Source organism: Xanthomonas hawaiiensis (assembly GCF_031834635.1).
GTDB lineage: Bacteria > Pseudomonadota > Gammaproteobacteria > Xanthomonadales > Xanthomonadaceae > Xanthomonas_A > Xanthomonas_A sacchari.
On the sequence record NZ_CP115873.1, the window covers coordinates 3,637,496 to 3,752,838 of the forward strand.

Annotated in this window: 97 protein-coding genes, 1 other RNA gene and 1 riboswitch (2 of these 99 running past the window's edge); of the genes, 49 read left to right on the forward strand and 49 right to left on the reverse strand. The window is 68.8% G+C overall.

Annotated elements, in window-relative coordinates; genetic code table 11:
* A protein-coding gene (locus PG878_RS15510) for a molybdenum ABC transporter ATP-binding protein (RefSeq protein WP_209030943.1) crosses the window boundary here: on the forward strand, positions 1–54 show its end. Its footprint begins 564 nt before the window's first position; only the last 54 of its 618 coding nucleotides appear in the window; its start codon lies off the left edge, out of view; the stop codon is at positions 52–54.
* A 60-nt stretch (positions 55–114) separates the two neighbouring features.
* On the forward strand, positions 115–672 hold the full coding sequence (locus tag PG878_RS15515; protein ID WP_209030941.1) for a flavin reductase family protein: 558 nt from the start codon (positions 115–117) through the stop codon (positions 670–672).
* 33 nt (positions 673–705) lie between these two features.
* On the opposite strand, the gene PG878_RS15520 is transcribed toward PG878_RS15515, so the two are convergent.
* From PG878_RS15520 to PG878_RS15530, 3 genes are read right to left on the reverse strand one after another with little or no spacing between them, the layout of a single operon-like run.
* Positions 706–1,302 (reverse strand): hypothetical protein, encoded by a 597-nt coding sequence (locus PG878_RS15520; protein WP_209030940.1) that lies wholly within the window; start codon positions 1,300–1,302, stop codon positions 706–708.
* Positions 1,299–2,744: a TonB family protein gene (locus PG878_RS15525; protein ID WP_209030939.1), complete on the reverse strand. Its 1,446-nt coding sequence runs from the start codon at positions 2,742–2,744 to the stop codon at positions 1,299–1,301. The genes PG878_RS15520 and PG878_RS15525 overlap by 4 nt, the downstream gene beginning before the upstream one ends.
* A complete protein-coding gene (locus tag PG878_RS15530; RefSeq protein WP_010340889.1) occupies positions 2,734–3,102 on the reverse strand; it encodes a BlaI/MecI/CopY family transcriptional regulator in 369 nt (122 codons plus the stop codon). The genes PG878_RS15525 and PG878_RS15530 overlap by 11 nt, the downstream gene beginning before the upstream one ends.
* A 199-nt stretch (positions 3,103–3,301) precedes the next feature.
* Here PG878_RS15530 and PG878_RS15535 point away from each other — a divergent pair, with 199 nt between their 5' ends.
* From PG878_RS15535 to PG878_RS15570, 8 genes are all read left to right on the forward strand, one after another.
* The gene (locus PG878_RS15535; RefSeq protein WP_209030938.1) at positions 3,302–5,257 is read left to right on the forward strand and encodes an acetyl-CoA hydrolase/transferase C-terminal domain-containing protein; all 1,956 of its coding nucleotides are present in this window, start codon (positions 3,302–3,304) and stop codon (positions 5,255–5,257) included.
* A gap of 279 nt (positions 5,258–5,536) precedes the next feature.
* Positions 5,537–6,607, forward strand: coding sequence for a phosphatidylinositol-specific phospholipase C1-like protein (locus tag PG878_RS15540; protein WP_209031085.1), 1,071 nt, complete (start codon positions 5,537–5,539; stop codon positions 6,605–6,607).
* A gap of 133 nt (positions 6,608–6,740) precedes the next feature.
* The gene (locus tag PG878_RS15545) at positions 6,741–9,476 is read left to right on the forward strand and encodes a TonB-dependent receptor (RefSeq protein ID WP_209030937.1); all 2,736 of its coding nucleotides are present in this window, start codon (positions 6,741–6,743) and stop codon (positions 9,474–9,476) included.
* Between the two features lie 297 nt (positions 9,477–9,773).
* Positions 9,774–10,208, forward strand: coding sequence for a hypothetical protein (locus PG878_RS15550; protein ID WP_209030936.1), 435 nt, complete (start codon positions 9,774–9,776; stop codon positions 10,206–10,208).
* Between the two features lie 126 nt (positions 10,209–10,334).
* Positions 10,335–11,066, forward strand: a complete 732-nt coding sequence (locus tag PG878_RS15555) for a DUF3348 domain-containing protein (RefSeq protein WP_209030934.1) — start codon at positions 10,335–10,337, stop codon at positions 11,064–11,066.
* 10 nt (positions 11,067–11,076) lie between these two features.
* Complete coding sequence (locus PG878_RS15560; RefSeq protein WP_209030932.1) at positions 11,077–13,533, forward strand: DUF802 domain-containing protein; 2,457 nt, start codon at positions 11,077–11,079, stop codon at positions 13,531–13,533.
* On the forward strand, positions 13,530–14,180 hold the full coding sequence (locus PG878_RS15565) for an OmpA family protein (RefSeq protein WP_209030930.1): 651 nt from the start codon (positions 13,530–13,532) through the stop codon (positions 14,178–14,180). Before PG878_RS15560 ends, PG878_RS15565 begins: the two co-directional genes overlap by 4 nt.
* On the forward strand, positions 14,170–14,931 hold the full coding sequence (locus tag PG878_RS15570) for a DUF2894 domain-containing protein (RefSeq protein WP_209030929.1): 762 nt from the start codon (positions 14,170–14,172) through the stop codon (positions 14,929–14,931). The genes PG878_RS15565 and PG878_RS15570 overlap by 11 nt, the downstream gene beginning before the upstream one ends.
* A 194-nt stretch (positions 14,932–15,125) precedes the next feature.
* Here the strand turns inward: PG878_RS15570 and tkt are convergent, their stop codons facing one another.
* The 13 genes from tkt to PG878_RS15635 form a co-directional block, all read right to left on the reverse strand.
* Entirely contained in the window at positions 15,126–17,126 is a 2,001-nt protein-coding gene (gene tkt / locus PG878_RS15575; RefSeq protein ID WP_209030928.1) for a transketolase, read from the reverse strand.
* 230 nt (positions 17,127–17,356) lie between these two features.
* Entirely contained in the window at positions 17,357–18,646 is a 1,290-nt protein-coding gene (locus PG878_RS15580; protein WP_209030927.1) for a dicarboxylate/amino acid:cation symporter, read from the reverse strand.
* A 207-nt stretch (positions 18,647–18,853) separates the two neighbouring features.
* A complete protein-coding gene (locus tag PG878_RS15585; RefSeq protein WP_209030926.1) occupies positions 18,854–20,614 on the reverse strand; it encodes a BatD family protein in 1,761 nt (586 codons plus the stop codon).
* Complete coding sequence (locus PG878_RS15590; RefSeq protein WP_209030925.1) at positions 20,611–22,461, reverse strand: vWA domain-containing protein; 1,851 nt, start codon at positions 22,459–22,461, stop codon at positions 20,611–20,613. The genes PG878_RS15585 and PG878_RS15590 overlap by 4 nt, the downstream gene beginning before the upstream one ends.
* Positions 22,458–23,477 carry a vWA domain-containing protein gene (locus tag PG878_RS15595; RefSeq protein ID WP_209030924.1) on the reverse strand — a complete coding sequence of 340 codons (1,020 nt, stop codon included), beginning with the start codon at positions 23,475–23,477 and terminating at the stop codon, positions 22,458–22,460. The genes PG878_RS15590 and PG878_RS15595 overlap by 4 nt, the downstream gene beginning before the upstream one ends.
* Entirely contained in the window at positions 23,474–23,941 is a 468-nt protein-coding gene (locus PG878_RS15600) for a DUF4381 domain-containing protein (RefSeq protein WP_209030922.1), read from the reverse strand. Before PG878_RS15600 ends, PG878_RS15595 begins: the two co-directional genes overlap by 4 nt.
* Positions 23,938–24,876 (reverse strand): DUF58 domain-containing protein, encoded by a 939-nt coding sequence (locus PG878_RS15605; RefSeq protein ID WP_209030920.1) that lies wholly within the window; start codon positions 24,874–24,876, stop codon positions 23,938–23,940. Before PG878_RS15605 ends, PG878_RS15600 begins: the two co-directional genes overlap by 4 nt.
* 58 nt (positions 24,877–24,934) lie before the next feature.
* The gene (locus tag PG878_RS15610) at positions 24,935–25,954 is read right to left on the reverse strand and encodes an AAA family ATPase (RefSeq protein WP_209030918.1); all 1,020 of its coding nucleotides are present in this window, start codon (positions 25,952–25,954) and stop codon (positions 24,935–24,937) included.
* A gap of 154 nt (positions 25,955–26,108) precedes the next feature.
* Complete coding sequence (locus tag PG878_RS15615) at positions 26,109–28,010, reverse strand: type IV pilus secretin PilQ (protein WP_209030916.1); 1,902 nt, start codon at positions 28,008–28,010, stop codon at positions 26,109–26,111.
* A gap of 20 nt (positions 28,011–28,030) precedes the next feature.
* Positions 28,031–28,552, reverse strand: a complete 522-nt coding sequence (locus tag PG878_RS15620; protein WP_017914106.1) for a pilus assembly protein PilP — start codon at positions 28,550–28,552, stop codon at positions 28,031–28,033.
* A 14-nt stretch (positions 28,553–28,566) separates the two neighbouring features.
* A complete protein-coding gene (locus PG878_RS15625) occupies positions 28,567–29,241 on the reverse strand; it encodes a type IV pilus inner membrane component PilO (protein ID WP_209030914.1) in 675 nt (224 codons plus the stop codon).
* On the reverse strand, positions 29,238–30,020 hold the full coding sequence (locus PG878_RS15630) for a PilN domain-containing protein (RefSeq protein ID WP_209030913.1): 783 nt from the start codon (positions 30,018–30,020) through the stop codon (positions 29,238–29,240). The genes PG878_RS15625 and PG878_RS15630 overlap by 4 nt, the downstream gene beginning before the upstream one ends.
* Positions 30,020–31,078, reverse strand: a complete 1,059-nt coding sequence (locus tag PG878_RS15635; protein ID WP_010341533.1) for a pilus assembly protein PilM — start codon at positions 31,076–31,078, stop codon at positions 30,020–30,022. The genes PG878_RS15630 and PG878_RS15635 overlap by 1 nt, the downstream gene beginning before the upstream one ends.
* A gap of 218 nt (positions 31,079–31,296) precedes the next feature.
* Here PG878_RS15635 and PG878_RS15640 point away from each other — a divergent pair, with 218 nt between their 5' ends.
* Both PG878_RS15640 and PG878_RS15645 read left to right on the forward strand, forming a co-directional pair.
* On the forward strand, positions 31,297–33,723 hold the full coding sequence (locus PG878_RS15640) for a penicillin-binding protein 1A (protein ID WP_209030912.1): 2,427 nt from the start codon (positions 31,297–31,299) through the stop codon (positions 33,721–33,723).
* 154 nt (positions 33,724–33,877) lie between these two features.
* Entirely contained in the window at positions 33,878–34,522 is a 645-nt protein-coding gene (locus tag PG878_RS15645; RefSeq protein WP_010341535.1) for a hypothetical protein, read from the forward strand.
* Between the two features lie 163 nt (positions 34,523–34,685).
* Here PG878_RS15645 and PG878_RS15650 read toward each other — a convergent pair whose 3' ends face one another.
* From PG878_RS15650 to PG878_RS15690, 9 genes are all read right to left on the reverse strand, one after another.
* The gene (locus PG878_RS15650) at positions 34,686–35,975 is read right to left on the reverse strand and encodes a citrate synthase (protein WP_209030911.1); all 1,290 of its coding nucleotides are present in this window, start codon (positions 35,973–35,975) and stop codon (positions 34,686–34,688) included.
* A gap of 290 nt (positions 35,976–36,265) precedes the next feature.
* Positions 36,266–36,508, reverse strand: coding sequence for a type B 50S ribosomal protein L31 (locus PG878_RS15655; RefSeq protein ID WP_010341537.1), 243 nt, complete (start codon positions 36,506–36,508; stop codon positions 36,266–36,268).
* A gap of 152 nt (positions 36,509–36,660) precedes the next feature.
* Positions 36,661–37,599, reverse strand: a complete 939-nt coding sequence (locus PG878_RS15660; RefSeq protein ID WP_209030910.1) for a nucleoside hydrolase — start codon at positions 37,597–37,599, stop codon at positions 36,661–36,663.
* A gap of 275 nt (positions 37,600–37,874) precedes the next feature.
* Positions 37,875–40,022: an ATP-dependent DNA helicase RecG gene (gene recG, locus PG878_RS15665; protein ID WP_209030908.1), complete on the reverse strand. Its 2,148-nt coding sequence runs from the start codon at positions 40,020–40,022 to the stop codon at positions 37,875–37,877.
* Positions 40,023–40,031: 9 nt separating this feature from the next.
* Positions 40,032–40,415: a RidA family protein gene (locus PG878_RS15670; protein WP_209030906.1), complete on the reverse strand. Its 384-nt coding sequence runs from the start codon at positions 40,413–40,415 to the stop codon at positions 40,032–40,034.
* 275 nt (positions 40,416–40,690) lie between these two features.
* Entirely contained in the window at positions 40,691–42,862 is a 2,172-nt protein-coding gene (locus PG878_RS15675) for a RelA/SpoT family protein (protein WP_017909851.1), read from the reverse strand.
* 100 nt (positions 42,863–42,962) lie between these two features.
* Positions 42,963–43,262, reverse strand: a complete 300-nt coding sequence (rpoZ, locus tag PG878_RS15680) for a DNA-directed RNA polymerase subunit omega (RefSeq protein WP_010343101.1) — start codon at positions 43,260–43,262, stop codon at positions 42,963–42,965.
* A 112-nt stretch (positions 43,263–43,374) separates the two neighbouring features.
* A complete protein-coding gene (gmk, locus tag PG878_RS15685) occupies positions 43,375–44,001 on the reverse strand; it encodes a guanylate kinase (RefSeq protein ID WP_209030904.1) in 627 nt (208 codons plus the stop codon).
* 110 nt (positions 44,002–44,111) lie between these two features.
* Positions 44,112–44,972 carry a YicC/YloC family endoribonuclease gene (locus PG878_RS15690; protein WP_209030903.1) on the reverse strand — a complete coding sequence of 287 codons (861 nt, stop codon included), beginning with the start codon at positions 44,970–44,972 and terminating at the stop codon, positions 44,112–44,114.
* 107 nt (positions 44,973–45,079) lie between these two features.
* On the opposite strand from PG878_RS15690, the gene rph reads away from it, so the two are divergent.
* The 7 genes from rph (at position 45,080) to pepQ (ending at position 52,534) form a co-directional block, all read left to right on the forward strand.
* The gene (gene rph, locus PG878_RS15695) at positions 45,080–45,805 is read left to right on the forward strand and encodes a ribonuclease PH (protein WP_048491803.1); all 726 of its coding nucleotides are present in this window, start codon (positions 45,080–45,082) and stop codon (positions 45,803–45,805) included.
* The gene (locus PG878_RS15700; RefSeq protein WP_209030902.1) at positions 45,802–46,191 is read left to right on the forward strand and encodes a VOC family protein; all 390 of its coding nucleotides are present in this window, start codon (positions 45,802–45,804) and stop codon (positions 46,189–46,191) included. The genes rph and PG878_RS15700 overlap by 4 nt, the downstream gene beginning before the upstream one ends.
* Positions 46,188–46,799 (forward strand): RdgB/HAM1 family non-canonical purine NTP pyrophosphatase, encoded by a 612-nt coding sequence (rdgB, locus tag PG878_RS15705; protein ID WP_209030901.1) that lies wholly within the window; start codon positions 46,188–46,190, stop codon positions 46,797–46,799. The genes PG878_RS15700 and rdgB overlap by 4 nt, the downstream gene beginning before the upstream one ends.
* Before the next feature lie 124 nt (positions 46,800–46,923).
* Positions 46,924–48,153: a radical SAM family heme chaperone HemW gene (hemW, locus tag PG878_RS15710; RefSeq protein ID WP_209030900.1), complete on the forward strand. Its 1,230-nt coding sequence runs from the start codon at positions 46,924–46,926 to the stop codon at positions 48,151–48,153.
* 75 nt (positions 48,154–48,228) lie between these two features.
* A complete protein-coding gene (locus PG878_RS15715) occupies positions 48,229–50,604 on the forward strand; it encodes a DUF1631 domain-containing protein (RefSeq protein ID WP_209030899.1) in 2,376 nt (791 codons plus the stop codon).
* Positions 50,601–50,942: a PilZ domain-containing protein gene (locus tag PG878_RS15720; RefSeq protein ID WP_209030898.1), complete on the forward strand. Its 342-nt coding sequence runs from the start codon at positions 50,601–50,603 to the stop codon at positions 50,940–50,942. Before PG878_RS15715 ends, PG878_RS15720 begins: the two co-directional genes overlap by 4 nt.
* Before the next feature lie 266 nt (positions 50,943–51,208).
* Positions 51,209–52,534, forward strand: a complete 1,326-nt coding sequence (pepQ, locus tag PG878_RS15725; RefSeq protein ID WP_209030897.1) for a Xaa-Pro dipeptidase — start codon at positions 51,209–51,211, stop codon at positions 52,532–52,534.
* A gap of 112 nt (positions 52,535–52,646) precedes the next feature.
* Here pepQ and PG878_RS15730 read toward each other — a convergent pair whose 3' ends face one another.
* Complete coding sequence (locus PG878_RS15730) at positions 52,647–53,978, reverse strand: aminopeptidase P N-terminal domain-containing protein (protein ID WP_209030896.1); 1,332 nt, start codon at positions 53,976–53,978, stop codon at positions 52,647–52,649.
* A complete protein-coding gene (locus PG878_RS15735) occupies positions 53,978–54,523 on the reverse strand; it encodes a YecA/YgfB family protein (protein WP_010342809.1) in 546 nt (181 codons plus the stop codon). The genes PG878_RS15730 and PG878_RS15735 overlap by 1 nt, the downstream gene beginning before the upstream one ends.
* Before the next feature lie 210 nt (positions 54,524–54,733).
* Between PG878_RS15735 and PG878_RS15740 the strand changes: the two genes are divergently transcribed.
* The 10 genes from PG878_RS15740 to PG878_RS15785 all read left to right on the forward strand — a co-directional run bounded on the left by PG878_RS15740 (position 54,734) and on the right by PG878_RS15785 (position 62,159).
* A complete protein-coding gene (locus tag PG878_RS15740; RefSeq protein WP_209030895.1) occupies positions 54,734–56,917 on the forward strand; it encodes a putative bifunctional diguanylate cyclase/phosphodiesterase in 2,184 nt (727 codons plus the stop codon).
* Positions 56,918–56,984: 67 nt separating this feature from the next.
* Positions 56,985–57,206 carry a TIGR02449 family protein gene (locus tag PG878_RS15745; RefSeq protein WP_019800452.1) on the forward strand — a complete coding sequence of 74 codons (222 nt, stop codon included), beginning with the start codon at positions 56,985–56,987 and terminating at the stop codon, positions 57,204–57,206.
* On the forward strand, positions 57,203–57,496 hold the full coding sequence (locus PG878_RS15750) for a cell division protein ZapA (RefSeq protein ID WP_209030894.1): 294 nt from the start codon (positions 57,203–57,205) through the stop codon (positions 57,494–57,496). The genes PG878_RS15745 and PG878_RS15750 overlap by 4 nt, the downstream gene beginning before the upstream one ends.
* 98 nt (positions 57,497–57,594) lie before the next feature.
* Positions 57,595–57,779: non-coding RNA, 6S RNA (gene ssrS / locus PG878_RS15755), on the forward strand.
* A 159-nt stretch (positions 57,780–57,938) separates the two neighbouring features.
* Positions 57,939–58,718 (forward strand): acyl-CoA thioesterase, encoded by a 780-nt coding sequence (locus tag PG878_RS15760; protein WP_209030893.1) that lies wholly within the window; start codon positions 57,939–57,941, stop codon positions 58,716–58,718.
* Positions 58,719–58,791: 73 nt separating this feature from the next.
* Positions 58,792–59,385 (forward strand): 5-formyltetrahydrofolate cyclo-ligase, encoded by a 594-nt coding sequence (locus tag PG878_RS15765; protein ID WP_209030892.1) that lies wholly within the window; start codon positions 58,792–58,794, stop codon positions 59,383–59,385.
* Entirely contained in the window at positions 59,382–59,852 is a 471-nt protein-coding gene (locus tag PG878_RS15770) for an EVE domain-containing protein (protein WP_017915860.1), read from the forward strand. Before PG878_RS15765 ends, PG878_RS15770 begins: the two co-directional genes overlap by 4 nt.
* 100 nt (positions 59,853–59,952) lie before the next feature.
* A complete protein-coding gene (gene rpiA, locus PG878_RS15775; protein WP_209030891.1) occupies positions 59,953–60,600 on the forward strand; it encodes a ribose-5-phosphate isomerase RpiA in 648 nt (215 codons plus the stop codon).
* 142 nt (positions 60,601–60,742) lie between these two features.
* On the forward strand, positions 60,743–61,195 hold the full coding sequence (locus tag PG878_RS15780; RefSeq protein ID WP_209030889.1) for a DUF192 domain-containing protein: 453 nt from the start codon (positions 60,743–60,745) through the stop codon (positions 61,193–61,195).
* Positions 61,196–61,244: 49 nt separating this feature from the next.
* The gene (locus PG878_RS15785; protein WP_425510514.1) at positions 61,245–62,159 is read left to right on the forward strand and encodes a SirB1 family protein; all 915 of its coding nucleotides are present in this window, start codon (positions 61,245–61,247) and stop codon (positions 62,157–62,159) included.
* A gap of 274 nt (positions 62,160–62,433) precedes the next feature.
* Here the strand turns inward: PG878_RS15785 and PG878_RS15790 are convergent, their stop codons facing one another.
* Entirely contained in the window at positions 62,434–62,625 is a 192-nt protein-coding gene (locus tag PG878_RS15790) for a rubredoxin (RefSeq protein ID WP_160962163.1), read from the reverse strand.
* A gap of 72 nt (positions 62,626–62,697) precedes the next feature.
* Between PG878_RS15790 and thiE the strand changes: the two genes are divergently transcribed.
* Both thiE and hemL read left to right on the forward strand, forming a co-directional pair.
* On the forward strand, positions 62,698–63,321 hold the full coding sequence (gene thiE / locus PG878_RS15795) for a thiamine phosphate synthase (protein WP_209030887.1): 624 nt from the start codon (positions 62,698–62,700) through the stop codon (positions 63,319–63,321).
* Positions 63,322–63,852: 531 nt separating this feature from the next.
* Positions 63,853–65,145: a glutamate-1-semialdehyde 2,1-aminomutase gene (gene hemL, locus PG878_RS15800; RefSeq protein WP_209030885.1), complete on the forward strand. Its 1,293-nt coding sequence runs from the start codon at positions 63,853–63,855 to the stop codon at positions 65,143–65,145.
* A 55-nt stretch (positions 65,146–65,200) separates the two neighbouring features.
* Here the strand turns inward: hemL and azu are convergent, their stop codons facing one another.
* Positions 65,201–65,656 (reverse strand): azurin, encoded by a 456-nt coding sequence (gene azu / locus PG878_RS15805; protein ID WP_255549894.1) that lies wholly within the window; start codon positions 65,654–65,656, stop codon positions 65,201–65,203.
* Positions 65,657–65,880: 224 nt separating this feature from the next.
* Between azu and PG878_RS15810 the strand changes: the two genes are divergently transcribed.
* The gene (locus tag PG878_RS15810) at positions 65,881–66,498 is read left to right on the forward strand and encodes an HAD-IA family hydrolase (RefSeq protein WP_209031083.1); all 618 of its coding nucleotides are present in this window, start codon (positions 65,881–65,883) and stop codon (positions 66,496–66,498) included.
* A gap of 9 nt (positions 66,499–66,507) precedes the next feature.
* Here the strand turns inward: PG878_RS15810 and PG878_RS15815 are convergent, their stop codons facing one another.
* Complete coding sequence (locus PG878_RS15815; protein ID WP_209030883.1) at positions 66,508–67,740, reverse strand: acetylornithine transaminase; 1,233 nt, start codon at positions 67,738–67,740, stop codon at positions 66,508–66,510.
* A 320-nt stretch (positions 67,741–68,060) separates the two neighbouring features.
* Here PG878_RS15815 and PG878_RS15820 point away from each other — a divergent pair, with 320 nt between their 5' ends.
* Positions 68,061–68,930: an ion transporter gene (locus PG878_RS15820; protein ID WP_209030881.1), complete on the forward strand. Its 870-nt coding sequence runs from the start codon at positions 68,061–68,063 to the stop codon at positions 68,928–68,930.
* A gap of 4 nt (positions 68,931–68,934) precedes the next feature.
* Here PG878_RS15820 and PG878_RS15825 read toward each other — a convergent pair whose 3' ends face one another.
* Positions 68,935–69,357 (reverse strand): VOC family protein, encoded by a 423-nt coding sequence (locus PG878_RS15825; protein WP_209030879.1) that lies wholly within the window; start codon positions 69,355–69,357, stop codon positions 68,935–68,937.
* Positions 69,358–69,474: 117 nt separating this feature from the next.
* Entirely contained in the window at positions 69,475–70,635 is a 1,161-nt protein-coding gene (locus PG878_RS15830; protein ID WP_209030877.1) for an ROK family transcriptional regulator, read from the reverse strand.
* 604 nt (positions 70,636–71,239) lie between these two features.
* Here PG878_RS15830 and PG878_RS15835 point away from each other — a divergent pair.
* The gene (locus PG878_RS15835; protein ID WP_209030875.1) at positions 71,240–71,968 is read left to right on the forward strand and encodes a hypothetical protein; all 729 of its coding nucleotides are present in this window, start codon (positions 71,240–71,242) and stop codon (positions 71,966–71,968) included.
* A gap of 25 nt (positions 71,969–71,993) precedes the next feature.
* The gene (locus PG878_RS15840) at positions 71,994–72,857 is read left to right on the forward strand and encodes a hypothetical protein (RefSeq protein ID WP_311185979.1); all 864 of its coding nucleotides are present in this window, start codon (positions 71,994–71,996) and stop codon (positions 72,855–72,857) included.
* A gap of 343 nt (positions 72,858–73,200) precedes the next feature.
* On the opposite strand, the gene PG878_RS15845 is transcribed toward PG878_RS15840, so the two are convergent.
* From PG878_RS15845 to PG878_RS15855, 3 genes are all read right to left on the reverse strand, one after another.
* A complete protein-coding gene (locus PG878_RS15845; RefSeq protein ID WP_209030873.1) occupies positions 73,201–75,402 on the reverse strand; it encodes a hypothetical protein in 2,202 nt (733 codons plus the stop codon).
* 370 nt (positions 75,403–75,772) lie between these two features.
* Positions 75,773–76,588, reverse strand: coding sequence for an SDR family oxidoreductase (locus tag PG878_RS15850; protein WP_209030872.1), 816 nt, complete (start codon positions 76,586–76,588; stop codon positions 75,773–75,775).
* A 133-nt stretch (positions 76,589–76,721) separates the two neighbouring features.
* Positions 76,722–77,384: a serine/threonine-protein kinase gene (locus PG878_RS15855; protein ID WP_209030871.1), complete on the reverse strand. Its 663-nt coding sequence runs from the start codon at positions 77,382–77,384 to the stop codon at positions 76,722–76,724.
* A gap of 334 nt (positions 77,385–77,718) precedes the next feature.
* Between PG878_RS15855 and PG878_RS15860 the strand changes: the two genes are divergently transcribed.
* Positions 77,719–79,731, forward strand: a complete 2,013-nt coding sequence (locus tag PG878_RS15860) for a bifunctional DedA family/phosphatase PAP2 family protein (protein ID WP_209030870.1) — start codon at positions 77,719–77,721, stop codon at positions 79,729–79,731.
* 48 nt (positions 79,732–79,779) lie between these two features.
* On the opposite strand, the gene PG878_RS15865 is transcribed toward PG878_RS15860, so the two are convergent.
* From PG878_RS15865 to PG878_RS15880, 4 genes are all read right to left on the reverse strand, one after another.
* The gene (locus PG878_RS15865; RefSeq protein WP_209030869.1) at positions 79,780–80,256 is read right to left on the reverse strand and encodes a protease inhibitor I42 family protein; all 477 of its coding nucleotides are present in this window, start codon (positions 80,254–80,256) and stop codon (positions 79,780–79,782) included.
* Between the two features lie 275 nt (positions 80,257–80,531).
* Positions 80,532–81,113, reverse strand: a complete 582-nt coding sequence (locus PG878_RS15870) for an LON peptidase substrate-binding domain-containing protein (RefSeq protein WP_010343368.1) — start codon at positions 81,111–81,113, stop codon at positions 80,532–80,534.
* Positions 81,114–81,141: 28 nt separating this feature from the next.
* Positions 81,142–82,581: a UDP-N-acetylmuramate:L-alanyl-gamma-D-glutamyl-meso-diaminopimelate ligase gene (gene mpl / locus PG878_RS15875; protein WP_209030868.1), complete on the reverse strand. Its 1,440-nt coding sequence runs from the start codon at positions 82,579–82,581 to the stop codon at positions 81,142–81,144.
* Between the two features lie 550 nt (positions 82,582–83,131).
* Positions 83,132–83,695, reverse strand: a complete 564-nt coding sequence (locus PG878_RS15880) for an adenylate kinase (protein WP_209030866.1) — start codon at positions 83,693–83,695, stop codon at positions 83,132–83,134.
* 144 nt (positions 83,696–83,839) lie between these two features.
* Here PG878_RS15880 and PG878_RS15885 point away from each other — a divergent pair, with 144 nt between their 5' ends.
* Both PG878_RS15885 and PG878_RS15890 read left to right on the forward strand, forming a co-directional pair.
* Positions 83,840–85,096, forward strand: coding sequence for a 6-phosphofructokinase (locus PG878_RS15885; protein WP_209030865.1), 1,257 nt, complete (start codon positions 83,840–83,842; stop codon positions 85,094–85,096).
* 12 nt (positions 85,097–85,108) lie between these two features.
* Complete coding sequence (locus tag PG878_RS15890) at positions 85,109–85,588, forward strand: DUF6434 domain-containing protein (RefSeq protein WP_244672574.1); 480 nt, start codon at positions 85,109–85,111, stop codon at positions 85,586–85,588.
* Between the two features lie 167 nt (positions 85,589–85,755).
* Here the strand turns inward: PG878_RS15890 and PG878_RS15895 are convergent, their stop codons facing one another.
* Positions 85,756–86,295: a hypothetical protein gene (locus tag PG878_RS15895; RefSeq protein ID WP_244672573.1), complete on the reverse strand. Its 540-nt coding sequence runs from the start codon at positions 86,293–86,295 to the stop codon at positions 85,756–85,758.
* 257 nt (positions 86,296–86,552) lie between these two features.
* Here PG878_RS15895 and PG878_RS15900 point away from each other — a divergent pair, with 257 nt between their 5' ends.
* Complete coding sequence (locus tag PG878_RS15900; protein ID WP_017910504.1) at positions 86,553–88,580, forward strand: sodium-translocating pyrophosphatase; 2,028 nt, start codon at positions 86,553–86,555, stop codon at positions 88,578–88,580.
* 58 nt (positions 88,581–88,638) lie between these two features.
* Here the strand turns inward: PG878_RS15900 and PG878_RS15905 are convergent, their stop codons facing one another.
* Positions 88,639–89,106 (reverse strand): hypothetical protein, encoded by a 468-nt coding sequence (locus tag PG878_RS15905; RefSeq protein ID WP_209031080.1) that lies wholly within the window; start codon positions 89,104–89,106, stop codon positions 88,639–88,641.
* A 219-nt stretch (positions 89,107–89,325) separates the two neighbouring features.
* On the opposite strand from PG878_RS15905, the gene ppa reads away from it, so the two are divergent.
* Together ppa and PG878_RS15915 are read left to right on the forward strand one after the other, a co-directional pair.
* A complete protein-coding gene (gene ppa, locus PG878_RS15910) occupies positions 89,326–89,859 on the forward strand; it encodes an inorganic diphosphatase (protein ID WP_010343376.1) in 534 nt (177 codons plus the stop codon).
* Between the two features lie 158 nt (positions 89,860–90,017).
* Positions 90,018–91,133, forward strand: coding sequence for an HDOD domain-containing protein (locus PG878_RS15915; RefSeq protein WP_209030863.1), 1,116 nt, complete (start codon positions 90,018–90,020; stop codon positions 91,131–91,133).
* Positions 91,134–91,229: 96 nt separating this feature from the next.
* Here PG878_RS15915 and PG878_RS15920 read toward each other — a convergent pair whose 3' ends face one another.
* The 7 genes from PG878_RS15920 to PG878_RS15950 form a co-directional block, all read right to left on the reverse strand.
* Positions 91,230–92,132: a hypothetical protein gene (locus PG878_RS15920; RefSeq protein ID WP_244663635.1), complete on the reverse strand. Its 903-nt coding sequence runs from the start codon at positions 92,130–92,132 to the stop codon at positions 91,230–91,232.
* A gap of 37 nt (positions 92,133–92,169) precedes the next feature.
* Positions 92,170–95,025: a TonB-dependent receptor plug domain-containing protein gene (locus tag PG878_RS15925; protein WP_209030862.1), complete on the reverse strand. Its 2,856-nt coding sequence runs from the start codon at positions 95,023–95,025 to the stop codon at positions 92,170–92,172.
* A 49-nt stretch (positions 95,026–95,074) separates the two neighbouring features.
* Entirely contained in the window at positions 95,075–95,971 is an 897-nt protein-coding gene (locus tag PG878_RS15930; protein WP_209030861.1) for a helix-turn-helix transcriptional regulator, read from the reverse strand.
* 120 nt (positions 95,972–96,091) lie between these two features.
* Positions 96,092–98,410 (reverse strand): winged helix-turn-helix domain-containing protein, encoded by a 2,319-nt coding sequence (locus PG878_RS15935; RefSeq protein ID WP_209030860.1) that lies wholly within the window; start codon positions 98,408–98,410, stop codon positions 96,092–96,094.
* A 265-nt stretch (positions 98,411–98,675) separates the two neighbouring features.
* On the reverse strand, positions 98,676–99,341 hold the full coding sequence (locus PG878_RS15940) for an ion channel (protein WP_209030859.1): 666 nt from the start codon (positions 99,339–99,341) through the stop codon (positions 98,676–98,678).
* Between the two features lie 155 nt (positions 99,342–99,496).
* The gene (thiC, locus tag PG878_RS15945; protein ID WP_209030858.1) at positions 99,497–101,374 is read right to left on the reverse strand and encodes a phosphomethylpyrimidine synthase ThiC; all 1,878 of its coding nucleotides are present in this window, start codon (positions 101,372–101,374) and stop codon (positions 99,497–99,499) included.
* A 111-nt stretch (positions 101,375–101,485) separates the two neighbouring features.
* Positions 101,486–101,585: riboswitch (TPP riboswitch) on the reverse strand.
* A gap of 215 nt (positions 101,586–101,800) precedes the next feature.
* Positions 101,801–103,657 (reverse strand): methyl-accepting chemotaxis protein, encoded by a 1,857-nt coding sequence (locus PG878_RS15950; RefSeq protein WP_209030857.1) that lies wholly within the window; start codon positions 103,655–103,657, stop codon positions 101,801–101,803.
* A gap of 367 nt (positions 103,658–104,024) precedes the next feature.
* On the opposite strand from PG878_RS15950, the gene PG878_RS15955 reads away from it, so the two are divergent.
* A complete protein-coding gene (locus PG878_RS15955) occupies positions 104,025–105,599 on the forward strand; it encodes a BCCT family transporter (RefSeq protein WP_209031078.1) in 1,575 nt (524 codons plus the stop codon).
* 37 nt (positions 105,600–105,636) lie between these two features.
* On the opposite strand, the gene ggt is transcribed toward PG878_RS15955, so the two are convergent.
* Complete coding sequence (gene ggt, locus PG878_RS15960) at positions 105,637–107,358, reverse strand: gamma-glutamyltransferase (protein WP_244672572.1); 1,722 nt, start codon at positions 107,356–107,358, stop codon at positions 105,637–105,639.
* A 486-nt stretch (positions 107,359–107,844) separates the two neighbouring features.
* Between ggt and ilvC the strand changes: the two genes are divergently transcribed.
* The 7 genes from ilvC to PG878_RS15995 form a co-directional block, all read left to right on the forward strand.
* Positions 107,845–108,852 (forward strand): ketol-acid reductoisomerase, encoded by a 1,008-nt coding sequence (ilvC, locus tag PG878_RS15965; protein ID WP_010343386.1) that lies wholly within the window; start codon positions 107,845–107,847, stop codon positions 108,850–108,852.
* Between the two features lie 43 nt (positions 108,853–108,895).
* Positions 108,896–110,617, forward strand: a complete 1,722-nt coding sequence (gene ilvG / locus PG878_RS15970) for an acetolactate synthase 2 catalytic subunit (RefSeq protein WP_209030855.1) — start codon at positions 108,896–108,898, stop codon at positions 110,615–110,617.
* Positions 110,601–110,849 (forward strand): ACT domain-containing protein, encoded by a 249-nt coding sequence (locus tag PG878_RS15975; RefSeq protein ID WP_209030853.1) that lies wholly within the window; start codon positions 110,601–110,603, stop codon positions 110,847–110,849. The genes ilvG and PG878_RS15975 overlap by 17 nt, the downstream gene beginning before the upstream one ends.
* Positions 110,850–111,044: 195 nt before the next feature.
* On the forward strand, positions 111,045–112,151 hold the full coding sequence (locus PG878_RS15980; protein WP_209030852.1) for a threonine dehydratase: 1,107 nt from the start codon (positions 111,045–111,047) through the stop codon (positions 112,149–112,151).
* Positions 112,148–113,704, forward strand: coding sequence for a 2-isopropylmalate synthase (locus tag PG878_RS15985; protein ID WP_010344477.1), 1,557 nt, complete (start codon positions 112,148–112,150; stop codon positions 113,702–113,704). The genes PG878_RS15980 and PG878_RS15985 overlap by 4 nt, the downstream gene beginning before the upstream one ends.
* Positions 113,705–113,788: 84 nt before the next feature.
* Positions 113,789–115,204 (forward strand): 3-isopropylmalate dehydratase large subunit, encoded by a 1,416-nt coding sequence (gene leuC / locus PG878_RS15990; protein ID WP_209030851.1) that lies wholly within the window; start codon positions 113,789–113,791, stop codon positions 115,202–115,204.
* On the forward strand, positions 115,204–115,343 hold the 5' portion of the coding sequence (locus PG878_RS15995; protein ID WP_209030850.1) for a hypothetical protein. 43 nt of this gene lie beyond the right edge of the window; only the first 140 of its 183 coding nucleotides appear in the window; its start codon is at positions 115,204–115,206; its stop codon lies beyond the right edge, outside the window. The genes leuC and PG878_RS15995 overlap by 1 nt, the downstream gene beginning before the upstream one ends.

The window sequence follows — 115,343 nt, forward strand, 5'->3', positions numbered from 1 at the left end:
CACCAGGCCGAGGAAGTGGCGCGCATCGCCGACGCGGTGCATCGGCTGGACTGACGCCGACAGCGCGTTCACCGGAGCCGGCGAGACTGAAGTCCCCGCCACGGCAGACCTCGCATGCGCCGCTACCGCAAGCTCGACTTCCCCACGCAGGACGTGCGCCGCTTCCTCGAGCCGGGCCCGGTGGTGCTGGTCAGTTCGACCTGGAAGCAGCAGCGCGACGTCATGACCCTGGGCTGGCACATGGTGCTGGAGTTCTCGCCCTCGCTGCTGGCCTGCTGCATTTCCAGCGCCAACCACAGCTTCGACCTGATCCGGCGCAGCAAGCAATGCGTGATCAACCTGCCCACCGCCGACCTGGTCGACACCGTGGTCGGCATCGGCAACACCAGCGGTGCGGACCTGGACAAGTTCGCGCACTTCGGCCTCACCGCGGTGCCCGCCACGCACGTGGCGGCGCCGCTGATCGCCGAGTGCTACGCCAGCTTCGAATGCCGCCTGCACGACGGCAGCCAGATCGGCAAGCACGGCCTGTTCGTGTGGGAGGTGGTCAAGGCACATGTCGCCGCCTCGCCCAAGCGGCCGCGCACCCTGCACTACCGGGGCGACGGCCGCTTCATGCTGTCCGGCCCGGAGATCTCGCGGCGGCGCCTGTTCAAGCCGGAGATGCTGTAGGACGATGGATGCCGGACATGCCGCTCGCAGCGCTCAACGCGCGCCGCTGACGCGCCCCGACTGCACGCTGGCCTTGCCCTGCTGGACCTCGAAGGTGAACGCGTAGGCCAGCGTCACCGGCACCTCCTGCACCGACTGCGCATCGTCGCAGCGCCCGTCCTGCGTCGGCCGCTGCGCCGGCTCGGCGTAGGTACAGATCGCCGCCGGCACGAAGCGCCACTGCGCGACCGCGTCCTGTACCGCCTGCAGCAGATCGGCCATCTCCGGCTGCGCGCCCGCGCTGCAGTCCGGGCGATCGTTCAACAGGACGCTGCGCTCCACCGCGCCTTGCGCGGACAGGATCACCCGCACGCAGACCGTGGTCGGGGCCAGCGTGCGGCGCGGCGAATCGGCCGGCAGCTGCGGCGTCGGCGCCTGCAGCGGTTGCGGCATGCGGAACACCTCCTGCGGCTGCATCCGATACGACTGCACCGCCGCCGCACCCGGCGCCGCGCCGAATCCTGTTTCCAGCATGCGCTGATCCACCGAGTCGATGCGCTGGGTCGGTGGCGGCGCCTCTTTCGGCATGTGGCTGGCGCAGCCGGAAAGGACCAGCGCCAGCAGCATGCCGGCCCGCCAGTGCGCACTCATCGCACGGTCCGCGCCATGCCGCACAGCGGCGCGGCGCCGCCCTTGCCGGGGAACACCTTGTCGCACAAGCTCGCCAAGGTGTCGCCGGCATCCTCGCCCAGGCGATACCAGCGGTAGTTCGCAGCATCGGCGACGCCAGCCGGCGCATCCACCGGATCCATTTCCACATCGAACGCGACCGGAATCTTCAGGCGGCTGGCCACAGCGCGTCCGTGCGTAGTCGCCGGCGAAAAGCGCCACTTCCAGGCCGCGGTGACCGCGGCAGCATCCAACACTGCGCTACCGCTGCCATGATCCAGTACGCGCACGCCGCTCGGCGTTCCGTGCGCGTCCACGTCGACCAGCAGGACCAGCTTGCCGGAGACGCCGGCACGCACCGCTTCATCCGGGTATTTCGGGGGCGGCATGTCGATCACCTTGGCGGGCCGCGTTCCGGCCCGGGCGGCGACCACCGATGCCTGCTGCGCCGGTCGTGCCGACGTGCCATCCACCTCGCTGGCGACCAGATCGCGTGCCACACCCGTGGCGCCTGTTCCAGTTGGCAACGCCAGTGCCATCGCACTTCCGCTCACCGCGGCCAGCGTCACCGCCGCGATGCCCAGACGACGCCGCCAGCCGCGCACCGCCGGACGCCGCAGCAGCGCAATGCGCTGGCACAGGACGCTGCCCGCCTGCCAATGGCAGCCCACCGGCAAGGCCAGCGCGTCCAACTGGGTCTGCAGCATCGCTTCGGCGTAGTGCCGGCGCGTGCCGGGATGGCGTGCCAGCACCGCGGCATCGCAGGCCAGTTCCTGATCCAGGCGGAAGCGCGTGGCGGCCCAGTGCAGCAGCGGATTGAACCAGTACAGGCAGCGCAGCGCGGCGAGCAGCAGATTGCTGCGGGTGTCGCCGCGGGCGATGTGCATGCGTTCGTGCGCCAGCACCAGTTGCGCCTGCGGCGGCGGGTAGCGCGTGGCGAAGTCCATCGGCACCACCACCTGCGGCCGCCACGCACCCAGCACCAGCGGCCCATGCAGCGCATGCTCGGCGACCAGCACGCCGTCCTCGCCCGGGCGCAAGCGCCCCAGGCTGCGCCGGTAGCGGCGCTGCTGCCGCCACAGCACGGCCGCCGAGGCCAGCGCTCCGGCCAGCCACAACGACAGCAACCAGACCATGGCATGTCCGCTCGCCGACACGCCGTCGCCCACCGACATCTGCGCCCGTGGCACGCCGACCAGCATCGCCGGCATGTCCAGCGCCAAGCCCGCCGGCAACGCTGGACGCCAGCCGCTCGGCAACAGGGCCGCCAGCAGCGCCAACGGCACCGCGATCCATAGCGCGTAGGCGATGCCGGCACCGAACGCGCGCCGCATCGGCACGCGCAACGCAAGCACCGCCACGATGGCCACGCTGACGACCAGCGCGGTAGTCCCGAGGTCCCTCACGATCCCGTCAATGCTCATCGTCCAGCTCCTGGATCAGTCGTTTGAGTTCGGCGATATCGGCATCGCTGAGCTTGCCGCGTTCGCTGAAGTGCGCCACCAGCGGCGCGATACGGCCGCCGAACAGGCGGTCGAGCAGGCCTTCGCTCTGTTGCTGCACCCACTGCGCGCGCTGCAGCAGGGGCGTGTACAGATAGCGGCGGCCTTGTTTGTCGGCGCGGATCGCGCCCTTGTTGAGCAAGCGGTTGAGCAGCGTCTTGACCGTGGGTTCGGCCCAGCCGCCATGGCCGGACAAGGCGGCAAACACCTCCTCGGCGCTGAGCGGGTGCCGCTCCCACAGCACCTCCATGACCACGGCTTCCGCGTCGCTGATCGACATTGCGTTTACGTCCGTAAATTTTTATTGATTACGCGCGTAAACAAAACGCGTGTCAAGCGTTTTTTTGCAGTGGCCGATGCCCTGGCGATCGGCATGCCCGTATGCCCGGAGGTGGTCGCCGGCAATCGCGTGCGCTGCGGCACCGCGCGCATCGCGCGCGCACCACGATCGACGCAATCGCCAACGCACCCTCTAAGCTATGCCGATGACCGATCACCTCGACGACCTCGACGCCGCTGCCGACCTGATCCTGCAGCGCATCGCCGGCCCGCTGCGCGTGGGCGCACCGCTGGGCCTGGGCAAACCGCATCGCCTGCTCAACGCGCTGTACGAGCGCATCGAACACGATCCGACGCGGCCGCTGCAGATCTACACCGCGCTGTCGCTGCATCCGCCGGCGCCCGGCGGCGGGCTGCAGGGCCGCTTCGCGCGGCCGTTCGTGCAACGCCATTTCGGCGAGGATTTCCCGCGCCTGCGCTACGTGCAGGCGATGCAGCGCGATGCGCTGCCAGCGCACATCCAGGTTGAGGAGTTCTACATGCAGTCCGGCGCGCTGCTGCGCTCGACCCAGGCGCAGCGCAGCTACACCAGCCTCAACTACACCCATGCCGCCGACGCGGTGGCGCAGCGCGCGCCGAACCTGATCGTGCAGAAGGTGGCGCGCGAACCCGACGGCACCCGGCTGTCGTTCTCGTGCAACAACGACATCACCCAGGACACCCTGGCCGCAGTACAGCGGCGCGGCCTGCCGCGGCCGCTGCTGGTGGCCGAAGTCGATCCGCAGTTGCCGTGGATCGGCGGCTGCGCGGCGGTGGAGCCGAGCTTCTTCGACGTGGTGGTGACGCCACCGGGGCCGTATCCGCGCCTGTTCGGGCTGCCCCGGCAGCCGGTCGCCGATGCCGACTACGCCATCGGCCTGTATGCCAGCACCCTGGTGCGCGACGGCGGCACCCTGCAGATCGGCATCGGCACCCTGGCCGATGCGCTGTGCCACGCGCTGGTGCTGCGGCATACCGACAACGCGCGCTACCGGCAGGTGCTGGCGGCGCTGGATCCGGAACTGGAGCGGCATCCGGCGGTGCGCGAATGCGGCGGCCTGGACCCGTTCGCGATCGGCCTGTTCGGCTGCAGCGAGATGCTCAACGAGGGCTTCCGGCAACTGGTCCAGTGCGGCGTCATCCGGCGCAAGGTGCTCGACGACGCGCCGCTGCTGCAGCGCGTGGCCGACGGCACTGCCGACGCGCAGGACCTGCAGCGCCTGGAACGCGAGGGCGAATACCTGCAGGGCGCGTTCTACCTGGGTTCGCCGGAGTTCTACGCCTGGCTGCGCGAGATGGACCCGCAGGCGCGCGCGGCGATCGGCATGCGCCGCATCAGCGAGATCAACCAGCTCTACGGCGGCGAGACGCTGCGCCGGCTGCAGCGGCGCGAAGCGCGCTTCTTCAACTCCTGCATGATGGCCACCGCGCTCGGCGCGGCGGTGTCCGATGCGCTGGACGACGGCCGGGTGGTGTCCGGCGTCGGCGGCCAGTACAACTTCGTGTCCATGGCGCACGCGCTGGACGATGCGCGCAGCGTGCTGATGTTCCGCGCCGTGCGCAGCGACGGCGGCGCGGCGCAGTCCAACGTGCGCTGGAACTACGGCCACACCACCATCCCGCGGCACCTGCGCGACCTCTACGTCAACGAATACGGCATCGCCGACCTGCGCGGCCTCACCGACGAGGATTGCATCGCGGCGATGGTCGGCATCGCCGATGCGCAGGCGCAACCCGGATTGCTGGAGACAGCGCAGGCCAACGGCAAGCTGGCCGCCGGCTTCGCCGCGCCGGCGCACTGGCAGCGCAACCACAGCGCTCGGGTGCGCGACGCACTGGCGCCGTTCCGCCGCGACGGCACCCTGCCCGACTATCCGCTGGGCAGCGATTTCACCGAGGTCGAGCAGCGCCTGCTGCGCGCCCTGTCCTGGCTGCAGCGACACACCGCCGGCACCGGCGCCAAGCTGAAGACGGTGGTCAGCGCGGTACTGGCGCGTCCTGCCGCGGATGCCGCCTGCCTGCAGCGCATGGGCCTGGACGCACCGCGCAACGTCGGCGAACGCCTGGAAGCGACGTTGCTGGCGTACGCCCTGCAGCGCACGCGCACGCCGCGGTGACTCCCGGCCGCGCCTGACGCGGCGACGCGCAGCGCGCGCCGATCGCGGACCACGCTGCGAGAAGGTGACCGCGGTCGCGCGCAAAGACGACGTGTCGCACGATCGCCGCACATGAGGGGCGCTGACACGATTCGGCAACAGGCTGGCAGGAAACACGTCAACTTCACTGGGGATGCTGTCGGGATATCGTTACCAACCGTGGCCACGATGCACTCCCACCGTTCTGCCCCGCTGCCGTCGTCGCTCTCCCATCGCACCACGCTGCGCGTGCTGCTGGCGATGCTGGCGCTGTTGCCGTCGGCCCTGTTCGCCGACCCCAGACTCACCGACCTGCAATACATCGGCAGCCACAACAGCTACCACGCCGGCTTCGCGCCCAGCGAAGCGACGCTGTGGAAACGCCTGGATCCGGCGACGTTCGCGGCGCTGGATTACCGGCACCCGCCGCTGACGCAGCAACTGGACGACGGCGTGCGCCAGATCGAACTGGACATCTACGCCGACGCCAAGGGCGGGCGCTACGCGCACCCGGCGATGATCGACCAACTCGCCAAGGCAGGGCTGCCGCCGGCGCCGCCGATCGCCGCGCCGGGGGTGATGCAGCGACCGGGCTTCAAGGTCATGCACATCCAGGACCTCGACCAACGCAGCACCTGCCAACCGCTGCTGGCCTGCCTGCGCGAGGTGCGCGCGTGGTCGCAACGGCATCCCGGGCATCTGCCGATCTTCATCCTGCTGGAAACCAAGCAATCGACGGTGCCGGCGCCGTTTCCCACGGTGCAGCCGGAACCGTTCGACGGCAAGGCGCTGGATGCACTGGATGCCGAACTGCGCTCGGTGTTCGCCGCCAACGACTACATCAGCCCCGACCAAGTGCGTGGCACGGCGCCAACGCTCAACGCTGCCGTGCTCGCACAGGGCTGGCCTGCGCTCTCCGCGGCGCGCGGCAAGGTGGTGTTCCTGCTCGACCAGCGTTCGGTCGGCCCGGCCTACCTGGCCGGCCATCCGTCCCTGCGCGGCCGCGTGTGCTTCACCAACGCCGATCCCGGCACCGACGATGCCGCCTTCGTCGAGCGCAACGACGGCAGCGCCGAGGACATCGCGCAATTGGTGAAGGCCGGCTATTTGGTGCGCACGCGCACCGATGCCGACCTGAAGGAAGCCAAGGGCAACGACACCACGCGGCGCGACGCCATGTTCGCCAGCGGCGCGCAACTGCTCAGCACCGACTTCCCCGATCACGAACCGGCCGCATCCGGCTACGTGGTGCGCTTTCCCGGCGACGCCGTCGCCCGCTGCAATCCGCAACGTCCGCAAGCCGACTGCCACGGCATCGACCTGCGCCACTGACTGCCATTGGCCGCGCGACGGCGCGGCCATGCCCTGGACGCACGCAATGGAAGGCCTTGGCGATCCGCGCGCCGGCATCGGCGTGTCCGGACCTCGGATCGCAACCGCTGTTTCCCCCAACGAGCCGCCCCCCATGCTCCCGTTCCATCGCCCCCGCCCCTTGTGTTGCGCCATCGCCCTCGCGCTTGCGCTCTCCCCGGCCGCCCACGCCAGCGACGCCGACCCCGCTGACGCCAGCGCGAGCACCACCACCCTGGACTCGGTCAACGTGCAGGCCGCGCAGGCCACCGTGCCGGGCTCATTGGACGAGCAGCGCCTGTCCAACGGCGTCAACAGCGTGATGAGCAAGCAGCAGATCGACGCGATTCCCTCCGCCGGCATCGCCGACGTGGTCGCGCACCTGCCCGGGCTGTCGGCCTACAGCGACATGCACCTGGGCCAGGCCACCACCGGCGAGAACGCCTACGTCAGCATCCGCGGCCTGGATGCCAGCTACAACAGCTACCGCCTCAACGGCTTCGGCATGCCCGAGACCGATTCGTCCACGCGTGCGATCTCGCTGAACATGCTGGCGCCGTTCGGCATCCAGTCGGTCAAGGTCTCCAAGTCGCCGACCCCGGACCTGCCGGGCGACGCGATCGGCGGCGCGATCGACATGCGCACGCCCAACGCGTTCGACTTCGAGGGCGATTTCTACGGCAAGACCACCACGCAAGGCCAGTTCAACGCGCTCGCTTCCGACCTCGGCGGCAAGCACACCGGCGGCACGGTGCAACAGGAGCTGGCCTGGAAGTTCGGCGACGACCACGCGTTCGGCGTCTATGCCTCGGCCTACTACGGCAAGAACAACAACATGGCGCAGGCGCCGGCGCCCAACAGCGCGTATTTCCCGGCGGACCCGGCGCAGGCCAAGGCGGTGGACCTGCGCGACGTCGGCCCGCTGCTCAGCGCCCGCTACAAGTACAGCGTCTACACCAGCCAGATCGAGCGCTACGGCGGCAATATCGCCTTCGACTGGCAGGGCGACCACACCTCCCTCTTCGCCCGCGCCATCTACGGCGGCTACAACGTCACCGGCCAGCAGGACCAGTCCAGCGCACGCCTGGAAACCGTCAACAACCAGCCGACCGCGGTGCGTGGCGGCTACTTCAACACCCACGACATCAAGGAAACCCTGGCCACGCTGCAACTGGGCGGGCAGACTACGCTGGATCGCCTGCGTTTCGACTACGGCGGATCGTTCGGCCGCGGCACACGCAGCCGCCCGGACTACGTCGCCGCGAGCCTGTACGGCTTCACTCCGGGCAGCTTCGCGTTCGACCTGAGCGATCCCACCTATCCCAGCATCGGCCCGAGCTCGCCGGCCCTGAAGAACTTCTTCTACAGCCTGGATTCGGCGCTGTTCTGGAAGACCCAGGGCCACGATGCCGGCAGCCACGACAACCGCGCCAGCGCGCATGCCGACATCAGCTACCGCGTGGACGGCGACGTGCTCGACGAGGTCAAGACCGGCCTGTCGCTCGACCACGCCGACCGCGGTTCCTACGATCACCCGTTCTTCCACAAGGACGGCAACTTCATCTACAACGGCCCCTACTTCGGCGGCAGCAACTACGTGTTCCCCAACGCCGGCGGCCCGCCGCTGAGCGCGCTGCCCGGCCGCCTCACCTATGCGGCGTTCGATGGCCACTACGCCGGCCCGTTCAAGATCCTGGACCGCGACTGGGTGCGCGCGCAGGCGGTGCCCTACAAGTACGTCAATGATCCCAACGGCGCCGGCATCTATACCGCCAACGACTACAACGCCAACACCACCTCCAGCACCGAGGCGATCTACGCCGGCTACGCGATGGCCACGCTGCATGTCGGCGCGGTGACCGTCCTGCCCGGCATGCGCTACGAACTGACCCGCTACTCCGCCGATGCCTGGCAGTCGAACGGCGACGGCATCAACGGCCGCTTCGTCGGCAGCGGTCGCAGCTACGGCGAGGTGTTGCCGGGCATCAGCCTCAACTACCGCCCGGACGAGCTGACCGTCTACCGCGCCTCGCTGCGGCGCAGCTTCAGCCGCCCGGCGTTCGGGCTGATCTCGGGCGAGACCGTGTACACGGTCGACCCCACCCAGAAGGTCATCGGCATCTCCAAACCCAACCCCGACCTGCAGCCGAGCAAGGCCGACAACGCCGACCTGTCCGCGGAGTTCTACGACCGCAACGGCGGCGTGCTCAGCGCCTCGACCTACTACAAGCGCATCACCGGCTTCATCTACACCTCGCAGTCGGCGACCAGCAACGACAACACGCTCGGCGGCCTGGTCCCGACCGGCACCACCTTCGAGGACGGCGTGCCGGTGACCATGCCGCAGAACGGCGGCACCGCGACGCTGTACGGCGTGGAGCTTGCCGGCAGCAAGCGCCTGCAGGATCTGCCCGGGTTCTGGAGCAACTTCGGCGTTGCCGCCAACCTGACCCTGCAACACAGTTCCGCCGACAGCAAGCGCGCCGACCAGCCCGACAAGACCTGGCTGCCGCGTGCGCCCGAGCGCATCTACAACCTGGACCTGTTCTACGACGACAGCCGCCTGCGCGCCGACCTGAGCTACAACTACACCGGCCTGCAACTGCTCGGCCTGACCAGCGACCGGCTCAACTACTACCTGCAACCGGTCAAGTCGCTGGACTTCACCGCCACCTACCACCTGCCGCACGGCATCGACGTCGGCATCGCCGCCAAGAACCTGCTGAATTCGGCCACGTTCTACGAGACCCAGGGCAAGTCCACCCGCTACATGGCCTACGACCCCGGCGCCGACGGCGCCTACGTGGAAACCGGACGCGTGTACATGCTTACGCTGAGCTATACCTACTGAGGCCGCCTGGCCTCCGCCGCTGCGGCGGGTGCCTTGCGTGCAGACTGCACGCAAGGTTGGGCAGGACGCACCAGCGCCGCAACCCGCCCTCACAGGCCACTCCTGGCGCCGAAGCATCGAGGGGTGCGGCAATCCTCCGCAAGCTGCATCGCGCTTTCTCGGGCTGAAGGCCCGGGCATCCAGGGACATTTCCCGATCCCGCACATGCCGGCACGCAGCGACAGTGGCTGCGCGCCGACCATGTCTGCATGGCGCGCAAGCCGACCATCATCCCATTGCGACCAAGGATTCCCTTCGATGAACATGCGCCCCTCGCTCTGCGTTCTCCTGCTCGTGCTGTCGACGCTGCTGCCCTTTGCTGCGCTGGCCGCCCCGCCCGCCACCGTCGCCAGTTGCGCAGGCATCGCCGCCGCCTATCCGACAGACCTCGGCCCGCGTTGCAACAGCAACTACGCGAAGATCAACCACCAGCCGCAAGACGCCGCGCAGCGCCTGCAGACCTACTATGCACGCGTGGAAGTGCTGAAGATCTTCAGGAAAGCCCTGCTGTGCAATGGCCTGTATGGCGCCGGGGCATCGGCGCAGCAGAGCTTCGGCAGCGGCGAAAACGGCCATCTGCAAGCGCTGGCCAATCTTTACCAGAACATGCAGAACGACCCGAATCGCCCCGCGGCGCTGTACACGGCGGCCGATCTGAAAGAGATCAAGATGAACAAGTCTCAGTGCAAATGAGGCAGCGCATCCGCACGAAACGCCAGGCGCATTGAGTTCGCTTGCGCTTGCTCCTGGCCTGGCATCGGCCGTCTCCGGACAGCCGATGTCATTCGCGTGTAAAATTGCGGGTTTTTGACCACTCACATGGCGAAAGCCCTTCCACGGGCGCCCGTCCCGGGCCCGGCCTTCATTCGCCTGCTGGCGCGCCTGAGCGATGCGCCGATGCCCGCGTCCAGCCCCGCGCTGGCCGACCGGCTCGGCCAATGGATCGACTGGAACCGCGCGGTGGCGGTGTCGCGGGCGCTGGACGGCAAACTGCCCGAACCTGCCGAGGACGCCCCCGAGGCGCCGGAACCGTCGGCGCTGGAGGCCGAATGCGGCCGCGTGCGCGCCGCGCTGGAAGAGAGCATCGCCCTGGACATCGCCAAGGAAACCGGCAAGCCCGTGGGCAAGCGCCAGCACGACCCCGATGCCCCCATCGAGTACGCGCCGTTCCGCCAGCGCTACCTGGCGCTGCAGCGCGCGATGCTCACCGCCACCGGACGCCTGCGCGGCCTGCTGCGCGATGCCCTGGTCCCGCTTTCGCCGGACATGGCGCGGCTGGCCGAGGTCGACGCGGTCATGGAGCTGACCCTGAGCCCGCGCGAGCAGACCCTGCTGGCCACGGTGCCCAACCTGCTGGAAGCGCATTTCCAGCGCCTGCGCGCCACCGCCGCGCCCGCCCCCGATCCAACTCTCACCGATGCTCCGCCGGCGCCGTCCGACGCGGCCTGGCTGGACCTGTTCCGCCAGGACCTGCACAGCGTGCTGCGCGCCGAACTGGACGTCCGTTTCCATCCCATCGAAGCGCTGCTCGCCGCGCTTCGCAGCCGTTGATTCGACCCTCATGCCCAAGACCCTGCTCCATTCCGTCCTGTTCCTCGCCGGCCTCGCCGTGGTCTGCTGGATCGGCGTCGGCTATCTCAGCTCCAACCCGCTGGGCGCCAGCTTCGCCGCGCTGATCGGCCTGTGCTACCTGGCCGGCATCGCCGAGCTGTACCGCTACCGCCAGGCCACCGCGACCCTGCAGACCGCGCTGAGCGAGGCCGAGGCCGCGCGCGACGACCTGGGCGGCTGGCTGCAACGGCTGCACCCGAGCCTGCGCAACGCGGTACGCCTGCGCATCGAAGGCGAGCGCGCGGCCCTGCCGGTGCCGGCGCTGACCCCGTACCTGGTCGGCCTGCTGGTGCTGCTGGGCATGCTCGGCACCTTCCTGGGCATGATGGCCACCCTGCGCGGCACCGGTCTGGCGCTGGACAGCGCCACCGATCTGAATGCCATCCGCGCCTCGCTGGCGGCGCCGCTGAAGGGCCTGGGCTTCGCCTTCGGCACCTCCATCGCCGGCGTGGCCGCCTCGGCGATGCTCGGCCTGCTCGCCGCGCTGTGCCGGCGCGAGCGCCTGCAGGCGGTGCAGCAACTGGATCTGCATGCGGCGACCGCACTGCGCACGCATTCGCTGGCCTACCAGCGCAACGAGGCGTTCAAACTGCTGCAGACCCAGGCCACGCTGATGCCCGGCCTGATCGAGCGCATGCAGACGATGATGGCGGCGCTGGAACAGCACAGCGCGGTCAGCGGCGAACGCCTGGCCAGCAGCCAGGACGCCTTCCACAGCCGCACCGAAGCCGCCTACACGCGCCTGGCCGGAGCGGTCGAACACGCCCTGCAGGCCGGCGTGGCCGCGCACGCGCGGGCCTTCGGCGACGCGCTGGAACCGGTGGTGCAACGCACGCTCGACAGCGTGGCGCGCGAGACCGCCGCGCTGCAGGCCACCGTCGGCCAGGCCGTGCAGCGGCAACTGGATGGCCTGGCCGGCGGCTTCGCACAGGCCGCCGAACAGGCCACGCAGCGCTGGGACAAGGCGCTGACAGAACAGCAACGCACCAATGGCGCGCTGCTGCAGGAACTCGGCAGCGCACTGCAACGCGCTGGCGACGGCCTGGAACAGCGTGCCACCACTTTGGTGGAGGCGACCGCGGCACGCCTGCAAGCCGCCAGCGACGACGCCAGGCAGGCCTGGGGCGACGCCCTGACGCAACAACGCGAGGTCAATGACAGCCTCGCTACCCGCCACGCACAGGCACTGGACACGGTAGCCAGCCGCCTGGATGCCACCGCCGAAGCCGCACAGCAGGCCTGGAGCGCAGCGCTGGCGCAGCAGCGCGAGGTCAACGATGCGCTCGCCGCGCGTCATGCGCAGGCACTGGACACTGTGGCGACGCGCCTGGACGCCACCGCCGAGGCCGCACAACAGGGCTGGGGCGCGGCGCTGGCGCAGCAGCGCGAGGTCAACGACACCCTCGCCACGCGCCATGCACAGGCGCTGGAGACCGTCACCACCCGCCTGGATGCCACCGTCGAGGCAGCGCAACAGGCCTGGAGCGCGGCGCTGGCGCAGCAACGCGAGATCAACGAGGCCCTCGCCGTCCGCAACGCACAGGCGCTGGACACCGCCGCCGCCAGCCTGGAGCAACGCGCCGCCGCGCTCGCAGACACGCTGCAGCAGGCCCATGCCGACCTGCAGGAGGCGCTGGAAGCGCGCGACCAGGCGCGCCTGCGTGCCTGGACCGACAGCTTCGCCAGCATGGCCGCGACCCTCGGCGGGCAGTGGGAACAGCACGGCGAGCGCATCGCGCAGCGCCAGCAGGAGATCTGCGGCACCCTGCAGGAGACCGCGGCGGCGATGTCCGAACAGAGCCAGGCGCAGGCGCGCGACACCATCGCCGAGATCGAACGGCTGGTGCAGTTGGCCTCGGAAGCGCCGAAGGCCGCGGCCGACGTGGTCGCGGAACTGCGCCAGAAACTCTCCGACAGCATGGTCCGCGACACCGCCATGCTCGACGAGCGCAACCGCCTGCTGGCCACGCTGCAGACCTTGCTGGAAGCGGTCAACCACGCGTCCACCGAACAGCGCAGCGCGGTGGACGCCCTGGTCGCGACGTCGGCCGACCTGCTGGAGCGCGTCGGCAGCCGCTTCACCGACCGGATCGACGCCGAGACCGGCAAGCTCGGCGACGCCGCCGCGCAGGTCGCCGCCGGCGCCACCGAAGTGGCCAGCCTGGGCGATGCGTTCTCCGGCGCGGTACAGGCCTTCGGCGAATCCAACATGGCCCTGCTGGAACGCCTGCAGGGCATCGAGCAGGCGCTGGACAAGTCGCTGGCGCGCAGCGACGAACAGTTGGCCTACTACGTGGCGCAGGCGCGGGAAGTGATCGACCTGAGCATGCTCTCGCAGCAGCAGATCACCGAGGAACTGCGTCAGCTCGCCGCGCGCCAGGCGCCCGACCAGGCCGACGCGGCATGAGCGACGAACTGGAACTCGAGGCCGACAACGGCGCGCCGGTCTGGGCGGTGTTCGGCGACCTGATGTCGGTGCTGCTCGGCGCGTTCGTGCTGATCCTGATCGGGGTGATCGGCGTGCAGCTGCAGCTGTCGAACAAGCTGGACGAAGAAATGCGCCAGCGCCAGTTGGAGGCGCAGCAGCGCAAGACCCTGGAACAGGCGCTGGCCGCGCCGCTGGCGGCCGGCCGGGTGACCCTGGTCGACGGCCGCATCGGCATCCGCGGCAACGTGCTGTTCGCGCTGAACTCCGATCAGTTGCAGCCGGAAGGCCGCGACCTGCTGAAGAGCCTGGCCGCGCCGCTGGCCGGCTACCTCAAGGCGCGCGACGAGATCCTGATGGTCAGCGGCTTCACCGACGACCGCCAGGTGCGCGAGAGCAACCGCCAGTTCGCCGACAACTGGGAACTGTCGGCCGAACGCGCGTTGACCGTGACCCGCGCGCTGATCGAGGCCGGCGTCCCCGCCGATGCGGTCTTCGCCGCCGCCTTCGGCGCGCAGCAGCCGGTGGCGCCGAACGTGGACGAGGCCGGACGCGCCAGCAACCGCCGCGTGGAAATGGCGCCGCTGCCGCGCATGCGCAAGCGCGCCGCGACACCGCATGCACCCTGATCGAATCCCGGCCGCCGACCGCCTCGCCGCCTTGCGTGCACAGCATGCCGAGCGGCTGGACCCGCTGCGCTTCCGCTTCCTCGAAGCGCTGGCGCGCCGCACCGAGGCGCAGCAGGGCAAGGCGCGGGAACTGCTGGAGCAGAAACTGTCCACGTTGCTCGACGCCTATGCCGCGGCGCTGGCCGCGGCACCGCAGGACGCTGGCGATGCCGCGGCCGACGCAGCGGTGCGATCGGCGCAGCCGAGTCCGCTCGGCACCTTGCTGGCGCAGTATCGGCCTGCGACTGCGGCGGCCACCGCGCACAGCGGCCAGGACATCGACGTCGGCGCCCATGTGGCTGCCGACACCAAGACGTCCAGGGCGACCGGCGCAACCGATGCAGACGCCGCTGCGCCGTCGCACTCGCCGGCCGCAAGCGCCGCAGCGCGCCTCGCCGCACCACAGTTGCCCGCGGTCGAAGACGCGCGCCGGCTGTGGACAGCGCTGCGCAGCCGCAGCCAGTTGCGGCAGTCGCTGCAACCGGCACCCGCCGACGCCGGTCCGCTCAACTCCGGCGTGCTGGTGCATCGCGCATTGGCGTTGATGCGCACGCTTTCGCCCGGCTACCTGCAGCACTTCCTGTCCTACGTCGACGCACTGTCCTGGCTGCAGCAACTGCAGGATGGAGGCGCACTGGCGAAAGCGCAGCAACCCGGCAGCGCTGCCGGCAAGCCTGCGACGCCGCGCAGCAAGCCGCGCAAGCGCGGTTGACCGCATCGCCAATGCACGTAACGCCGACAGCGTCGTGGTAGAGCGGCTTCAGCCGCGACGGGCGTTACAGGGAACGGCGGTCGCGGCTGAAGCCGCTACTACGAGATGCGCTTTCCCTCATACGGCACACACCATCCAGGAAAGAAAAAGGCCGGCATGCGCCGGCCTCTTTCGTCACCTATCGTGGAACCGGCTTACAGCGCCTTCGCCGCCGCCACCACGTGCTCGGCGGTGATCTGGAAGTGCTTGTACAGCACGTTTGCCGGCGCCGAGGCGCCGAAGCTGTCGATGCCGACCACCGCGCCGTCCAGGCCCACGTAGGCGCGCCAGAACGCGGTGACGCCCGCTTCCACCGCCACGCGCTTGCGCACCGCCGACGGCAGCACCGACTCGCGGTAGGCGGCATCCTGGCGATCGAACACGTCGGTGCACGGCATCGACACCACGCGGGTCTTCAGGCCCGCGGCATCCAGCGCCTGCTTGGCTTCCACCGCCAGGCCGACTTCCGAGCCGGTGCCGATCAGGATCACGTCGGGCGTGCCGCCTTCGGCATCGGCCAGCACGTAACCGCCGCGCTCGATCAACTTGATCTGCTCGGCGCTGCGCGGCTGGTGCGGCAGGTTCTGGCGGCTGAACACCAGGCAGCTCGGGCCGTCCTTGCGGGTGATCGCGGCCTTCCAGCTCACCGCCGACTCCACCGTGTCGCAGGGGCGCCACACGTCGTTGTTGGGGATGTAGCGCAGCGACGCCAGGTGCTCCACCGGCTGATGGGTCGGGCCGTCCTCGCCCAGGCCGATCGAGTCGTGGGTGTAGACGTGGATCGCATGCGCCGGGATCAGCGCGCTCATGCGCACGCCGTTGCGCGCGTAATCGCTGAACACCAGGAAGGTGGCGTCGAACGGAATGAAGCCGCCGTGCAGGGCCAGGCCGTTGGCGATGGCGGTCATGCCGAACTCGCGCACGCCGTAGTACACGTAGTTGGCGTTCGGGTCGTCGCTGGCGACCGACTTGCTGGCCTTCCACAACGTCAGGTTGGAATGCGCCAGGTCGGCCGAACCGCCGACCAGTTCCGGCAGCAGCGGCGCGAACGCCTCGATCGCCATCTGCGAGGCCTTGCGCGAGGCGATGGTCTGGCCTTCGGCGGCCTGCTTGGCGATGTAGGCGTCGGCCTGGGCGAGGAAGTCCTCCGGCAGCTCGCCGTGCGAACGGCGGGTCAGTTCCGCGGCTTCGGCCGGGTACTGCTTGGCGTACTTGTCGAAGGCCTGCTCCCACTCGGCCTGGCGCAGCGTGCCGGCACCGCCGGCGCGCCAACCGTCGTAGATGGCCTGCGGAATCTCGAACGGCGCGTACGGCCAGTTCAGCGCCTTGCGCGCACCTTCCAGCTCTTCCTTGCCCAGCGCGGCGCCATGCGAGGATTCCTTGCCGGCCTTGGTCGGCGCACCGAAGCCGATGGTGGTGCGGCAGCACAGCAGGGTCGGCTTCTCGCTCTCGGCGATGGCCGCCTCGATCGCGGCCTTGACCGCATCGGCGTCCTGGCCGTCGACGTCGCGGATCACGTGCCAGCCATAGGCCTCGAACCGCGCCGGGGTGTCGTCGCTGAACCAGCCGGCGGTGTTGCCGTCGATGGAGATATGGTTGTTGTCCCAGAACGCCACCAGCTTGCCCAAGCCCCAGGTCCCGGCCAGCGAGGCGGCTTCGTGGGACACGCCTTCCATCATGCAGCCGTCGCCCATGAACACCCAAGTGCGGTGGTCGACGATCTGGTGCTCGGGGCGGTTGTAACGCTGCGCCAGCAACTTCTCGGCCAGCGCGAAACCGACCGCGTTGGCGAAGCCCTGGCCGAGCGGACCGGTGGTGGTCTCCACCCCGGGGGTCTCGCTGCGCTCCGGGTGGCCGGCGGTCTTGCTGTGCAGCTGGCGGAAGCGCTTGAGCTCCTCGATCGGCAGGTCGTAGCCGGACAGGTGCAGCAGCGCGTACTGCAGCATCGAGCCATGGCCGTTGGACAGCACGAAGCGGTCACGGTTGAACCAGTGCGGATTGTTCGGGTTGTGGCGGAGGAAGTCGTTCCACAGCACTTCGGCGATGTCGGCCATGCCCATCGGCATGCCGGGATGGCCGGAATTGGCGGCCTCGACCGCATCGGCGGCAAGGAAACGGATCGCGTTGGCGAGTTCGCGGCGGGTAGGCGTCGTCATGAGGGATCTGTCGGAAGCGGGCGCGTGGCGTCGGGCCCACTATTGTCCCACAGGCGGGGATTGGGGATTCGGGATTCGTAGCGTCACCGGCTGTAGGCCTCAGATGACGTAGGAGCGGCTTCAGCCGCGACGGGCATTACCGGGAAGGCCCATCGCGGCTGAAGCTGCTCTCACGCGCGACCCGTCCGGCGGCGACGCTGCCGACTTTACCAATCCCCAATCCCGACTACCTAATCCCGGCCATCCTCGCCCTTGGCCACCAGCGTGGTCAGGGCCAGATCGCCGGTCACGTTCAGCGCGGTGCGGCACATGTCCAGGAAATGGTTGACGCCCAGGATCATGCCAATGCCGACCGGGTCCACGCCGACCATCGCGCAGATCAGCGCCACCACCGGCAGCGAGCCGGACGGCACGCCGGCGGTACCGATGCCGCCGAGGATGCACACCAGCATCACCATGCACTGCTGCGCGATGCTCAGCTCCACGCCGAAGAACTGCGCCAGGAAGATCACCGTCACGCCCTCGAACAGCGCGGTGCCGTTCTGGTTGGCGGTGGCGCCGACGGTCAGCACGAAACGCGAGACCTTGTGCGGCAGCCCCATCTGATCGGCCACGCGCAGCGCGGTCGGCAGGGTGGCGTTGCTGGACGCGGTGGAGAACGCCATCACCGTCGCCTCGCGGGTGGCGCGGAAGAACCACAGCGGCGAGCGCCCGGCCAGGCGCACCGCCACGCCGTAACTCACCACCATGTGCAGGCCCAGCGCCAGCACCACCACCCCCACGTAGGCGCCAAGCCGCACCAGCAGCTCGAAGCCGAACAGCGCCGCCAGGTTGAACATGAAGCAGGCGACCGCATACGGCGCCAGACGGATCACCAGCCCGATCAGGGTCATCGAGATCTCGAACACACCCTCGATGCCGCGCCGCAGCGTCGCCACCTTGGCGTCTTCGCTGAGCACCATGCCCACGCCGAACATCACCGCGAAGAACATCAGCGACAGGATCGCGCCGTTGCTGGAGGCGGCTTCGACCACGTTGTCGGGCACGATCGACAGCAGCATGTCCATGCCGTGTGGCTGATGCTTGCTCTGGTCGACGATCTGCGCGGTGCGCTCCACGTTCTGCTGCAGCAGTTGCTGCGCCAGCTCGCGATCCACGCCGATGCCCGGCTTGAGCACGTTGACCAGGACCAGACCCAGCAGCACCGCCACGCCGGACAGCACCACCGTGTAGCCCAGCGTCTTCCAGCCGATCCGCCCGAGCGCGCGGATGTCTCCCATCTCCGAAATGCCCATCACCAGCGCCGAGAACAGCAGCGGCACGATCAGCATGAAGATCAGGTTGAGAAACAGCTTGGAGAACGGCGTGGTGAGGTACTTGGTCAGCGCCTGCACCCAGGCCGCATCGCCGCCCACGCTCATGTGCACCGCCAGACCCAGCACCAGCCCGAGGACGAAGCCGATCGCCATTTTCCAGTGCAACGGCATGCCGGTTTCGGCCTTCACGGGGGTGTCGGTCATGAGTTCGCCTTGCGAGGAGAGGCACTCAGCTTAACAAACCATGAGCAGACATCGACCAACACACGCTGACACAGGCTGCGCAGTGCGTGCATCGGCTTGCCGCGGGGCGCCGACCACGTGACGTTAGGTCGCAGGCTTGCCGAGGCTGGCGAACCGCACCGCTCGCCATCGCGTCATCGGACGACAGCCTGGCGAGCCCCCGCCGGCTCAGGCATCGCGCCTCGGATACAGCGGCGGCAGATCGTCTGCGGCCGTGCCGCGCGTGGTGGTGCGCCAGCGTGGACCGGACGCGAACGCCGCACGCAACGCGGCACGCGCGCCGGCCACATCGCCACCACCGCCCCAGCGTGCGTGCTGCATGCGCAGGACGGCGTCACGCTGCGCCGGATCGTCCAGGCGCTGCACCACCGTATCCAGGTCGGCGACGCCGGCCTGCGCGCACAGGATCGCGGCGACCTCGTCCAGACCACCACTGTCCAGGGCCTTGCGCAATTCCGGCAATGCGGCGCGCGCAGTCGCGGGGGCCGATGTCGCACCGGGCGCAGCGTTGGCCGCCGAGCCCGGCAGCGCTGCAACGCCGCGTGCACGGCGTAAGCGGCGCCAGGCCCAGACCAGGGTCGCCAGCCACAGCACCGCAAAGCCCGCGGCCAGCGCCATCCACAGCGGCGACGAGGCGAGCCATCCCCGCAGGGTATGCGTCGGCGCCACGGCGTTGTCGGCGGGAACCACGCTCAGCGTCGGCGCCGCGGGGGTGACCGGGGCGGGAGCCGGCGCAGGCACGCCTTGTCCGGGCTGCACCTGCAGGGTCAGGTCCGGCAGGCTGGCCTCGCGCGCGGCGCCGGCGCCGACGTCCCACCACGGCATGCGCAGGCCGCGCACCAGCAATGGGCCCGCTGCCTGCGGCACGATCGAGTAGCGACGGCTGACGGTCACCTGCGGACCGCCGTCGACGAAGCGTTCCTGTACCTGCGGCGGCTCGGCGAACACCTGCGCACCATCGACGCTGGGCGTGGGCAATTCGGGGAACTGCGCCTGGGTCGCGCCGCGTGCGGTGGCCTCGACCACGATGTCGGCGGCCTCGCCGGCCTTGGCGCGTTGCGGGGTGGCGGTGTAGCGCAGGCGCAGTTCGTGCAGCGGCAGCCAGGGCTGCGGCGCGTTGGCCGGCTGCGCGCGCACCTGCAGGGTCTGCGCGGTGCCGCGCGCATTGAGTTCGCCGCCACGGCCGAAATAGTCGTCGAAGAAGCCGGTGGGACCGCGGCCGTTGAATCGCGCGCCCGGCAACAGCAGCGGTCCGCTGCGTTCGGGGACCAGCAGGTAGTGCCGCTCGATCACCGTATACATGCGTCCGTCGATCTGGCGACGGTTCTGGATGTCGTCGCCGACGCGCTGCAGCGACGCGCCGGCTGGCGCGTCCAGGTCGAGCTCGCCCGAACTCAGCGGCACGCCCAGATACAACCGCACCACCACGCCCACGCTCTGCTGCACATACGGTTTTGCATCGTCGACGACGGTCTGCACGAACACATCGGCATTGGCCACCTGCGCCGGCACATCGGCATTGGTGGTGGCCGGCACCGCGGCACTGGCCGCAGCGACCTCCAGCCGCAATGGCGCGGTGCGCTCGTTGCCGACCTGCAGCGACGGAATCTCCAGCGTGCCGGTGCTGCGCGGGGTCAGCATCACGCCGAACAAGGACTTCGCCGAGACCGTACCGTTGACGATCTGCATCTGCCGGCTCTTGACCTCGTTGCTGAGCGCGAAATCCGCGCGCAACGGCGTGTAGTCCGGCGTGGCCGCGGCCTGGTCGGTCTCGATGTTGAGGGTCACGCCCTCGCCGGCGCCGACGTTGTCGCGGTCCAGCCACGCGCGCGTGGCCGCGCCCGCTGGCAACGCCAGCAGCAGCGCGGCCGCTGCCATCAGCACCGCGCACAGGCGTGTCACCCGGCCGAGTCGCCTGAAGTGGATCATGGTTCTTGTTCCCGCTGCCTGCGTTCGTGTTCCAGCCTGAATTTGGCGCGCAGCAGATTGCCCGGATCGTCCGGCACCCGCCGCAACCACGCCTCCACCGCCTGGCGCTGCTCGCGCTGCTGCGGCGTCTCGTTGGCGGCGGCAGCGGCACGTTCGGCGGCCTGCGTGTCTGCGCCGCCCTGCTGCGCCATCGCCTGCTGCATCTGCTGGCGCTGCGCCGCATCGGCCTGCTGTTGCGCCTGCGCATCGCCGGGCTTCGGCGGCGCCTGCTGCGCGTCCTTGGCGCCATTGCGTCCCTGCTGGCCGTCCCGCTGCTGGCCGTTCTGGTGCTGTCCGTCCTTCTGCTGCTGGTCCTTCTGCGCACCGTTCTGCTGTTGGCCCGACTGCTGCTGGCCGTTTTGCTGCTGGCCGCTCTGTTGCTGACCGTTCTGCGATTGCCCACCCTTCTGCTGCTGGCCGTCCTTGCCCTGCTGGCCAGACTTGGCGTTCTGCGACGACTGGCGCTTGCGCGCCGCCTCCACCGCCGCGCGGTTGGCGATCGCATCGGCCATCTGCGGATGCAGCTTCAGCGCCTTGTCGTAGGCATCGATCGCCTCGTCGTAGCGCCCCTGCCGTGCCAGCGCATTGCCGAGGTTGTACCAGCCGGCGTCGCTGTCGATGCCTTCGAACTGCTGCTGCGCGGCGGCGAAGTCGCCCTTGCGGTAGGCCTGCACGCCCGCGTCCAGCCGTTGCTGGCGGACCTGGTCGGCACGTTCCCACCACCCGCCTGCGGCAGGACCGGGCGTCGGCACCTGTGCCTGGGGCGGCGCCGGTGCCTGCGCATGCACCGGGAGCGGCGCCGCCAGTGGCACCAACACCAGCAGCAGCACCGCGGCGCCACCGCGACGGCGGAACGCGAGCAATGCCAGCAGCATCAGCGGCGGCAGCAACCAATAGCCTTGATCGAGCCACACGCGGCCATGGCTTTCGTCGGCCGCCGTCGCATTTTCTTCCTGCGGCCGCAGCACGCCCAGCGCGCGCAGATCCGCATCGTCGGGCGTCAACGCGGCATAGCGTCCCGCGCCGGCCGTGGCCAGCGCACGCAGCGAATCCGCATCCAGTTGCGCGTGCGCCAGCCGGCCCTGGTCGTCGCGGTACGCAGCCCCCTGCGCGGTGCCCAGCCCCAGCGCTGACACGTGATAACCCTGCCCGGCCGCACGCGCCGCCGCCTGTTGCGCCTGCGTGTCGGCCTGGTCGCTGAGCACCAGGATGTCGCCACGGGAGAAGCCGGCCTGACGCAGCAACTGCGCCGCCCAGTCGATCGCCAGGTCGGAACGCTGCCCGGCTACCGGCATCACCTGCGGCGACAGCGCATCCAGGAACAGGCCCACGTTCGCCGCATCGTCGGTCAGCGGCGCCACCGTGTACGGCTCGCCAGCGTAGGCCACCAGCGCCACTTCGCCGCCGGCGCGCTCGCGCAGCAGCCGCGCCAGCTTGGCGCGTGCCTGCAGCAGCCGCGACGGCGGCAGGTCGCGCGCGTCGATCTGCGCGGACAGATCCAGCGCGATCACCAAGGGCGTGCGCGCCTGCCACAGCGGCTGCTGTTCCTGGCGCCAACTCGGCCCGGCCAGCGCCAACACCGCCAGCGCATAACCCAGCGCACCCAGCAACAGGCCGGCGCTGCCCTTGGCATCGCCGCGCGCCAGCAGGTGCGGCAGCAGATGCGGGTCCACCGTGCGCCGCCAGATGTCGCGGCGTCGGCGCCTCCGCCACCAGCTCCAGGCAAGCAACGGCAGCAACAGCAGCGCCCACAGCCATTCGGGGCGCAGCAGGTGCAGGGCCTGGAGGACGTCCGCCACGCGGGTCATTGCCGCCTCCAGGGCCAGATGAAGGACAACAAGGCCAGGGCCAACGCTGCGGCCAACGGCCAGGCGTAGCGTTCGATCCGCGGCCGCACCGCCGGACCGGCCGAACGCACCGGCTCGAGCCGGTCCAGTTCGGCATAAATCGAGGCAAGCTCGGCGGTATCGCGGGCGCGGAAGAAGCGCCCGCCGGTGTCCTGCGCGATCTTGCGCAGCGTGTCCTCGTCGACCTGGTCGTCGCCGCCGCTGCCGGGGATCGGCAGGCCGAACAGCGACATGCCGCCATCGCCACCGAAGGCGATGGTGTATACGCGCACGTGCTCGGCCTTGGCCAGTTCCGCAGCCTTCAGCGGGTCGAGCACGCCGGCGGTGTTGACGCCGTCGGTGAGCACGATCAGCACGCGCTCGCCCTGCTTCTGCTCGCGCAGGCGCTTGACCGCCAGCGCGATCGCATCGCCCAGCGCGGTCTCGCGCCCGGCCAGGCCAACCACGCTGTCGCGCAACTGGTCGCGCACCGTGGCCAGATCGGCGGTCAACGGGGTCAGCGCGTATGCCTGCTGGCCGAACACCAGCAGGCCGATGCGGTCGCCGTCGCGGCGGTCGAGGAAGTCGGCCAGCACCGCCTTGGCCGCGGTGAGGCGATCGACCACGCGTCCGCCCAGGGTCATGTCCGGCTCGCTCATGCTGCCGGACAGATCCACCGCCAGCATCAACTGACGCGCCTGCTGCGGCGGCATGATGGGTTCGCCCAGTTGCAGCGGACGCGCCGCCGCGGCGCACAGGCAGAACCAAGCCAGCCATGCCAGCCACACGCTGGCGCGCCACAATCCGCCGCGGGTCGGTGCGGCAGCCACGGCCTGCAGGCGTTCGCCATAGGGCACGCGCAACGCCGGCGCATTGCCGCGGCGCGCCGGCAGCAACAGGTTGGCCAGCAAGGGCAGCGGCATCGCCAGCCACATCCACGGCCAGGCAAAACCGGCCAGCAGGTCGCTGAGGCTCTGCCACGACGGCAACAGGCTCATCGCCGTCCTCCGCGCCGCGCCGCCATCAACGCCAGGAACCGGCGCCGCGCCAACGGCAGCAACGCCTGCACTTGGCCTGGGTCCAGGCTGGGGCGATAGCCACCGTCGAGCAGCACACGGCCGGGCCCGGCGGAAAACGGCTGGCGTTTGTCGCCGCCATCCAGGAACCGCAGCCACTCCTCGCCCTGCAACGCCGCAGCGGCCGGATCGCGGCGTTGCGCCGCGCGCCGCAGCAGCTCCGAGACCGCAGCCACCTGCGCCGGCGGTTCGCCCGTCCGCGTTGCCGCGTCGAACTGGCGCTGCCAGCGCTGCACGCGCTCGCGCCGGCGCAACCACACGAACAGCGCCGCGCCGATCGCCAGCAGCAGCACCGCCGCCAGCATCCACCAGCCCGGTGCGGGCGGCCACCACGCCGGTGCCGGCGGCAGGTGTACATCGCGCAGAGGCAGTTGCTGCGGGCTCATGGCGTCGTGCCCCGCTGCACCGGCAGCAACCACGACTCGCTGGGCGCGTCGCTCAGCAGCACGCGCACCTGCACGCCGCGGCCCGGCAGTTCCGCGGCCAGGCTTTCCAGCGGCTGCACGAACTGCGCGCGCCAACGCTGCTGCGTGGCGTTCGCCAGCAGATCCACTTCCACGCGTCGGCCGCTCGCCCAGAACGGCAAGGCCGCGCGCGGCGGCTGCACTTCCAGCGGATCGGCAAGCAGCAGCAGCTCCACTTCGTTGTGCAGCGCCAGCGCGGCCCAGCGCGCGGCGGGCACTGCCTGCGCGCTGGCCGGATCGGCCAGCACGGTCAGGTGCGATCCCGGGCGCAGCAGCTTGGCCGCGTGATCCAGCGCCATGCCCAGGCCCGCGTCGTCCTGCGGCGGCTGTGCGTACCAGCGTGCCAGCGCATCGAGCACACGCAGCACGCCGCGCGGTCCGGACGCGGGCGGCACCGGCGCTTCGCTGCGGCTGCCGCGCAAGGCGGCCAGCCGATCGCCCTGGCGCTGCGCCGCCCACGCCGCCACCGCGCCGGCACGCGCGGCCTGCACCGACTTGAAGCGGACGCGGGTGCCGAAGTACAGCGACGGCGCCGTATCGGCGACGATCAGGCTGAGCCGTTCGCGCTCGGCCTGGAACAGTTTGGTGTGGGTGCGGCCGCTGCGCGCAGTCAGCCGCCAATCGATGTGCCGGACGTCATCGCCCACCACGTACTCGCGCGATTCGGCGTACTCCATGCCGCGCCCACGCATCGGCGATGGGGCGGCACCACTGAGACCATGACGGCCGCGGCGTGGCGGTGGGATGCGCGCGACCGCAGCGCGCAGGGCCACCAACTCGGCCAGGCTGGGGCGGATCCCCGCCTCGGCCGGCGCGGCGGCGTGCGGCATGCCCGGCGCGGTCGGCTGCGGTGCCATCGTCGTTACTCCGCGCGCAGGCGGGCGGCGGACAACCGCCTTGCTTGGCGGCGTCCGCTCACGGCGGCGGCACCTTGTCCAGCAGGGCGGCGACCAGGCGATCGCCGTCCCAGCCTTCGGCGGTGGCTTCGTAGCTGGGCAGTACGCGATGGCGCAGCACATCGGCAGCAACCGCGCGCACGTCGTCGGGCGTGACGAAGTCGCGTCCGGCCAGCCAGGCCCGGGCGCGCGCGCAACGCTCCAGCGCGATCGAGCCGCGCGGGCTCGCGCCCCAGGCGATGCGCCGCGCCAACGCTGGGTCGTAGCCGCTGGCATCGCGCGACGCCAGCACCAGTTCGATCAGATAACGCTCCAGCGGCGGCGCCATGTGCAGCGCCAGCACCGCACGGCGCGCCGCGAACACGTCGTCCAGCGGCATGCGCGGCGGCGGTGCCTCGCCCGCCTCCAATGTCTCGCGAGCGCGCTCGCGCGCCAGGCGCAGGATTTCCGCTTCCGCGGCCGCCTCCGGATAGCCGATCCGCACATGCATCAGGAAGCGATCCAACTGCGCCTCCGGCAGCGGGAAGGTGCCTTCCTGCTCGATCGGATTCTGCGTCGCCATCACCAGGAACAGCTTCGGCAGCGCATAGGTATGCCGGCCGACGGTGACCTGGCGCTCGCCCATCGCTTCGAGCAGCGCCGACTGCACCTTGGCCGGCGCGCGGTTGATCTCGTCGGCAAGCAGGATCGGATGGAAGATCGGCCCGGGCAGGAACTCGAACCGGCTCTCCTGCGGGCGCCACACCTCGGTGCCGGTGAGGTCGGCCGGGAGCAGGTCGGGAGTGAACTGCACGCGGGCGAAGTCCGCTTCCAGGCGCGAGGCCAGGGCGCGGATCGCGGTGGTCTTGGCCAGGCCGGGCGCGCCTTCGACCAGCAGATGGCCGTCGGCGAGCAGCGCGATCAGCAGGCGTTCCACCAGCGCCGACTGGCCGACGATGGTCTGGGACAGGCCGTCGCGCAGGGCGACGAACGCGGCGTGCAGGCGCTGCTGCTCCGGCGCGGCCGGCGGGGAATCGAGGGGCGAGGATGGCGTGTTCATTTGCGCAGTCTGACCGATCGCCGGTGAAAATGGTTCCGCGCGCGGCCGACGCCGCGTGCTGCGAATTCAGGATTTCCTCATCCGCGCAGCATAAACGCCGACGGGAGAGGCTTGCACCTCTCCCGTCGGGAGTCACACCTGTCTGCGCCGACGCTCAGCCGGCGGGCGAGCGCTTGGCCACACGCATCACCTTCGGCGTCACGAAGATCAGAAGCTCCGCCTTGTCTTTGCTGCGACCGCGCTTCTTGAACAGGTTGCCCAGGAACGGCACGTCGCCCAGGAACGGCACCTTGGAGATGCTGCTGCGATCGTTGAACTCGTAGACACCACCGATCACCACGGTCTGTCCATCGTCCACCAGCACCGCGGTATTGATCTCGCGGCGATTGATGATGGGCACCGTACCGTAACCGCTGAGCGTCACGTAGCTGTCGACCTCATCCTTCTTCACGTTCATGTTCAAGAAGATGCGGTTGTCGTCGGTGATGGTCGGCGTCACCTTGAGCTCCAGCAGCACTTCCTTGAACTGCACGTTCGGGGTGGCGGCAGTACCGGCGGTACCACCGGTGATGGTGACGTAACCGATTTCCTTGCCTTGCCGGATCACCGCCTCGCGCTGGTTGGAGGTCACGATACGTGGGTTGGAGATCACCTCGCCGCGGCCTTCTTCCTGCAAGGCGGAGAGTTCGAGATCCAGATTGAAATTGGCACCGAGCAACGTGTACGCGACGCTCGGCAGTGTCGCAGGCGTAGTAAAGGTCTTGCCGCTCAGATCGACATTGAGCCCGCGCGTGGCCGACGTATTGCCACCGGAAGCGGTGCTGCCGATCGTCGCGGTGTTGCCGCCATACGTGTGGGTCCCGCCGATGCCGAACTTGGCGCCCAGATCGCGCGCGAAGGTATCGGTCGCGATGACGATGCGGCCTTCGATCAGCACCTGGTCGACCGGCCGGTCGATCACGTTGATCAGCTCGCGCATCTGCGCGACCTTTTTCGGGATGTCGCTGATCATCAGCGTGTTGGTGCGCTCGTCGGCGACGATGCGCCCACGCGGCGACAGGAAGCCATTGTCGTTCTGGCTGTTACCGCTGCCACCACCACTTCCGCCACCACCGCTGCTGCCACCACCGATGCCCTTGGCCTCGGTCAGCGCCTTGAAGATCGCCGAAGCGCTGTGGTAGTTGATCTGCACGTAGTCGGTGATCAGGTCCTCGCGGTTCTCGATCGCGATGCGCGCGTCTTCCTTGTCCTGCTCGAACTTGGCCAGCTCCTGCTGCGGCGCGACCCAGATCACCTTGCCGTCGCGGCGCTTGTCCAGACCCTTGGCGCGCAGCACGATGTCCAGCGCCTGGTCCCACGGCACGTTGACCAGGCGCAGGGTGACGCTGCCCTGCACGGTGTCGGAGGCGACGATATTGAGATTGGACTCCTCGGCGATCAACTGCAGCACCGTGCGCACCGGCACGTCCTGGAAGTTGAAGGTCACCGGCTTGCCGCTGTAGCCGCGGGCGGCCACCTGTGCGGCGGCCTGGCTGACCGTGGTCGCAGTGACCGCGCCCACCGCCGGCGCGGCGGCGCGCGGAGTGATCTCGACCACGTACTCGTTCCCGGATTGATAGGCCAGGGATTCGAAGCCGCCATTGGTATTCAGCACCAGCTCGGCGCCGCCGGCGTAGGGCTTGGCATCGATGCGCTGCACCGGGGTCGCGAAGTCGGTGACGTTGAGCGGACGCTGCAGCTCCGGCGGCAGCACGGCGTTGCCGACGTCGACCACGACGTTGTTGCCCTGGGTGCGCAGGTCCGGGCTGGCGCCGGTGCCATTGAACGACAGGATCAGCCGCCCCGCGCCGCCGTCGCCGCGCTTGAAGTCGATCTTCGACACCGTGAGCTTGGCCGGCGCCGCCGCGGGCGCGACAGGTGCAGCCGCAGGCGCGGCCGGCGGTGCCGCACTGGCGACGACCGCGTTCCCGAGCATCGCCGCCAACCCCAACGCGCATAGCCGCATCGTCGCGTGACGCCGGATGGGGCGCAGGCTCAGGGCTTTGGAAAAAGTCATCGTGCTATCCCCATAATCAATCATTGATCGTCCAGCGCGACGGAGGCGGGACGTTCCAGCCAGCCGCCGGCGCCATCCGGCACCAGTTCAATCAAATCGATGCGATCCTCGTGCACCCCGGTCACGCGGCCATCGCTCTGCCCCATGTACACGCCCGGACGCACGCGGTAGGTCACCTTGTCCGGCGCCATCACCAGCGCGACCTGGCCCGCGCCGCTGCCCAGCGTGCCGACCATGTTGAGGCTGTCCAGCGGAAACTGTTCCAGCGGCTCCTTGCGACGGTTCGGATCCGGGCGCAGACCGCTGCTGCCGTCGGGGTTGGCCCAGGCATCGCTGAACGGATCGCGCAGGCCCTGCGCCGCGTATTCGAACGTCTCGAACTGCTGCATCACCGGCAACGGCTCCAGCGGCTGCGCCGGTCGCGCGCGCACTTCCTTCACCCAGTTCTCCAGGTTCGGCGCATCGCCCGGGGTGCTGGTGATGGTGCGACCACACGCGCCAAGCACCAACGCCAGCGCACCTGCGACGAGAATCCTGACCATCCGCTGCTGCCGGCTCATGCGCCACCGCCTTGCTTGCCGGCCTTCTTCGCGGCCGCCGCGGCCTGTTCCTGGTCGGCCATTTCCTTGTCGTCCAGGTAGCGATAGGTCTTGACCGTGCCGGACAGTTCCAGCTCGCCGCGCGCGGTGATGCCGTTGCTCTTGTCGCGCGGTTTCAGGTTGATGTCGTGCATGGTCAGGATCACCACCCGCGGCAGCGAGGCCACGCCGCTGACGAAGGCGCCGAACTGGTGGTAGCTGCCGACCATGCGCAGGGCGATCGGCTTCTCCGCGTAGAACTCCTTCGGCGACTCCGGACCCGGCTGGAACAGCTCGTTGGTCAGGCCGCTGGACAACGCGGTCTGCGAGATGTCGATGATCAGGTCGGGCATCTCGGTCTTGCTGGGCAGCTGCCGCAGCATCTGCTGCAGCACCTGCTCCATCTGCACCAGTTGCTGCTTCAGCGGCTGCAGGTTCACCGCCCGGCTCTGCTCCTTCTCGAAGGAGGCGCGCAGCTCGGTCTCCTTCTGCTCCAGCGTCTGCAACTCGTCGCTCTTGCTGCTGATCAGCAGGAACCAGGACAGAATCAGGATGAAAAGGGTCACCAATACGCAGAACACGATCTTGGCCTGCTGCGGCCAATTGCCGATGTTGTTGAAATCCAGCTCTTTGATGTTGAATTTCTTGCTCATGACGCCGGTCCCTGTTTCGCTGGCGTGGCGGCGGGTGCCGGCGCGGTAGCCGGCGCCGGTGCGGCAGCGCTACCCGTGGCAGGTGCGGGGGCCGCCGGTGCCTGCGCCGGCGTGCCTGGCGCGCCGTCCGCAGGTGCTGCGCCCGGCGCCGCAGGCGTCGCCACACCGCCGGGTGCCGTCGCGTCGGCCGCCGGATCGGTGCTCTCGCCGGGCACCGGCAGCTTGACCCGCAGCGTGAACACGTACGGCAGCGCCTTGGTGTCGACGATCGGACCCTTGGCTTCCTTCTCCTGCGCCTTGGCCTCGATCACCGTCAGTTCCGGGTTGGTCATCCAGCCCGAACCTTCGAGGTTGCGCATGTAGGTACTCACCCGCGCATTGGACTGCGAGCGGCCTTCCAGGGTCAGCATGTCGCCCTCCTGCTTGACCGAGGTCAGCACCACGCCGTCGGGAATGGTCCGCACCAGCGAGTCGAACAGATGCACCATCTGCGAGCGCTTGGCCTGCAGTTCCTCGATGACCTGCTTGCGCGCCAGCAAGCGGCGCTTCTTCTCGTCGAGGGTGTCGATTTCCTTGTTCTGCGCCTGGACCTTCTCGATCTCGGTCTGCAGATACGCGTTGCGCTCGTTCTGGCCGCTGATCTGCAGGTCGTAGTAGAACCAGATCAGCCCCGCCAGCAGCGCCCCGGCGAATGCGGCCAGGCCAAGCATCGAGTAGAACTCGCGTTCGCGCTGCTTGCGCCGTTCCGCCCGCCAGGGCAGCAGATTGATCTTCGCCATCAGTCGAAGCTCCTCAGCGCCAGGCCGGTGGCGATCATCAGCGCCGGCGCGTCCTGGGCCAGCGCATGCGCCTGCACCTTCGGCCCCAGGGTCATCTGCGCCAACGGGTTGGCGACCACCGTGGCCACGCCCAGTTGCTCCTCCACCATCTCCGGCAACCCGGCCAGGGCGGCACAGCCACCCGCCAGGACGATGTGGTCGACCCGGTTGAATTCGCTGCCCGCATAAAAGAACTGCAGCAGGCGGCTGATCTGCTGCACCGTGGCTTCCTTGAACGGCTCCAGCACCTCGACCTCGTAGCTCTCCGGCAACCCGCCCTGGCGCTTGGCCATGCCGGCTTCCTCGTAGGTCAGGCCGTAGCGGCGCATCACTTCGTCGGTCAGCTGCTTGCCGCCGAACACCTGTTCGCGGCTGTACAGGCTGCGCCCGCCGCGCAGGACATTGAGGGTGGTCATGGTGGCGCCGATGTCGACCAGGGCGACGATGCCGTCGGCGGCCACCGGCAGCTCGCTGGCCACCAGCGCGAAGGCGTTCTCGACCGCGAAGGCCTCCACGTCCATCACCTTGGCCACCAGACCGCCCAGTTCCAGGGCCGACTGGCGCAGCTCCACGTTCTCCGAACGCGAGGCCGCCAGTAGCACCTGCACCATCTCGGGGTTGTTGGGGATGACGCCCAGCACCTCGAAATCCAGGTTCACTTCGTCGATCGGGTACGGGATGTAGTTCACCGCCTCCAGCTCGACCTGGGCTTCCAGCTCGTTCTCGTCCAGTTCGGCCGGCATCGGGATCACCTTGGTGATCACCGCCGAGCCGGCCACGGCGGCCGCGGCATGCTTGGCGCGAGTGCCGGAGCGGGTCACGGCGCGGCGGATCGCCTCGCCCACCGCCTCGACCTCGACGATGTTCTTCTCGACCACGGCGTTGGGCGGCAAGGGTTCGACGGCGTAGTGCTCGACGCGGAACCGGTTGCCGTTACGCGAAAGCTGCAGCAGCTTGACCGCGGTCGAGCTGATGTCGATGCCGATCAGCGGCTGCTGACTCTTTGGGATAAGCCCCACGGATTTTCCCCTGCCGGCGGGCACTTGGACGCCAATGTTGCGCCAGCGCATTAATAACAAATTTTTTGCAATTGGCAACCGCCCGGTTGCATGTCGCGATCCGTGTCACGGCATGACCTGCGGCAGCAAACCCGTCGCATCCCCGGAATCGGCCCCAGCCGTTCCCCGGCGTACTCTATACTCTGCGCCCAAGAAATCTGCAATCGGAATCTCTCGCGATGCCCCGTTTTCGTCGTTGGCTGCGCTGGGCGCTGGTCTTGTTCGTCCTCCTCGGCCTGGTCGGCGCCGCCGTGGCAGGCGGGCTGTACTACGTCGTCTCCTCCAAGCTCCCGGACGTGCAGACCCTGCGCAAGGTCGAACTGCAGGAGCCCATGTACGTCTATTCCAGCGACGGCAAGCTGATGGCGCTGTTCGGCGAGACCCGACGCTACCCCATCACCATGAAGGACGTCCCGGAGCGGCTGAAGCAGGCCTTCCTGGCCACCGAGGACGCCCGCTTCTACGAGCACGGCGGGGTCGACTACAAGGGCATCGCCCGCGCGGTGTGGCTGCTGGCCACCACCAACGACAAGCGCGTGCCGGGCGGCTCCACCATCACCCAGCAGGTCGCCCGCCAGTTCTTCCTGAGCTCGGAATACAGCTACACGCGCAAGCTGGCGGAGATCCTGCTGGCGCGCAAGATCGAGGCCGAGCTGACCAAGGACGAGATCTTCGAGCTGTATCTGAACAAGAGCTTCTTCGGCAACCGCGCCTACGGCATCGCCGCCGCCGCCGAGTACTACTACGGCAAGAAGCTCAACGAGCTGAGCCTGGACGAGATGGCCTCGCTGGCCGGCATCCCCAAGTTCCCCTCCAGCGGCAACCCGATCAGCAACCCCGAGCGCGCCAAGCAGCGCCGCGACAATTATGTGCTCAGCCGCATGGCCGCCCTGGGCTTCATCACCCCGGCCGAGGCCGAGGCGGCCAAGGCGGTGCCGATGCACGCCGCGCCGCATGAGCGCCCGGTCGAGGTCGAAGCGCCGTACGTGGCCGAACTGGTGCGCCAGGAGATGATCGCGCGCTTCGGCGGCGACGTGCTGGACAAGGGCTACCACGTCTACACCAGCATCGATTCGACCCTGCAGACCGCGGCCAACCATGCGGTACGCGAGGGCCTGGTCGTCTACGATCGCCGACACGGCTGGCACGGGGTGGAGAAGCATTTCGACGTGCCGGCCACCGCCGATGCGGCGGCGCTGGCCAGCCACCTGAGCGGCGTCTACGTGCAGGGCGGGATGCTGCCAAGCATCGTCGCCAGCACCGGCAGCGACGGCAGCGCCACCGTGGTGCTCGCCAACAAGACCGAACTGGTGCTGCCGGTGGCCGCCAGCCGCTGGACCGGGCGCAGCCCGGCCACCCTGCTCAAACGTGGCGACCTGGTGCGCATCCAGGCCGGCGACAAGCCGGGCGAGTGGGAGATCACCCAGATCCCGCGCGGCCAGGCCGCCCTGGTCTCGCTGGACGCCAACAACGGCGCGCTGCGCGCCATGGTCGGCGGCTTCAGCTACGCCGGCAACAAGTTCAACCGCGCCACCCAGGCGCGCCGCCAGCCCGGCTCCAGCTTCAAGCCGTTCCTGTACGCAGCCTCGTTCGAAAAGGGCTTCAACCCGGCTTCGATCGTGCTCGACGCACCGGTGGTGTTCCGCGACCGCCGCGGCAAGACCTGGTCGCCGCAGAACGACGGCGGCGGCTTCCGCGGCCCGATGCGCCTGCGCGAGGCGCTGGTGCAGTCGCGCAACCTGGTCTCGGTGCGCCTGCTGGACGCCATCGGCGTGGACTTCGCGCGCAAGTACATCAGCCAGTTCGGCTTCCAGGAAGCCGAGCTGCCGCCGAACCTGTCGATGTCGCTGGGCACCGCCTCGCTGACTCCGTTGTCCGTGGCGCGCGGCTATACCGTGTTCGCCAACGGCGGCTCGCTGGTCAACACCTGGATCATCGACAAGGTCACCGACCGCGACGGTAAGGTGCTGTTCCAGGAGCATCCGCTGACCGCCTGCCGCAGCTGCGGCAGCGTCGGCGGCAACGCCGCGCCGGTCAGCCAGGTGGTGGACGGCTTCAACTTCGGCGCGGCCATGCCACCACCGGCCGCCAAGCCGGCAGAGACCGCGGCCACGGCGGCTGCAGCGGAGAAGCCCGCCGACCCCGAGGCCAAGGTGGCGCCGCGCGCCATCGACGAGCGCACCGCCTACCAGTTGGTGTCGATGATGCGCGACGTGGTCCAGCGCGGCACCGGCACCCCGGCCAAGGTGCTCGGCCGCGAGGACATCGGTGGCAAGACCGGCTCCACCAACGACCACCGCGACGCCTGGTTCTCCGGCTTCGGCGGCCCGTACGTGACCACCGTCTGGGTCGGCCGCGACGACTACCGTTCGCTGGGCTACCGCGAGTACGGCGGCAAGGCGGCGCTGCCGATCTGGATCGACTACATGCGGGTCGCGCTGAAGGACCAGCCGATCGCCCGCAACGACCCGCCCGGCGGCATGGTCCAGGTCAGCCTCAACGGCGCCACCGAGTGGGTCAAGACCGAGGACATGGACCGCATCCAGCAGTTCGACGAGAGCCTGCAGGACCAGAAGACCGACGACGCGGCCTTCGACATCTTCTGATCGCGTCGCGCTCCCCCGCCCCGGCGCTCGCCGGGGTCAGTTCACGCCGGGCGCGCCTCGCCCGGCGGACGCCGCCCCAGGCAGCGGCGCCGGCTACACCCGAATTTCGCAAGGCTGCGGTACAGTCGGGGCAGGCTTTGAGGGGAGGCGCTCCATGCACCACGCTCGGCAACATGCCCGGACCCGCACGCACGAACGCCGCCGCCGACTGGCGCACGAAGCCGCCCGGCTGATGGCCGAAGGCGGCATCCGCGACTTCCACCAGGCCAAGCTCAAGGCCGCCGACCGGCTCGGCATACACGACGACGCCTCGTTGCCGCGCAACAGCGAGATCGAGGACGCCCTGCGCGAATACCAGCGGCTGTTCGCCGGCCCCGACCATGCCGGCGAACTGCGCCGGCGGCGCGAGGCGGCGCTGCGCGCGATGGACTTCCTGCACGCGTTCGCGCCGCGCCTGGCCGGGCCGGTGCACGACGGCACCGCCGACGCCAACAGCCCGGTGCAACTGCATCTGCACAGCGACGATGCCGAGGCGGTGGCGCGCTTCCTCGAAGAGCACCGCATCCCGGCCGAACTGCGCAGCCGCCGCCTGCGCCTGGACCGCGAGCGCAGCGAGGACTTCCCGGTGTGGCTGTTCACCGCCGAGGAGCTGACCTTCGACCTGACCGTGCTGCCCTACGACGCGCTGCGCCAGGCACCGCTGTCGCAGGTGGACGAGAAGCCGATGCGACGCGCTTCGATGCCGCAACTGCGACAACTGCTGACCGAGCAGGACATCGCCGACTACCAGTACGGCTGAGCGCGGCAGCGCGCCGCGTATTGGCTGCGGCGGGCGCCGCGCCATGGCGCCGTCCGCGCGTACGCGCGGGCGAGGCGGATGGCAGCCGCCCTTCCCCGCTTGGACCGCGCAAACAAAAACGCCCCGCGAGGCGGGGCGTTCCTGGCCGCGATGAGGCGATCGATCAGCGCTTGTCGGCGCTGGTGTAGTCGCGCTTGTCGTAGCCGGTGTAGATCTGGCGCGGACGGCCGATCTTCATTTCCGGGTCGACCTGCTGCTCCAGCCAGTGCGAGACCCAGCCGGCGGTACGGGCGATGGCGAACATCACGGTGAACATCTCCACCGGAATGTTCAGCGCCTTGTAGATGATGCCCGAGTAGAAGTCGACGTTCGGGTACAGCTTGCGCTGCACGAAGTAGTCGTCCTTCAGCGCGGCCTCTTCCAGCTTCAGGGCCACTTCCAGCAGCGGGTCGTTGACGCCCAGCTCGCCCAGCACCTTGTGGGTCATCTCGCGGATGATCTTCGCGCGCGGGTCGAAGTTCTTGTACACGCGGTGGCCGAAGCCCATCAGGCGGAAGCTCGAGTTCTTGTCCTTGGCCTTGGCCACGGCGCTCTCGACGTTGTCGGCGGTGCCGATCTCTTCCAGCATCTTCAGCACGGCTTCGTTGGCGCCGCCGTGCGCCGGACCCCACAGCGCGGTGATGCCGGCGGCGACCGAGGCGTACGGATTGGCGCCGGTGGAACCGACCAGGCGCACGGTCGAGGTGGAGGCGTTCTGCTCGTGATCGGCGTGCAGGATGAACAGCAGGTCCAGGGCCTTGGCCACGACCGGGTTCATTTGCAGCTGCTCGCTCGGCACCTCGAACATCATGTGCAGGAAGCGCTCGACGTAGCCGAGGTTGTTGCGCGGATAGCGGATCGGCCAGCCGATGGAGTAGCGGTAGGCGGCGGCGGCGATGGTCGGCACCTTGGCGATCAGGCGGATCGCGGCCAGGCGGCGCTGCTCCGGATCGTTGAGGTCGAGGGTGTCGTGGTAGAACGCCGACAGCGAGGCCACGGTACCGGCCATCATCGCCATCGGGTGCGCATCGTGGCGGAAGCCGCCGAGGAAGTTCTTCAGCGACTCGTGCATCATCGTGTGATGCGTCACTTCGTGGTCGAACTTCTTGAATTCGTCGGCGGTGGGCAGCTCGCCGTTCATCAGCAGGTAGGCCACTTCGAGGAAGTTGGACTTCTCTGCCAGTTGCTCGATCGGGTAGCCGCGGTACAGCAGCACGCCGTTGTCGCCGTCGATGTAGGTGATCGCCGACTTGCAGCTGGCGGTCGCGGTGAAGCCCGAGTCGTAGGTGAAGAGACCGGTCTCCTTGGTCAACTTGGAAATGTCGACGCAATCGTTGCCCAGGGTGGGCTTGAGTACCGGAAGAACGACCGACGTGTCGCCGGCGTTCAACGTGACCTGATCAAGATCGGACACAGTGTGCGCTCCTCGATGGAAGGCGCCTGTCCGATTACGTTGCGAACAGACGCGTGAAGGAAGTCCACGGCAATCGCCACGGATCTCGCCATTATCGCACAGCAGCATTTGCGTCGTCGCTCACCCCTCATGCTGCACGATGGCGGCAGGAAAGCGACACAGCGTTGCATCCTCGCCGCACTTTCACGGAAGGATGACACCGGCGCGTCCACGCCGGGAAAAGAAGATGCAGCGGATAGCAAAACGGCCGCGCAGGCGGCCGTCGCTTCACATCCGTCCGACGGTTCCGATCAGCGCGCGTAGCGCTTCTGGAACTTGTCGATGCGGCCGCTGGTGTCGATGACCTTGTGCTTGCCCGTGTAGAACGGATGCGAAGCCGAGGAAATTTCGACCTTGATCAGCGGATACTCTTCGCCGTCCTCCCACTTGACCGTCTCTTTCGAGGACATGGTCGAACGGGTCAGGATCTTGAAATCGGAGGTGACATCGTGGAACACGACGTCGCGGTACTGGGGATGGATGTCGGCCTTCATGGGCTCGCACCGTAGGTGGCTGCTGGACAAGAGGGAAACTATAACAGCCCTACCGCCCTCCACGCAACGTTTACGTATCGACAGCTGCGGTGACATCGCTCGGGGACCCTTCCCCGGCAGATCCCGCCCGAATGCGGGCGGGATCGACAGGCTCAGCCGGCGCCGACCGCCGTGCGGGCCAGGCCCAGGAAGCGGGCGTGGTCGTAGCGGATGAGCATGGTCGCGTTGTCCGGCAGGCCCAGCTGGCGGTTCCAGTCGACCAGGGTGGCGCCGCGGGTGTGCACCCCGGACAGTTCGATCTGCATCGGGCGCGACTGCACCTCCTCGGCGCCGTCGGGCTGCAGCGCCCAGGCCATCGCCAACGCGTCCGCGGCATACCAGTGCTCGCCGCGCGCGTCCTCCGACCACAGCCGGGTCTTGCGCGAGATCAGTTCGTAGAAGCGCGCCTTGGGCGCATCCGCCGCCAGCCACTGCTCGACCTCGCGGTGCGGCAGGCCATGCGCCACGGTCGCCTCCCAGTCGGCCACTTCGATGTGCGGGAACGCCTTGAACACGATGTGCGCGGCTTCCGGATCGAAGGCGATGTTGAATTCGGCGGCCGGGGTGATGTTGCCGTGGCAGGTGATCGCCCCGCCCATCACCAGGAAGCGGCCGACGCGCTGCGGCAGGGTCGGGTCCAGCTTCAGCGCCAGCGCGATGTTGGTCAGCGGCCCCAGCGCGACCAGCAGCAGGCGCCCGGCGTACTGGTGCGACAGGCGCAGGATCGCCAGCGCGGCATGCTCGGCCTCGGCGCCACGCGCGGCCGGCGGCAGGTCGACGTCGCCGAAACCATCCTGGCCATGCACGTGCCCGGCATCCACCGACGGATGCAGCAGCGGATCGGCGCAGCCGGCGAACACCGGCACATCCTCGCGCCCGGCCACTTCGCACAGCTTCAGCGCATTGCGCACGGTGTGGCGCAGCCCGACATTGCCGGCGGCGATGGTCAGCCCGACCACCTCGTGACGCGGATCGGCGAATGCCATCAACAGCGCCAGCGCATCGTCCACGCCGGGGTCGGTATCGATCAACAGGGGAATCTTGTCGCTCATGCGTCGTTTCGCTCGTCCATTCGGCCGCCGAGTCTGGCACTGCCGGGCAGGCATGGGAAGGCGCGGGGATCGGGGAGTCGGGATGACCAGCCATTCGGCTGTTGAAAGCGGGGATTCGTGAGAAGCGACGCCACCACTGTCCGTCGTAGGAGCGGCTTCAGCCGCGACCGGGCATTACCGGGAAAGCCCGGTCGCGGCTGAAGCCGCTCCTACGAGGAAGCCGCGGCGGTGTTGCCTTTGCGAATCCCCACTGCCCATCCCGAATCCCGGCCTCCTCACGCCCCGGCGAACCGCACCGCCCCACCGACCCAGCGCGCGACGATGCGGTCGGCCAGGACCGGCGCCTCCTCCAGCAGCCGGTCGGCCAGGGCGTGCACGCGCGGCAGCAGGCCGGCGTCGCGGGCCAGGTCGGCCACGCGGAACGCGGCAAGACCGGTCTGCCGGGTACCGAGCAGTTCGCCGGGGCCGCGCAGTTCCAGATCCTTCTCGGCGATGACGAAGCCGTCGTTGGTCTGGCGCATGGTTTCCAGGCGCTGCCGTGCCATCGCCGACAGCGGCGCTTGGTACATGAGCACGCAGCTCGACGCCGCCGCACCGCGCCCGACCCGGCCGCGCAACTGGTGCAACTGCGCCAGACCCAGGCGCTCGGCGTTCTCGATGATCATCAGCGAGGCATTGGGCACGTCCACGCCGACCTCGATGACGGTGGTGGCAACCAGCAGGTCGATCTCGCCCTGCTTGAACGCGCGCATCGCCGCCTGCTTCTCGGCCGGCTTCATGCGCCCGTGCACCAGGCCCACGCGCAGCTCCGGCAACTGCGCCGACAGCGCCTCGAAGGTGGCCTGCGCGGCGCTGGCCTCGAGTCGGTTGCCGGCACCGGCCTGCGCGGACTTCTCGCCGTCCTCGGCCTCTTCGATCAGCGTGCAGACCCAGTAGGCCTGGCGGCCTTCGGCGCAGGCCACGCGGATGCGCTGCACCAGTTCCGGACGGCGATCGGCGTTGAGCACGATGGTCTGCACCGGGGTGCGCCCCGGCGGCAGTTCGTCGATCGAGGAAACGTCGAGGTCGGCATACGCGGCCATCGCCAGGGTGCGCGGGATCGGCGTGGCGGTCATCACCAGTTGGTGCGGCACGCCCGCGCCGGACGCGCCCTTGTCGCGCAGCGCCAGACGCTGGTGCACGCCGAAGCGGTGCTGCTCGTCGACGATGGCCAGGGCCAGGTCGTGGAAGCGCACCGCCTCCTGCATCAGCGCGTGCGTGCCCACCACCACCTGCGCCTCGCCGGAGGCGATCTGCGCCAGGGTCGCGCTGCGCGCCTTGCCGGTGACCTTGCCGGCCAGCCAGGCCACGCGCACGCCCAGCGGCTCCAGCCACCCGCGCAGGTTGGCCAGATGCTGTTCGGCGAGCAGTTCGGTGGGCGCCGCCAGCGCCGCCTGCTTGCGCTTGTCCACCGCCAGCATCGCCGCCAGCGCGGCGACCACGGTCTTGCCGCTGCCGACATCGCCCTGCACCAGCCGCAGCATCGGCGCCGGGCGCTCCAGGTCGGCGCGGATCTGCGCGAACACGCGTTGCTGCGCGCCGGTCAGTTGGAACGGCAGCGATTGCTGCAGGCGCTTGGCCAGCAGCCCGCGGCCGCGCAGCGACGGCGCCGGCTGGCACTGCATGGCGATGCGCTGGCGCCGCAGACTCAGGTGATGCGCGAGCAGTTCCTCCAGCGCCAGGCGCTGCTGGGCCGGATGCAGACCGGCGGCGAGCGCGGCCAGATCGGCCTGCGGCGGCGGCCGGTGCGCGACCAGCAGCGCGCTGCGCAGCGACGGCAGCCCGAGTTCACTCAGCAGCGACGCCGGCAGCAATTCCAGCGCCGCCTCCTCCGGCAGCCGGTCCAGCGCCTGGCCGATCAGCCGACGCACGGTCGCCGGGCCGACGCCCTCCACTGCCGGGTAGACCGGGTCCAGACGATCGCCCAGCGCCGCGTCGTCGTCCTCGCCGAGGATCTGATAGCTGGGATGCACCAACTCCAGCCCGTGCTGGCCCGGCTTGGGCGTGCCGAAGGCGCGCAAGCGCGCGCCGACCGCGAACTGCGCCGCCTGCGCGGCGCGGAACTGGAAGAAGCGCAGCACCAGGGTGCCGCGCGAATCGTCGGCGACCGCCACGCGCAGCATCGGCCGGTAGCGGAAGCCGCGGTCCACCGCCTGCACCCGCCCCTCGACCTGCGCGGGCACGCCTGGTTGCAGCGCTGCCACCGTGGTCAGACGGGTGCGGTCCTCATAGCGCAGCGGCAGGTGCAGCCATAGGTCCTGCAGGGTGGACAGGCCGCGCGCGGCGAATTTCTCCGCCAGCTTGGGACCGACGCCGGGCAGCGTGGTCAGCGACACCTCGCCTGCCGCCGACAGCGCCGGCGCCGGAACCTGCACGCGCGGCACGGCGGAGAATCAGTCCAGCACCATCACCGCGTCCACTTCGAAGCCCGCGCCCTTGGGCAGCGCCGAGACTTCGATGGTGGAACGCGCGGGGAACGGCGCCTGGAAGTAATCCTGCATCACCGTGTTGACCTGCGCGAACTGCGCCAGGTCGGTGAGGTACAGCCCCAGGCGCACGATGCGGTCCAGCGAGCCGCCGGCCGCCTCGGCCACCGCCTGCAGGTTGTCGAAGGCGCGGCGCGCCTGCGCGGCGATGTCGCCGGCGACAATCTCGCCGGTGGCCGGATCCAGCGGGATCTGCCCGGAGAAGTACACGGTGTTGCCGGCGCGCACGGCCTGCGAATACGGGCCGATCGCGGCCGGTGCACGGTCGGTATGGATGATCTGGCGGGACATGGCGACTCCGTTGGAAGAATGTCCGCCTAGTTTAACTGGCGCGCGCGGTTGGGGATTGGGGATTGGGGATTGGGGATTGGGGATTGGGGATTCGGGATTCGGGATTCGGGATTCGGGAACAGCGTGCCGTCGGGACATAGCGCCGCGCTCGCTTTCAGACGATTTTCGTAGGAGCGGCTTCAGCCGCGACGCTTCATCGGCAAGGCGTCGCGGCTGAAGCCGCTCCTACGACGCCAGGACCAGACCCACTCCGAATCCCCAATCCCCAATCCCGCCTACTGGCGCCGCACGCTCTGCACCGCATTCAAGCGCCGCAGCCGGCGCATCACCTCGGCCAGGTGGTTGCGGTCGCGGACCTGGATGTTGAAGCGCAGCACCGCGGCGTTGAAGTCGCGGTCCAGGTAGTCGACGCGCTCGATGTTGGACTGGCTCTGCGCGATCGCCGCGGCCAGTTGCGCCAGCACGCCGGTCCGATTCTCCACGTCCACCACCAGCGCGGTGTCGTAGTCGCCGATGACGCTGGTATCCCAGCCGATCGGCACCCAGCGCTCGGGCGACTTGCGCAGTTCGGCCAGGTTCGGACAGTCCAGCCGATGCACCACGATGCCCTTGCCGGCGGTGTGGTAGCCCATGATCTCGTCGCCGGGAATCGGCTGGCAGCAATTGGCGAAGCTGACCACGCCGCGCTCGGTGCCGTTGATCAGGATCTTTTCCTGCGAGTGCTTGGAATGGCCGCCGCCGCGCAGTTCGGCGTACGCCATGAGCGCCTGCGCCGCCTGGTTGGGCATCCAGTTGCCCAGCGCCACGTCGGCCAGCAGCGCTTCCAGGCGCGGGTAGCGGTGCTCGCTGAGGAAGGAATCCAGGCGCCCCTTGGGCAGCCGTTCCAGCGAGCTGTCCATCGCCTCCAGCGCGCGGTCGAGCATGCGGTGGCCGAGTTGCACCGCGTCCTCGTGCTCGAGTTGCTTGAGCTGATGGCGGATCGCGGTGCGCGCCTTGCTGCTGACCACGAACTCCAGCCACTGCGGCTTGGGCGTGGCCGAGCGCGCGGTGATCACTTCCACCGTCTGTCCGCTGACCAGCTTGGTGCGCAGCGGCACCAGCTTCTTGTCCACGCGCGAGGCCACCGCGCGGTTGCCGACGTCGGTGTGCACCGCATAGGCGAAGTCCAGCGCGGTGGAGTTGCGCGGCAACGCCAGGATCTTGCCCTTGGGCGTGAACAGGTAGACCTCGTCCGGGAACAGGTCGACCTTGACGTTGTCCAGAAACTCCAGCGACGAGCCGGCGGCGCGCTGCGATTCGATCAGTTCGACGATCCACGCATGCGCGCGGCTCTGCGCGCTGTTGGGCGAGTCGCCGCCGAACTTGTAGGTCCAGTGCGCGGCGACGCCGCGCTCAGCGATCAGGTCCATTTCCTCGGTGCGGATCTGCACCTCGATCGGCGAACCGTAGGGCCCGAACAGCACCGTGTGCAGCGACTGGTAGCCGTTGGCCTTGGGAATGGCGATGAAGTCGCGGAAGCGCGCATCCAGCGGCTTGAAGGTGGCGTGCACCGCGCCCAGCGCGTGGTAGCAATCCGGCACGCCACGCACCACCAGGCGGAAGCCGAACACGTCCATCACCTGGTCGAAGGATTTGTTCTCGTCGCGCATCTTGTTGTAGATGCTCCACGGCGTCTTGATCCGGCTCACCAGCCGGTGCTCCAACCCTTCCTTGGCCAGACGCTGCGACAACTGCACCTCCACCTGCGCCATCGATTCGCGGCGCACCACCGGCTGGCTGCGGATGTGCTTTTCGATGATCGCGTGGCGCCACGGATGCAGCGCGCGGAAGCCGAGGTTCTGCAGCTCGGACTTCATCAGGCTCATGCCCAGCCGCTGGGCGATCGGCGCGTAGATCTCCAGGGTCTCGCGGGCGATGCGGCTGCGCGCCTCGGCGCTCTGCGCGCCCAGCGTGCGCATGTTGTGCAGGCGGTCGGCGAGCTTGATCATGATCACGCGCAGGTCGCGCGACATCGCCAGCAGCATCTTACGGAAGCTCTCGGCGGCCGCTTCCTGGCGGTCGCGGAACTTGAGCTTGTCCAGCTTGGTGACGCCGTCGACCAGTTCCGCCACCGCCTCGCCGAACTCGGCAGCCAGTTCGGCGCGGGTCAGCGGGGTGTCTTCGATGGTGTCGTGCAGGATCGCCGCGATCAGCGCCTCCACGTCCAGGCCGAGCTCGGCCAGCACCCCGGCCACCGCCACCGGATGGGTGATGTAGGGCTCGCCGGACTTGCGGGTCTGCCCCGCATGCGCGGCCGCGCCGACCTCCCACGCCCGGCGCAGCAGCGGGATCTGCTCGGGAGGCAGATAGCTGGCGCTGCGTTCGAGCTGCAGGACGTAGTCGGGGACCGCCTCGTCGGCCGACGACGGCGCGGCGTGGGCGACCTGGGCAGAAGGGCCTGGGTTCATGCGGAAAGACTATGCCAGCGGCGCGTGGACGGCAAACCCGCAAAACGAAACAGCCCGCGGATGCGGGCTGTTCGCAGGACGATCGCGACGCGGGACGCGATCAGTCGTCGTTCTTGGACATGTCCTCGTCGGCCACCACTTCGGCCGCGGCCCATTCCAGGGCCTCGCGCTCGGCGCGCTCGCGCTCGGCCTTCTCGACCTCGTCGATCAGCGCGTTGTCGATCTTGCGCGCGGCGATCTCGCGCAGCGCCAGCACGGTCGGCTTGTCGGCCGACTCGGTGTTGTCGAGGGTGGCCTGCACGCCGTTGGCGAGCTGGCGGGCGCGCTTGGACGCCATCATGACCAGTTCGAAACGGTTGTTAACGACTTCCAGGCAATCTTCTACGGTGATGCGGGCCATGCGGGCTCCCGGCGGGCCGGCAGCGGCCACGCGTTCGAATGAGGGAAAGGGCGGGGATTGTAGGGCGGCAGCCGCCCAAGATCAACCCCACCCCATTCAGTTCCCTTTGGAATCAGCCAGTTGGCTGTTCCTGCAGGAGGGTGGCGATCAGCGCGGCATGACGCTGCTGCTGCTGCGGCCGGCGCAGGCGGCTGGCGACGAAGATCGCGCACATCTCGTCCACCGCGGTGTCGAAGTGCTCGTTGACGATCACGTAGTCGAAATCGGCGTAGTGCGACATCTCCTCGCGCGCGGCGGCCAGCCGCTGCGCGATCACCGCCTCGCTGTCCTGGCCGCGCTTGCGCATGCGCTGCTCCAGGGCCTCGCGCGAGGGCGGCAGGATGAACACGCTGACCGCGTCCGGCACCTTGGCCCGCACCTGGCGCGCGCCCTGCCAGTCGATCTCCAGCAGCACGTCGTGGCCGGCGGCCAGCTGCGGCTCCACCGACTGCCGCGCGGTGCCCTTCCAGTCGCCGTGCACGCGGGCGTACTCGAAGAAGTCGCCGGCATCGATCATCCGCTGGAACTCGTCGGCGGAGACGAAATGGTAGTGCTCGGCATGGCGTTCGCCCGGGCGCGGCGCGCGCGAAGTGAACGAGATCGACAGCGCGATCTGCGCATCGCGCGCCAGGGTGGCGTTGACGATGCTGCTCTTGCCGGCGCCGGAGGGGGCCGCCACGATGTAGAGAGTGCCACGCATGTTCTTGGGAATGGGGAGTCGGGAATGGGGAATGGGAACAGCGCCGAGCCGGGCTGGAGGTGAATCGTACCCGCTTTGACGATTCCCCATTCCCGATTGACCATTCCCGGCTACTCCAGGTTCTGCACCTGCTCGCGGATCTGGTCGATCAGCACCTTCAGTTCCACCGCGGCGTTGGAGGTGCGGCTGTCCACCGACTTCGAGCCCAGGGTGTTGGCCTCGCGATTGAACTCCTGCAGCAGGAAGTCCAGGCGCCGGCCGGCGGGTTCCGGCTGGCGCAGGACGCGGCGCAGTTCCTTGATGTGACTGCCGAGCCGGTCCAGCTCCTCGTCCACATCGAGCTTCTGCAGCCACAGCACCAGTTCCTGCTCGGCGCGGCCGGGGTCGACCGGATGCGGCAGGTCGGCCAGGCGCGCCGCCAGCTTGGCGCGCTGGCCGTCGCGGATGGCCGGGATCAGGGTGCGTACCTCGCTGGCGATGCGTTCCACCGCATCGACGCGCTCGACGATGGCCGCAGCCAGCTTGCCGCCCTCGCGCTCGCGCGCGGCGACGAACTCGGCCAGCACCTCGTCCAGCAGTTCCAGCGCCTGCGCCTGCAGCGCCGCCGGATCGGCGGTCTGCCCCTGTAGCACGCCCGGCAGCTGCAGCAGGTCGACGAACTGCACCTGCATCTGCGGGAAGCGCACCCCCAGCCGCTGCGCGAGCACGCCCAACTGTTCGACCAGCACCTCGTTCACCGCCAGCGTCTGCGCCGCATCCGGCGCGCGCAGGCGCAGCATCAGGTCGAGCTTGCCGCGACTGATCCGCGCGGCCACGCGTTCGCGCAGTTGCGGCTCCAGCGCGCGCAGTTCCTCTGGCAGGCGCACGCCCACCTCCAGGAAACGGTGGTTGACCGAACGCAGCTCGCACCCCAGCGTGCCCCAGGGAGTGATGCGCTCGGCGCCGGCGTAGGCGGTCATGCTGCGGATCATGCGGTGTTCCAGTGCGGGCAAGGGGCGGATGTTAACCTAGCGCCCTTTCCTGCCTTGCCGAACGCGGTCACATGCCGCGCACGCCCCGCCCTTCCCGGAACCCCTGCATGTCCTTCTCCCGTCCCAGCGGCCGCACGGCCGATCAGTTGCGCCCGGTCCGCATCGAACGCGCCTTCACCCGCCATGCCGAAGGCTCGGTTCTGGTCAGCTTCGGCGACACCCGCGTGCTGTGCAACGCCAGCGTCGAGAACCGCGTGCCGGGCTTTTTGCGCGGCAAGGGCGAAGGCTGGGTGACCGCCGAATACGGCATGCTGCCGCGCGCCACCCATTCGCGCTCAGATCGCGAGGCCGCACGCGGCAAGCAGGGCGGACGCACGCTGGAGATCCAGCGCCTGATCGGCCGCGCGCTGCGCGCCTGCGTCGACCGCACCGCGCTGGGCGAACGCACCATCACCCTGGACTGCGACGTGCTGCAGGCCGACGGCGGCACCCGCACCGCCGCCATCACCGGCGCCTACGTGGCGCTGGTGGACGCGGTGAACTGGCTGCAGAAGCGCGGCGACCTGAAGAAGCCGGTGGTGCTGGGCGCGGTCGCGGCGGTCTCGGTGGGCGTGTACCGCGGCACCCCGGTGCTGGACCTGGACTACGCCGAGGACAGCGACTGCGATACCGACATGAACGTGGTGATGAACGACGGCGGCGGCTTCATCGAGTTGCAGGGCACCGCCGAGGGCCACGCCTTCCGCCGCGACGAACTGGACGCGCTGCTCGGTCTGGCCGAGCGCGGCATCGGCGAGTTGCTGGCGGCGCAGCGCGCGGCCCTGGCGCAATGAAGCGGCGCCTGGCCCTGGTCACCCTGGTGGTGGCCGACTACGACGAGGCCATCGCCTGGTACACCGGCAAATTGGGCTTCCAGTTGCTGGAAGACGTGGATCAGGGCCACAAGCGCTGGGTCGTGGTCGGACCTGGCGATGCGCGCGGCGCGGCGCTGCTGCTGGCGCGCGCCGGCAACGACGCGCAGCGCAGCCGCATCGGCGACCAGACCGGCGGCCGGGTCGGCTTCTTCCTGCACACCGACGACTTCCAGCGCGACCATGCGGCGATGCTCGCCGCCGGCGTGGAGTTCCTGGAAGCCCCGCGTCACGAACCCTACGCCACGGTCGCGGTGTTCCGCGATCTGTACGGCAACACCTGGGATCTGCTGGAGCCCACCGCATGAAATTGGTCCTGGCCAGCAGCAACGCCGGCAAACTCGAAGAACTGCATGCCCTGCTCGACGACGTCGGGGTCGAGCTGATCGCGCAATCCACGCTCGGCGTCAGCGATGCCGACGAAACCGGCCTGACCTTCGTCGAGAACGCGCTGCTCAAGGCGCGCCACGCCGCGCGCGTCACCGGCCTGCCGGCGCTGGCCGACGACTCTGGCATCTGCGTGGACGCGCTGCACGGCGCGCCGGGCCTGTATTCGGCGCGCTACGCCGGCGAGCACGGCAATGCGCAGGCCAATATCGACAAGCTGCTGGACGCCCTGCGCGACGTGCCCGACGCGCAGCGCGGCGCGCACTTCTACTGCGTGCTGGTGCTGCTGCGGCATGCCGAGGATCCGCAGCCGCTGCTGGTGGAAGGGCGCTGGCGCGGCCGCATCGCGCAGGCACGCGCCGGCACCGGCGGACATGGCTACGACCCGGTGTTCCTGGATCCGGACCACGGCCAGACCGCGGCCGAGATACCGCTGGCGCTGAAGAACCGCATCAGCCACCGCGCCCTCGCCCTACAGCAGCTCAAGCAGCGCCTGGCCGAGCTGCTGGCGACGCAGCAGGACGGGTGAACGCGTCGCACCCAGGCGCCGGGCCGTGAAGGCCTGGCGGTGCGCGCAGACGGCGTTGCACCGCGCCTGCGGCCCCTGATCCGCCCCGCCCCACTCGCCGACCGCACTCCGCTTGCCCGCCGCCATGCCGCATCCCCACGACCATTGCCAGCATCCGCCCGGCGCTGCCTGCCCGGACCCGTCCGCGCACGCCGGCAGCCCCTCGCTGGTCCCGCCGCCGCTGTCGCTCTACGTGCATCTGCCCTGGTGCGTGCGCAAATGCCCGTACTGCGACTTCAACTCGCACGCGGCCAAGGGCGCGCTGCCGTTCGATGCCTATGTGGATGCGCTGATCCGCGACCTGGACCAGGATCTGCCGCTGGTCTGGGGCCGCGTGGTCAACAGCGTGTTCTTCGGCGGCGGCACGCCCAGCCTGTTCCCGCCCGAGTCGATCGACCGCTTCCTGCAGGCGGCCAGCGCCCGGCTGCGCTTCGCGCCGGGCCTGGAGATCACCCTGGAGACCAATCCCGGCACCGCCGAGCACGGCCGCTTCGACCGCTACCTGGCGGCCGGGGTGAATCGCCTGAGCTTCGGCATCCAGAGCTTCGACGACGCGGCGCTGCAGCGGCTCGGCCGCATCCACGACGGCGCCGAGGCCGAGCGCGCGGTGAAACTGGCGCAGGACGCCGGCTACGCCAATGTCAACCTGGACCTGATGTACGCGCTGCCGCAGCAGACCCTGGCCGAGGCCGAGCGCGACATCGCGCAGGCGCTGGCGCTGCAGCCGACCCACCTCAGCCACTACCAGCTCACCCTGGAGCCGAACACCGTGTTCGCCGCGCGGCCGCCGCAGGGCATTCCCGAGGACGACGACGCCTGGGACATGCAGGAGCGCTGCCAGGCGCTGCTGGCCGAGGCCGGCTACGCGCAGTACGAGGTCAGCGCCTACGCCCGCGCCGGCTACCGCTGCGCGCACAACCTCAACTACTGGACCTTCGGCGACTATCTCGGCATCGGTGCCGGCGCCCACGGCAAGATCAGCTCCGGCGCCGAGCAGAACATCCTGCGACGCTGGAAGCACAAGCATCCGCAGGCGTTCCTGGACGCGGCGGGGACACCGGCGGCGATCGGCGGCGACGAGTGGATCGCGCCGGAGCGGCGACCGTTCGAGTACATGCTCAACGCGCTGCGCCTCAACGACGGCTTCGCGCTGCGCGACTTCAGCGCCCGCACCGGTCTGCCGCTGCAGGCGATCGCCCCGGCCCTGGCCACCGCGCAGGCCCGCGACTGGCTGCGGGTGGACGCCGGGCACGCGGTCCCGACCGAGCTGGGACGGCGTTTCACCAACGACGTCATCGCCCTGTTTCTGCCCTGAGCCGCGTCGTCCGCCTTGGTTGCGGCGGCGGATCGTGCTACATACCGCGCAGAAAAGTACAACGGCGATCACAGGATGCCCGTGTCTGCGACCCTCCAGGCCCCGACGGCGACGCTTGCCAGCGCCGCCCTGCCGGCGCGCGTGCGCGACATCCTGCAGGCCCTGAACAGCCTGCTGTGGCAGGCCCTGGACATGCCGCTGCAGGCGACCCTGGACGAACTCGAGCAGGATCTGCTCGAGCAGGCCGGGCGCGCCCGCAACGGCCAGGTGCAGCAGGACCTGTTCCAGGAAGCGCAACGCCTGCGCGCGCAGCGCGGGCGCTTCGCGCCGCACTACCAGGCGCAACTGGAAGCCGGGTTGGCCGGCATCCGCAGCCCAGCCGCTGCGGCTGCCACGCCGCACACAGCCAGGCCGGTCGCGGCGGCGCAGATGCTGACCCTGGTCGCCGACGTGGATATCGACCGCGACATCGTGCTGCACGAGATCGCCCGCCGCGAGGCGACCCGCTGCAACATTCCGCTGCAGTTGCTCGGCCAGCGCTTCGGCGTGCTGGCGGCGCGGCCCGCCTTCGAGATCGAGCAGTTGCCGCTGGGGCCGCACGCGCTGTGCCGGCTGCTGCGCGCTGCCGGCGAAACGCTGGGCCTGGGGCTGGACACGCAGTTGTCGCTGTACCGCGCCTTCGAGCGCCAGGCGCTGGCGCGCTATGGCGAGATCGTGGAACGGGCCAATGTGCTGCTGACCCACGCCGGAGTCCTACCGGGCCTGATCTACCTGCCCTACGTGGCACGCAGCACCAACGTGGAGCCGGGCGTGCGCCGCACCGCGCGCATGGCCGCGGGCACCGCGCCGGCGCCTGCCGACAGCCCCCCACGCGGCGGCGCTGCCCCCGTCCAGGCCGCACCCTCCATGGGCATGCCGCCGGGGCCTGCCGCCACGGCCCCGCTGCCGCCAGCGGGCGCGGCGGCCGCCGCCGCGGACCCGGCCGTGGGCGGCCCCGACCTGGCCACCCTGCGCCAGTTGCTGACTGCGGCGCGCGCCAAGACCACACCCGCCGCGGCGGCGCCCGCGACCGCCGGTGCCGCCACGCTCCCGGCGCGGCCGGCGAGCGCCACCGGTGCGATCCCGGTTCCGACCGCCAGCCTGCTGCAGGCGCTGGGCGAACTGCAGGCGCAACCGCCGGCGCACAGCACCCTGGGCGGGCTGCGCGGACGCCGCCACCTGCGCGACGTGCAGACCGCCCTGCTGCAGGCGCTGCGCGCCACCCACGGCGCGCAGGCGACCCTGGCCGCGCAACAGGCCGACACCTTCGACCTGCTCGGCCTGCTGTACGGCGAGATCGAGCGCGAGGTACGCCCCGACGCGCCGGCCGCGGCGCTGCTGGAACGCCTGCAGGTGCCGTTGGTGCGCGCCGCGTTGCAGGACCCGGCGTTCTTCGCGCGCAGCCGCCACCCGGCGCGGGAACTGCTCAACGCCGTCGCCGAATCGGGCGCGACCTGGCTGGGCGAAGAGGACAGCGATCCGACGCTGCTGCTCAAGCTCAACCAGGCGGTGGACCGCGTGGTCGAGGAGTACGAAGGCGACGAGACCGTCTTCGAGCAGGCCCACCAGGAGATCCAGGCGCAGCAGCGCAGCCTGGCGCACAAGGCCGAGATCGCCGAGCGCCGGCACGTGGAGGCCGCGCGCGGCAAGGAACGGCTGGAACTGGCCAAGCAGACCGCGACCGCCACCCTCGAGGCGCTGTGCAATGCCCGGCAACCGCCCGGTTTCGTGCAGACCCTGTTGCAGCAGGCCTGGTCCGACGTGCTGGTGCTGACCTTGCTGCGCCAGGGCGAGGATTCGGAGACCTGGCGCGAACGCATCGGCCTGGCCGAGCGCATCGCCGAGGTCACCTGCCGCAGCGAAGGCGTCTCCGATGCCGGCCTGGCCGAGCGCGTAGGCCAGGCGTTGCTGCAGGTGGGCTACCACCAGCAGGAAGCCGAGGCCATCGCTCGCCGCCTGTCCACGCCCGGCGGCACCGACGCCACCACCTCGCGCACCGAGCTCAGCGTGCGGCTGAAGGCGCGCACCCGCCTCGGCGAGCAGGGCGAGGACGGTGAGCGGCCCTCGCTGCCGCCGCGCAACGAGGCCGAACAGGCCGCGTATGCGCGACTGCGCACGCTGCCGTTCGGCACCTGGTTCGAATTCGTGGTCAACCAGCAGGGCGACCTGAAACGGCAACGCCTGTCCTGGTACAGCCCGATCACCGAGCGTGCGCTGTTCGTCAACCAGCGCGGACAGAAGACCGCCGAACACACGCTCGACGGATTGGCGCGGCTGCTGGCGCAAGGCCAGGCCCGCATCGTCAGCGAAGACCGTGCACGCCTGATCGACCGCGCCTGGCAGGCCGCGGTCCGCGCGCTGCGCACCCTGGCCGGCGTCCCCGCCGCCGACGACGCCATGGAGGGTGCATGAGCAGCGACGCCCGCCGTTCGCCGCGCCGCCAGGTCCCGGACATGGTGCCGGTGCTGGACCTGATGGAAGACGCCGTGGTCGGCCGCCTCGGCAACGTCTCCGAACACGGCATGCTGCTGCTGGCCTCGGCGCCACTGCTTGAGGACGCGCTGTACCAACTGCGCTTCGCGATGCCGCAGGGCGACCGCGAGGCGCAGATCGATGTCGGCGCGCACCTGTTGTGGAGCGAACCCTCGCACGCACCGGGCCAGGCCTGGGCCGGCTTCCGCTTCCTGACCATTTCCCCCGCGCATCGCGACCTGCTGCGGCAGTGGATCAACTCGGCCCCCGGCGGCTAGGGCCGCCAATCTCGCAGGAGCGGCTTCAGCCGCGACCGGCCTTCCCGACGCGCCTCGGTCGCGGCTGAAGCCGCTCCTACGACGGCCATCCGAGTCTGTTCGCGCTTCGACTCAAGGAAGATCCGGCGGATCGACAACGCCACGCGTCGCCGGCGCAGCGTCGCCAATCCACGCCATGCGCACGCCGTCCACGCACGTCCGCACGCCTGCACCGTTTCCGGCACACTTGGCGCCCCTGTTTCCGCATCGCCGAACGAGCCGCCGCCATGCCCCAGCACGATCCAAGCGCCCTGTATCCCGACCACCTGCGCACGCTGACCCGACGCGCCGACGAGGCTTTGGCGCGCGGCGGCTTCGACCACCTGGTGGTCCCCAGCGGCACCCTGCATTACCAGGTGTTCGACGATCGCGACTATCCGTTCGCGGTGAACCCGCAGTTCAAGGCCTGGCTGCCGCTGACGCGGGTGCCGAACAGCTGGCTGGTGTACACGCCCGGGCGCCGCCCGCAGGTGATCTTCCACCAGCCGCGCGACTACTGGCACGTGGTGCCGGACGCGCCCAGCGGCTGGTGGGTGGAACACTGCGACATTCATCTGATCCGCACCCCGGACGAGGCGCTGGCGCTGCTGCCGGATGCCGCACGCAGCGCGATCCTCGGCGAGCCGCAGAGCGCGCTGGGCGCCTACGTGCCGAACAACCCGGCGGCCGTGCTGCACTACCTGGAGTACCACCGCGCCTACAAGACGCCCTACGAACTGGCGCTGATGCGCCAGGCGCAGCAACTGGCAGTGCGCGGCCATCGCGCCGCCGAGGCCGCGTTCCGCGACGGCCGCAGCGAATTCGAGATCCACATGGCCTACTGCGCCGCGGTCGGCCAGGACGCGAACGAGCTGCCGTACGGCAACATCGTGGCCTTGAACGAACACGGCGCCGTGCTGCACTACACCGAACTGCAGCGACAGGCGCCGACGCCGCTGCGCAGCTTCCTGATCGACGCCGGCGCCTCCGCGCACGGCTACGCCAGCGACATCACCCGTACCTACGCCGCCGATCGCGACAGCGACTTCCAGGCGCTGATCGACGCGGTGGATGCCGCGCAGCAGCGCATGGGCCAGCACGTGCGCGGCGGCGTCGACTACCGGCAACTGCACCTGGATGCGCACCTGGCGCTGATGGGCGTGCTCCGGGATGCCGGGGTGCTGAAGGTGTCGCCGGAAGCCGCGGTCGCCACCGGCGTCAGCGCCGCGTTCTTCCCGCACGGCCTGGGCCATCCGATCGGCCTGCAGGTGCACGACGTCGCCGGCTTCGCCGCCAGCGACCGCGGCGGCCGCATCGAGCGCCCCGACGGCCACCCCTACCTGCGCATGACCCGCACCCTGGAACCGGGCATGGTGGTGACGATCGAACCGGGCCTGTACTTCATCGACATGCTGCTCGACGAACTCAAGCAGGCAGGTCATGGCGATAGCGTCGACTGGGCGCGGGTGGAACGGTTCAAGCCCTACGGCGGCATCCGCATCGAGGACGAAGTGGTGTGCACCGAGGACGCACCCGAAAACCTGACGCGGCCGGTGTTTGCGGCGGCGGCCTGACGGCCGCCGCCGGAATTGGGGAATCGGGAATGGGGAATCGCAACAGCAAATGCGCCAGGTCCGCTAGCTGATCTGTCCGCGCGCGGCTACTGCGTTTCCGATTCCCGTTTCCCTATTCCCCATTCCCAGCCATCAAGGCCTCGATCTCCTCGGCGCTGCGCGCCAAGGCATCGGTGAGCACGCGGTGGCCGTCGTCGGTGATCAGCACGTCGTCCTCGGTGCGGATGCCGATGCCGCGCCACTTCGGGTCCACGTCCTTGTCGTCCGGCGCTACGTACAGGCCGGGTTCGATGGTGAACACCATGCCCGGCTCGAGCAGGCGCGATTCGCCGGCCAGCCGGTAGTCGCCGACATCGTGCACATCCAGGCCCAGCCAGTGGCCGGTCTTGTGCCGATAGAAGCGCCGGTAGTCGCCGCTGGCCAGGTTCTGCTCGAGGCGGCCCTTGAGCAGGCCCAGCCGCAGCAGGCCTTCGGTCAGGGTCTGCACCGCGGCCAGGTGCCCGGCCTCGTAGGCCACGCCCGGGCGCGCCTGCGCCAGCGCGGCGGCGTGCGCGGCGCCGACCAGGTCGTGCAGCGCGCGCTGTTCGGCGCTGAAGCGGCCGTTGGCGGGGAAGGTGCGGGTGATGTCGGCGGCATAGCCGCGGTACTCGGCACCGGCATCGACCAGCACCAGGTCGCCGTCGCGCAGGCGCGCAGCGTTGGCGCGGTAATGCAGCACGCAGGCGTTGTGGCCGCTGCCGACGATGCTGCCGTAGGCCGGCCAGGCGTCGCCGGCGCGGAATTCGCGCTCGATCTCGGCCTGCAGTTGGTATTCGTGCACGCCCGGCGTCGCCAGCCGCATCGCGGCGCGATGCCCGGCCACGCTGAGGTCGGCGGCCACCTGCATCAGCGCGATCTCGTCGCGCGACTTGAACAGGCGCTGCTCGTGCAGCAGATGCCCCAGCTCCAGGAACTCGTGCGGCGGCTGCGCGCCGTGCCGCACCTGCTCGCGCACACGCTTGACCCAGCCGATCAGCTTCAGGTCGAAATCGACGTCGCGGCCGAAGTGGTAGTACACCCGCGAGCGGCCTTCCAGCAGCCCGGGCAGGATCTCGTCGAGGTCGTCGATCGGATAGGCATCGTCCATGCCGTAGCGCTCGACCGCGCCTTCCTGGCCCGCCCGCGGGCCGTCCCAGGCTTCGCGCTCGGGGTCGCGTTCGCGGCAGAACAGCAGCGCTTCGCCGTGGCGGCGCCCGGGCACCAGCACCAGCACCGCGTCCGGCTCGGGAAAGCCGCACAGGTACCAGAAGTCCGAATCCTGCCGGTACGGGTAATGGGTGTCGTGGCTACGCACCCGCTCCGGCGCGCTGGGCAGCACCAGGATGGCCTGCTCGCCGGCCATGTCCATCAGTTGCCGACGGCGGCGTGCGTACTCGCCGGAGGAAATCCCGGTGAGCCGCTTCATCAGTTCAGGCGCTGCCGGTGGCGCGGGCCAAGCACGCAGTCGCTGTGCAGCAGCAGCACCGCCACGCGCACGAACTCCTCGATCTCGGCCAGCGCGTCCTCGTCCTCGTCGCCGCTGTCGAAATCGTCGGCGCTGGCCTGGGCCAGCCGCGCCAGGTCCTGCAGCGCCTCCTGCCCTTCCTCGGACAGCGGCGGTGCGGCGCCCGCCGCCAGGCCGAAACCGCCGAGGAAGCCGCGGCACCAGTCGAACAGCGCATCGGCGCGCTCGGGCAGCGACGCGCCGGCGTCGGCCAACACCAGGTCGAAACCGAAGTCGCGGTCGTTCAGTTGCGCAGCGGTGGCTTCGCGCAGGCGGTCCAGCGCATCGCCGCTGCGCGGCGCGGCGATGCTGGCGTCGGCCAGCACCGCGGCCGGCCAGGCCGGCAGATCGGCACCGCCGCCGGCCAGCCAGCCGCACAGGGCGCCGTGCAGTTCGGCCGCCGACGCAGCCAGGCCAAGCGTCCGGCTGGCATCGGCGATCTGGTCGGCAGTGGGAAGTTCGGTCATGGAGCGAAGCCTATCGGGCGCTGGCCACGGGCCTGTAGCGGCCCGCAGCGGAATCGGGACTGCGCAGTGTAGCAATCGCGTGTGCGCCGCCGCTTGTGGTGGCTTCCGGCACGCGCCTACACTCCACCACCCGTTCTTTGACAGAAGTCACTTTCCGCCATGCCATTGGAGCACGTCGCTGCAGGAGCTGCGGAAAGGACCGGCCTGGCCTTGTTCGGCCAGACCCTGTTGGCCGCGTGGCCGCTGGTGGCGCTCGCGGCGCTGGCCGCCGGCGCGGTGGCGGCGCTGTTCGCGCTGCGCTCGCGTCGGCGCCTGCGCGAGCAACTGCAACGGCATGCGCAACTGCAACAACGCGACCAGCACCTGAAGCTGGCGCTGTGGGCCTCGGGCGAACACTTCTGGGATTACGACCTGCAGGCGCGCACGCTGCGGCTGATGCGCGCCGACGAGGCCACGCCGCACGCGCAGGACATCCGCCTGGTGATCCGCGAGAACGAACCGCTGCGCATCCATCCCGACGACATGGCCCAGGCGCGGCAGGTGCTGCAGGAACACCTGCAGGGCCTCACCGCGATCTACACCGCCGAGTACCGGGTGGACCTGACCGGCGAGGGCATCTGGCACTGGGCGCGGGTGCGCGGCCGCGTGGTCGACTACGACGCCGGCGGCGCACCGCGCCGGCTCGCCGGCACCGCCCGCGACATCACCTCGCACCGCCAGGCCGACCTGGAACGGCGCATCGCCGCCGAAGTGCTGCGCAGCATGGGCGAAGCGGTCGCCGTGCTCGACGAGGACCGCCGCTTCATCTCGGTCAACCCGGCCTTCACCCGCATCACCGGCTACAGCGAGCGCGAGGTGCTGGGCCAGCCGATGGCGCTGATCGACCACACCCCGGAAACGCCGGGCGCGCTGGCGGCCGACCACGGCCGGCACTGGCGCGGCGAGGCCTGGAAACGGCGCAAGGACGGCCAGGAGATCCTCTGCCACCTGCGCCGCAACACCGTGGTCGACGCCGACGGCCGCCAGAGCTTCCAGGTGGTGGTGCTGGAAGACATCACCGAGCAGAAGCGCGCCGAGCAGGAACTGCGCTACCTGGCCAACTACGACACGCTGACCAGCCTGCCCAATCGCGCGCTGCTGTCCGAGCGCCTGGCGCGGGCGATCGTGCGGGCGCGGCGCCAGGCCGGCTCGGTCGCGGTGCTGTTCCTGGACCTGGACCGTTTCAAGGACATCAACGACTCGCTCGGCCACGCCGTCGGCGACCGCGTGCTGCGCGCGGTGGCCGAACGCCTGCAGCAGGCGGTGGGGCCGCAGCACACGGTGGCGCGCCTGGCCGGCGACGAATTCACCGTGGTGGTCGAGGACATCGTCAGCCAGGGCGAGGCCGAGGCGGTGGCCGCCCGCGTGCTGGCCGCGTTCGAAGCCCCTCTGCGGCTGGACGAACGCCGCGAGGTCGCGGTGTCCACCTCGATCGGCATCTCCCTGTTCCCGCAGCACGCGCTGCTGCCGAGCGAACTGCTCAAGCACGCCGACACCGCGATGTACCAGGCCAAGGCCGCCGGCCGTCGCAACGCGCAGGTGTACTCGGCGCGCATGGACGAGGCCACCCGCCACCGCGCCACCCTGGCCAGCACGCTGCGCAAGATCCCGCTGGACCAGGAACTGAAGCTGGTCTACCAGCCGCGCTACTCGCTGCGCACGCAGCGGGTGGTCGGCGTGGAAGCGCTGCTGCGCTGGCACAGCGCCGACTTCGGCCCGGTCTCGCCCAGCCAGTTCATCCCGCTGGCCGAGGAGACCGGGTTGATCCTGGAGATCGGCGAGTGGGTGCTGCGCCAGGCCTGCAGCGCGTTGCGCGACTGGCGGCGGATGGGGCTGACCGATCTGTGCATGTCGGTGAACGTCTCGGCGATCCAGCTCGAGCGCGGCAACCTGCCGGAACTGATGGCCGGGATCCTCGCCGAAACCGGCGTGCCGGCGGCCAACATCGAACTGGAACTGACCGAGAGCGTGGTGATGTCGCAGGTCGGCAAGAACGCCGCGCTGCTGCGCGCCTGCCGCGAACTGGGGCTGACCCTGGCCATCGACGACTTCGGCACCGGCTATTCGTCGCTGGCCTACCTGAAGCGGCTGCCGATCAACACCCTGAAGATCGACCAGGAGTTCATCGGCGATCTCACCCGCGATCCGGACGACGAGGCGATCACCAGCACCATCATCGCGATGGGCCACTCGCTGGCGCTGAAGGTGGTGGCCGAGGGCGTCGAGGACGCCGGACAACTGGCGTTCCTGCGCGCGCACGGCTGCGACGAGATCCAGGGCCACCTGGTGGCGCCGGCGCTGGAACCGGACGCCTGCCTGCGCCTGCTGCAGCAACCGCTGCGGCTGCCTGCCTGAGCGCCGGCCATGGCGCCGCCGCGCGGCGTCTTGACCGCCCCTCGGGCGCATGCCTATCGTGAGCGCCATGGACAGCCTTGACGCCCTCGCCGAGCTTCGCGCCCTTGCCGCACGCGTGGAAACGCTGGTCGAGCGCTGCCAGCGCCTGTCCGACGAGAACCGCAGCCTGCGCCAGCAGCAGGAACACCTGATCGGCGAGCGCTCGCAGTTGCTGACCAAGAACGAACAGGCGCGCTCGCGCGTGGAAGCGATGATCGCCCGACTGAAGTCCCTGGAGCAGCACACGTGAGCGAGCCGGTCAGCGTCCGCATCCTCGACCGCGAATACACCGTCGGCGTCGAGGCCGAGGAGCGCGACGGCCTGCTCGCCGCCGCGCGCCTGCTCGATGCGAAGATGCGCGAGGTGCGCGGCAGCAACCGCATGGCCGCGGTGGACCGCGTCGCCGTCCTCGCGGCGTTGAACCTCGCGCACGAGTTGCAGCAACTGCGCGACGACCAAGCAAAGCACGAACGCGAGATGGCGCGCACACTCGCCGATCTCAACCGGCGCCTGGACAGCGTGGTCGATACGACGCGCTGATCCGCACGTGGCGCTGCGATCATCAACGTGAATTGCAACGTACCGAACGACCGACGAACGGACTAGCCAAGCGCGATCACTTCGCTATACTCCAGTTGCGTTCTCTGCTGTGAACGACAGCGTGTGCAAACATTCGCCTTGTCCCTTAATGACGACCACGGGGTGGCGACGGAATCGGGAGTGCAGGTCCGCCTCGTAGCGGGAAGCCCGATGATTCTCCAGCCATCCCACTTGAACCCCGGGTTCAAGGTCGTTTCGCACGCATCGTCACAGCGGAGAATGCAATTTTTCAGGAAGCGGCGCCGCAAGGCGCCGTTTCCTTTTTGTGCGTCCGCAACTTGCGCCTTCACCGCGCCATCGTCGCCGGCGCATGACGGGTACCACGCGTTCTCGCGCCGGCCGAAACCCGGGATACTGGTGACCCCACCATGGAGATCCCGGATTGCCGACGCTCGCCCAGATCCTCGACCGTTTCGACCCCGCAGCGGGATTCGACGTCCCCGACAGCTGGCGACAAGGCCGCACCGCCTTCGGCGGCCTGTCCGCGGCGCTCGCCCTGCAGGCCGCGCTGCGCACCGCACCGTCCGCGTTGCCGCCGCTGAAGTCGGCGCACATCGGCTTCGTCGGCCCGGCCGATGGCAGCTTGCGCTTCGACGCGCAGGTGTTGCGCCAGGGCAAGTCCGCCACCTCCGTAGGCGTCGATTGTCTGGCCGACGGGCAGGTCGCACTGCGTGCGGCCTTGCTGTTCGCGCAGCCGCGCGCCAGCCGCATCGCCCACGATTTCCTGCCGGCGCGGCCGGCGGTGGTCGGCCCCGACGAGGCGACGCCGATCGCCGACAGTCCGGTGACGCCCGCCTTCGTGGCCAATTTCGACATGCGCCTGGCCGGCGGCGCGCTGCCGGTGTCCGCCGCGACCGACCCGGAGTTGCTGGTCTGGGCACGCCATCGCGACGCCGCCGGCGTGGACCCGGGCGTGGCCCTGGTGGCGTTGGGCGACTGCCTGCCGCCGGCGGCGATGACCTGCTTCAGCGCACCGGCGCCGGTCAGTTCGATGACCTGGACCCTGGACTTCCCGCAGCCGGTCAGCGCCGGCGATTGGTTCCTGCTGCGCTCGGTCAGCCTGCATGCCGAGGACGGCTACTCGCTGCAGGACATGCAGATCTGGGACACGGCCGGGCGGCTGGTGTTGTGGGGCCGGCAGACGGTGGCGCTCTACGCGTGATCGGCGCGGCGGCACCCTGGTCAGGACGCGCGCCGGCATCGACAATGGCGCCCTCTCTCGCCACGCCTGCCCGATGACCGCCGACGACCGCGACTCCCTGCGCCAGGACCTGCGCGCGCGCCGCCGCGCGCTCACCGCGCCCGTACGCCTGGCCGCCGCCGACGCCTTGGCGCAGCGACTGCTGGACCTGCCGTTCGCGCCGCAGCACGGCCATGTCGGCGGCTACTGGGCGATGGACGGGGAGATCGCCCTGCACCGCTGGCAACTGTCGCTGCCGGACGCGGTGCAGTACTGCCTGCCGGTACTCAGCGGTGATACCTTGCGCTTCGCGCCGTGGCGCCCCGGGCAGCCGCTGCGCGCCAACCGCTACGGCATCCCCGAGCCCGACGTCGACTCGGCCGCGACCCTGGCGCCGGCGCAGATGGCGCTGGTGGTGACGCCGCTGGTCGGCTTCGACACCGCCGGCGGCCGCCTGGGCATGGGGGGCGGCTGGTATGATCGCAGCTTCGCTTTCCGCCAGCGGCAGGCCCCGCCGCCCTGGCTGGTCGGGGCCGCCTTCGACGCGCAACAGGTCGCGGCCTTGCCGCTGGCGGCCTGGGACGTGGCGCTGGACGCGGTCTGCACCGAATCCCTCACCCTGTCGACCGCGCCCGATTCCACCGCATGACCGCACGCACCCGCTATTGGCTGATGAAGTCCGAACCGGACGCCTTCTCGATCGACGACCTGCAGCGGGTCGGCACCGAACCCTGGAACGGCGTGCGCAACTACCAGGCGCGCAACTTCATGCGCGACGGCATGAAGGTCGGCGACGGCATCCTGTTCTACCACTCCAACTGCAAGGTGCCGGGCATCGTCGGCGTGGCGCGCGTGGCCAGCCAGGCCTACCCCGACGCCACCCAGTTCGACCCGTCCTCCGACTATCACGACCCCAAGGCCACCCCGGAGCAGCCGCGCTGGTACCTGGTGGACGTGGCGTTCGAACGCAAGCTGGCGCGCACCATCGCCCTGGACGAGATCAAGCAGCACGCCGACGCGCTGGGCGAGGGCTTCCCGCTTGTCGCCCGCGGCAACCGCCTGTCCGTGTTCCCGGTCAGCGCCGCGCAGTGGAAGCTGCTGCTTTCGCTCGAGTAGCCGGGATTCGGCATTCGGGATTGGGGATTCGCCCGCTCCCGCCCGCCGATCCGCCTTGCACGCATCCCCAATCCCGAATCCCCACTCCCGAGCTCCTCCAATGTCAGAAGCCAAACGCCTTGCCGCCGAGAAAGCCATCGACTACGTCCAGGACGGGATGATCGTCGGCGTCGGCACCGGTTCCACCGTCGCCTACTTCATCGACGCACTGGGCCGCATCGGCCATCGCATCAAGGGGGCGGTGTCCAGTTCCGAGCAGAGCACCGCGCGCCTGCGCCAGCACGGCATCGAGGTGCTGGACCTGAACCACACCGGCAATCTGTCGCTGTACGTGGACGGCGCCGACGAGTGCGATCCGAACAAGTGCCTGATCAAGGGCGGCGGCGCCGCGCTGACCCGCGAGAAGATCATCGCCGAGGCCAGCGAGCGCTTCATCTGCATCGTCGACCCGAGCAAGCAGGTGCAGACCCTGGGCGCGTTCCCGCTGCCGATCGAGGTGATCCCGATGGCGCGCAGCCTGGTCGCCCGTGAGATCCTGGCGCGCACCGGCGGCCAGCCGGTGTGGCGCGACGGCGTGGTCACCGACAACGGCAATGTGGTCCTGGACGTGCACCACCTGTCGATCACCGACCCGGTGGCGCTGGAGCGCGAACTGAACCAGATCCCCGGCGTGGTCTGCGTCGGTCTGTTCGCACGCCGCCCGGCCGATGTGGTCATCGTCGGTGGCGAGCCTCCGCGCGTCTTTTGACGCGCGGCGGGATTGGGGATTCGCAAAGGCAGCGATCTCGGCTTTTACGAATCCCCAATCCCCAATCCCCAATCCCCGCTCTCTTGACTCGTCGCCCACCTTGCAACAAGGTGCGCGCTGTCCTCCCTGCCCTGGCACGCCCATGTCCCTCTTCCGCGCGCTCTGCGTCCTTCTCCTGCTTGCCCTCAGCAGCTGCGCCAGTGCCGGCGGCGACCATTGGGTGGAACTGGGCGGACACCGCTACGACGTGGAACTGGCGCAGAACGATGCGACGCGCGCACGCGGGCTGATGTTCCGCGACCAGATGGAAGCCGACCACGGCATGCTGTTCATCCACGACCGCGAGGAACCGCAGGCCTACTGGATGAAGAACACCAAGATCCCGCTGGACATCCTGTACTTCGACAACCAGCGCAAGCTGGTGGCGCAGCAGCGCGACGTACCGCCGTGCTCGGCCGGCGACGCCTGCCCGCCCTACCCGAGCAATGCGCCGGCGCGCTACGTGCTCGAACTCAACGCCGGCCAGGCCGAGCAGTTGAAGCTGCAGGACGGCACCGAACTGCGTTTCGGCCCGGGCATTCCGCAGGGCCACTGACCCGTCGACGGTGCCGGCGGCGTCGGGAAAAGGCCCCGCGACCACGGCGCTGAACCCGACACCGCTGTCGGGAACGGCCGGACTTGATCGGGCCCGGCTTTGCCGCCAGTCTTGGGCCATGGCCGCCCGATTGACATTGCCGAGCTGGAATACCCTGGCCGCACTGGACGACGATGCCCTGCCGCTGCTGGCGACCGCGCTGCTGATCGCCCGCGACGAGTATCCGGAGCTGGATGCCGCCCATTACGACACCCTGGCGCAGAGCCACGCCGACCACCTGCGACACGAGGTGGCGACGATCGAACAGTGGCCGCTGAAGATGGCGGCGATCAATCGCCACCTGTTCGAAGAGCTGGGCTATACCGGCAACCACGACGAGTATTACGACCCGCGCAACAGCTACATGAACCAGGTGTTCGAGCGGCGCCTGGGCAACCCGATCTCGCTGGCGCTGGTGCAGATGGAAGTGGCGCGGCGCCTGGACATCCCGCTCGACGGCGTGTCCTTCCCCGGGCATTTCCTGGTGCGCCTGCCGGTAGACGACGGCCTGCTGGTGATGGACCCGTTCAACGGCGGTCGCCCGCTGGCGGTGGAGGAGCTACGCGAGCGCGCGCGGCCGCACATGGGCGGCGAAAGCCCGGACGACCGCGCCCTGCTGCAGATCCTGGACCCGGCGCCGCACCGCGCGATCCTCGCCCGGGTCCTGCGCAACCTGCACGGCCTGTATGCCGAACGCGACGAGTGGGACCGCGCCGCGCGCAGCGCCGACCGCGTGCTCAAGCTGATGCCGGACCAGCCCGAAGCCCTGCGCGACCGCGGCATGGCCTACCTGCAGATGGATTACGTGCCCGGCGCGCGCCGCGACCTGGGCCGCTACCTGCAACTGAACCCCGAGGCCTCCGACGCCCTGCCGATCCGCGAGCGCCTGGTGGAACTGAGCGCGCGTGCGCAGCGGATGCATTGAAGCTGGGAATGGGGAGTGGGGAATCGGGAATGGAAAGCGCATGCCCTGATGGTCAGACGCTGCTGAACTGATCGCGCCGTCACCAGATGATCGACTGAATCGATCATTCGAACGTCGGCACGCATTCGGCATCGCCCGACTACCGACATTGCAACCCGGCGACCCGGCATCGCGATGTCTGCCCGCCCTCATTGAAAACCAGTTTCCTGCAGGACGTATGTAGGCACGGGAGTCGCTGTCCCATTCCCGATTCCCCACTCCCCATTCCCAGCGCTCAATCCATCTCCACCATCTCGAAATCGTCCTTGGTCACGCCGCAGTCCGGGCAGGTCCAGGTGTCGGGCACGTCGTCCCAGCGGGTGCCGGGGGCGATGCCTTCTTCCGGCAGACCGTCGGCTTCGTTGTAGATGAACCCGCAGACGACGCACATCCAGGTGCGATAGGTGGTGGCGGTGGCGTCGCTCATTGGATAATCGCAGGTCACAGTCGGACGGAACGGCATTGTCCCATCGCCGCCGACGCATCGGAAGGCTTGTCCATGAACGCATCCCCGGCGCCGCGCGGCGTGTACCTGATCACTCCCGACGACGCCGACGGCGCGCGCCTGCTGGCGCGGGTGGCGCCACTGCTGGACCAGGGCGTGACCTGGCTGCAGTACCGCAACAAGCGCGCCGACGCGGCGCAGCGGCGGGATCAGGCAGCAGCGCTGCAGGCGCTGTGCGCGCAGGCAGGGGTGCCGCTGATCGTCAACGACGACGTCGCGCTGGCGCAGGCGGTGGGTGCGGCCGGCGTGCATCTGGGCGAGGACGACGGCGACTTGGCCGCTGCGCGCACCGCGTTGGGACCGCAGGCGTTCATCGGTGCGTCCTGTTACGACGACCTGGCCCTGGCCCGCAGCGCTGCGGCGGCCGGCGCCAGCTATGTCGCCTTCGGCGCGTTCTTCCCCACCCGCAGCAAGGTCACCACGCGCCGCGCAACGCCTGACCTGCTGCGCGAAGCGGCGGCGCTGGGCCTGCCGCGCGTGGCGATCGGCGGCCTGACCCCGGACAACGCACGCCCGCTGGTCGCGGCCGGCGCCGACCTGCTGGCGGTGATCAGCGGCGTATTCGATGCGCCCGACCCGCGCGCGGCGCTGGCGGCGTACCGCGCGTGTTTCGACTGAGGTGGCAGCGCCTTTCCTTCTCCCACCGGGGCCATGGCCCCCTTTTCGGGAGAAGGTGCCCCGCAGGGGCGGATGAGGGTACGGGCGCAGCCTCGTGCACCCAAACATCGCGAGCCGCTGTGCGCTCCGTACCCTCACCCCAACCCCTCTCCCGGTGGGAGAGGGGCTTAGCGCTTCCCTTCTCCCTTTGGGAGAAGGTGCCCCGCAGGGGCGGATGAGGGTACGGGCGCAGCCTCGTGCACCCAACCATCGCGAGCCGCTGCGCGCCCCGTACCCTCACCCCAACCCCTCTCCCGGTGGGAGAGGGGCTTTGGCTTCTCCCTTCTCCCCTCGGGAGAAGGTGCCCCGCAGGGGCGGATGAGGGTACGGCACAGCCGCGCGCACCAAACTTCGCGCGACACTGGCCGCGATGGGGGTAGCTGCCTGGCAGGATCGTCGACATGGCGCACACCGTCGGCAGCCGCGACAATAGACGGCCTCGCTCCGCGCCAGGCCGATCGGCCTGGCCAGCATCGCCAAGGATTTCCGCTCATGACCCATTCCCGCTCGCACGCCCTGTTCGCCCAAGCGCAGTCGCTGATTCCCGGCGGCGTCAATTCGCCGGTGCGCGCCTTCAAGTCGGTGGGCGGCGAGCCGTTCTTCGTGCAGCGCGCCGATGGCCCGTACCTGTACGACGTCGACGGCAACCGCTACATCGACTACGTGGGCTCGTGGGGGCCGATGATCGCCGGGCACAACCACCCGGCGGTGCGCGAGGCGGTGCAGCGCGCGATCGGCGATGGGCTGTCGTTCGGCGCGCCGTGTCCGGCCGAGGTGACGATGGCGCAGACCATCACCCGGCTGGTGCCGTCCTGCGAGATGGTGCGCATGGTCAACTCCGGCACCGAGGCCACGCTGTCGGCGGTGCGGCTGGCGCGCGGCGCTACCGGGCGCAACCGCATCGTCAAGTTCGAGGGCTGCTACCACGGCCACGGCGACTCGTTCCTGGTCAAGGCCGGCAGCGGCATGCTGACCCTGGGCGTGCCGACCTCGCCAGGCGTGCCGGCCGGCCTGAGCGAACTCACCGCCACCCTGGCCTACAACGATGCAGAGGGCGCCACCGCGCTGTTCGAGGAGATCGGCCACGAGATCGCCGCGGTCATCATCGAGCCCGTCGTCGGCAACGCCAACTGCATCCCGCCGCGTCCAGGCTATCTGCAGCACCTGCGCGACCTGTGCACCCGGCACGGCGCGCTGCTGATCTTCGACGAGGTGATGACCGGCTTCCGCGTCGCCCTGGGCGGCGCGCAGGCGCACTACGGCGTGGTGCCGGACCTGACCACCTTCGGCAAGATCATCGGCGGCGGCATGCCGGTGGGCGCCTATGGCGGGCGCACGGAGCTGATGCGGCAGGTGGCGCCGTCCGGGCCGATCTACCAGGCCGGCACGCTCAGCGGCAATCCGGTGGCGATGGCCGCGGGGCTGGCGATGCTGGAACTGATCCAGGCACCGGGCTTCCACCAGCGCCTGGACGCGGCCACCGCGCAGTTGTGCGCCGGCCTGGAAGCGGCCGCGGCGGCGGCCGGCGTGGCGGTCACCACCAACCAGGTCGGGGCGATGTTCGGGCTGTTCTTCACCACCGAGAAGGTGGAGACCTATGCGCAGGCCACGGCCTGCGATACCGCCGCGTTCAACCGCTTCTTCCACGCGATGCTGGAGCGCGGCGTGTTCCTGGCGCCGTCGGCGTACGAGGCCGGTTTCCTGTCCAGCGCCCACGACGACGCGGTGCTGGAGGCCACGCTGGCCGCAGCGCGCGAGGCGTTCGCCGTGGCCGCTGCCGGCTGAGATGCCGATACAGCGACCGTGGCCTCACCGCAGCGCGCCGCGTCACTGCGCTGGATCAGCCGAACACGAACTTGCCCTTCATCACCGCCCAGTGCCCCGGGAACGAGCAGAAGAAGGTGTAGTCGCCGCCCTTGCTCAACTTGGCGGTGGAGAACTTGACCGTGTCCGACTGTCCCGCGCCGATCACCTTGGTGTGGGCGATGATCCGCGGATCGTTCTTGGGCAGGTAGTTGTCGGCCAGGCTGGAACTGGTGCCGGCATTGGCCACCGCCTGGAAATCCGCGGTCTTGGTCAGCACCCAGTTGTGGCCCATCACCGCGGCGGCGAGCTTGCCGCTGTGCTTGAGCGTCACCGCCACCTCGGTGCAATCGGCCGCGACCTTGATCTGGGTCTGGTCGTAGGACATCTGGTCGGTGCCGGTGATGGTCACCGCGCAGGTCTTGGCCCAGGCCGCCGGCGCGAACGCGAGGCCGGCAAGGACGAGCAGCAGGGATGGAAACTTGGTGTTCAAGGCGGATTCCTCGGCAAAAGAGACGGTACGGCGCCACGGCAGATCGCGCACGCGGCGCGCCCCGACTGTCCGCTCGCGCGCAACGCCTTGTCAACGACAAGCGATGGCGCATTGCATCATCGGCACGCGCCATCACGCGCGGCGATGCCCCCGAAACGCGGCTTGATCGGCACGACTCCCGCGCCCTGCCGACCGCGCCCCACACAGGAGCTCTCATGTCCGCAATGATCCGCGCGCGGCCGGCGCTGCTGCTGCTCGATGTCGACGGCGTGCTGGCCACCTACACGCGTGCCGTCCGCATCGCCGCGTTGGCCGCGCACTGCCGCTGCGAGCCGACGCGCGTCCGCGAGGTGCTGTTCGGCTCCGGACTGGAAACCGCCTACGACGGCGGCGCACTGGACACCGCCGCCTACCTGCAGCGGCTGAGCGCGGGCCTGGGCGCCACCGTGGACACGGACGCGTGGATCGCCGCGCGGGTGGCCGCCAGCCGCGCCGATGCCGGCGTGGTCGCGCAGGTGCTGGCGCTGGCCGAGCGCGTGGCCATCGGCGTGCTGACCAACAATGGCCCGCTGATGGCGCAGGCGCTGCCGCAGATCGTGCCGGCGCTGTTCCCGCTGCTGCATGGGCGCGTGCTGTGCAGCGGCAGCCTGGGTGGGCGCAAGCCGGATGCGACGGTGTACCGGCAGGCGCTCGCGCACTTCGGCGTCGCCCCGCGGCACGCACTGTTCATCGACGACCTGTTCGTCAACGCGCGCGGCGCCCGCGCGATCGGCATGGCCGCGGAAACCGCCAGCGGCGCCCGCGCCCTGCGCCGCGCGCTGGCGCGGCACGGCCTGGGATGAGCCGCTGCTTCAGCGCGCGGCGAGGTAGGCGCGCAGCGCGTTGCGCAACCGCGCCAGGCCTTCGCCCAGTTCGGCATCGGTGAGGTTGAGCGCGGGCACGAAGCGCAGCACGTCCGGCCCGGCCTGCAAGGTCAGCACCCCGTGCGCGGCGGCGTGATCGAGGATCGTCCCCGCCTGCCCGGCATGCGCCGGGTTCAACACCGCACCGAGCATCAGCCCGCGTCCGCGCACCTGCGAGAACAGCCTGAATTCCTCGTCGAGCGCCGCCAGGCCCTTGCGCAGCGCGGCCGACTGCCGAGACACGTTGGCGGCGATCGCCGTCGAGGCCAGCTTGCGCAGCGCCACCCGCGCCACCGCCGCGGCCAGCGGATTGCCGCCGAAGGTGGTGCCGTGCGCACCGAACTGCATGGTCTCGGCCACCTTCGGCCCGGCCAGCAGCGCGCCGATCGGGAAGCCGCCGCCCAGCGCCTTGGCCAGGGTCACGATGTCGGGGACGACCTGGTCCTGCCAATGCGCGAACAGGGTGCCGGTGCGGCCCATGCCGCACTGGATCTCGTCGAGCACCAGCAGCGCGCCGTGGTGGTCGCACAGCGCCCGCACCTGCGCCAGGAAGCCCGGCGCCGCCGGCATCACCCCACCCTCGCCCTGCACCGGCTCCAGCATCACCGCGGCCACGTCGCCGGCGGCCATCGCCGTTTCCAGCTGCACGATGTCGTTGAAGTCGACGTAGCGGAAACCGCCGGGCAGCGGCTCGTAGCCTTCCTGGTACTTGGGCTGCGCGGTGGCGGTCACCGCGGCCAGGGTGCGGCCGTGGAAACTGCCGCGGAAGGTGACGATCACCCGCCGCTGCGGCGGACGGCCCTGGGCGGTGGCCCACTTGCGCACCAGCTTGATCGCCGCCTCGTTGGCCTCGCTGCCCGAGTTACACAGGAACGCCCGCTGCGCGAAGCGCGAGGCCAGCACCAGTTCCTCGACCAGGCGCAGCGGCGGTTCGCTGTAGAACACGTTGCTGGTGTGCCACAGCTTGCCGGCCTGTTCGAGCAGCGCCGCCTGCAGGTCCGGATCGTTGTGGCCGAGCCCGCACACGGCGATGCCGGCCGACAGGTCGATGTAGTCGCGTCCCTCGCTGTCCCAGACCCGCGCGCCCTGGCCGCGCTCCAGCACCAGTTGGCGCGGGCGGTAGATGGGCAAGGCATAGCGTTGACCGAGGGCGATCAGGTCCGCGGCGGAGGAAGCGGTCATCGGGGGAACATCCTGCGGGAGAGCATTCGATTATAAGACCGCCGGCAGCGCACGGCCGGGAACTGCCGGCCACCGCCTGGACCGACGGTCGGCAGGCGGCTGTGCCACAGCGCCGCCGCCCGCGCGCGGCCGCAGCAAGCCCACCACGCCGTTGCCCGACAGGTGGGAGGGACTTCAGTCCCGACGCTTCAGCGCTACGGCGTCGGGGCTGAAGCCCCTCCCACAGGGGGTTCTCCAGCCGCCGCGTCGCATCCGATCAGGGCGCGCCTGCCGCACCGTGTGCGCCCGCGGCTGCAAGGCGCCTCGGGTAGCATGGGCGCATGCGATTTTTCCTCGATTCCCCGCTCGCCCCGGCGACCGAGCACGGCTGGCGGCGCCGCTGGTTCGACATCATCTATCGGCACGACACCACGCCTTCGCGCAACTTCGACCTGTTGCTGGTCGCGGCGATCGTGGCCAGCGTCGCGGTGATCCTGGTCGACAGCGTGCCGGCGCTGCACAGCCGTCACGCCGGCACCCTGTACGTGCTGGAGTGGGGCTTCACCCTGCTGTTCACCGCCGAGTACGCGTTGCGCCTGGCCACGGTGCAGCGGCCGCTGCGCTACGCGCTGAGCTTCTGGGGCGTGATCGACCTGTTGTCGATCCTGCCCACCTACATCTCGTTTCTGCTGCCCGGCGCGCAGACGCTGCTGGTGGTGCGCGTGCTGCGGGTGCTGCGGCTGTTCCGCATCCTCAAGCTGACCCGCTACGTCGAGGAAAGCAGCCTGCTGATCGATGCGTTGTGGCGCAGCCGACGCAAGGTGTTCGTGTTCCTGTTCACGGTGATCACCCTGGTGGTGATCTTCGGCGCGCTGATGTACGTGGTCGAAGGCCCGGCCAACGGCTTCACCAGCATCCCCACCGCGATGTACTGGGCGGTGGTGACGATGGCCACGGTCGGCTTCGGCGACATCGCCCCGCTCACCCCGCTGGGCCGCGCCATCACCTCGGTGCTGATCCTGATCGGCTACAGCATCATCGCCGTGCCCACCGGCATCTACACCGCCGAACTGGCCAACAGCCTGCGCGATGCCGACCGCCTTCGCGCGCCGGATCGACGCACCTGCGCACGCTGCGGCCTGCAAGGCCACGACCGCAACGCCGGCTATTGCCGGGGTTGCGGCCAGGCGTTGCCCGAGACCGCGCCTTGAGTCCTTACCAGACGCCGGTGTTCGGCATCGACGCCCACGGCTCGGCCGGGGCCAGCGCATCGCCCTTCTGCAGCAGTTCGATCGAGATCAGGTCGGGCGTGCGCACGAAGGCCATGCGCCCGTCGCGCGGCGGACGGTTGATGGTCACGCCGAGCGACTGCAGGTGCGCGCACAGGGCGTAGATGTCGTCGACCTCGAAGGCCAGATGGCCGAAGTTGCGGGCGCTGCCGTAGTCCTCGTCCGAGCCCCAGTTGTAGGTCAGTTCGACCTCGGCCTCCGGGTTCTCCGGCGCGCCGAAGTACACCAGGGTGAACTTGCCGGCTTCGTTCTCGATGCGGCGGGTTTCGTGCAGACCCAGACCTTCGGTGAAGAACGTGCTGGTCTTCTCCAGGTCGTGGACGCGGATCATGGCGTGCAGATATTTCATCGTGACAGCTCCGAGGGTGGGGGATGGGACGCGTGCCGTATCGCAATGGCGCGCGGAAAGGGCGCATAGGGTAGCGCTGGCGGCGTGCAGGCATGGCGACGCCGCGGCGGGACCGGTTCAGCGGAAATAGCAGGCCTTCAGCGGCAGCGCCGCCGCGCCCACCGCGCTGGCATCGGCGGTGGCGGCGGCCGGCAGCAGCAGCGGCAACGGCCGCGCCTGGCCGCGGCGCGGCTGGTTGTCGATGCGCACGTGCGGAATCAGCCGCGTGGCCAGCTCGCGCGGCATGCGTCCACCGAACACCACCGCCTGCGGATCGAAGATCGCCACGATCGCCGAGACGATCAGCGACAGGCCCGGCGCCACCCGCGCGATCCAACGCTCGATCGCCGGCCACGCCGGATCGTAGGCGGCCAGCAGCGCGCGGATGTCGGGCAGCGCGATACCGTCCTCGGCCAGCAGTTGCCGCAACAGCTCCAGCGTGCCGCGCTCCAGCCCCTGCTGCGGCAGCATGCCGGCGAATTCGCCGGCGTTGCCGTGCGCGCCGCGCAGGCAGGTGCCGTCGATCACCACGCCACCGCCCAGGCCATAATTGAAATGCAGATAGGCGAAGTCGCGGTATTGGCGGCCGATGCCGAGCAGGCTCTCGCCCGCCGCCGCCACCGTGCCGTCGTTGTCCACCCACACCGGCAGGCCCAGCGCCTCGGCCAGCCAGTCGCCGATCGACAGCTCGCCCAGCGCGCGCAGCGGCTCGGGCGGATTCATGTGCACGCCGTCCTCGACGAAGAAGCCGGTCATCGCCACGCCCGCGCCCAGGCGCGGACCCAGCCCGGCGCCGGCCGCCGCGGTCAGCGCCGCATCGGCCTCGCGCAGTTGCACCAGCAGCGCGGCCGGCTCGGTCGAGCGCAGCGCATGCTCGGCGGTGCCGCGGATCTGCCCGCTGAAATCCAGCAACGCCAGCGACAGCGCGTCGGTCGCGATCGCATAGCCGACGGTATGGCCGTAGCCGGGATTGAGCGCGATGCCCGCACCCGGCTTGCCGCGGCCCGCGTGCGCCAGCGAGGCGCCGATCGCGACCAGGCCGCGCTCGGCCAGCGCGTCGACCAGGCGCACCGCCGACTGCACGGTCAGCCCGGTGCTGCGGCTGAGATCGGCGCGGGTGGCGGTGCCGGCCAGGCGCAGGCGATCGAGCATGTGCCGCTCGTTGTCGCTGAGATCGGCGTGGATGGCGTGGCGGGACTCGGGAAGACGCGGCAGGGCGACGGCAACGGGAGCGGGCATAGGCGGCGGTGGCGTGAAGACCCCGGCAGCATAGCCGCGCCGCACGCCATCATTGCGGCGCCAACCGCGATTGGACGGGACAGAGCGTTTTCGCGGCACGCCGCCGCGCGCATGCAGCGCGCGCGATCGTCCGATCCATGTCGTCGTTGCCCGCAGCGCGCAGCCGCATCGCGGCTCGGTCATCCGGCAACGCCGGGCCTCAGTGTAGGGTTCGACACAAACCGAGAACTTCTCTCCTTATGAATCAATAACTTGCAAAATGTTCGGATAGCTAATGAGGGTCAATGTAGCGGGAAGATGCGACTTTCGATGCTGTCGCCCCAAAATGGCAGGTGTTTCGCGCGTGTCGCTCGGCCATAGCCGCTAAGTCCACAACAAAGGTCCCGACGGATGGCGGAGCACATAACTCGCACGGGTCAATCCCGCAATCTGATTCACGAAGCTCCGGCTTTGGCTAACATTTACGCGTTTGGACCGCACATTGGTGAGCACCCGGCGATGAGAAGGCCTCGCTGGAACGGCGGATCACCGCCGCGCTCCTCGATTCCGCGAACTATCGACCGGACGGCCGGGGAAACTGGGAGTTCACCGCACCCTGCCGCTCGTGGACGAAATCAAGGCCTGGCAACATGCGCACGCGCCTGCGCGCATCCAATTGACGACCCCACGTCAGTGCCAACAGTGGTTTGATAACACGGTTTCCATTGGTAATGAAGATGCGAGTGCGCTGTATGAATCGCTTGCACTTCCACCGCACAATGAGCCTTGGATACAACAGCGATTTGAACGCGCGATCGCTGCCACTCTCATGGCACTCGCCCCGGTTTGGCTGGCCCAGAACGCCCCGGCTAAAGCGTCTATCACGTTCATAGTCGAATCTGCCTTAGTGTCGCTATCGGATACCGCGCAGGACATGAGCAAGGCGCGATTCCCGACATCACATACGGGAATGGATTTCGTTGCCCTAGCGCTCACCCGACGGTGGGCTTTAGACTCAGTTGACGGCGTTGATCATTACATCATCCAGTTGCTGACCAGCAACGACCGATCTGCGATCCAAGCTGTCATTGCCGAGGCTTATCGGCACCGTGAGGCGCTCGGGGAGCGCTGGTGGCGGTTGCTCTACGTCGGCATGCTTTGGAGCGGCCTGAGTATGTTAGCACCCTGCTACGGCGATGCCGATGTGGTCGAACCGGCGTGGAGACGTTGGCATGGAAGCCTTCACAGGATGTCGTTGAGTGCAGCGTGTACCGCCGCAGGCATTGAGAATCGGCCGCATCGACGTGGGTTGCGTGCGGCTGTTGTACCGCCGCAAGCTGCGATACTACCTTGAGGACTCGTGGCGACGACGTCCGGATTTGATGGTCGGCACCGGCCTGGACACGCAGGTGCTAAATGACCTATTTCAGTGGCTACTGCAGGGCAAAGGGACTGTAATCACAGATATCGATCTGGCGTTGGTTCTTCGGTTCTGGGCCTGGGAGGTCGCACGCGCACGCGAGTGCGCCCGGGACGAAGACGGAGAAATGCATCTATCTGGCCAATTTGGCTACCACTTGGTAGAAAAGCTGGCGACTCTTGTCCTTCTCGTGCCGGAAGCGCGCGCAGAACGCGTATGGCTGCCGCTTTTGGAACTCGTGCCAGCAGGCCACATTGCAATCGAGCACTTTATAAAAAACATTTTTCTAGAGCTGTCAAAAGGCGCGAGCCCATCGCGCTTCGAAGCACTCTTACATGCGCTTGCCAACTATGCTGTGGCTGCCAACTGGAGCCCACCGGGGTTGTGGTTCCACGGCGAGAGAATACTGCGATTGATCCTGGGGTTTGGTAATAAGTGGGCACTGATAAATCTGCCAGACGGCGCGGCTGTACGGATGCATGGCCTACTTGAGCGATGGACTAAGGACCATCTCAAGCAAGAAGACAACTTGGCAGGGCTATGCCGATTTTTAGCCACTGTCTTCGGCGCGCCACTCCGGCTTGATGGCTTGTCGTGGATCCAAGACGCTCTCCGCACATCCAATACTCAGCTGAACTTGCACCGCGGTACCAGTGGTGATTCGCTCGTCGACCTGATTGCAACTGTGCTGCAACATGATCTGACCACGTTACGGACCCACACTACTGCTCGTGATGCCCTACTTGATATCGCAGCTGCACTTGCTTCCACCGGCCATCAGGGCGCGCTTGTTTTGCAGGATCGATTGCGCACCCTCGTGTGACTCGCTGGCTAGGCAGAACACTCGACTTTTTAACAGTAATTGCAAATACCGATCAAGACCAAATATCCCATCAGTAGCGTGAGCACGAGCCTCGCCGCTCGGTCAGGCACATATGCTGCCACCTACTGCCAAGATCGCACACGATCTGCGCTTCGCAAGGCATGGCACCCGTCCGCGTCGCGTGCCGTGCATCGCCAGACCGCTTAGAATCGTTCTAATTCCCCCGCGACTTTTCGCGACACATCCCTTGGCGAGGTCGTTTCGAATGTTTACTTTCCACTTCTCTCATCAGTGCGCCCTTTAAATATAGGTCATTTAGCCCATTTTCCATGGAGCGTGCACGTCAAACGCGCATATCATTTATTCTTTTAAGCTCATCAACACCATCCAAGTAGATCCCAATGGCTTCAGGGCGCCCAACTTGGCAATAGTACATAGTTTCCTGTAGCGGGCACTCTTTTTCGACAACCTCTTTGATATCCGAAGTATTTCTCCCAGAAGCATCGGCCAATCTATTTAAGAAGAACTCATGCCACCGCGGATTCATTTGGTTAATTTCATTGTTAGCTTGCACGCCCAATTCTTCATGCTTACTTATATCTATCCATTTTTTATCATAGATAAAGAAATGCAGCAAATCACTTGCATAAGACATCCGGAAGAAAGTACTAACCAAGGTGCGCCATGTCACTATATTCATTCCCAGTACCTTTAGCGCAGGCAAAAAGGCCTCAATTCTGTAAAGAAGACGCGCAACAAATATTGCCGATAGAGCTGCATTTACAGGAAGAAAAGTTCCCAAGACTGTTATAGCACCAGATCGGATGAGGCCATTCGACACTGATGCATGTGATCCGGCTAGTGCGAATGTGGAGCAGGCGCTCAGAATCACAATAGGTGGTATGCGCGTTTCACCGGCAAGATCCCAAGGATCAACCCTCTCATTGCCGATCGTTAACCATCCATGACTATCGCCACCTCCATGATCGCCGTGACAATCAAAAATCAACAGCATCCCATCATATTGCTTCAGTTCGCAAATAAGAGACGCACGATCATCAACATCCACAAACTTGACCTTTAGACGCTCAAGTTCAAAACTTTTAATCGCCGTTTCCAAGGAGAACTTTATTGGATCGTTGTGCGCGAAGGATCGCAGCACTAGCACTTCTTCTAGCTGCTCTGCCCCAATAATTGACATGCCCGAGTTTATACATTGCTGCAACATTAGGTTGCCAGGCGTCATGCCGATACGAGAAGTCTCATGTCGAATCATGAGAGGTATTCCATCTATCCGAATCCACTCAACCGGAACGTCAGATACAACTGTGATTGCTTCAGAATGCGAGCGAATTTCCTCAAGAATTTTAGGACTTATACTCCGTGTTAAATCAGATTCCAAATTAATGTAACTCCGCTGCAAAAGCCGCCGCGCCCTCGCATCGTCCTTCATCGCATGACGTTCTACTTCACGGAGCGAAGATGCACAGAAGTTTATAGAATTTGGCAGTCTAATGGCCGGCTGTAAGCCGTTGGCGGCCAAAGCAGCTATAGCACTTGCAACAAGGCGCAGCTCAATTTGGCGAATGGCCAGCAGGCTCGACACTGCTGGGTCCTTAAATATATCCTCTATCTCACTCTTGTTTTCAATGTGAACGGAATAGCCTGAATAGGCCTTATTGCGAAATACACCATCCTTCAAAAATGCCCTGGCCTTACGGCTTTTTATGGATCTGATTATACCATTCCAAAAATGACTATCGAATGAGTAAAACTGCCGATGAATCGATGGCGCAAATAGGACGACGTTTGTAGACGACTCTCCAATCAAGCTTCTAGCGCGCTGGACCGACGAAATTATTGCGCTTACATATGGATCCGCATCACCTGCCGAGATTGGCTTAGCTCCGCTGTAGGAATAGCCTAAAGATACGCATAGGGCTTCGTTAGGAATAGTTACACCTGAGACCCGGGAATGCTCTGTACCGTCAGGAAACTTTTTCCTAAGGGGAAGAGACAAAATAGTGTCCCTTAAATTATCTGAGGAAATGTTCACCAGCTTGTCCCTGATAGCCACATCGAGAACTTGAGCTGGATGACCATCATAGCCCGCAAGACAAACCGCCCCCTTTGTTTTATCGTTGGTCACCAATATTACGTTCGGGTGAACGCAGCTGGCATTGATTAGGGCAATTTCCTTAGCCATTCCAATAACAACTGGTATGTGGCGTGACCAGTCAAAGGATGCCTGAAGCTTCAAAAATCCATTAGGACTTACAATGGATGCCCTTTTAATTCTAAATTCACCTCGGAACTCATGGAGATCCTTTATTTCACAAAAGATTTCCTGCGGCGAAACTGGCAAAACAGCCATCAACTCTACAAGAAGCGAAAACATGGGCTGTGCAATACCACTGCCGAAGCCCTGAAAAGGGGTATATTCGCCCTCGCCATCTGATGCCAAGACAAAATATTCTAACCGCACATTTAGCAATGAATCTCTTTTGTAGGCACTCAAGATATTTTCATCCAATAGTTCCAGCACGCCCAGCCTTCCAAGTTTCGTCAACGTCCACGATACTCTATATTCCACACTTATCCTGTCCACTGCCAGCAGGGCTTCTCCGCAGGCCGCGCACTTCCACCTAGATTATGCTATTTAAGGAGCGGGCCGATCAGGCTCCCAGATTAGATTCCGCCTTTTCACTTAGAGAGGCTTAATCTGTACCGGCAACTCTGGTATCAATGCTTCGTTCTCAGTGAAGAAGCGCCTTCAACTGAGCACGCCGTTGTCAAGCAACTACGATCTGAGCTAATCACGGTACCTCTTAGCTCAAAGTCTCAGTTCAACCTTGCCTTACCACCGTGCGCTGGAACATCTAAGACGTCATCGCTTTGGCAACAGCCAGTCATACTCAGTCCAGGAACAGATCCGGCAACAGCGGCTGCGACGGGTCCAGCGCGTAGCCGGACAGGTCGTGCACCCCGGCCTCGGCCAGCACCGCGTCGTCGATCAGGAACTGGCCGTAGAAGCCGGCCGCCGGCCGGGTCAGCACGGCGTGCGCGGCGTCGGCCATGATCTCCGGGCGGCGGCCGTTACCGGCCTCGACACCAGGGATCATGTTCAGCGCCTCGGTGGCGATCAGCGTGCGCGGCCACAGCGCATTGACGGCAACGCCCTGCGGGCCGAACTCGCCGGCCAGGCCCAGGGTGACGAAGCTCATGCCCATCTTGGCCAGGGTGTAGCCGGTATGCGGCGCCCACCACTTGGGGTCCAGCGACGGCGGCGGCGCCAGGGTCAGGATGTGCGGGTTGGCGCTGCGCAGCAGATGCGGCAGGCAGGCCTGCGCGCACAGGAAGCTGCCGCGCGCATTGACCTGCTGCATCAGGTCGAAGCGATTCATCGGCGTCTCCAGCGTCCCGCGCAGCCAGATCGCGCTGGCGTTGTTGACCAGGATGTCGATGCCGCCGAACGCCTCGACCGTCGCCGCCACCGCCGCACGCACCTGTTCCTCTTCGCGGATGTCGCACTTCAGCGCCAGCGCGCGTCCACCGGCCGCCTCCACCGCCGCCGCCGCGCTGTGGATGGTGCCGGGCAGCTTGGGGTTTGGCACCGCCGACTTCGCCGCGATCGCCACATTGGCACCATCGCGCGCCGCCCGCAGCGCGATCGCCAGCCCGATGCCGCGCGAGGCGCCGGTGATGAGGAGAGTTTTACCTTTGAGGGTCATTGGAGTGGGAATGGAGAATGGGGAATCGGGAATGGGAAAAGCTTAGCGCCTTCTCGCTGCGTGCCCGTCGGACCAGACGCGCGCGCGGTACGCTTTGTCCATTCCCCATTCCCCATTCCCCACTCCCGGCCTTTCAGGGCTTCGGCCCCTGCCCCTCGTTGTCTTCCCACTTGAGCAGGCGCCGGGTGACGAAGCGATAGACCGGCTTGCCGCTGGCAAACCACAGTTCGCGCACCCAGGAATGGCGCTTGAGCAGGCGCCGCTCGACCGGGGTCAGGGCGTGCGCGCAGTACATACGCTTGTGCTTGAGCAGGTGGCGCAGATCCTCGCGCGCCAGCAGGCGCATCCAGCGCGAGCGCGGTGCGCCGCGCACGGCGAGCTGGAAATCGATCAACGCCGGGCTGCCGTCTTCCAGCACCAGCCAGTTCGCTTCCTTGGCCAGGTCGTTGTGCGCCACGCCGCGCCGATGCACCTGCTGCAGCAGTCGCCGTGCGGCGCGGAAATAGGCCAGGTCGCCGCGCGGCGGCCGCTGGTACATCGCCGCGCCGTCCAGGTAGCTGCGGTCCAGGAAGGTGCCGTCCCAGCCGCGCAGTTGCGGCGTCGCCGCCATGCCGTCCAACTGTCGCAGGGCGAGCGCCTCGCGCCGCGCCAGCCACCATGCCGGCAGCCGCAGCCACCACGGCGAGGCGGTGAGGTCGCGGCGGACGAAGCGCGCCTCGCCTTCGCCCAGCAGCAGGATGCGGCCGAAGCTGTCGGCCTTGAGGATCTGGACGGTGCGGGAAGCGGGGGCAGGCATCCGGCCAGTGTAGAGCGTGCGCCGCGGTTTGACCGGTCTGCACACACCGCCACCGCCAGGCAGGCGCCCGGTCCGGCGCTGGTCCGCTGCGCGTCGCTCCCCCATCCCAAGACAGGCCGCACCGCCGGATCGGCGCGTCGCCCCCGGACTGCGACGGAACCAGGCACGGCCACGCGCTCCGCCGCGCGGATCGGGCCGGCGCATCGTGGGCTCGAGCCGACAATGCGCCCGCAGCGAACAAGGGGCCGGGCAACCCGGTGATGCAAGGGCGCTCGCCCGACTCGGCATCGCCAGCGCTAACGGACCGTCATCACGCTCCCTCTATACTTGCCCGATGAATGCCTCATGGACCGATGCCACGCTGGAGTGGATCGCAGCACACCCCATCCTGGCCGGCGCGGTCATCTTCGCCATCGCGTTCTGCGATGCCGTGATCATCCTCGGCACCCTGGTGCCGGCGCTGCCGCTGCTGTTCGCGATCGGCGTGCTGATCGGCCTGGGCCAGATCTCCGGCCCGTATGCGGTGGTCAGCGCCGCGCTCGGCGCACTGATCGGCGATGCGCTCAGCTATTGGGTCGGCTACCGCTGGGGCGACCGGTTGCGCACCTACTGGCCGTTCAAGCGCTACCCGCAGCTGCTCGACCGCGGCGAGGCGATGTTCCGCCGCAACGCCTTCAAGAGCATCCTGGTGGCGCGCTACGTCGGCGCCATCCGCCCGTTCGTGCCGGCGGTGGCGGGCATGATGAAGATGCCGCTGCGGCGCTACCTGCTCCCAAGCAGCGTGGCCGCGGTGACCTGGTCGCTGCTGTTCCTGGGACCGGGCTGGCTGCTGGGCCAGGCCTACGACGCGGTGGCCGCGGTCGCCGGGCGCCTGTTCCTGGTGCTGGGCCTGCTGGCGCTGGCGCTGGGCCTGGTGTGGGCGATCGTGCTGTATGGCTACCGCTGGTCGGCCGGGCACATGGATGCGCTGCTGGCGCGGGGCCTGGACTGGTCGCGCCGGCATCCGGTGCTGGGCCGCTATTCGATCGCGGTGTTCGATCCGCAGCGGCGCGAGTCGGTGCCGCTGGCGATGCTGGCGGTGATGCTGCTGGCGCTGGGCTGGGGCTGGTTCGCGCTGCTGATGGTGGTGGTGGCACACGGCGAGCCGCTGCGCCTGGACCTGGCGGTGCACGACCTGATGCTGGCCTTGCGCAACCCGCTGGCCGACTACCCGATGACCGCGCTGGCCTCGCTCGGCAACTGGCAAGTGCTGGTACCGCCGACTGCGCTGGGCCTGCTGTACCTGGCCTGGCGCCGGCGCTGGATGGCCGCGGCGCACTGGCTGGCGGCGTTGGCGTTCGGCCTGGCCCTGACCAAGCTGCTCGGCGCCACCGTGCACGTGGTGCGACCGCCGGCGGCCAGCAGCGGTTTCGGCTTCCCCTCGGTGGCGGTGACCATGGCCACCATCAGCTTCGGCTTCTTCGCGGTGCTGATCGCGCGCGAACTGCCGGGGCGCTCGCGGGTGTGGCCGTACCTGCTGTCGGGCGCGGTGGTCACCCTGATCGGCTTCGCCCGCCTGTACCTGGGCGCGCACTGGCTCAGCGACGTGGTCGGCGGCATGCTGTTCGGCATCTTCTGGCTGCTGGTGCTGGGCATCGCCTACCGCCGCCGCTTCAACCGCGGGTTCTGGATGAAGCCGCTGGCCTGGCTGTTCTATGGCGGCTTCGCGATCGCCGCGCTGTGGTATGCGCCGCGCCAGCTGGAACGCAAGCTGGCCAAGTTCGAACCGCCGCCGCCGCAAGTGACGCAGCTGGCGGACGCGGCCTGGTGGCAGCGCGACTGGCGGCAATTGCCGTCGCGGCGCAACGAATTCGACGACGACCAGCGCTGGCCGCTGGACATCCAGGTGGCCGGGCCGCTGGCGCCGCTGCAGCGCCAGCTCGAAGCGGCCGGCTGGCGTGTGCAGCCGCAGGCCGGCTGGCAGCAGGCGCTGCAGTTGCTCGACTACAAGGCCACGCCGGCGCAGGTGCCGGTACTGCCGGCCACGCTGGACACGCGCGTCGAGTCGCTGCTGATGCTGCGTCCCGGCCCGAATCCGGACGAACTGTACGCGCTGCGCCTGTGGCCGGCACCGGCGCGCCTGCAGCCGGGCAACGTCCCGCTGTGGCTGGGCAGCGCGCAGAGCCTGCGCTACGAGCGCCACTTCAACCTGATCGGCCTGTGGCGACCGCTGCGCGGTGCCGATCCGGCGCTCAATGCGGTGACCGAGGCGCTGCACGCGCTGCCCACGCGCAAGGACATGCATCGTCGCAGCCAGATCCCGGTGTTGCTGGTGCGCAGCGACGGCGAGGCGCCGCCGTCGCCCTGAGCGGCGGCGGCAGCAGGGTCGCGATCGCGCAGGCGCGTCGCGGTTTCGCTACTTCACCTCGACCCGGATCGAACGCGAGTCGGTGGCGCGATCTTCCCAGTGCCGGGAGTAGATGAGATCGATCGTGCCGCCACCGTGATCGGTGGCCTTGAAGGTGTAGGTGACAGCGCTGGGGCAGCCCATTCGGCCCGTGGCGCAGGCCGTGCCCGGTGCATGTTCGACGTCGAGCAGCGACAGCGGCGCGGGCAGGCGACGCAAGGCCCAGGCACTGCCGGTCGAGCCGTTCTCGGACAGGGTGATGGCGAACAGTTGCCCACGCTGCAGCGCGAACGGTTTCATCGACGGCGCCAGGCAGGTCTTGGGCGACACCTGATCGGCATTGCCGGTGACCAGGGCGATGGAGCCGCGCGGGCAATCGGCCTGGCCGGCTGCGGCCGCGGGCGCGGGGGAAGTCTCGGCGGCGATGGCGGGCAGGCTCAGGCCGCCGCCGGCGGACAGCAACAACAGCAGGAAGGAACGCCTCATACGAAGTCCTCGATCGTGCGTGGATAGGACGTCAGGCCGCTGGAGCGGGATGCCGTTGCCGGCAGCCGGGCGCGGCCGCCGATCGCTGCCAAGCGTGGCCTGCGCCTGCTAGCGGCGCGCTGAATGCCGAATGCCGGCGCGCAGGTCGGCGCCCTGGCCGCTGCGCGAGTGCAGCGCGCGGCGATCGTGGTTGCTGTGGCACTCGGCCGCCCCGATGCCGGCCGCCGTGTTCCGCATGCGGACCAGGACGGCGCAGTTGCCCTCGCCGGTCTTGCTCAGGGAATCCAGGCCAGCAACTGATCCAGCCGCGCGTGCGGGTCGTCTTCCTGCAGCAACGACAGGCGCTGGCGTTCGTCCAGCGGCAGCAGTTCGGCCATGCGCCAGCCGACCCAGGCGGCCTGATCGAGCTGGCGCGGACCGGCCAGCGGGTACACCGCGGCGGCCTGGTCGAGGATGCTGTCGAGCACCGTCGCCAACAGCGCGTGCTGCGGACGCAGTTCGTCGTCGCCATCGGCCTCGCGCCATTCCACGTCGCCGACCACCAGGCCGTTGTCGCGGACCCGGCTGCGCAAGACGTGGAAACGCCGCGCGCCGCGCAGGCTCAGCACCAGCACGCCATCGGCGCCGACATCGAAATCGACGATGCGCGCCTCGGTGCCGAACGCCGCCGGCACCGCCGGGGCGCCGGTCTCGCTGCCGTCCAGGATCAGGCACACGCCGAAGCCGCTGTCGGTGCGCCCGCATTCGCGGACCAGGTCCAGGTAGCGGCGCTCGAACACCCGCAGCTTGATCGAGGCGCCGGGCAGCAGCACCGCGTGCAGCGGGAACAGTGGCAGCGTGGTCCGCTGCGGGCTCACGTGCCGGCTCCGCCGTGCCCGGCAACGCTCATTGCAGCGCGGCCAGGAAGCGGCGCGGCGCGCCGTCGAAGCCGCCGTTGGACATGAACACCACATGGTCGCCGGCACGCGCCTGCGCCTGCAGCGCGGCCAGCAAGGCGTCCACGTCGGGCGCCGCGCAGGCCTCGCCGCGCACCGCGGCGATCACCTTGCCGGCATCCCAGGCCAACTCCGGCCGCTGCAGGAACACCACCGCGTCGGCGGCGTCCAGCGACGGCGCCAGCGACGGCGCATGCGCGCCCAGCCGCATCGAATTGCTGCGCGGCTCCATCGCCACCACGATGCGCGCCGCGCCGACCTTGGCGCGCAGACCTTCCAGGGTGGTGCGGATGGCGGTTGGATGATGGGCGAAGTCGTCATACACGGTGATGCCCTGCGCCTGGCCGAGCACTTCCAGGCGCCGCTTGACGCTGCGGAAGCGTGCCAGCGCCGGCATCACCTGCGCCGGCGCCACGCCCACCGCATGGGCGGCGGCCAGCGCGGCCAGCGCGTTCATCACGTTGTGGCGGCCGAGCAGCGGCCAGTCCACCTCGCCCAGTTCGCGGCCCTGGTGCAGCACCGCGAAGCGGCTGCCATCGGCGGCGATCAGGCGCGCGCTCCAATCGAAGCCGGGATCGAAGCCGAAACGCTCCACCGGGGTCCAGCAGCCCATCGCCACCACCTCGCGCAGGTGCGCGTCCTCGCCGTTGACGATCAATCGCCCGCGCCGCGGCACGGTCCGCACCAGATGGTGGAACTGGCGCTGGATCGCGGCGACGTCGGGGAAGATGTCGGCGTGGTCGTACTCGAGGTTGTTGAGGATCGCCACCAGCGGCCGGTAGTGCACGAACTTGCTGCGCTTGTCGAAGAACGCGGTGTCGTACTCGTCGGCCTCCACAACGAAGAGCGGCCGGTCCGCAAGGTCCGGCCCCTGCTTCCCTTCTCCCCCCGGGAGAAGGTGGCGCGCAGCGCCGGATGAGGGTCCGGCCGCCGCACGCCCCAGCCGCGCGGACACGCCGAAGTCCTCGGCCACGCCGCCGATCAGGAAGCCCGGTTCGCGCCCGGCCGCCTGCAGCAGCCAGGTCAGGATGCTGGTGGTGGTGGTCTTGCCGTGGGTGCCGGCCACCGCCAGGGTGTCGCGCCCCGGCAGCACCTGCTCGCTCAGCCATTGCGCGCCGGAGGTGTAGGCGCGCCCGGCGTCGAGCACCGCCTCCACCGCGGCGTTGCCGCGCGACAGCGCGTTGCCGACGATCACCTGGTCGCAGTCCGCGGCGATGTGCTCGGGCAGGTAGCCCTGCTTCAGCGCGATGCCCAGGTGTTCCAGCTGTGTGGACATCGGCGGGTAGATCGCCTGGTCGCTGCCCTCGACCGCATGGCCGAGTTCGCGCGCCAGCGCGGCGACACCGCCCATGAACGTACCGGCGATGCCGAGAATATGGATCTTGCTCATGGTCCGATTGTCGCCGATCCCCCGACGCACGCAAACCGGCGCAGGCGCGGCCGTTGGTCGTGGCAGGCGGGCCGCAGGGCCGATCCCGGGTAATCGTGTCGCGGCGCCGTCAAGTAGGGAATCCCCCACATCCGCTGAGGAATGTTCCCGATAGGCAAGTCGGGAGCCAATGCCGAGAATGAACGGGCCAGCCTCGACACCCTGTGGTTCTACTCCCCAAGAGACCATCCCCAAGGGAGCTCATGTCGTGGGGCCCTGAGCAAGCCCGTTCGCTGGCACCTTCTTTATCGACCCCGGCCCCATGGCAAGCGGCATGCGCGCCCACGGCCGATCACTCGCTGTGCCGCAGCGCAGCGCAACACGTCCTTAGCGTCTTCTTACCGTCGCAGGAGCGGCTTCAGCCGCGACACGCGACCGGGAAGCCCGTCGCGGCCGAAGCCGACAGGACGGGCGTGCGTTGCGCGTCGTGAACGGGAGGCGCGCAATCGTCACGATGCCGCGCCATCTGCATGTCCGGCGCCCGGTTGCGGGCGCCGGCGTGCGTGCCGCCTCAGCGGCCGATCGCCGCCAGGATGCGGGCGAGCACCTCGTCCAGCGAGCCGACGCCATCGACCCGCGCCAGCGTGCCGCGCTTGTCGTAGAAGCCGATCACCGGCGCGGTCGAATCGGTGTAGACCTGCAGGCGCTTGCGCACCGACCCGGGGTTGTCATCCTCGCGGCCTTCGGCCTTGGCGCGGCCGGCGATGCGCTCGACCAGCAGTTCGTTGGCCACATCCAGCTGCACCACCGCGTCCAGCGGCTGGCCGATCTTGGCCAGCAGGTCGTCCAGCGCCGAGGCCTGCGCCAGGTTGCGCGGGTAGCCGTCGAGGATGAAACCGTTGGCGACGTCGTCGCGGCCCAGGCGCGATTCAAGCATGCCCAGCAGGATGTCGTCGGAGACCAGGTCGCCGCGCGCCATCACTTCCTTGGCCTGCACGCCCAGCGGGGTGCCGGCGGCGACTTCGGCGCGCAGCAGATCGCCGGTGGAAATGTGCGGGATCTGCAGCTTGTCCTTCAGGCGGGCCGCCTGCGTGCCCTTGCCCGATCCGGGCGGTCCCAACAGAACCAATCGCATCAACCTGACTCCTCGAGGAAAGTACCGTGCGCGGCCGGCGGCGTTAGACTCGGGGCCACGCCTGCGCTGCACCGCTAGATCCCCAGCTTACCGCATCCGGGCAATGTCCCGGCAATGTCCCCACCCCAGGAGCGAACCCCGACCATGGCCCAAGGCACCCTGCTGTACGCCCAGTCCGGCGGCGTCACCGCCGTCATCAACGCCAGCGCCGCCGCCGTCATCGGCGAAGCGCGGGCGCGCAAGGTCAAGGTGCTGGCCGCGCGCAACGGCATCCTCGGCGCGCTGCGCGAGGACCTGATCGACACCTCCAAGGAGTCGGCGGCGGCCATCGCCGCGCTGGCCCACACCCCCGGCGGTGCGTTCGGCTCGTGCCGCTACAAGCTCAAGTCGCTGGAGGCCGACCGCGCCAAGTACGAGCGCCTGCTGCAGGTGCTGCAGGCGCACGACGTGCGCTACTTCCTCTACAACGGCGGCAACGATTCGGCCGACACCGCGTGGAAGGTCTCGCAACTGGCGCAGGCCTTCGGCTACCCGCTGCACTGCATCGGCGTGCCCAAGACCATCGACAACGACCTGGCGGTCACCGACACCTGCCCGGGCTTCGGTTCGTCGGCCAAGTACACCGCGGTGTCGGTGCGCGAGGCGGCGCTGGACGTGGCGGCGATGGCCGAGACCTCGACCAAGGTATTTGTCTACGAGGCCATGGGCCGCCATGCCGGCTGGCTGGCGGCCGCGGCCGGACTGGCCGCGCAGTCGCCGGACGACGCGCCGCAGATCATCCTGTTCCCCGAACGCGCCTACGACGAAGCCGCCTTCCTGGCGCAGGTGCGCAAGGTGGTGGACAGGGTCGGCTGGTGCGTGGTGGTGGCCAGCGAAGGCATCCAGACCGCCGACGGGCGCTTCGTCGCCGATGCCGGTGGCGGCACCGATGCGTTCGGGCACAGCCAGCTCGGCGGCGTGGCGTCCTACCTGGCCGGCAAGGTCAAGGCCGAGCTCGGCTACAAGGTGCATTGGACCCTGCCCGACTACCTGCAGCGTTCGGCCCGCCACCTCGCCTCGCGCACCGACTGGGAGCAGGCGCAGGCGGTCGGCAAGGCCGCGGTGCAGTTCGCGCTGAAGGGCATGAACGCGGTGATGCCGGCGATCGTGCGCAGCAGCGATGCGCCGTACCGCTGGAAGATCGAGGCCGCGCCGCTGGCCAAGGTCGCCAACCACGAGAAGAAGATGCCGGCTGGGTTCCTGCGCAAGGATGGCTTCGGCATCACCGAGAAGGCGCGCCGCTACCTGCAGCCGCTGATCCGCGGCGAGGCGCCGCTGCCCTACGGCACGGATGGCCTGCCCAAGTACGTGGCGCTGAAGAACGTGGCGGTGAAGAAGAAGCTGCCGGCCTGGGAGGGCTGACAGCGCAGGCGAATGCTCCTGTGCCGCGACCGGCGCACGCTGGTGCGCGGCACGCTGCGGGCCTGGTGCCAACGCTTGAAAGAGCGGCGACGGAGGAGTGGCAGATCCCACTCGCTCAATACGCGCTGGCACGACGGCACGCGCGCCAGCGTCCCCACGATCCACGAGGCCGACATGCACGGCGGCAAGCGCGAAGACCGAACCAGCGATAGCACCCGCATGCGCTTCGACTGGCACAGCGACACCATCACGCGTGCAACGCCGGTGGATCGACGCTATCGCAATACGCAGAACGTGCGCCGCTTCCTCGTCGCCATGTGCGGCGACGGCTTCGCGTTCGATCGCGCGCTCATGGCCTGGATCCGCAATGGCGTCGCCAAGACCATGGGCGATGTCGCCGACGAATGGCGGCGGCACTCCGGCACTACGTCGGCCGGTGAGGCGCCGCCCCTCGCGCAGGCCGCAGACCACGGATCGTCGACCGCCAATTAGCGAGACACCGCCGCGCGCACGTCCCTGCATACCGGTTTGCGCAGGCGCCGATGGCGCGCATGTGCCATATGCGTGCGTGACACGGCAGGTCCGTCACCGTCGTGCGCACCTGCGGCCCGTGCCGCGCCCCAGGCGACACGGGCGAGGCTGTCATCCAAGCCGCACACTCAGCGGCAGGCCTTGCCCTCCACGGTCATCTGCGCGGTGAACTGCGGCACCTGCGGGACCTTGCCGGCGGCCGCCTGCTGCTTGGCCTCTTCGAGATAGATGCGCGACTGGCCCTGGCCATCGCGCTCGGTGTTCAGTGCGACCGGCTTGCGCCACACCCGCACCACCGCCTGCTGCGACGGACAGGCGGCGCTGGGCACGCGGATCAGGTCGTTGAACTTCCAGCCGCTGGCCTCGCTGGGCTTGGCCTGGTCGAACTCGACCAGCTTGGCGCGCGGCTGGCAGGTGGGGCTGCTGCGCACCGCGGAGAAGCGGTAGGGCTGCGCCGCATCGCCGGTGTATTCGCCCTCGAAGCGCACGCAGACCTCGGGGATCTGGCGGATCGTGTGCACCACCCCGACCGCCTGCGGCGCGCTGGCCGGGCGCTGCAGCTCCGGGGTGGGATCGGCGGCCACGGCGGCCAGTGGCGCCAACGCGCACAGGCCGAGTGCCAGGATCGAAGCGCGTGCGCGCAGCCTTGGGGAAAGCGTCGTGTGCATCGGAGGGCTCCTGGGAAGCGATGCGCCACGCTGCCATGCGCAGACTGAACCGGACGCCAAAACTGCGACGCCCTGCCGGATCGCTGGCGGCATCACCAAGCCGGGCGCATACTCGTCCACGTCCAGGCCAGATGACATTGCGATACGCACCAGCGGCGCGCGTTGTGGCCGCGGAGTCGTTGCATGCTTCAGCTCCTACGGTGTGATCCCGCGGTACGTCCAACGCTTGGGCGCCATCCACATCCTTGGGAGGGGTCATGCTGGAACGATATGCGGTCACCGTGGCACTGGCGTGCGCGGCTCTGGCGGTGCTCTACGGCATCGTCTCCACGCGCTGGATCCTGGCGCAACCCGCCGGCAACGAACGCATGCGGCAGATCGCCGATGCGATCCAGGAAGGCGCCCGCGCCTACCTCAACCGCCAATACCTGACCATCGCCATCGCCGGTGCGGTGCTGCTGGTGCTGGTCGGCGTGTTCCTGAGCTGGTATACCGCCGGCGGCTTCGCGATCGGCGCGGTGCTGTCCGGCGTCGCCGGCTACATCGGCATGAACCTGTCGGTGCGGGCCAACGTGCGCACCGCCGAGGCGGCGCGGCGCGGGCTGGCCCCGGCGATGGCGGTGGCGTTCCGCGGCGGCGCGATCACCGGCATGCTGGTGGTCGGGCTGGGCCTGATCGGCGTGGCCGGCTACTACGGCCTGCTGCAGTGGCTGGGCCACAGCGTGGGCGACAGCCTGCATGCGCTGGTCGGCCTGGCCTTCGGCAGTTCGCTGATCTCGATCTTCGCGCGCCTGGGCGGCGGCATCTTCACCAAGGGCGCCGACGTCGGCGCGGACCTGGTGGGCAAGGTCGAGGCCGGCATCCCCGAGGACGACCCGCGCAACCCGGCGGTGATCGCCGACAACGTCGGCGACAACGTCGGCGACTGCGCCGGCATGGCCGCCGACCTGTTCGAGACCTACGCGGTCACGGTGATCGCCACGATGCTGCTGGGCGGGCTGATGGCCGCCGAGGCCGGGCGCAACGCGGTGCTGTATCCGCTGGTGCTGGGCGGCGTGTCGATCGTCGCCTCGATCGTCGGCACCTTCTTCGTGCGCGTGCGCCCGGGCGGTTCGATCATGGGCGCGCTGTACAAGGGCGTGGTGGTCTCGGCGGTGCTGGCGGCGCTGGCGTTCTGGCCGGTGACCCAGCAACTGATGGGCGACACCGCCGCCGGCGCCGGCAAGCTCTACGGCTGCGCGCTGATCGGGCTGGCGCTGACCGGGCTGATCGTGTGGATCACCGAGTACTACACCGGCACCCAATACAAGCCGGTGCAGCACGTGGCGCAGGCATCGACCACCGGCCACGGCACCAACATCATCGCCGGACTCGGCATCTCGATGAAATCCACCGCGCTGCCGGTGATCGCGGTGTGCGCGGCGATCTGGGGCGCGTTCGCGCTGTCGGGCCTGTACGGCATCGCCATCGCCGCCACCGCGATGCTGTCGATGGCCGGCATGATCGTGGCGCTGGACGCCTACGGCCCGATCACCGACAACGCGGGCGGCATCGCCGAAATGGCGGAACTGCCGCCGGAGGTGCGCGCGGTCACCGACCCGCTGGACGCGGTCGGCAACACCACCAAGGCCGTGACCAAGGGCTATGCGATCGGCTCGGCGGCGCTGGCGGCGCTGGTGCTGTTCGCCGACTACACCCACAACCTGCGCGCCGCACACCCCACCGAGACCTTCGCCTTCGACCTGTCCGACCACACGGTGATCATCGGCCTGCTGATCGGCGGCCTGATCCCCTACCTGTTCGGCGCGATGGCGATGGAGGCGGTGGGCCGCGCCGCCGGCGCGGTGGTGGAGGAAGTGCGGCGGCAGTTCCGCGAGATCGCCGGCATCATGCAGGGCACCGGCAAGCCGCAGTACGACCGCGCGGTGGACATGCTGACCCGCTCGGCGATCCGCGAAATGATCGTGCCCTCGCTGCTGCCGGTGGCGGTGCCGATCGTGGTCGGTCTGTTGCTGGGCCCGCGCGCGCTCGGCGGCCTGCTGATCGGCACCATCGTCACCGGCCTGTTCGTGGCCATTTCCATGACCACTGGCGGCGGCGCCTGGGACAACGCCAAGAAGTACATCGAGGACGGCCATTTCGGCGGCAAGGGCAGCGAGGCGCACAAGGCCGCGGTGACCGGCGACACGGTTGGCGACCCGTACAAGGACACCGCCGGTCCGGCGATCAATCCGCTGATCAAGATCATCAACATCGTGGCGCTGCTGCTGGTGCCGCTGCTGTAGCCGCAGGGACAGCGGGCGCCGGCGGCATGCCGACGCCCGCTGCGCATGCGCCGCGTGGCTACAGGCAGTCGATCAGCCCGTCGTTGATGCTGCGCTCGCTGCGCGGCAGCGGCGCGAGCAGCGGGCGCTCGCCCGACAGCGCCGCGTACAGCGCGTGCAACCGGGTCTGCGGCTGCAACGGCGTGGGGCAATGCCACAGCCGCGCATCGACCACGACCCGGCCGGTGTCGGGGTCGATACTGGCCTCGCTGGCGGCGAAGCTCCAGAGGCACTCGCCGATCACCCCGTCGCGCTGGCGCACCGAACAGCGATAGCGCAGCGGCCGATAGTCGCTGTAGTCGCCTTCGCAGAAGGTGTCGCCGCAGAGCTGGTCGAAGTCGTGCGCCAGCCGTCGCTCCAGGTCGGCGAACGCCTCCCAGCCTTCGCCGGGCGCCGGGTAGTCCATCGCATCCACATACGTCGGCGCCGCCTGCTGCGCCTGCGCAGCGCCGCAGGCCAGGACCAGCACCGCCAGCAGCGGCCACATAGATCGCCGGATTCCGTTCATCGTCTTGCTCCTTGACGGGGGACAGTGGCCACAGGGTCGCCGCCACCGGGGACCCGCACCATCGGAATGCGCCCCATGCGGACCGGTATGGAGTCCGAAACCGCTGTAGGAATCCTCCGATTCGCCGTGCGCTGCATTGCAACAGCCAACCGACTAGAATGCCTGCCTCTTTAGAAGCCACTCCACTGGAGCTAGCGCATGGGTCTGGAACTGGTCACCTCCGGCAAGAACCTGCCGGAAGAAATCAACGTCGTCATCGAAATCCCCAAGGATTCCGAGCCGGTCAAGTACGAAGTGGACAAGGCCAGCGGCGCGATCTTCGTCGACCGCATCCTCTCCACCCCGATGCGCTACCCCTGCAACTACGGCTACGTGCCCAACACCCTGTGCGGCGACGGCGACCCGGCCGACGTGCTGGTGGTGCTGCCGCTGCCGCTGGTGCCCGGCTGCGTGGTGCGCTGCCGTCCGGTCGGCGTGCTGAAGATGAGCGACGAGGCCGGCAGCGACGAGAAGATCCTGGCGGTGCCGGTGGCCAAGGTGTTCCAGGGCTACGCGCACATCGAGGACATCACCCAGGTGTCCGGCCACTGGATGGAGCGCATCGGTCACTTCTTCGAGCACTACAAGGACCTGGAGAAGGGCAAGTGGGTCAAGCTCGACGGCTGGGGCAACGCCGAGGAAGCCAAGCGCATCCTGCGCGAGTCCGTGACCCGTTACGAAGCCGGCGCCTGAGCCGTGCCGCCTTGGCGGGGCGCCTGCCCCGCCGTGGCTGATCCGTTTCACGTTTTGCCGTTGCCGGGGCGCCGCGCTTCGGGGTTTGCGGTACATTGCGTCATGGCATCACCGAGCCTGGTCCGTCCGCGATCCGGCTCTTCTTGGGGGACAGTCTCTTGCGCATCCTGTTCGTCGGCGACGAAGCCAGCCTTCCGTCCGAAGTCACTGAATACATTCGCGATCTGGGCGACGACTGGCAGGTCCAGAGCGTCGCCGACGGCAATGCCGCGATCGCCGCGGCAGCCACCGTGCGCCTGGATGCGGTGATCGCCGCGCCGACGCTGCCGGACCTGACCACCGCCACCCTGCTCGGCCAGATCCGCACGCTGAGCCCGGAAACCATCCGCATCGCGCTGATCGAGGCCGAGCAGAGCAATCGCGCGCCGCCGGCGCGGATCATCGGCGTGGCGCACCGCTTCCTGCCGCTGCCGCTGTCCCCGGAGATGCTGCTGGAGGCGGTCACCAGCCTGGAAGAACTGCAGGAACTGCTGGGCAACCCGCGCCTGCGCGCCAGCATCGGCCGCATTGAGAAGCTGCCTTCGCCGCCGCATCTGTACCTGAGCCTGATGCACGCGCTGGAGCAGGACGAAGGCAGCAACGCCGCCGACCTGGCCAAGCTGGTCTCGGCCGACCCGGCGATCGCGGCCAAGGTGCTGCAACTGTGCAACTCGGCGTTCTTCTCCAACGGCCGCACCATTTCCGACCTGCGCACCGCCGTGACCCGCCTGGGCACCGCCACCTTGCGCGACCTGGTCCTGGCCAGCGAAGTGTTCTCGGTGCAGGCGCTGTCCAACGCCGAGCGCAACGCGCTGCAGCAGCGCTCGCTGCTGGCCTCCAAGCTGGCCGCGAAGATGCTGCCGGCCTCCAGCGTCGAACTGGGCTCGACCGCGGCGCTGCTGGCCGACATCGGCCTGTTGCTGCCGGGCGTGCGCGACGAGCGCGAGCCGCCCGTCGATGCCGACGATGCCCGGCCGGGCCACGCCGAGGCCGGCGCCTACCTGCTCGGCCTGTGGGGCCTGCCGATGCCGATCATCGAGGCGGTGGCCTTCCACCGCCAGCCGCAGCGCTCCAGCACCCGCAGTTTCTGGGTCACCGGCGCGGTGCACGTGGCGATGGCCCTGGCCAGCGGCTCGGAGGTGGACGAGGAATACCTGTCCAAGACCGGCATGCTCGGCAAGCTGCCGACCTGGCGCGAGCAGGCCGAAAACCTGATGGGGCTGACTTCGGCTTAGAAAGCCTCAGTTGATGCACGAAGAACTTGACTGTCGCGCAAAATAAAATAAAAAGAGACGGGCCCAAAGGCCCGTCCTTTTTATAGAAGACAACATTTATTGCGTTCTATATTGAACGAGGCAAACTTGCTGCACGCCGGACCCACTGCAGCTAATTGCACGAACCGAGCCGCCTTGTGATCCGACGACCTTGATCGTCGCACCCAGATTCTGCATGTGTTCAGCCATGCGGTTCAAATTTTCACCACCATAATCCGTCCATTCCCCCTGAACTTCCTGAATATCGCTGGGAATAAGCTGCCCAGCACCGGTGCGCGCGCTACCAGGCTCCGTATTCCCGTTCTGATTTTCAAGATTGACAATGATTGTCACATAAGACCCATCCTTGAAAACCACCTTGTACATTATCCTCGCCTGATCACGCAGACCGGTGTAGTTGGATGCCAACTGCAACAAGTCAGTCATTGCGGTAAGCACATTGGCGCCAACAACCGAGGATATGACGTTTACATTGCCGGTCGCCGATTCGATCATCGCCCTCAGATTGGCGTCCCGAACGAATTCGTATGCGGTCTTTCCAGCAGCATCAGGATTGAGTCCGAGCATGCTGACCGGAACATTGTAAGTAGGGCGTATCGTTCCACCACCACTAACATAAAGCTCGTGAGCACGCCTCACTTCCTCAGAGGCACCCGGCGGCGGTGTCTGTTTACGAACAACCGGATTCGCCGCAACTGTCGTGCGGAGTGGAACACCACCGCCGCCGCCACCAGATCCCACGTACCACTGCTGGATCTTGTTTCCACTCACGCTATAAACAATGTGCGTACCCGTGCCGCGATTTACGGCCTCCGCGCGAAAATCGCCGTCATCCTGACAGCTTTCACATCGAATCGCAGCAGCTTCGGCCGAAGAGCCGTAGAAAGTTCCAGTACCAACAGCAACCACGCCAATCAGAAAATATCTAATCACAATAAAATCCTTTTCAAGAAAAAACATGGCGGGCCTTGGCCCGCCATGTGCTAGTTCAATCGAATCAGAATCGCTGGGTGTACTTCATGTACACGTAGCGACCGATGTCGAAGCCGCCGTAGTAGGCGAAGCTGCTGTCCGGGGCCGAGTACATCAGCGGACCGCGGTGGTCGAACACGTTGTTCGCACCGATGGCGATCGTCGCGTCCCATGGCGCCTTCCAGTTGACCTGCAGATCGTGGAAGGTATTGGCACCGGTGTGACGCAGCGGGTCGGTCTCTCCATTGGCGAAGTGGTCCGGCGCATCGCAGTAGTCAGCGGCGCGCGAGATGCACTTTTCCTTCATGCCGGAGTAGTAGCGCAGGGTGTAGTTCACACCGAAGTCGCCCAGCGTCCAGTTCACGCCCAGGTTGGAACGCACGCGGAAGATGCCCGGGGTTCCGACGCTGCCGATGGTGATGCTGTCGCCCGCCTGATTCTGACCGGCTTCGTCGTACTTGCTGACGTAGCTGGTCTGCCAGTCGATCATGATCTTGCCGAACGCCATTTCCGGCAGACGGTAGCGGATGCCCAGATCGTAGCCCTCGGTCTCCATCTGGCCGAGGTTGGCCACGCCGTAGGTCATCGCCGAGATGTGGCCGTCGGCGGCGCGGGTCACGCCGGCGCAGCGCTCGGCATTGCCCAGCACGTAGCAGTCGCGCAGGATGCGGTCCACGCTATCGGCGATGATCATGTCCTTGATCTCGTAGCGGTACCAATCCAGCGAGATGTCCAGACCCTGCACCCAGCGCGGGCTCCACACCAGACCGGCGGTCTTGCTGGTGGAGGTTTCCGGCTTCAGGTTCGGGTTGGAGCCGCTGATGAACTCGTCCGGGGTCTGGCAAGGGAGGGTCGAACACGGTACGTAGCCCTGGCCCAGCTGGGTGTAGCCGACCGGCACGCCGGCCGCGGAACACGCCGCATTGCCGTTGACGCTGTTCGGCGCGCCCACGCCGCACGGATCGATGTACGACTCGAAGCTGCTGTTCAGGCCGCCGTACAGATCGCTGATCGTCGGGGCGCGGAAGCCCTCGGCATAGGTGCCGCGGACCAGCAACTCGTCGATCGGCTTCCAGGTGAAGCCGAACTTGGAGTTCACCGTGTCGCCGAAGTTGCTGTAGTCCGAATAGCGGCTGGCCAGGTTCAGGGTCAGTTGCTTGGCGAACGCCATGTCGGCCAGGATCGGCACGTTCAACTCGAGGTAGAACTCGTCCAGATCGTAGTTGCCGGCGGTGGTCTTGGCACCCAGGCCGGTGCTTTCACCCGACTGCGCGAAGGCATCCGGCGAGAAACGGCCTTCTTCCTTGCGGTGCTCGTAGCCGACCGCGATGCCGAGGTCGCCTGCCGGCAGCGTCGCCAGGGTGCCGCTCAGGTTGGCGGTGTAGCTGGTGGTCTTGGTCAGGCCGGTATCGGTGAAGTCGGGGAACAGGAAGGTCTGGGTGTCGGCATCGGCCAGCGAACCCGGGCCGGCCACACCGTACGGCAGCAGCGGGTTCCACGGGCGGCAGGCGCTGAGCGGCACCGGCGCGGCGGCGGTGCCGCACTGGGCGACGCCGTTGGCGTTGATGAAGGACGAACCCAGCGCCTGCCGCGAGGCGATCAGGCTCATGTCGCCGTGACCGGTCTTGGTGCTCTCGTTGCGGTTCCACAGCGCACCCACGTCCCAGTCCCAGGTCTTGTCGGCGAACTCGAAGGAGCCGCTGATGGTCGGCGCGAAGCGTGTGGTCTTCAGCTTGCTTTCGGTGGTGCGCGGCACTTCCCACAGGCGGCGGCGGAAGTCGACGTCCTGGCCGATCGGGTTGAACGCGCTGTCGCCGGCCAGCGGGGTGCCGAACCTGGCGGAGTCGTATGGGTAGCCCGCGATCTGCTGATCGGTGATGCGCTCGTTGTAGAGCACGTCGGCGTTGAAGACGATGGAATCGGTCAGGTCGTAGTTGGCGTTGGCGAACACCGACTTACGCTCGACGCCGGTCTGCACCATCATCTGCTGGTTGGAGTTGGCGTACTCGGCCGGGGTCAGCGGATGGTAGTCGGCCGGGTTGTTGGGGTTGCCGCCCTGGTTCAGGGTTTGCCACACCGCGACTTCCGGATCCGAGCAATCCACGGTCAGCGGGTTGCACCAGCTGCCGTTCTGGCTGATCGGGCTCCAGCCGCTCGGGGTGGAGTTCGGACCACGGCTGCCGTCGCGGCTGAACCAACGGTTCTTGGCGAACACCGGATCCTGCTTGGAGTACTCGGCGGTCAGCGCCACGCCACCGCGCTCGCCCTGGGTGCCGATGGTGAAGGAGTACTGCGAGGTCTTGCCGTCGCCTTCGCCGAACTGGCCGAACTCCGCGGAAACCTCGGCGCCGTCGAAGCGCTTGCGGGTGATGATGTTGACCACGCCAGCGATGGCGTCGGAACCGTAGATCGACGAGGCGCCGTCCTTCAGCACTTCGATGCGCTCGATGGCCGCCATCGGCACCTGGCTCAGGTCCTGCAGGCCCGAGGTGGTGGCGCCCAGGCGCTTGCCGTTCAGCAGCACCAGGGTGCGCTCGGCACCGAGGTTGCGCAGGTCGACGTAGTAGCCGCCGACGTTTTCGCCGGACGCCAGCGCGTCGGCGCGCGAGATGGCCGGGGAACCGGCCGAGGTCAGGTTCTGCAGCACGTCGGCGACCGAGGTGTAGCCCTGGCGCTCCAGCGCCTGGCGGTCCAGGGTCAGGATCGGCTGCTGGGTTTCGACGTCGGCGCTGCGGATGCGCGAACCGGTGATTTCGATCCGGTCCAGCGTGGTGGTGGACGAGGCGGCGGCTTCTTGCGCGCCGGCAATCGCCGGCGTCAACGCGATCGCGATGCTGGCGGGCAGCAAGCCCAGCCGCACTGCGGGAGTGCGAAGGTTCATCAATCTCTCCAGGGTAACGTTAGGGGCGTGTTAAGACGCCCTCGGCACGTTACGTTCCGGTGAGCGCGGCTGCTTTGCCGCTGCCGCTTGCAGACTTTGCCGATTCTGGCGACACGGGACCGCCATGGCGATATTGCGAGGCGGAGACCCCGAAACGCGCACGGAACGCCCGCGCGAAGCTGCAGCAGTTGTCGAATCCGCTGGCGGCGGCCACCTCGCCGATCATCATCGTGGTGTCGCGCAGCAGGTCCGCCGCACGTTCCAGGCGCAGGCGCGCCGACAGCGCCTGCGGGCTTTCCTCGTACAGGGTCTGGAACGTCTTGGACAGGTACCAGCCGGAGAAGTTGGTCAGCTCCGCCAGTTCGCTGATCCGCACCACGCGGTCGCGATGGCCGTCCAGGTACAGCCGCGCACGCTGCATGCGCCCGAACACCTGGCGCTTGCGCATCCGCGAGCGCCCCGGGCAGCGCTGCACGCGGCGCGACAACTCGCCCTGCATGGAGGCCAGGTGCAGCAGCACCGGTCGCATCGCCAACGCATCGCCAGGCCTGGCCGCGGCCTGCCGCCACAGCCGCAAGGCAGTACGCGTCTCGCACAGCGACAACTCGCCGCGCCCCGCATACAAGGTCTCGTCGGCCATCCGCCCCAGCGCCTTCAGCGCCTCGCCGTCCAGGCTCAGGCCGATGCACAGGCCGTCGCGGTCGGTCTGCAGCAGCGGCCGCGAGTCGCGTTCGAAGGCCAGCCACTGGCCGCGGCGCAGGGCGAAGCGCCCCTCCTTGGCCTCGATCCAGGCGCTGCCGCGCAACTGCAGCCAGACCGTGAAGGCACTCGCCGACGCCTGCACGCTGGCCAGGCGCGCCGCGCCCAGGCAGGCCGGTCCGGCCGGCGCGTCGTCGGCGTCCAGCACCAGTTGTTGTCCATGATCGACCAGGAAAGATTGCCGCATCCGAGCACCCGTTTGACGTAAACCGGTGCGCAGTCTTTGCCGAATGTGGCGGCAGGTCAGGACGTCTTGGCGATAGTTGTCCGAAATCGCCACGATGCCCTTACGAACAACTTACGAAGCTTATTTTTCTTTTCGGATCAACCAGTTGTGCGAGATCGTCGAGAACCACTCGGGCTGCTCGTGCATGCGGATGAAGCCGATCTCGCTGCCATCCTCGACCGCCAGTGCCACATATGCGTCGCCGCTGCGCGGGTCGATGCTGAAACCGTTGATCGCACTGAAGTGATCGCGGTCCAGGCACACGCTGGCATCGCGGCCCCCGGCGATCCGCGCCATGCGGCTGGCGCATTCGCTGGTCTGGAACAGGTAATGCACCGCCCCATCGGCGCCCACCGCCCAACTGCGATAGCGCCACAGCGAGGGCAGGCCGTCGTCCACGGCCCGCACGCTGGCCAGATCCAGACTGGCATCGGCGCGCCACAGGCCGCTGCGCGCGAGCCGGGTGAACAGGATCTGCCCGTTGGCAGGATCGATGCGGATCTGCGACACGTCCGGCAAGGTGGCCAAGGGCCGCCAAGGCATCGCACGCCGGTCGTACAGCTGCAGGCGGGTGCGGCCGTTCTCGCCCAACAGCACCAGCAATTGCCCGGGTTCGGCGGTGTACACCGCCTGCAGCGGCTCGCCGGCCGGCACCGGCAGGGCCGCCACGCTACCGGACTGCGGCCGGACCTCGTAGATCGCCGAGTGCCCCTGCGCGTCGCGGCCGCTGACCAGCAGCGCCTGGCTGTCGGCCGACCACGCCAGCGGCTGCCGGGTCTCCGGCCGCACGCCCTCGATCAGCCGCAACGAGGTCGGCTGGGTCACGTCGCCCCACCACAGCGCGTAGCTGCCGTCGCGATCGGAGGTGAAGGCGAGTTGGCGCCCGTCGGGCGCGATGCTCGGCTGCCCGTCGCGGCCGGTGGAGGCGAACAGCCGCTGGCGGTCGCGCGCCGCGTCCGTCGCCCGCGCCGGGATGCGGTACACCGCGAACTGCGGACGCCGGTGCACGAACGCCAGGCTGCCGCCATCGCGGGCAAGTCGCGGCGCCTGCGCATCGCTCAGGCCCAGGTCGCGCAGGCGCCGGGTCCGGGTGTCCAGCCGGTACAGCCGGGTCTCGCCATCGACGCGGCGCCCGAACACGATGCCCTGCCCGTCGCGCGCCCAGTCCCAGCCGCGGATCTCGGCGAACTCATGGGTCAGCGGCTCGGCGATACCGCCGCCGGCCGGCACCCGCCACAACCCACCCATCTGTGGATTGCGCACGAAGGCGATCCATTTGCCGTCCGGCGAGTAGCGCGGCGCGTAATCGAAATCCCCGGCGCCCACCGGATAGTCCAGCGCCGTCCAATGTCCGCTGCCCAGGTCCAGCACGCGGATGCCACGTGCCGCCTGGCGGCCGCCCAGGCTGCCGAAGATCAGGCCGCGGCCATCCGGCGTCCAGTCGAAGCTGAGCAATTCGCTGTCGTCGCAGCGCGCGACCTCGCGCGCGGGTGCACGACCGTCGGCCGGGACCAGCATGACCCGGCACTGCCGGTCCGCCCCCAACCGGGCGAAGGCGATCTGCTTGCCATCGGGCGACCAGGCGGGCAGGCGGTCGGACGCGCCGCGGGCCGGCACCCCGAGCGAGCGCGGGGGGGTACTGCCGGTGGCGCCGCTGGTCGGCTGGATGAGCAACTGCGTGCCGTCGCTGCCGGTGCTGCGTGCGGCATACGCCACCTGCGCACCATCCGCTGACAGCGCCGGCTCCAGCTTGAATCCGGACAGGGCGGTGATCAGCCGATACGGCCGGCCGGGGCTGCCCAGCACGCGCTCCTGCTCGGCGCTGTCGGCAGGCTCGGCCGCGGGGCGCGCGAACCACCACCAGAAGGCCAGCGCCAGCACCAGCATCGCCGCCGCGCCCGCCGCAGCGGCGAGCCATGACGGCGGACGCCGCCGCGCCGCAGGAGCGATGGCGCTCGCGGGGGAAACGGGGGCCGCCGTCTCATCGGCGTGGTCCGTGTCCAGCGACGGAGCCGATGTCGAAGCCTCGGCCTCGACCTCGGGCAAGGCCTGTACCGGCGCCACCAGACGGTAGCCGGTCTTGGCCAGGGTCTCGATGTACACCGGCGACTCGCCACGCACGCCGGCGGCGAAGGCCTTGCGCAACTGGGTGATGGCCTGGGTCACCACGTCGTTGGTCGGCTGCGTGTCCGGCCACACCTGCGCCAACAGCGCCTCGCGTTCCACCACCTGGCCCGGTTGCGCCAGCAACACCCGCAACACGCCCATCGCCTTCGGCGTCAGCCGCTGCGGCCGGCGCGCGCGCGGCGCGTGCACCTCGCGCAACGACAGCAGCACCAGGCAATCGCCGACCTGCATCCGTTGCGGAAGCGTCGGTGTGGCGGACGATGGAAACGACATGTTGGACAACGAAAAAAACGCCGTGGCGGAAGTGTCGCAGATGCGGCGGCGACGCAGCCACGGAAGTCTCGCAGCGAGAGCCAACGAGCAAACTCAGCAAAGCAAGGCAGCGGATGCCGCCAAGCACTGCATGTCACCGAATTCTACCCTAGTCATCGCCGTCGCAAGCTGCGACGACGCATTCAGGCTCTCTCTCCGCCGACGAAATTCACATAATCGCTCCATGACTGCGCGCCCCCTCTGGGCGCGCTTTTTTTTTCCACGTTCACGCCTTCATGTGACGTGTGACGCTGAGTCCAATCAGCCGCGACACCACCAGGGCGATATACATCACCCCTGCGAACTGTTCGAGCATCACCAACGCCCGCGCGAACGGCTGCACGGGCACCACGTCGCTCAGGCCCACGCCGGAGAGCACGCTGAAGCTCAAGTACAGCAATTCCATCCAGGTCCGCGGCGAGGACGCGTCCACGGCGGCGGTAAAGCTGCCCGGCCACCATTGCTGGCACACCGCGAAGACGAACGCGAAGGCCCAGGCCAGCAGGGTGAAGGTGGCACCGGCGGCATACAGTTCGTCCCGGGTGACCACATGGTCCTGCAGCATGTAGGCGATCAGGCTGCCGGCGGTATAGAAGTACAGCAGGCTTTCCAGCAACTGCGCCCACGCGGTCATCGCCGGATTGCCGAGCAGCGCCGCGGCGATCGACAGCGCCACCGACGGCAGCGCCAGGCAACAGGCGATCCACAGCGCCGAGGGTCCGCGGTTGACCACCCACAACGCCAGCGCCAGCACCACGATGCCGAACGCGCCGAACAACGCGCGACCGGCGGCCGTGTCCTCCATCCAGGGATACAGCAGCACGCCCAGCAACTGCACGCCGAGCAGCAGCGCGGACGGATGGCGACGCAGCGCGAATGCATAGCGCAGCATGGGACATTCCCTGTGACGACCAGCGCGCATGATAGACGGGCGTGTGCATGGCGCCGTCGTCACGACCGAAGATGCCGGCCGCGCCTGCCGTGCGCGAACGCACGGCAGGCTTGACGTTGGACCGGCGCGTGCGGACACGTGCCGACCGCGACAGGTCACTCGGCGCGGTACACCTGCGCGCCGGCCGCCAGGAACTGCGCCGATTTTTCCGCCATGCCGGCCTGCAGCGCGGTCTCCGCGTCGACCCCGTGTTCGGCGGCGTAGTCGCGCACGTCCTGGGTGATCTTCATCGAACAGAAATGCGGCCCGCACATCGAACAGAAGTGCGCCAGCTTGTGCGCGTCCTTGGGCAAGGTCTCGTCGTGGAACTCGCGCGCCTTCTCCGGATCCAGGCCGAGATGGAACTGGTCGTCCCAGCGGAACTCGAAGCGCGCCTTGGACAGGGCGTTGTCGCGCACCTGCGCGCCGGGATGGCCCTTGGCCAGGTCCGCGGCATGCGCGGCGATCCTGTAGGCCATGATGCCGTCGCGCACGTCGGCGCGGTTGGGCAGGCCCAGATGCTCCTTCGGCGTGACGTAGCACAGCATCGCGGTGCCGAACCAGCCGATCATCGCCGCGCCGATCGCCGAGGTGATGTGGTCGTAGCCCGGGGCGATGTCGGTGGTCAGTGGCCCGAGCGTGTAGAACGGCGCCTCGCCACACTCGCGCAGCTGCTTGTCCATGTTCTGCTTGATCAACTGCATCGGCACGTGGCCGGGGCCTTCGATCATGGTCTGCACGTCGTGCTTCCAGGCGACCTTGGTCAACTCGCCCAACGTCTCCAGTTCGCCGAACTGGGCGGCGTCGTTGGCGTCGGCTATGCAGCCCGGGCGCAGCCCGTCGCCCAGCGAGAAGGCCACGTCGTAGGCCTTCATGATCTCGCAGATCTCTTCGAAGTGGGTGTAGAGGAAGTTCTCGCGATGATGCGCCAGGCACCACTTGGCCAGGATCGAGCCGCCGCGCGAGACGATGCCGGTGACGCGTTTTGCGGTCAGCGGCACGTAGCGCAGCAGCACGCCGGCATGGATGGTGAAGTAGTCCACGCCCTGTTCGGCCTGCTCGATCAGGGTGTCGCGGAAGATCTCCCAGGTCAGCTCTTCGGCGCGGCCGTCCACCTTCTCCAGCGCCTGGTAGATCGGCACGGTGCCGATCGGCACCGGCGAATTGCGCACGATCCATTCGCGGGTCTCGTGGATGTGCTTGCCGGTGGACAGGTCCATCACCGTGTCCCCACCCCAGCGGATCGCCCACACCAGTTTCTCCACTTCCTCGGCGATGCCGGAACTGACCGCGCTGTTGCCGATGTTGGCGTTGATCTTGGTCAGGAAGTTGCGGCCGATGATCATCGGCTCGCTTTCCGGATGGTTGATGTTGCACGGCAGGATGGCACGGCCGCGGGCGATCTCCTCGCGCACGAATTCGGGCGTGATCTGCTGCGGGATGGCGGCGCCGAACGCCTCGCCGGGATGCTGCACACGCAGTTGCGCATCGTGCAGGTCCTGCAGGCGCTGGTTCTCGCGGATCGCCACGAATTCCATTTCCGGGGTGACGATGCCGCGCCGCGCGTAATGCATCTGGGTGACGTTGGCGCCATCGCGGGCGCGCCGCGGCAAGCGCCGTGCGGGGAAGCGCACCGCCTGCAGGCGCGCATCGTCCTCGCGCGCGCGACCGAACTGCGAACTGAGCCCGGCCAGCGCCACGCTGTCGCCGCGCTCGGCGATCCAGGCGGCGCGCAGCGGCGCCAGGCCGGCGCCGAGATCGATCCGCGCCTGCGGGTCGGTGTAGGGCCCGGACGTGTCGTAGACGGTGATCGGGGCGTTCTCTTCGCCGCCGAACACGGTGGGCGTGCGGGTCAGCGCGATTTCGCGCATCGGCACCTGCAGGTCGGCACGCGAGCCCTGCACGAAGATCTTGCGCGAACCGGGGATCGGGCGGGTCACCGCCGCGGACAAGGTGTCGGTCTGCTGCTGCAGCGGGTTGGGTACGGCGTTCATCGGCATTCGTCCTGGTTGGGTGACCCGCGGGGAAACGCGGGACGGGTGCGAGCGGACTCGCATCTCGGACGAAGCGGCGGCGCGGGTCCGCCACGGACGCGCACGCGCCGGCAGCGGACTTGCGAAGCTTCCCTACGCCGGTATCAGCCGGATCAGGTTCGAAGGGACTGTCTCAACCGCGGCCTGCGCCGCGGTACCCCCGCTTCTGCGGCTATTAGACCCGTTTCCGCCGCTGGCCGCCAACGGCGCGGGCTGAACGCCTGCACAGCCGCCGCGCCCATGTGCCAGCGCCGCGACACAGATTGCCGCCGGCGACAAACCGCGACCACGCGGCCGGCCTAGGCTGGACGGACAAGAATCCACGCTCTCTCTCCATCGCCGCCGGCACTGTCGGCGGCATTTTTTTGCCGGCGCGCGGGCGATGGCTCATTCCAGCATGTAGGCCACGCGCAGGCCGCCCCAGTGGCGCCCGCGCACATGCACCGGTACCGACAGGTCGAACAGGATCTGCCCGGTATCGCGTCGGTACACCTGCAGCAGATAGGGCGCGGTGTGGCGGCCGACATTGCGGCCGACCCGGTCGGCGAAGATGCGCTTGGTGCGGTTGCCGACCAGATCGCGCGCGCGGTCGCCGCTGAGCGGCTGGCTGAAGCGCAGATTGTGGGTCGGCACATAACCATCGACGTTCGCGCAGATCGCGAACACGATCCATGGATGCGCGGCCAGCAACGGCTCCTGCAGCGGCGGCAGCAGTTCGTCGCACAACGCATCGAACGCGGTGCGGTACTTGGGCGGGTCGATGCCGGGGATCGGCACGTATTCGGTGGAGAACAGCGCGTCCTCGCCGATCCGCCCGCGCGCCAGTGCCGCCTCCAAGGCCAGGCCGACACTGACCGCGGCCGCCTGGGCCAGATCGCGCACGCGCGCATGCCGTGGCTGCCGCATCGGATCGGCGGGCAGCCGGAACAGGTTCACGCAGTCGTGCAGTGTCTCGCTGCCGGCGGCCAGGTCGGCGCTGCGCTGGAGCACCTGCGCGGCGTGCTGCAGATTGCTGCGACTGAGCCCGACCACGTGCTCCACCGCGCGGCCGATGCCGCCGATCTCCCCGCTTTGCGTGGCGATGCGGCCGGCCACCGCCTCCATCGCCGTACTGGCGCGGCCGAGCAGTTCGCCGATGCCGCCCAGCACCTGCTCGGTGCGCTGCGCCGAGGCCGCGCTGTCCTGCAACGCCGCACCGGTCTCGCCGATGATGCTGCGCACGTCGCGCGCCGCGGTGGCGGCGCGGTCGGCCAGTTGCCGGATCTCGGTGGCGACCACCGCGAACCCGCGCCCGGCCGGGCCGGCATGCACCGCTTCGATGCTGGCGTTGATCGAAAGGATATTGGTCTGGAACGCGACCGCATCGATCACCTCGATGACCTGGTTGGCGCGCGCCGAACGCCGCGCCAACTCCTGCATCGACTGGCCGAGGCGATGCGCCGCCTCCACGCCCTGGCGGGCGCTGTCGTCGGCGCTGGCCGCCACCGCGATCACCGCACGCAGGTCACGGTCCATCTCCTGCAGGCTCTGCAGCAGCTGCCGGGTGGTGCCCAGCACGGTCTGCAGCGCATCCAATTGGGTCTGGGACTGCCGCGCCAGTTCGTCGTTCTCGGCGACCACGTGCGGCACGTCGGCGGCGATCTGCAGCGACAACGCCACCGCCTGGCGGATCGCCTCGGCCAGGTTGCCGAAGCCGGCCGACAGACGCCGCCCCGGCATCGCCTCGGCCTCCTGCGCCGACAGCGGCGTCTGCAGCCCCAGATCCAGATCGCAGCCGGTCAGCCGCTCGCCGACCCGATCCAGCAGCGCCTGCGCCGCCGCCCCCTCCTGGATCCGCTGCGCCAGCGCCTGCAGTGCCGGGCTGGTCGCCCCCTGCGGCTGGCCCTCGCCGAGCAGCGCGACGTCGCGCAACAGGGCCGCGGTTTCCGGATGCGGCAGCGACAGCAGCCAGCCCTGGCCGCCACGATCGCGGTCGCGCTGGTAGCGCACGCGGCGCGCGGGATCGCCCCCCGGCGCCTGCCAACTGCCTTCGCTGTCGACCAGGGCGGCCAGCGGCAAGCCCCAGACCGCCTCGCTGGCGGCGCCGAGCAGGGTTTCGGCCGGGACGCCCAGCAGGTCCAGGGCGGCCCGGTTGGCGGCGCTCACGCGCCCGTCGGACTCCAGCCGCAACAGCGCGATCGGGGCATCCGGCAAACCGGCGACCGGCGCGGCGTCGGCATCGGGACTGCGTGAGAACAAGGCCATCGGCGTCTCCCTCGGTGCTGAGGCCATGGTATCGGCTCCCGCCCCGCCCTCGCAGCGGCGCACACCGCAACCGGGATCACCATCATGCAAGGGACGCGCGTCCGCAGACCCGCCGACGACACGGCCATGACGCGGTCTTCGCGAAGATGCGGGCCGTCGCAACGCCCGAGCTCCTGGATTGGGCGCCACGCGCTCGATGTGGCGCGACCTCGCGGTGCACCGGCACCGCGATGCGGCAGGCCACAGGCCATGGGCGCGACGCGACGCCGGAGCAGCCCCGCTGCGTCGTCCCTCCTCCCGTTTGCCGTAGGTGCGCCTGATCGCTGGCAGTGCCGCTCATCCGTTCCACGACTGGAGACACGCCACCATGGTGTTCCGCATTTCCATCGCCTTGGTGGCGCTGCTGGTCCTGATCGCGGGCATTGCCCCCGGCCCCTTCAATGGCGTGGTGCAGACGGCGCTGGCGGACGTGATCCGCAGTGCCGGCTGGCTGTACCTGCTGATCGTGTTCCTGACCCTGAGCTTCCTGCTGTACCTGGCGTTCGGCCGCTTCGGCAACCTGCGCATCGGCGGCGAAGACGCCGAGCCGGAGTTCTCGCGCGGGAGTTGGCTGTCGATGTTGTTCGCCGCCGGCATGGGCATCGGCCTGGTGTTCTGGGGCGCGGCCGAGCCGATCTCGCATTTCCTCAAGCCACCGGAAGGACTGGCGCCGGAGAGCATGCAGGCGGCACGCGCGTCGATGCGCTACGCCTTCTTCCACTGGGGACTGCATCCCTGGGCGGTGTATGCGCTGATCGGGCTGGCGATGGCCTGGTTCCAGTACAACCGCAACGGCCGCGGGCTGATCAGCGACATCCTGCAGCCGGTCATCGGCCGCCATCATCGCGGCTGGATCGGGCAGAGCGTGAACATCGCCGCGGTGGTCGCCACCGCGGTCGGCGTGGCGACCACGCTGGGCTTCGGCACCATCCAGATCGCCGCCGGCGTGCAACGCGTGTTCGGCGTGCACGCGGGCTTGCCGCTGCAGATGGCGGTGATCGGCGTGGCCTTCGTGCTGTACATGCTGTCCACCAGCACCGGCGTGGAACGCGGCATCAAGTGGCTGTCCAACATCAACCTGGCGCTGGCCGCGCTGTTGCTGCTGGCGGTGCTGGTGATCGGCCCCACCGGCTTCATCTTCGACACCTTCACCACCACGTTGGGCGCCTACCTCAATCAACTGGTGACGATGAGCCTGCGCATGTCGCCGTTCTCCGGCGACCGCTGGGTCGCCGAATGGACCATCTTCTATTGGGCCTGGTGGATCGCCTGGGCACCGTTCGTCGGCGCGTTCATCGCCCGCGTGTCGCGCGGCCGCAGCGTGCGCGAATTCGTCGTCGGCGTGGTGCTGGCGCCGACCCTGCTCGGTTTCCTGTGGTTCTCGGTGTTCGGCGGCACCGCGCTGTGGTCGCAGCTGTTCGGCCACGTCGACATGCTGCAGGCGCTGCACAACGGCTACGAGACGGTGCTGTTCACGCTGTTCGACAGCCTGCCGGAATCGCTGCTGCTGTCGAGCGTGGCGTTGTTGCTGCTGATGATCTTCTTCGTCAGCTCCGCCGATTCGGCGGTCCTGGTGCTGGCCAGCATGTCCACCGACGAGGCCGGCGACCCGCCGCTGGCGCGCAAGGTGGTGTGGGGCGTGGCGGTGGCGCTGATCGCGGCGGTGCTGTTGCTGGCCGGCGGCCTGGAGGCGCTGCAGGGCGTGATCACCATCGCCGCGCTGCCGTTCGCGCTGCTGATGGTGCTGGTGATCGTGTCGCTGTACCGCGTGCTCGATGCCGAGTCCAACCGCCAACACCGCCAGGCGCAACGCGCTCGGCACATGATCGAGGCCTGGATCGCACGCGAACAGGCGGCGCAGCAGGGGCGAGACGGCACGGGCGCCGAACCGCCGCGTCCGTGAACGACGCGGCGCGGCGGCTGCCACGCGTCAGGCCGGCTCAGTAACCGGCGGCCTGTCCGTCCTTGCGGCTCTCCGAGGCGCCGTAGTACACGCCGCTGTCCGGGTCGCGCGCGATCGCCTGATAGCCGCCATACGGGCCGTCGGCGAAGATCACCCGGTGGCCCTTGCGCATCAGCGCGCGGATCGTCTCGTAGGAAAAGCCGGTTTCCAGGTTCAGCTCGCCGCCGTCGCGCATCGCCGTGGCCTGCCCGGTCGGCTCGGTGGAACCGTCGTGCTGGATCCGCGGCGCGTCGCCGGCCTCCTGCAGGTTCATGTGGAAATCGATCAGGTTCATCAGGATCTGCACATGACCCTGCGGCTGCATCGCCCCGCCCATCACTCCCAAGCTCAGCCACGGCTTGCCGTCCTTGGTCACGAACGCGGGAATGATGGTCTGGAACGGCCGCTTGCCCGGCGCGTAGCCGTTGGGATGGTCCTTCTGCAGCACGAACATCTCGCCGCGGTCCTGCAGGATGAAGCCCAGCCCCGGCGGCGCCATGCCGCTGCCCATGCCGCGGTAGTTGGACTGGATCAGCGACACCATCATGCCGTCGGCATCGGCCACGGTCAGGTAGATGGTGTCGCCCTCCTCCAGCTGTTTCGGCGTGCCCGGCTGCACTTCCTTCAGCGCCTTGTCCATCGAGATCAGCGCGCGCCGCTGTGCGGCGTAGTCCTTGGAGATCAGCCGCGCCAGCGGCGCCGGCTGGAACGCCGGGTCGGCATAGAAGCGCGCGCGGTCGGCGAAGGCCAGCTTCTTGGCCTCGGTGAACAGGTGCACGTGCTCGGCCGAGCCGAACGGAATCCTGGAGAAGTCGTAGCCCTCCAGGATGTTGAGCATCTGCAGCGCGGCGATGCCCTGACTGTTGGGCGGCAGTTCCCACACGTCGTAGCCGCGGTAGTTGGTGGAGACCGGCTCGACCCATTCGCCGTGGTGGCTGGCCAGATCCTCGTAGCGCAGGAAGCCGCCGTTGGCCTTGAAGTAGGCATCGATGGTGCGCGCGATCGGCCCCTTGTAGAACGCGTCGCGGCCGCCGTCGGCGATCTGCTGCAGGGTGTTGGCCAGGTTCGGGTTCTTCCACAGTTCGCCTTTGCGCGGGGCGTGGCCGTCGATGGTGAACTGCTCCTTGAAGCCGGGGTATTGCGACAGCCGCGGTACCGAAAGGTTCCAGTAGTAGGCGATGGTCTCGGCCACCGGATGCCCGTCGCGGGCGTAGCGGATCGCCGGCGCCAGGTTCTGCGCCATGGTCCTGCGCCCGAAGCGCTCGTGCAGCGCGAACCAGCCGTCGACCGCGCCGGGCACCGACACCGGCAGCGGGCCGGTGGCCGGGATCTCCTTCAGCCCGCGGCGCTGGAACTCGGCCAGGGTCAGTGCCTTGGGCGAGCGGCCGGAGCCGTTGTAGCCGTACAGCTTCTGCGTCTTCGGATCCCAGACGATGGCGAACAGGTCGCCGCCGACGCCGTTGCCGGTCGGCTCCATCAGCCCCAGCGCGGCGTTGGCCGCGATCGCCGCGTCCACCGCCGAGCCGCCGTCGTGCATGGTCTGCAACGCGATCTGCGTGGCCAGCGGCTGCGAGGTCGCAGCCATGGCATGCGGGGCGATCACTTCCGAGCGGGTGGCGAACGGCTGGCCGGTGATGCGGTCGGCGGCCTGCGCCGGCAGCGACGTCGCCAGCGCCAAGGCCAGCGCCAGGCGCGCCAGGGAAGGAAGCGATACGGACATGCGCGGCTCTCCGGGAACAGGGACGCCCACCGTACCCGAGTGCGGCGGGTGCCGCCGCGCACGCGTGCACATCGCGCCTTTGGCGATCGCCGGATTTCCGCGCAATTGGCCAGATTCGTCGCCTGCGCCGCCTCCGTTTCATGCGTAACCATGCAGTGCTGGCGCGGCTTTCGGCACATTCGCGCAGACAGGCCCGCGACACAGTTGACAGTCGCGCAAAGCCCATGTTTATCTCGCTGCATGTTGCAGCGCCACACCCGCCCGAAGTCGACCTACCAGCCCGCCGCGCTGCGCGCGGACGCTGCCGCGTCGCTCCTCGTACTCGTGCTTATTACCTCGCCCACAAGTGCGGGACGAACCGGCGTGTAAGCGACAAGCAGCCAGGATTCGATCAGACCCCGCACCGGCAACGGCGCGGGGTTTTTCGTTTCAGTGACCGCAAATGCAAAACCCTCCACTCCAACACCGTTCAAGGACATCCGCCCCATGACCAGTTCCGCCCAGCCCACCACCAAGATCGCCATCGTCGGTTACGGCAGCCAGGGCCGCGCGCACGCGCTGAACCTGCGCGAGTCCGGCTTCGACGTCACCATCGGCCTGCGTGCCGGCGGCCCGACCGAAGCCAAGGCGCAGGCCGACGGCTTCGTGGTGAAGAGCCCCGCCGAGGCGGTCAAGGACGCCGACCTGGTCGCGGTGCTGACCCCGGACATGGTGCAGAAGAAGCTGTACGAGGAGGTGCTGGCGCCGAACATGAAGCAGGGCGCCTGCCTGCTGTTCGCGCATGGCCTGAACGTGCACTTCGACATGATCAAGCCGCGCGCCGACCTGGACGTGGTGCTGGTCGCGCCGAAGGGCCCGGGCGCGCTGGTGCGCCGCGAGTACGAGATCGGCCGCGGCGTGCCGTGCATCTGGGCGGTGTACCAGGACAAGAGCGGCAAGGCCGAGCAGTTCGCGCTGGAGTACGCCGCCGGCCTGGGCGGCGCGCGCGCCAACCTGATCAAGACCACCTTCAAGGAAGAGACCGAGACCGATCTGTTCGGCGAGCAGGCGGTGCTGTGCGGCGGCGCCTCGTCGCTGGTGCAGGCCGGCTTCGAAGTGCTGGTGGAAGCCGGCTACCAGCCGGAAATCGCCTACTACGAAGTGCTGCACGAACTGAAGCTGATCGTCGACCTGTTCTACGAAGGCGGCATCACCCGCATGCTCGAGTTCGTCTCCGAGACCGCGCAGTACGGCGACTACGTCAGCGGCCCGCGGGTGATCGACGCGGCCACCAAGGAGCGCATGCGCGACGTGCTGACCGACATCCAGAACGGCACCTTCACCAAGAACTGGGTGGCCGAGTACGACGCTGGCCTGCCGAACTACAAGAAGTTCAAGCAGGCCGACCTGGACCACCCGATCGAAACGGTCGGCAAGCAGCTGCGCGCCAAGATGGTGTGGCTCAACGGCGACGCCGCTGCCGCGCCGGCCGCCGGCGGCACCAAGGCTGCGTAACCCGCGGCTCCCCCACCCGCTTCCACCGAAAGGTCGCCACCGTATGAACTCCTCCGCTCACGGCACGCCCCGCAACGGCGCGCGCTGGCTGACGCAGGCCCTGGAAGCCGAAGGCGTGGACACGCTGTTCGGCTATCCGGGCGGCACCATCATGCCGTTCTACGACGCGCTGGTAGACAGCCAGCTCAAGCACATCCTGGTTCGCCACGAACAGGGCGCGGCGCTGGCCGCCAACGGCTACGCCCGCGCCAGCGGACGGGTCGGCGTGTGCGTCGCCACGTCCGGCCCGGGCGCGTCCAACCTGGTCACCGGCATCGCCGATGCGATGCTCGACTCGGTGCCGATGATCTGCCTGACCGGGCAGGTCGCCACGCCGCTGCTGGGCACCGACGCGTTCCAGGAACTGGACGTGTTCGGGCTGACCCTGCCGATCGTCAAGCACAGCTTCCTGGTGCGACACGTGGACGACCTGCCGCAGGTGCTGCGCGACGCGTTCCGCATCGCCCGCGAGGGGCGGCCGGGGCCGGTGCTGATCGACCTGCCCAAGGACGTGCAGCTGGCCGATGCCGCGCATCTGCCGGCGCACGTGCCGGCGGCGGTGCCGACCCCGCCGGCGCCGCAGGATGCGGTGCTGGCCGAGGCGCTGGCGGCGATCGCCGGCGCCGAGAAGCCGGTGATCTACGGCGGCGGCGGCATCGCCCTGGGCGATGCGGTGGAGGCGTTCCGCCAGTTCGTCGAGGCCACGCGCATCCCCACCGTGCTGACCCTGCGCGGCCTGGGCGCATTGCCGCACGCGCACCCGCATTACCTGGGCATGCTGGGCATGCACGGCACCCGCGCCGCCAACATGGCGGTGCAGGAGTCGGACCTGCTGATCGTGGTCGGCGCGCGCTTCGACGACCGCGCCACCGGCAAGCTGGCCGAGTTCGCGCCGTTCGCCCGGGTCATCCACCTGGACGCCGACGCCTGCGAGATCTCCAAGCTGCGCCAGGCCGATATCGCCGTGCCCGGCGACGTGGCGCAATCGCTGCGCGCGCTGGCCGCGGCCACCAGCACCTGCGAGCCCTGGCACGCGCGCTGCGTCGCCCACCGCGAGAAGTTCGGCGCACGCTACGACGCACCCGGGCAGGACATCTACGCGCCAGGCCTGCTGAAGCGGCTGAGCGAACTGGCCCCGGCCGACACCGTGATCGCCTGCGACGTCGGCCAGCACCAGATGTGGGTGGCGCAGCACTGCCGCTTCAATCACCCGCGCAACCACCTGACCAGCGGCGCGCTGGGCACCATGGGCTTCGGCCTGCCGGCGGCGATGGGCGCGCAGTTCGCCTGCCCGGACCGCACCGTGGTGCTGGTCAGCGGCGACGGCAGTTTCATGATGAACGTGCAGGAGCTGGTCACCATCGCCCGCTGCAAGCTGCCGGTGAAGATCGTGCTGCTGGACAACAGTTCGCTGGGCATGGTCCGGCAGTGGCAGGAACTGTTCTTCGCCGAGCGCTACAGCGAGATCGACCTGTCCGACAACCCGGATTTCGCCGCGCTGGCGCAGGTGTTCGGCATCCCGGCCAAGCGCATCACCGCGCGCGGCCAGGTCGACGATGCGCTGGCCGAACTGTTGGCGCAGCCGGGCCCGGGGCTGCTGCACGTGGCCATCGACGCACGCGCCAACGTGTGGCCGCTGGTGCCGCCGAACACCGCCAACAGCACCATGCTGGAAAGCAATCCCGCGACCCAGCGCCAGGAGACGACACATGCGTTACCAGCTTGACCTGGTGCTGAAACCGATCGACGGCGCGCTGCTGCGCGCGATCGGCATGGCCGAACGCCGCGGCTTCGCGCCGATCTCGATCAGCGGCGCGCCGGTGGCCGAGGACGCCGGCCGCTGGCACCTGCAACTGGTGGTGGACGGCAACCGTCCCGGCGAGACCCTGCGCCTGCAGATGGAGAAGGTCTACGACTGCGAATCGGTGCGCGTGACCGCGCTGGATGGCGTGTTGTGATGGGGCCGGGATTCGGGATTCGGGATTCGGGATTGGGCGCGCATCCTGGCGTTGGCGCGCGCGTCGCCGTCGTGCCGCGTCAGCGTCGCGCAGCCATGCGGAGGCGCCTTCTTCAACGGAGGTCGCTTCTTCGCGCTCGCGCCCAGGATTCCCGCTGCGAATCCCCACTCCCGAATCCCCAATCCCGGCACCACCATGTCTGATGCCGGCCGCCCCGCCCCGCAGGAGCCGGATGTAGGCCACGTCGCCGTCAGCGTGGCCGACGTGCTGGCCGCGCAGGCGCGGCTGCGCCGTTATCTGTCGCCGACGCCGGTGCATTACGCCGAGCGCTTCGGCGTCTGGCTGAAGCTGGAAAACCTGCAGCGCACCGGCTCCTACAAGGTGCGCGGCGCGCTCAACGCGCTGCTGGCCGGGCTGGAACGCGGCGACGAGCGCGCGGTGATTTGCGCCTCCGCCGGCAACCACGCGCAGGGCGTGGCCTGGGCCGCACACCGCCTGGGCGTGCAGGCGATCACGGTGATGCCGCACGGCGCACCGCAGACCAAGATCGCCGGCGTCGCCCACTGGGGCGCCACCGTGCGCCAGCACGGCAACAGCTACGACGAGGCGTTCGCCTTCGCACGCGACCTGGCCGAGCAGAACGGCTACCGCTTCCTGTCCGCCTTCGACGACCCCGACGTGATCGCCGGCCAGGGCACGGTCGGCATCGAACTGGCCGCGCATGCCCCGGACGTGGTGATCGTGCCGATCGGCGGCGGCGGCCTGGCCTCCGGCGTGGCCCTGGCGCTGCGCTCGCAGGGCGTACGCGTGGTCGGCGCCCAGGTCGAAGGCGTGGACTCGATGGCGCGGGCGATCCGCGGCGACGTCCGCGCCGTGGATCCGGTGCCCACCCTGGCCGACGGCGTCAAGGTTAAAATCCCCGGGTTCATCACCCGCCGGCTGTGCGCCAGCCTGCTCGACGATGTGGTGATCGTGCGCGAGGCGGAACTGCGCGAAACGCTGGTCCGCCTGGCGCTGGAGGAGCACGTCATCGCCGAGGGCGCCGGCGCGCTGGCCCTGGCGGCCGGGCGCCGGGTCGCCGGCAAGCGCAAGTGCGCGGTGGTGTCCGGTGGCAACATCGACGCCGGCGTGCTGGCGACGCTGCTGTCGGAGGTGCGCCCGCGCCCGCCGCGCAAGCCGCGCCGCCGCAGCGCCGAGCGACTTCGCAGCCAACGTCCCGCCCCGCCCGCTCCTGCCCGCATCGCTCCGTCCCCGAATCCCCATCCGCAAGCCACCGCCGCCGTAGAGGAACCCATCTGGTGAACACTTCCGTTTCTTCCCAGACCCCCCGCATCCGCATTTTCGACACCACCCTGCGCGACGGCGAGCAATCCCCCGGCTGCAGCATGACCCCGCCGCAGAAGCTGGTGATGGCGCGCGCCCTGGCCGAGCTGGGCGTGGACATCATCGAGACCGGCTTCCCGGCCAGCTCGCAGTCCGACCGCGAGGCGATGGCGCTGATCGGCCGCGAGTTGCGCACGCCGACCCTGGCCGTGCTGTCGCGCTGCCTGGCCGCCGACATCGAGACCTCGGCGCGGGCGCTGGAAGCGGCGGCCAATCCGCGCCTGCACGTGTTCCTGTCGACCAGCCCGCTGCACCGCGAGCACAAGCTGCGCATGACCCGCGAGCAGGTCCTGGAGTCGGTGCGCAAGCATGTCGCGCTGGCACGCCAGTACGTGGACGACGTGGAGTTCTCGGCCGAGGACGCCACCCGCACCGAGGAGGATTTCCTGGCCGAGGTCGCCAGCGTGGCGATCGCCGCCGGCGCCACCACCATCAACCTGCCCGACACGGTCGGCTTCACCACACCGGAAGAGATCCGCGGCATGTTCGCGCGGATCATCGCCAACGTGCCCGGCGCCGACCGCGTGGTATTCAGCACCCACTGCCACAACGACCTGGGCCTGGCCGTGGCCAACTCGCTGGCCGCGGTGGAAGGCGGCGCGCGGCAGGTGGAATGCACCATCAACGGCATCGGCGAGCGCGCCGGCAACTGCGCGCTGGAAGAGATCGCGATGGCGCTGAAGGTACGCAACGCGTTCTACGAGCTGGATACCGCGATCAATACGCCGCGCATCGTTGCCACCTCGCAGCTGCTGCAGCGCCTGGTCGGCATGCCGGTCCAGCGCAACAAGGCGATCGTCGGCGGCAACGCCTTCGCCCACGAGTCGGGCATCCATCAACACGGCATGCTGCGCCACCGCGGCACCTACGAGATCATGCGCCCGGAAGACGTGGGCTGGGAGTCCTCGCAGATGGTGCTGGGCCGCCACAGCGGCCGCGCCGCGGTCGAGCAGCGCCTGCGTGCGCTGGGCTACGTGTTGGACGAGGCCGAACTGAACATCGCCTTCGATGCGTTCAAGGCGCTGTGCGAACAGCAGCGCGTGGTCAACGACGCCGACCTGCAGGCGATGATGCAGGACGCGCCGGAGAGCCAGGGCTACCGGCTGTCGTCGATGACCGTCAGCGACCGCGGCCAGCGCGCCAGCGCGCAGGTCGAGCTGTCCGATCCGGACGGCCAGCGGGTCAGCGAGCGCGCCGAGGGCGACGGCCCGGTGGATGCGCTGTTCGCCGCGCTGTCGGCCGCCACCGGCGTGCAGCTGGTGCTGGACAGCTACCAGGTGCACAGCGTCGGCATCGGCGCCGACGCGCGCGGCGAGGCCAACCTCAGCGTGCGCCACGGCGAGGTCGAGTACGACGGCACCGGCACCAGCCGCGACATCATCGAGGCCAGCGCGCTAGCCTGGCTGGACGTGGCCAACCGCGTGCTGCGCCAGCGCCAGGCCGCACCGGCCGCCGCCGACGCGATGGCCTGAGCGGCCACGCCGCGGTCATCGTCCTCGTGCACGCTCGCCTTCGCTCGCCCTCCCCGCCCAGCTTTCCTGCCAGGTAGTTCCGCAATGTCCGCCACTCCCCGCACCCTGTACGACAAGCTGTGGGACGCGCATGTCGTCGTCCCCGAAAGCGCCGCCGCCCCGGCGGTGCTGTACATCGATCTGCACCTGATCCACGAAGTGACCTCGCCGCAGGCGTTCACCGAGCTCAAGACGCGCGGCCTGGCGCCGCGCCGGCCCGACCGCACCAAGGCGACGATGGACCATTCCACGCCGACCCTGCCGCGCGGCGCCGACGGCAAGCTGCCGTACTACACCCCGGCCTCCGAGGCGCAGGTGGACATGCTCGCGCGCAACTGCGCCGACTACGGCATCGAACTGTTCGACATGGGCTCGGACAACCGCGGCATCGTCCACGTGATCGCGCCGGAGCAGGGCTTCACCCAGCCCGGCATGACCATCGTCTGCGGCGACAGCCACACCTCCACGCATGGCGCGTTCGGCGCGCTGGCGTTCGGCATCGGCACCAGCGAGGTCGGCCACGTGCTGGCCACGCAATGCCTGCTGCAACGCAAGGCCAGGACCATGGCGATCACCGTCGACGGGCCGCTGGCACCGGGCGTCGGCGCCAAGGACGTGATCCTGCACATCATCGGCGTGATCGGGGTCAACGGCGGCACCGGCCACGTGCTGGAATACCGCGGCTCCACCATCGAGGCGATGGACATGGAGCAGCGCATGACCCTGTGCAACATGTCGATCGAGGCCGGCGCGCGCGCCGGCATGGTCGCGCCGGACCAGGTCACCTTCGACTGGGTCGCCAACACCCCGCGCGGCCCCAAGGGCGCCGACTTCGACGCCGCCGTGCAGCGCTGGTCGCAGTTGCGCAGCGATCCCGGCGCGCGCTTCGACGCCGAGGTGCGCATCGACGCGCGCGACATCCGCCCGACCCTGACCTGGGGCACCCACCCCGGCACCGCGATCGCGGTGGACGTGCCGATCCCGGCCGCGCAGGATCCGGCGGCGCAGAAGGGCCTGCACTACATGCACCTGGAAGCCGGGCACGCGCTGATCGGCACGCCGGTGGACGTGGTGTTCGTCGGGTCCTGCACCAACGGCCGGCTCAGCGACATGCGCGCCGTGGCGCAGGTGCTGCGCGGCCGCAAGGTGGCGCCGCACGTGCGCATGCTGGTGGTGCCGGGTTCGGAGATCGTCAAGCGCCAGGCCGAGGCCGAGGGCATCCACGAGGTGGTGCGCGCGGCCGGCGCGGAATGGCGCGAGTCCGGCTGCTCGATGTGCATCGCCATGAACGGCGACCTGGTGGCGCCGGGACAACTGGCGGTAAGCACCAGCAACCGCAATTTCGAGGGCCGCCAGGGCCCGGGCTCGCGCACCCTGCTGGCCTCGCCGCTGACCGCGGCCTGGGCGGCGGTGAACGGCAAGGTCAGCGATCCGCGCGCGCTGTTCGCGGAGGTCGCGTGATGGCGCCGCACATCGCCGCGTTCGCGGCCACGCTGACCTTCGTCGCCACCACCACCCGCGCCTTCGCGCATCGCCACCAGCCGCTGCTGCCGCCGCACGTGCCGCCTGCGGCGCTGCCGTCGCCAGCGGCCGACGCCGT

Coding starts and splice junctions, on each gene's coding strand:
- PG878_RS15515 (WP_209030941.1), top strand. CDS start 115: ATGCGCCGCTACCGCAAGCTCGACTTCCCCACGCAGGACGTGCGCCGC.
- PG878_RS15520 (WP_209030940.1), bottom strand. CDS start 1,302: ATGAGTGCGCACTGGCGGGCCGGCATGCTGCTGGCGCTGGTCCTTTCC.
- PG878_RS15525 (WP_209030939.1), bottom strand. CDS start 2,744: ATGAGCATTGACGGGATCGTGAGGGACCTCGGGACTACCGCGCTGGTC.
- PG878_RS15530 (WP_010340889.1), bottom strand. CDS start 3,102: ATGTCGATCAGCGACGCGGAAGCCGTGGTCATGGAGGTGCTGTGGGAG.
- PG878_RS15535 (WP_209030938.1), top strand. CDS start 3,302: ATGCCGATGACCGATCACCTCGACGACCTCGACGCCGCTGCCGACCTG.
- PG878_RS15540 (WP_209031085.1), top strand. CDS start 5,537: ATGCTGGCGCTGTTGCCGTCGGCCCTGTTCGCCGACCCCAGACTCACC.
- PG878_RS15545 (WP_209030937.1), top strand. CDS start 6,741: ATGCTCCCGTTCCATCGCCCCCGCCCCTTGTGTTGCGCCATCGCCCTC.
- PG878_RS15550 (WP_209030936.1), top strand. CDS start 9,774: ATGAACATGCGCCCCTCGCTCTGCGTTCTCCTGCTCGTGCTGTCGACG.
- PG878_RS15555 (WP_209030934.1), top strand. CDS start 10,335: ATGGCGAAAGCCCTTCCACGGGCGCCCGTCCCGGGCCCGGCCTTCATT.
- PG878_RS15560 (WP_209030932.1), top strand. CDS start 11,077: ATGCCCAAGACCCTGCTCCATTCCGTCCTGTTCCTCGCCGGCCTCGCC.
- PG878_RS15565 (WP_209030930.1), top strand. CDS start 13,530: ATGAGCGACGAACTGGAACTCGAGGCCGACAACGGCGCGCCGGTCTGG.
- PG878_RS15570 (WP_209030929.1), top strand. CDS start 14,170: ATGCACCCTGATCGAATCCCGGCCGCCGACCGCCTCGCCGCCTTGCGT.
- tkt (WP_209030928.1), bottom strand. CDS start 17,126: ATGACGACGCCTACCCGCCGCGAACTCGCCAACGCGATCCGTTTCCTT.
- PG878_RS15580 (WP_209030927.1), bottom strand. CDS start 18,646: ATGACCGACACCCCCGTGAAGGCCGAAACCGGCATGCCGTTGCACTGG.
- PG878_RS15585 (WP_209030926.1), bottom strand. CDS start 20,614: ATGATCCACTTCAGGCGACTCGGCCGGGTGACACGCCTGTGCGCGGTG.
- PG878_RS15590 (WP_209030925.1), bottom strand. CDS start 22,461: ATGACCCGCGTGGCGGACGTCCTCCAGGCCCTGCACCTGCTGCGCCCC.
- PG878_RS15595 (WP_209030924.1), bottom strand. CDS start 23,477: ATGAGCCTGTTGCCGTCGTGGCAGAGCCTCAGCGACCTGCTGGCCGGT.
- PG878_RS15600 (WP_209030922.1), bottom strand. CDS start 23,941: ATGAGCCCGCAGCAACTGCCTCTGCGCGATGTACACCTGCCGCCGGCA.
- PG878_RS15605 (WP_209030920.1), bottom strand. CDS start 24,876: ATGGCACCGCAGCCGACCGCGCCGGGCATGCCGCACGCCGCCGCGCCG.
- PG878_RS15610 (WP_209030918.1), bottom strand. CDS start 25,954: ATGAACACGCCATCCTCGCCCCTCGATTCCCCGCCGGCCGCGCCGGAG.
- PG878_RS15615 (WP_209030916.1), bottom strand. CDS start 28,010: ATGACTTTTTCCAAAGCCCTGAGCCTGCGCCCCATCCGGCGTCACGCG.
- PG878_RS15620 (WP_017914106.1), bottom strand. CDS start 28,552: ATGGTCAGGATTCTCGTCGCAGGTGCGCTGGCGTTGGTGCTTGGCGCG.
- PG878_RS15625 (WP_209030914.1), bottom strand. CDS start 29,241: ATGAGCAAGAAATTCAACATCAAAGAGCTGGATTTCAACAACATCGGC.
- PG878_RS15630 (WP_209030913.1), bottom strand. CDS start 30,020: ATGGCGAAGATCAATCTGCTGCCCTGGCGGGCGGAACGGCGCAAGCAG.
- PG878_RS15640 (WP_209030912.1), top strand. CDS start 31,297: ATGCCCCGTTTTCGTCGTTGGCTGCGCTGGGCGCTGGTCTTGTTCGTC.
- PG878_RS15645 (WP_010341535.1), top strand. CDS start 33,878: ATGCACCACGCTCGGCAACATGCCCGGACCCGCACGCACGAACGCCGC.
- PG878_RS15655 (WP_010341537.1), bottom strand. CDS start 36,508: ATGAAGGCCGACATCCATCCCCAGTACCGCGACGTCGTGTTCCACGAT.
- PG878_RS15660 (WP_209030910.1), bottom strand. CDS start 37,599: ATGAGCGACAAGATTCCCCTGTTGATCGATACCGACCCCGGCGTGGAC.
- PG878_RS15670 (WP_209030906.1), bottom strand. CDS start 40,415: ATGTCCCGCCAGATCATCCATACCGACCGTGCACCGGCCGCGATCGGC.
- PG878_RS15675 (WP_017909851.1), bottom strand. CDS start 42,862: ATGAACCCAGGCCCTTCTGCCCAGGTCGCCCACGCCGCGCCGTCGTCG.
- rpoZ (WP_010343101.1), bottom strand. CDS start 43,262: ATGGCCCGCATCACCGTAGAAGATTGCCTGGAAGTCGTTAACAACCGT.
- gmk (WP_209030904.1), bottom strand. CDS start 44,001: ATGCGTGGCACTCTCTACATCGTGGCGGCCCCCTCCGGCGCCGGCAAG.
- PG878_RS15690 (WP_209030903.1), bottom strand. CDS start 44,972: ATGATCCGCAGCATGACCGCCTACGCCGGCGCCGAGCGCATCACTCCC.
- rph (WP_048491803.1), top strand. CDS start 45,080: ATGTCCTTCTCCCGTCCCAGCGGCCGCACGGCCGATCAGTTGCGCCCG.
- PG878_RS15700 (WP_209030902.1), top strand. CDS start 45,802: ATGAAGCGGCGCCTGGCCCTGGTCACCCTGGTGGTGGCCGACTACGAC.
- rdgB (WP_209030901.1), top strand. CDS start 46,188: ATGAAATTGGTCCTGGCCAGCAGCAACGCCGGCAAACTCGAAGAACTG.
- hemW (WP_209030900.1), top strand. CDS start 46,924: ATGCCGCATCCCCACGACCATTGCCAGCATCCGCCCGGCGCTGCCTGC.
- PG878_RS15715 (WP_209030899.1), top strand. CDS start 48,229: ATGCCCGTGTCTGCGACCCTCCAGGCCCCGACGGCGACGCTTGCCAGC.
- PG878_RS15720 (WP_209030898.1), top strand. CDS start 50,601: ATGAGCAGCGACGCCCGCCGTTCGCCGCGCCGCCAGGTCCCGGACATG.
- pepQ (WP_209030897.1), top strand. CDS start 51,209: ATGCCCCAGCACGATCCAAGCGCCCTGTATCCCGACCACCTGCGCACG.
- PG878_RS15730 (WP_209030896.1), bottom strand. CDS start 53,978: ATGAAGCGGCTCACCGGGATTTCCTCCGGCGAGTACGCACGCCGCCGT.
- PG878_RS15735 (WP_010342809.1), bottom strand. CDS start 54,523: ATGACCGAACTTCCCACTGCCGACCAGATCGCCGATGCCAGCCGGACG.
- PG878_RS15745 (WP_019800452.1), top strand. CDS start 56,985: ATGGACAGCCTTGACGCCCTCGCCGAGCTTCGCGCCCTTGCCGCACGC.
- PG878_RS15765 (WP_209030892.1), top strand. CDS start 58,792: ATGACCGCCGACGACCGCGACTCCCTGCGCCAGGACCTGCGCGCGCGC.
- PG878_RS15770 (WP_017915860.1), top strand. CDS start 59,382: ATGACCGCACGCACCCGCTATTGGCTGATGAAGTCCGAACCGGACGCC.
- rpiA (WP_209030891.1), top strand. CDS start 59,953: ATGTCAGAAGCCAAACGCCTTGCCGCCGAGAAAGCCATCGACTACGTC.
- PG878_RS15780 (WP_209030889.1), top strand. CDS start 60,743: ATGTCCCTCTTCCGCGCGCTCTGCGTCCTTCTCCTGCTTGCCCTCAGC.
- PG878_RS15790 (WP_160962163.1), bottom strand. CDS start 62,625: ATGAGCGACGCCACCGCCACCACCTATCGCACCTGGATGTGCGTCGTC.
- thiE (WP_209030887.1), top strand. CDS start 62,698: ATGAACGCATCCCCGGCGCCGCGCGGCGTGTACCTGATCACTCCCGAC.
- hemL (WP_209030885.1), top strand. CDS start 63,853: ATGACCCATTCCCGCTCGCACGCCCTGTTCGCCCAAGCGCAGTCGCTG.
- PG878_RS15810 (WP_209031083.1), top strand. CDS start 65,881: ATGATCCGCGCGCGGCCGGCGCTGCTGCTGCTCGATGTCGACGGCGTG.
- PG878_RS15815 (WP_209030883.1), bottom strand. CDS start 67,740: ATGACCGCTTCCTCCGCCGCGGACCTGATCGCCCTCGGTCAACGCTAT.
- PG878_RS15820 (WP_209030881.1), top strand. CDS start 68,061: ATGCGATTTTTCCTCGATTCCCCGCTCGCCCCGGCGACCGAGCACGGC.
- PG878_RS15825 (WP_209030879.1), bottom strand. CDS start 69,357: ATGAAATATCTGCACGCCATGATCCGCGTCCACGACCTGGAGAAGACC.
- PG878_RS15830 (WP_209030877.1), bottom strand. CDS start 70,635: ATGCCCGCTCCCGTTGCCGTCGCCCTGCCGCGTCTTCCCGAGTCCCGC.
- PG878_RS15850 (WP_209030872.1), bottom strand. CDS start 76,588: ATGACCCTCAAAGGTAAAACTCTCCTCATCACCGGCGCCTCGCGCGGC.
- PG878_RS15855 (WP_209030871.1), bottom strand. CDS start 77,384: ATGCCTGCCCCCGCTTCCCGCACCGTCCAGATCCTCAAGGCCGACAGC.
- PG878_RS15860 (WP_209030870.1), top strand. CDS start 77,719: ATGAATGCCTCATGGACCGATGCCACGCTGGAGTGGATCGCAGCACAC.
- PG878_RS15865 (WP_209030869.1), bottom strand. CDS start 80,256: ATGAGGCGTTCCTTCCTGCTGTTGTTGCTGTCCGCCGGCGGCGGCCTG.
- mpl (WP_209030868.1), bottom strand. CDS start 82,581: ATGAGCAAGATCCATATTCTCGGCATCGCCGGTACGTTCATGGGCGGT.
- PG878_RS15880 (WP_209030866.1), bottom strand. CDS start 83,695: ATGCGATTGGTTCTGTTGGGACCGCCCGGATCGGGCAAGGGCACGCAG.
- PG878_RS15885 (WP_209030865.1), top strand. CDS start 83,840: ATGGCCCAAGGCACCCTGCTGTACGCCCAGTCCGGCGGCGTCACCGCC.
- PG878_RS15890 (WP_244672574.1), top strand. CDS start 85,109: ATGCTCCTGTGCCGCGACCGGCGCACGCTGGTGCGCGGCACGCTGCGG.
- PG878_RS15895 (WP_244672573.1), bottom strand. CDS start 86,295: ATGCACACGACGCTTTCCCCAAGGCTGCGCGCACGCGCTTCGATCCTG.
- PG878_RS15900 (WP_017910504.1), top strand. CDS start 86,553: ATGCTGGAACGATATGCGGTCACCGTGGCACTGGCGTGCGCGGCTCTG.
- PG878_RS15905 (WP_209031080.1), bottom strand. CDS start 89,106: ATGTGGCCGCTGCTGGCGGTGCTGGTCCTGGCCTGCGGCGCTGCGCAG.
- ppa (WP_010343376.1), top strand. CDS start 89,326: ATGGGTCTGGAACTGGTCACCTCCGGCAAGAACCTGCCGGAAGAAATC.
- PG878_RS15920 (WP_244663635.1), bottom strand. CDS start 92,132: ATGTTTTTTCTTGAAAAGGATTTTATTGTGATTAGATATTTTCTGATT.
- PG878_RS15925 (WP_209030862.1), bottom strand. CDS start 95,025: ATGAACCTTCGCACTCCCGCAGTGCGGCTGGGCTTGCTGCCCGCCAGC.
- PG878_RS15930 (WP_209030861.1), bottom strand. CDS start 95,971: ATGCGGCAATCTTTCCTGGTCGATCATGGACAACAACTGGTGCTGGAC.
- PG878_RS15935 (WP_209030860.1), bottom strand. CDS start 98,410: ATGTCGTTTCCATCGTCCGCCACACCGACGCTTCCGCAACGGATGCAG.
- PG878_RS15940 (WP_209030859.1), bottom strand. CDS start 99,341: ATGCTGCGCTATGCATTCGCGCTGCGTCGCCATCCGTCCGCGCTGCTG.
- thiC (WP_209030858.1), bottom strand. CDS start 101,374: ATGAACGCCGTACCCAACCCGCTGCAGCAGCAGACCGACACCTTGTCC.
- PG878_RS15950 (WP_209030857.1), bottom strand. CDS start 103,657: ATGGCCTTGTTCTCACGCAGTCCCGATGCCGACGCCGCGCCGGTCGCC.
- PG878_RS15955 (WP_209031078.1), top strand. CDS start 104,025: ATGGTGTTCCGCATTTCCATCGCCTTGGTGGCGCTGCTGGTCCTGATC.
- ggt (WP_244672572.1), bottom strand. CDS start 107,358: ATGTCCGTATCGCTTCCTTCCCTGGCGCGCCTGGCGCTGGCCTTGGCG.
- ilvC (WP_010343386.1), top strand. CDS start 107,845: ATGACCAGTTCCGCCCAGCCCACCACCAAGATCGCCATCGTCGGTTAC.
- ilvG (WP_209030855.1), top strand. CDS start 108,896: ATGAACTCCTCCGCTCACGGCACGCCCCGCAACGGCGCGCGCTGGCTG.
- PG878_RS15975 (WP_209030853.1), top strand. CDS start 110,601: ATGCGTTACCAGCTTGACCTGGTGCTGAAACCGATCGACGGCGCGCTG.
- PG878_RS15980 (WP_209030852.1), top strand. CDS start 111,045: ATGTCTGATGCCGGCCGCCCCGCCCCGCAGGAGCCGGATGTAGGCCAC.
- leuC (WP_209030851.1), top strand. CDS start 113,789: ATGTCCGCCACTCCCCGCACCCTGTACGACAAGCTGTGGGACGCGCAT.